We start from the raw sequence: 115,343 nt of genomic DNA, 5'->3' as shown, positions 1-115,343 counted from the left end.
AACTCTTTGACAAAATAGGGATTTTCTCCCTTCTTGATGAGCTCAATTCTCTGACAAATAAGGCACATATTAGTCTACCAGTGCGCTCTTAAGATAGGCATCAACCATACGCTCCGTCGCGACAACTGAATCAATATGAGTACGCTCATAAGAATGACTAGACTCGATACCCGCGCCAAGGAGGGCGTGTTTGACCTCTGCCCCTGCGGACATGGCCGCTGAAGCGTCCGATCCATAAAATGGATAGATATCCAACTTGAATGGAATATCTTGCTCTTTCGCCAAGGTCACCAAGTGTTGACGGAAATCATAGTGATAAGGCCCTGAAGCATCCTTGACACAGATAGACACTGTGTACTCATCTGTTTGCTGGTCATCTCCCATAGCTCCCATATCCACAGCCAGATATTCGACTACCTGAGCAGGAATATTAGAGTTAGCACCGTGCCCCACTTCTTCAAAGACTGAGAAAGCAAAATGGGTTGTTACTGGCAACTCAATCTTCTCTTCCTTATAAATACGAAGCAGATTAAGCAAAATCGCTGCGCTAACCTTATCGTCCAAATGACGAGACTTGATAAAACCTGTCTCTGTCACGACGGTTCGTGGATCAAAGCTGATGAAATCACCAACTTCAATCCCCAAGGCACGAGTTTCTTTTTCACTAGTTACTTTGGCGTCCAAACGCACTTCCATATTGTCTTGCGTGCGTTCTGCAGTTCCTGCATCCTTGTAGACATGGCAAGAAGTTTGGTGGATGAGGATGGTTCCGGATACCTTATGACCTGTGCTAGCTACGTGAACAGTACAGTTTTCACCTTCAATCATGTTCCAAGGAAAACCACCGATACGATCTAGTTTGAGACGGCCGTCTGGTTTGACAGCACGGACAATGGCCCCCAGCGTATCCACATGGGCAGTCACATAGCGATGCTCTTCATCATTTTGACCTTTAATGGTCACATTGACACCACCCTTAGCTGTGCGAACCGGCTGGTAACCAAAACCTTCTATAGTCTTGACTAAATAGTCCGAAATCTCCCGAGTGAAGCCCGTTGGCGACGCAATGGCTGTCAGTTCTTTGATATATTCTACTGTTTGATTCATTTCTTCACCTCTTTTGCTACCTATTATAACACATTTATCATCGGATAAAAAAAGAAAATCACTCCTGTAGACTTGGCTACAAAAGTGATTTTATACTCAATGAAAATCAAAGAGCAAACTAGGAAACTAGCCGCAGGCTGTACTTGAGTACGACAAGGCGACGTTGACGCGGTTTGAAGAGATTTTCGAAGAGTATTAGTGATTATTCCATTTCAAAAACATCACTTTCTTGCTTGTTTGGTAGAACCAATGATAGCAAGATTCCAACGATGGCTGGCACCAACCATGGAAGAGAGGCCTTGGCAAAAGGAAGAGCCTTGACAAGATTTGCAAGAAACTCAACCTTAAACGAGCTTCCTAGTACGCTTGCAATGGCAATAGCTGTAACAACAGCAATTGTCAACTGCATACCCGGTTTTGAAAGAGCCACAAATTTGTTGACAATGACAATCATAACGATGGCAATCGTGATTGGGTACAAAATAACCAATACTGGAATTGAGTACTTGATAATCGCATCAAGACCCAAATTGGCAATGGCAAAGCCAATCAAGGTAAAGGCTGTCGCATAAACCTTGTAGCTGATTTGTGGGAAGCGTTCATTAAAGAACTCAGCTGTAGACACAATCAAACCAACAGTCGTTGTGAAGCAGGTTACGGTAACCATAGCTGCAAGGAAGAGTTGAGCTGTTGAGCCAAAGATTTCTTGAGTGGCTTGTGACAAGATGTAAACACCTGGTGTTCCACCCTTCATCGCCTCAGCTGGTACCGGGAAATGATTTCCAAGGAAACCTAAACCGATGTAAAGAGCGCTGAAGGCAAGGGCTACAACGATACCAACCACCCAAATAGTTGAAATGTATTCTTTCTTACTTGAAAATCCAAGTTGTTTCAAGGTTTGAACTGCGATTACGCTAAAGGCAACTGAAGCAAGAGCATCCAAGGTATTGTAACCTTCTAGGAATCCTGTCCCAAAGGCAGAAGCTTGATAAGCAGCTGAAGCAGCTTGAGGACTTGTTCCACCGTATTTGAAAGCTCCTAGAACAACCAAGATGACAATCAAGATTGCAAAGACTGGTGTTAAAACACGACCGATACGGTCCAAGATTTTAGATGGATTAAGCGAAATCAAATATGCTGCTGCAAAGTAAAGAACCGTAAAGACAATCAAGCCAAGACCTTTATTTGCATCCGACAAAAGGGGGCTAATCCCTACTTCGTAAGCTGTTGTAGCAGTACGTGGGATAGCAAAGAATGGACCGATTGACAAATAAAGAACCGAGAGGTAAAGAGTCGCAAACCAAGGCGCTATCTTTGTTGAAATCTCGTAGATATATCCTTTAGGATTTAGCGTTCCAATAATAAGAGTCAAGACGGCGATACCGACGCCTGAAAAGACAAAACCTGCGATGGCAGGAAGAAAATGTTCTCCAGATAGGGCACCTAGAGAAGGCGGAAAAATCAAGTTCCCCGCACCAAAAAATATTCCAAACAGGAGTAAACCTGTTAGGGCACCTTTTTTAGCCATGTAAATCTCCTTCATATTTATAAAATACTGACCTAGTATATCATGAATAGGAGTATGAAAAAAGCTTCACGAAGTAAATATTGAATGTTTTCAAGATTCTTAAAAATGAGAATTGTCTAAAAATAAAATTCTCCTACCCAGTCCACACCAAGCAGGAGAAAATTCTTACGTTTAGAGTTCTTCAAAGGCAGTCATACCACCTTGTACATTGATAACCTCATAACCTTGTTCTGATAGGAATTGGCAAGCACGCGCCGATCTCATTCCAGATTTACAAATAACATAATGTAACTGGTCCTTATCCAACCGATCATAGGTATCAGCCAATTGACTAAGTGGCAGGTTGTGGGCTCCTTCTAAGTGAAGAGCTTCAAACTCATCCACTTCTCTCACGTCCACTAGAGAAAGTTGGTCGTTTTGGTAAAGCTGGTAAAATGCGTCAAAGGTTATTTCTTTCATTCTTTTTCTCCTAATACTCTTCGAAAATCTCTTCAAACCACGTCAGCGTCGCCTTACCGTGCGTATAGTTACTGACTTCGTCAGTTTTATCTGCAACCTCAAAGCTGTACTTTGAGCAGCTTGCGGCTAGCTTCCTAGTTTGCTCTTTGATTTTCATTGACTATAAAATGGTTTTAATTCTTTTTTTCAAATCTGGCACCACTTCCGACTCAAACCATGGATTTTTGGCCATCCAGATTTGATTTCGAGGTGAGGGGTGAACTAAAGGAAAATACTCTGGCAAGTAGTTCTGGTAATGTTTTACCCGTTCTGTCACCTTGCCACTGATTTTCTCTTGTAAATAGTAGGCTTGGGCATACTGGCCAATCAAGAGGGTCAATTGGATGTCTGGTAATTCTTGCAAGAGCTGTGGATGCCATTTTTCTGCAAACCCAGTTCTCGGTGGCAGGTCACCTGACTTACCATGCCCTGGAAAGTAAAAATCCATGGGCAAGACAGCAAAATAACCTGAATTGTAAAAGGTATCTTCATCCACACCTAGCCAGTCACGCAAGCGGTCACCACTCTTATCCTTCCAATAAAGGCCTGCTTCTTGGGTTTTAAGTCCCGGTGCCTGACCGATGATATTGATGCGAGCAGTCTTTGGCGCTGCAAAGAGAGGTTCAATGCCACGCTCTGTATAGCTGGCATTCTGTGAATCTGACATGATAGCCTGTTTGATTCTTTCGATTTGAGACATCTACTTTCCCTCCAAAAAGAAGTCTAAGCATAAGATCTCAGACTTCTATCGTTTTATTTGATCAATTCGTAAATAGCTTCGGCATAGATTGCTGCTGCTCGGAAGAGATCATCCAAGGCGATAAATTCATTAGCTTGGTGCATGGTGTCAATTGAGTCTGGGAACATGGCACCGTAGGCAACTCCGCGTTCGAGCAAGCGACCAAAGGTTCCACCACCGATAACTTGCTCGTGACCTTTAAGTCCAGTTTGTTTTTCATAGACATTCAACAAGGTTTGCACAAGTGGATCTTCCATTGGCACATAGTGAGGCGTGTGACCATGTTCAGAAAGGCTAACAGAAGCAACTGGCAAGTTTTCAAGGATTGACTTGATTTGCTCTGGACTTGTTCCTTTTGGATAGCGGATGTTAAGGGCAATGGTATTGTCAGCACTTGTTTCATCGAAGCGGAAGACACCGGCATTCATAGAAAGAGCACCCATCTTTTCATCCACATGAGCAATCTTGAGATTTTCACCCTCATGGTCGTTCAAGAGAATTTTACCAGCGATGTCAAGGTAGTCTTTAGCTGGACCAGCAAAGTCAAACTGGTTAAGGAAGAGGGCTAGGTAAGTCGCACCATTGACACCTGAAGCAGGCATAGCACCGTGGGCTGATTTACCAATGATGGTCACCTTGTATTGACCGTTTTCTTCTTGGAGTTCTCCTCTAAGTTTGTGTTCTGCAACAAAGGCATCTAGTTTAGCTTGCAAGTCAGCTAAATCACCTGAAATAACTGCTGTTGCTGATTCAGGAACCATGTTTTCACGTAAACCACCTGTGAAGCTGTGAAGACGGGCACCACCTGCATTTTCACCTGCAAAGTGAAGGTATTCCGTGATATTTCCTTTTTCACCATTGATGATAGGGAATTCAGCGTCTGGAGAGAAACCGAAGTCTGGTTTGGCAAGTCCTACGTGCTCAAAGTAGTAGTCCATGTCTGCCCAGCCTGATTCTTCGTCTGTTCCAACAATAAAGCGAACTTTCTTAGAAGTTGGAAGGCCCAATTCTTTGATGATTTTCAAACCATAGTAACAAGCTGTTGTAGGCCCCTTGTCGTCCGAAGCCCCACGCGCATAAAGGCGACCATCTTTGATAGTTGGTGTGTAAGGGTCTGTGTCCCAACCGCTACCAGCTGGCACCACATCCATGTGGGCAAAGATTCCGAGAACTTCTTCTCCATCACCAAATTCAAAATGTCCTGCGTAGTTGTCAACATTTTTAGTTGGGTAGCCATCACGATCTGCTATTTCAAGGAATTTTTCCAAGGCTTTTACTGGACCAGGTCCAAATGGATGCTCAGCATCAACCTTGCTATCATCACGTTCTGAGTTGATTTCCAAAAGGCTAAACAAGTCAGCCAAGAGGTCTTCTTTGCGTTTTTCTACTTCTGCTGTAAAATCAATTACTGTCATTTTTTCTTCTTTCTATCTTTTCTCGATGATTTCATCTACTGGCAAGCGGTAGCTTGGTTCCAATTTTTCGTCTGTGTAACCCACTGTGATCAAGAGTTCTGGGCGGAAACGGTCTTCAATTTCCAAAACCTCATTGACTTTTGATTTGTCAAATCCAAGGATCAAATTTGATCCGATTCCTTGGTCTGTAAGAGCCAGAACCAAGTTCATAGCAACCAAACCTGCATTGAGGGCTAGGTAGTCGCTGACTTGTTGTTCATTGTAACGGGCAAATTCCGTAGGCAAGTTCTTCATGAAATATTGAAGTTGTTCTTCTGAGAAATTCTTTGCGCCACCGACACGGGCAATCTTGCGGGCACGTTTAGCCAAATCTGTGTCTGTAAACAAGGCAATAGTTACAGGCGCTGATGATACCTGTTCAAAGTTTGAACCGTAAGCCAATTTTGCTAGTTCGGCATTTTTCTCACGTACCACCACAAATTTCCAAGGCTGGCTGTTGTGGGCGCTTGGAGCCAAGGTTGCAATTTCGATAGCCGTACGCACATCTTTTGGATCAACTGGCTTATCAGTGAAATGCTTAGTCGCATGACGTTTTTTATTTAATTCAAGAAATTTCATAATCGATTTCCTTTTCTAATTCTACTGCTTCCATTCTACCATATTTTGAAAGAGCTTGCAGAGATTTTTCATGATTAAGTTTTTTCTATCACAGACATAAAAGATATATATTGGTTTATCAGGAAAGTTTCTGATAAACTAGCAAGTACTTTACATTTGAATGGAGACATTATGAAAAAATTTAGCCTATTACTAGCTATCCTACCATTTTTGGTTGCCTGTGGGAATCAAGCTACACCCAAAGAGACTAGCGCTCAAAAGACAATCGTCGTTGCTACAGCCGGCGATGTGCCGCCATTTGACTACGAAGACAAGGGTAATCTGACAGGCTTCGATATTGAAGTCCTAAAGGCAGTGGATGAAAAACTCAGCGACTACGAGATTCAATTCCAAAGAACTGCTTGGGAAAGTATCTTCCCAGGACTTGATTCTGGTCACTATCAGGCTGCAGCCAATAACTTGAGTTATACAAAAGAGCGTGCTGAAAAATACCTCTACTCACTTCCAATCTCGAATAATCCCCTCGTCCTTGTCAGCAACAAGAAAAATCCTCTAACTTCACTTGACCAAATCGCTGGCAAAACAACTCAAGAGGATACTGGAACTTCAAACGCTCAATTCATCAATAACTGGAATCAGAAACACACTGATAATCCTGCTACTATCGATTTTTCTGGCGAAGATATCGGTAAACGAATCCTAGACCTTGCTAACGGAGAGTTTGATTTCCTAGTTTTTGACAAAGTATCTGTTCAAAAGATTATCAAGGACCGTGGCTTAGACCTTTCTGTGGTTGACTTGCTTTCTGCCGATAGCCCCAGCAACTATATCGTTTTCTCAAGCGACCAGAAAGAGTTTAAAGAGCAATTTGATAAAGCACTTAAAGAACTCTACCAAGACGGAACACTCGAAAAACTCAGCAATACCTATCTAGGTGGCTCTTATCTCCCAGATAAATCTCAGTTACAATAAGACATGATAAAAACGATTGGCTGGTCCAATCGTTTTTAGTTTGCATTGGTTATCTTAGGGAACTCTTACAAAAAATCAAAAAATTTCTTCACATCTTCTACATACCCATGCTTTTCTATTAAGCTGGCTAATAATTCCAGATTGTGCCCCTGATAGTTATCTTCACGACGTAGCTCTTCATACATTTCAATAAAAGGAAGGCCCTTGGACTTGGCCAATTCTAACTCCGCTTCATAATCATAAGCGACTTTACGAAATAGGATATTTACCAATTCCCCATCTTCAACTTCTATCACGGCATACTGGGCACGGTGATTTTTTAACGCATCCCAATTAAAATAGGGCATGCCAATCGACCCTGGATTGATGATTTGTTGCCCTTGACTGCCGTAACGAAGCAACTGCTTGTGGACATGACCATAGACTGCTACGTCCGTTTCCTCATCTAGCAGTTGGTCAAATTTTTCTGTATCATTCCCAACCAGTAGATCCCCACCATAGTTTTTGTCAGGTAAATTATGAGAGATAGAAAAGCGTAGTCCCTCAACTTCTTTCTTTTCCAGCAAAGGCAAGCTTCGTAGCCAGACAATCGTTGCAGGATCCATTCGCTCCATCAAAAACTGGGTCATGCGCATTGACTGGATTTCTTTCGGATGTTCCAAACCATATTCGCCATCCAAGGCCTCAAGGACATGATCATCCCAATTGCCTCGAACACTGGCTGTGATAGGAAGGTCCTTTAGCAGGGCGACCAAGTCATTCGCACCGGGACCGGGAAGAAAAATATCTCCCAGAAGCCAGTATTCACTGACTCCTTGGTTTTTAGCATCTGCAATCACTGCTTCTAGGGCAGTTGTATTGCCATGAATATCTGATAAAATTGCGATTTTATGATTCATTGTGTTCTCCTTCTATTTGATAATCAACTCTTTCTTCCGCCACTTGAGCTAATTCCTCTTCTTCCTGCGGGTTCAACTTTCTTTGCACAGCCTCTGCAACCGCTCTAGGTACTCCAACTTCGACAATCTCATCCACACTGGCTTCCTTGATTTTGGTCAAAGACTTGAAATGCTTCATGAGATTTTGCTTACGTTTAGGCCCCAGACCGTCAATGCCATCCAGTTGTGATGAAAAAGAATTTTTGGAGCGCAGTTGGCGGTGGAAGGTGATGGCAAAGCGGTGGACCTCATCTTGAATGCGTTGGAGGAGGAAAAATTCCTGAGAATTACGAGATAACTCCACCACCTCAAGCGGATCTCCAAAGAGCAATTCATGGGTTTGGTGCTTATCATTCTTTTGCAAACCTGCAATGGGAATATCCAAACCCAGTTCCTCTTGGATGACTAGCTTAGCGATATTGACTTGACCTTGTCCCCCATCGATGACAATCAAATCTGGGGGAGTCAAACCGTCACGCTGTACTCGACCATAGCGCCTCCGAATGACTTCTCGCATACTGGCATAGTCGTCTGGCCCGACTACGGTCTTGATTTTATATTTACGATAATCCTTCTTACTAGGTTTTCCGTTGATAAAGACTACCATGGCTGAAACAGGACTGGTCCCCATGATGTTGGAGTTATCGAAGGACTCGATGCGAACTGGGGTTGGGATTTGAAGCAAGCGTCCTAGATTTTCAATAGCTCCTTGGGTCTTCTCGACAGATTTCTCTAGCAGGTTGAATTTCTGCTCTAGGCTGACTCGAGCATTCTTTATAGCCAAATTGACCAGTTGTTTTTTCTCACCACGCTGGGGTTTGACAATCTTGGCATCCACCAAGGCCCTGACAGCTTCTTCGTCAATATCCTGTGGAATCAATACCTCATTGGGAACCAAGTGAGATTTTTCTTGATAGAATTGTCCCACATAGGTTAGAAAATCCTCATCCGGATCATTGTAATAGGGAAAAAGATTGACGTCACGTTCAATTAACTTGCCCTGACGAACAAAGAAAACCTGAACACACATCCAGCCCTTATCGACATAGTAGCCAAAGACATCCCGATTTTGGAGATCCTTAGCCATGACCCGCTGCTTGGTTCGAAGCGTTCCAATGGCCTGAATTAGGTCACGGTATTCCGCCGCACGTTCAAATTCCATAGTCTGGGCAGCACTTGCCATCTTGCCCTTGAGGTCATCGATAATTTGATCATCCTGCCCTTTCAGAAAATCAGAAACCTCCTGAGCCATAGACTTGAAGTAGGCCTCATCCTTCTTACAGATGGTATGGGCCATACATTGACCGATATGGTAGTAAAAACAGACCTTAGACGGTGGGTTTGTACACTTACGAAAAGGAAAAATCCGATCTAGCAACCTCTTGATTTCATTGGCTGCTCCCACATCTGGATAAGGTCCAAAGTAGAGAGCTCCGTCCTTTTTGACCTGTCGGGTGATAATCAAGCGAGGATAGCGCTCATTGGTAATTTTGATGAAGGGATAGAACTTATCATCCTTGAGCATGATATTGTACTTGGGCTTGTTTTCCTTGATTAGGTTGATTTCTAGGAGAAGTGCCTCAATATTAGACTCCGTAACGATAAATTCAAAATCCACAATTTCAGACACCAAGGCTTCTGTCTTGGTATCGTGACTCCCACGGAAATAAGACCGCACGCGGTTACGCAGATTTTTAGCCTTTCCTACATAGATAATGGTGCCGTTTTTATCCTTGTGAATGTAGCAACCAGGGCTGGTCGGCAAGAGCTCTAGTTTTGATTTAATCAAGTTGTTCATAATTCCATTATAGCAAAAAAGTAGGGAAAGATAGTCCCCTACTCATTGGTCTCATATAATTTTCGAAGTCTTTCAACATCCTCTTCCTGGATACCATAAAAAGAACCTGCTGGTTGCATCACAGACTTCTCATCTGTATGGTCCAAGCCAATCGCATGCCCCAACTCATGTTCTGCCGTATGGACAATGCGCTCATAGGAATAGCCATAGTCTGGATTGGACAAATAATAATGATTCAGACGCACCGTTACAGACAAGAATTGACCCGTCAAGAGATTAGTTTGACTTTCCGCCTCTCCTGCCACAGGAGTGCTTCCATCGTTCATCTCCGTAGCCAAGATATCCGCCTTGCTGGACTCAGTCACAATTTCAAAGTTAAAAGCATCAGTTTGATTCCAATTCTGGATTGCTTCTACATAAGCTTCTTGAAAGCGTGAATCCATCTGGGGATCCAAGTAAATACGAGCAGAAGCCTGCGGCCACCTTCCTTCAGAGTGTTGGTGGCTATCTGTCTGGTTCAACTTAGGCAGTTGCCCTATTCTTTCCCATTGGTCAATACTTTGTTGACCAATTTTTACTGACCGTTCTGCTTGCTTTAGCGCTCCTTGGAAATCCCCGTTCAGATACCAGAGAAATCCAAAAGCAAGAGCACATAAGAGTACAACTATCCAAACCAGGCGCCAAAACAAACGCCACACAAAAGAAAAGAAAGCCCCTATCAAACGAAAAAGCCAGCGCATGTCCCTCCACCTTTCTAGCAAATAAAGTCTATTTTACTAAAACAAGCTGAAAGAAAACTAAATACTGGCTTTTTCATCTTAACGTCCTACTATTTTTTTGAATAACTGGATAGCTTTGTATTTTAAAGGTGATGGATGGTGACGGAAAGTACCTGCTTTGCGTACAATATAGCCATTAAAATTCTGTTTAAAACGCAAAACGCCATCACTACCATCAAAAATCCCTTGAATGCCTAGGAAGTTGTATTTAGGTATTCCACGTTTTATGCTTTCCAACATAATATATTTTTGAAGCAGTGCAGGGGCATAGAACTTATTAAATTCAGTGTAGGAACCACTAAAGAGGTAAGTCGTTTCCTGAGGCATATAAACAAATAAACTCCCAGCTAAAACAATATCTTCTTCCCCATATTTTTCAATCAAGTCTCGCGCTTCTGCTTTTCGAACTTCAAACGTTTCAAATTGACTAGAATATTCTCTCAGTTGATTTTGTTTTTTCTCAGAATGAGGATTTTTACTCAAATCAAGTCGCAACTTATCCAAGATTTCTTCTAGTTTACTTTGTTCACCTTGCAATTTGCTCATATAGTCCGAAAAATTTAAGCTTGCTATGAGAAACTCCGCTTGTTCTCCAAAAGCATCATAAAAATGCTCATAGTATTCTAAACTTTTATCACTATATTCTCTACGTTCAGAGGTTTCTTTTGTGATGTTCTTAAAAATTGATAACTCTTCACGTTTTAACTTTTTCAACCGAATGCCAAAGGTTTCAGCCTTTTTCACCAAGGGTTTCCCTTTTTTGCTAAAACTTTTAAGCAAGTTCTTTTCAGTTAATTCTGTCAAATCCTTATAATATAACCAATCCGGCTCTCCACCTGGATAACCCGTTGTCAATCCATCAAATTGATAACCTAAATCAGTCAAACCTTGAATCATACTTTTTTTCTCAGCATCTATTGAATTACCTTGGCTATCAAAAGTTTGATAAGTTTCATAAGGTTTTACAAGCAACTCTAATACACCATTTTGCTTGGCATATTCTTTTAACTCCGCATAAAAAACTGGAAGAGCATCTTGTTGGGTATAAATCGGCCCCGAATTGATCTCCATATGCAGACCACCCAGCATGGGCAAGCTATAAACCAGAGCTGCAACTTGAATCTCTCCTTCTTGTTTCAAAGCAAGATAAACAATTCGAGCCCCTCTTTTTTCTAGCAAATCCCCCATCTGGACAGATTGCATAAAGGAACGAGAAGAAACCTGATCAGAATAAGCCTGAAACTCTTCTTTCGTGAGTGTAATTAGTGCCATATACTTACTTTCTATGTTTTTTTCTTAATGTTTTACGGAAATCAAGAGCAAGTCTTAACAGAGGATAGAGAGGATGAGTGGGCATTGTAAATTCACCCAAATATTCTTCAATCGTTGGATTAAATTTTTCCTTAAAATGATAAAGACCACCATTGAGAGAGTTTTCAACACCACCTAAATTTTGCCAGACCATACCTCGCTCAAAGGTATAGCGAGCCGTTTCATACCAAGTTAAAATCGGAGCATTGTAACGTTTAAAAGCATCATCCATACCAGCATATAGATTGACAGAGGTAGTACCAAATTCCAAACTCAAAGTAGCCGCTAAGGGAACTCTCGCTTGACCTGCATCTATATATTCCTGCAGGAAAGTCAATTCCTCTAACAAACGTTCTTTTTCCTTCTTCTGCGCTTCTACTTTTGAAGTGCGAGTCGACTCAGTAAAGGTCTCTTCCAAGGCTCTATTTTTCGCCAACTGTTCTTCTAATTCTTGCGAACGTTTAGAGACATCCAAGGTTGCCAAGGTGATGTAGGCCTTGTCCTTAAAATTATCTAACAATTTTTTATAATAGGCTTCATTCCTCAAATGAATCTCTTTCCGCTTCTCGGTTTTTTTCATCAAAAAGGAAAAAGACTCCAATAATTCAGTTCCGCCAAATTGAATCTCTACCCCCTTATTCCGTGCTGTTCGAATAGCCTGTTTTGTTGATTTAGAAAGTTTATCTTCTTCAAAATTTTCTTTATATATTTTCGCCTGAATACGAGGCTGAATGGTGTCATCCATTTCGGTTGTCCGCCCAGACCACTTCACTCCTAATTGCCCTAAAATCTCAACAATAGAAAGTTTTTCAGGATATTCTGTTTTATCTTGATTAACCAAATGTTGAGATAGACAAATACTTGGATCGAAAGTCACAAAAACCGCTCTCTTACTGCGAGCATAAGACTTAATGGACTGAATGACAAAACTCAAAAGTTCCGTATCCCCATAATCCAATATGGGTCCTCTTGGGACGTAAAACATTTTATAGCCTAGCGGAAGAGCTCTAATCAAAATACTAGCTGTCGCCAGTAATTTTTCTTCCCTGTAAACACCAAACTTCTCATGTTCCCAGTCAGACTTAACTTCCTCCCAAGCACTGCTTTGTAATACATTGCCTAATTCATGGTCTTTGACAAACTGATCATATTCTAATGCGGGAATGCCAATTTGATAACGGTACATTTCCTACTCTCTTTCCTCCAGTATCTTATTACTATTCTACTACTTTCGCTTGAAAAGTCTAGTGAAAACATATTTTATTTTAGTTCTACTCCCCCTATGCTGAAGTTCAAACTAAGTCAATCTCTCTTCTAATTTGAAATCAATCGGTAGGGTTGCTAGAAACCGTTCCAATTGTTTTTCCCAGTAATACCATTCGTGACTTCCAGCACTATGGCTATAGCTCACATCAAAGCCCAGCTTTTTGAGGTTTTTCACTGCGAGATTATTGGCTTCATACAAGAAATCCTGCTCGCCACACCAAGCCCAGAGCTTGGTCTTTTTATCCGATTTTTTAGCCAGACTTTCAAGAGAATAGGGGCTAGCTGTCCAATCTTTAATCTCCCCAAACACACCTCTCCAATAAGCCGGTGTTCCCAAATCTTGGCTTTCAGGAGAAAAATCTTGAAAGCTAAGAGCACCTGAAAAACTAGCTGCATGAGAAAAACAATTTGTAGCAAGAGCCAATTTGAAACAGCCATAGCCTCCCATAGAGAGACCAGCGATAAAGGTCTTTTCACGCTTGCTAGTCATGTTAGGGAAGAAGCGTTTTAAAACCTGTGGTAATTCCTCTGCTAGAGCTGTGTAATAATCAAAACCATATTGGGTATCGGTATACCAACCGTTGCTGGTATTGGGCATAACAACTATGAGATTGGTTCCTCGAAGTAAGCGTTCTACATTGGTTCTCTTGAGCCAACTATTATGATTACCAGACATCCCGTGCAAAAGGTACAAGACTGGAATATCTTCACACTCTGGTTCTTCCACTCGATTGGCATCGGGGTAAAGAACATTCACTCCCCACTCCATATCCAAAACTTGTGAGTAATACTCAATTTTCATTACTGCCATGATTTGCTCCTTCTATTTTCCGATAAGAAAAAGCCAAAACTCGGCTTTCTCTCTGTTTATTTCAAAGATTATTTCGCTTCCATCACCACTGGTAAAATAGCTGGACGACGTTTGGTTTGGTCAAAGAGATACTTGGTCAAATTATCACGAACCTTCCCTTTAAGATCTGCCCAGTCAAAGTCATCTCCTTGAAGATAGTCTTCTACCGTCTGGTTAATCAATTCTGAACTTTCACGGAGAATATCGCGACTCTTCTTGAGATAAACAAATCCACGCGTGTGAACACGAGCCTTAGCTACAATTTTCTTCTCACGTCGGTTAACTGTAATTGCGACGATGAAAATGCCATCCTCTGACAAGACCTTACGGTCACGAAGAACCACATTTCCAACATCACCTATAGCATTTCCGTCAATCAAGACATCGCCTGCCGAAACCGCGCCAGCTGGGACAAAGTCCCCATTCTCATAAGCCATACTGGTTCCCTTTTTAGGGATAAAAATGCGTTCTGGCAACATCCCGACCGCCATAGCAGCCTTAGCATGGGCATCCAACTCACGGTATTCCCCTTGAATTGGGAAGAGATACTTAGGTTGCAAGAGATTGATCATCAACTGCAAATCACGCGCATTTCCGTGCCCTGATACATGTAAACTTTGGGTAATCAATTTGACAACCCCTCCTGCCTGATAAATCATATTTTCCACACGCGCAACGAAGGCTTCTTTAGCAATAGACGGAGCCGTAGCAATATAGACCAGGTCCCCATCCTTGATTTCTACATAACGATGGCGACCAATCGACATCTTACGAAGTCCATTGATAGGTTCACCCATACGACCTGTCTCAAGAATAATCAACTCATGGTCTTCAAAGCGAGACATATCTTTCGGCTTAATCAAGAGAATTTCGTTGGCTAAAGACAACTTCTTGAGACGAATCGCTGTGCGGACGATATTTTCAATATCAAATCCTGTCAAGACGATACGTCGACCTGTTTTATCCGCAGCGTCAAAAATCTGCTGGATACGAGAAAGGTTACTGGAAACAGCTGCAACGATGATACGACCTTCCCAGTCAGCAATGGTTTGGGTAATTTCATCTCTAACTTCACTTTCACTAGCCACCTGAATATTGCTGTCCGCATTGGCCGAATCACTGAGGAGAGCCAGGACGCCGTCACGACCGATTTCTGCCAAACGAGCGAAGTCTGTCGCATAGGATTCACTAGCTGTCTGGTCAAATTTGAAGTCACCTGTATAAACGATGCTACCTTCAGCTGTCTTCAAGACAATTCCCAGGCTCTCTGGAACGGAGTAAGTCGTAGGGAAGAAGGAAACCACTGTCCCACCAAAATCAATCTCCGTATCTTCATCAATAACATGAAAATCATTAAATTTCTTGACTGCGTCATTTCCTTTGACAAAGAGTTTTGCCAACTCAATGGTCAACTCAGAGCCAAATACAGGTACCTTGGCTTCAGCCAAGAGATAAGGCAGAGCACCAATAGCATCTGCATGTCCGTGAGTTAAAAATACCCCAGCAATTCGATCTTTATTTTCAAAAAGGTAGTCCATCTTTGGAATCACCACATCGACCCCTAATTGTTCATTTTCGGGATATTTTAACCCTGCATTCAAAACAAAAATGGACTCTCCAATTTCAGCAATGTACATATTTTTCCCATTTTCACGTACACCACCAAGTGTTGTTAAACTAATATTACTCATTTTTCCTCCAAAATCTTAGTTTATCTTGATTATAGGGTTGCTTACCCTCTTATTCTAAAAGCACTATTACTGTTAGCCGAATCTTTTCCTACCATTATACCATTTTTTTGATGATTTTCAAAATGAAGATTTGTTTTCAAAAAAGAGCTGGTTTCCCAACTCTTTCCTATCTGCTATTCTCTTTCCATTAAAAAGTCATAAATTTCTTGCACGGTACCCAGCGCCATCATTTCTTGGTCTTTGACGGTTTGTTTGAGATTTTGGTAAATCTGACTTTCTCCGATTTCCCGCTTTGGTGCCTCTTTATTCACCGTCATGACACCATCTTTGATTGTCACAAAGCCTAGCTCTTCAAACACTTGAATTATCTTGACCAGCAAGATTTGTTGGATATTGAGATAAGCAGCCAAATCCTTGAGCTTGTAGCGAATATCAAACTCTGGAAACTGGTAGATGGTCTTGTACAATTTAGCAAACTGTTCTCTAGTCCCATACCCTGTCAGATAGTAGGCCTTGTCAATATCATTTTTGAAATAGACAGCAGAAAAATTCTGCTCCTGAAAAATGGTCTTCAACAGAGTAATATCCTCAGGTATGGTTTTCACGACAACCGCTTCACTAGTCGCTAAATCCGGCAATTCTCCAGCAAAATCCAAGACTGGAACCCCTTCTGGCAAGACTGCATTCTTCCCACGGATGTTAAAAAGTTGAACACCCTCCACACGCGCATCCACCATCATCAACTGGAGAGCAGTTTGGCCATTCCATTGATTGACAGACAATTTGACTGCCAACTCTAGATTCTTGGTTTGAGCAAATTCTGTTGCCCATCTACCTTGTCCAAATGCTACCACTTCAAAACTCGCCTCACCCTTGGAAATTTTCAACTTGAGATGGGCATTACCTGCTCCCATAGTACGGGCACTTTCAACCTGAAAATCCTTTATATAAAAGACAGGTTTCTGATTGTCCATGCCAAAAGGTGCCAAACGTTCAAAACTTTTGACCGTTTCCAAGCTAAGTGTCTCCAAATCCAGTTCTTCATCTAGATTTAACTTGTTCTTACCACCAGCATCCGCACCTTTTTCACGGACATAATCTTCCAAGACCTGAGATAAATCTGAGAGTTTCTCCACTTCCAGCGTCATTCCTGCTGCGCCAGCATGACCGCCAAATGCGATAAAGAGGTCGCGATGGGGATCTAGGGCTTCAAAAATATCTACCGCTTCCACACTACGAGCACTACCCTTGGCACGACCATCTTCTATATTAAGAACGATGACTGTCTGCCCTAGTTCTTCCAGCAAACGACCAGCAACGATACCCAGAACGCCAGGATTCCAGCCCTCCTTGGCCAAGACTTGGACCTTCTTCTCAGGGTCCACCATGGTCTTAGCTTCTTCATAGATAGACTGGACGATTTCCTTGCGCTCTTCGTTTTTCTGATGAATCATAAGGGCAATCTCGTGAGCTTCCTCATCATCAAAGCCAGTCAGCAAATCAATGGCAGGATTGGGATCATCCAAACGGCCCAAGGCATTCAAACGAGGGGCAATCTGGAAACCAACCGTTTCTTCTGTTACTTCGTTGGCAGCAATCCCAGCCATATCCAGCATTTCTTGTAAACCAATGCGCTGAGTATGTCCCAACATTTCCAGACCATACTGAACCAAGATACGGTTTTCATCCGTCAAACTCACCATATCAGCAATGGTACCAATAGCGACCAAATCAAGCAATTCCACTTGCACTTCTTCTAACAGGGCACAAGCCAGCTTGAAGGCCACTCCACAACCCGCCAAATATTTGAAAGGATAGTCCGCATCTGGATGTTCAGGATGAACGATGGCATAGGCATCAGGCAGGGTTTCAGGCATGGAATGGTGGTCGGTCACAATGACATCGACTCCCATAGACTGTGCCAGTTCAATGGCCTCATGACCAGCAACCCCATTATCCACCGTCACAATCAAGGAAATTCCTTCTTGCTCGATAAAGTATTTATAAACACTAGCATTTGGACCATAGCCATCAGTAAAACGATTGGGAAGATAAACCCGGCACTCAGCACCAAGTTGTTCCAAACTTTCCTTAACAATAGAAGCCGAAGTCATACCATCCGCATCGTAATCACCGTAAACGAGAATATTTTCCCCTTCTTCAATGGCCTGACGAATCCGAGCCACTGCCTTGTCCATATCATGGAGCAGATAAGGGTCATGCAAGTCCTTCAAGGAAGGTTCTAAAAATTTTTTCAGACTTTCTTCGTCTTGAATCCCTCTTTCAAATAATAAGCGAGCCACCTCAGGCCCCAGTCCAGCCTTCTTGGCTATCTTTGTAAAATCCGCATCTTCTACCTGCGGGGCAAACTGCCATTCATAAGTAGGTGTTATCAAAAAGACATCCACTCTTTCTAAGAATTCTATTGCTTCATTATAACATGATTTAGGCTTTTTCTCTATCCAGATTGCTTTTTTATAAAATTTTAGTGAATTTTTAAGATATGATTTGACAAGACAAATCTTTTGGTGTAGAATCATGTTATAAAATATAACACAAAGGAGATTCCTTATGGCTTTAGTAGAATTTGAACACGTCGAAAAATATTACGGAGACTACCACGCGCTCCGCGACATCAATCTCCGTTTTGAAAAAGGGCAAGTCGTTGTCCTACTCGGACCATCTGGTTCTGGAAAATCCACTCTTATCCGCACCATCAATGGTTTGGAGGCTGTTGACAAAGGAAGTCTTCTAGTAAATGGTCACCAAGTTGCTGGTGCCAGTCAGAAAGATTTGGTGCCTCTTCGCAAGGAAGTAGGCATGGTTTTCCAACATTTTAACCTCTATCCGCATAAAACAGTGTTAGAAAACGTAACACTTGCACCTATAAAAGTTCTAGGAATTGATAAAAAAGAAGCTGAAAAAACAGCTCAAAAATATCTGGAATTTGTAAATATGTGGGACAAGAAAGATTCTTATCCAGCCATGCTATCTGGTGGACAAAAACAACGGATTGCCATCGCACGTGGACTCGCTATGCATCCGGAACTCCTCCTCTTCGATGAACCAACATCTGCCCTTGACCCTGAAACCATCGGTGATGTTCTGGCAGTTATGCAAAAATTGGCCCACGATGGTATGAATATGATTGTCGTTACCCATGAAATGGGCTTTGCCCGTGAAGTTGCTGACCGCATCATCTTTATGGCTGGCGGAGAAGTGTTGGTGGATACGACAGACGTCGATGCCTTTTTCGACAATCCAAGCGAACCTCGTGCCCAACAATTCCTCAGCAAAATCATCAACCATGAAAGTGATAAAGTCAAATAAGGAGGCGCCTATGAAAAAGAAATTCTTTTTATCCGCATTATTGATTAGCCTTTTCAGCCTTGCTGCTGCAAAACCAGTCCAGGCTGATACCAACGTCGCAGATATTCAAAAAAGAGGCGAACTGGTTGTCGGTGTCAAACAAGATGTTCCCAATTTTGGCTACAAGGATCCCAAGACAGGGACCTATTCTGGTATCGAAACTGACTTGGCCAGGATGGTAGCTGATGAGCTCAAGGTCAAGGTTCGCTATGTGCCTGTTACCGCACAAACTCGCGGACCACTTCTAGACAATGAACAGGTCGATATAGATATCGCGACCTTTACCATCACAGACGAACGCAAAAAACTCTATAACTTCACCAGTCCCTACTACACAGATGCTTCTGGCTTTTTGGTCAATAAATCTGCCAAAATAAAAAGTATTGAGGAACTAAACGGCAAAACCATCGGAGTTGCCCAAGGTTCCATTACTCAGCGCTTGATTACCGAACTAGGTAAAAAGAAAGGCTTGAAGTTTAAATTTGTCGAACTTGGTTCTTATCCAGAATTGATTACTTCCCTTCATGCTCACCGTATTGATGCCTTTTCCGTTGACCGCTCGATCCTGTCTGGCTACATCAGCAAACGCACAGTACTACTAGATAATAGTTTCAAGCCATCTGACTATGGTATCGTCACCAAGAAATCAAATACAGAGCTCAACGACTATCTCGATAACTTGGTGACCAAATGGAGCAAGGATGGCAGTTTGCAAAAACTTTATGACCGTTACAAGCTCAAACCATCTAGCCATACTGCAGATTAAGGAGGATACCCCATGACAGATTTATCATCTTGGACAGCCTATTTTCAGGATTTTGGACAATTTTTCAATGGTTTCCTCTTTACCCTGGCCTTAGCGATTGGATCCTTTATCCTCGCCATGATCTTAGGTATCTTCTTCGGAGCTATGTCAACCAGCAAACGTCCAATTTTGCGCATTTTGGCTCGCATCTTTGTTGAATTTTACCAAAACACTCCCCTCTTGGTGCAGTTTGTTATCGTTTTTTATGGCCTACCTCTTATCAGTGACCATATCATCATGATTCCGATTTATTGGACGGCTGTTCTCTGCGTGGGTCTCTATCACGGCGCCTATATCGCCGAGGTTATTCGCTCAGGAATTCAGTCTATTCCTAGCGGTCAGATGGAGGCTGCCTTGTCACAAGGTTTTACTTATATCAGTGCCATGCGCTTGATTATCTTGCCTCAGGCCTTTCGTATCATTCTCCCTCCTTTGACCAACCAAATCGTCAACCTCATCAAAAATACCTCCACAGTCGCTATCATTTCTGGAGTCGACTTGATGTTTGTGACCAAGTCTTGGTCAGCACTTAACGGAAACTACATTCCAGCCTTTTTAGGCGCTGCCCTGCTCTACTTCTCTCTATGCTTTCCTGTTGCCCAGTTTGGTCGCAAGATGGAGCAAGCCAACAAAAAAGCCTATTCACTTTAGGAGGTTACTATGGAATCCATTTTAGAAGTTTTGACCCCAGATAACCTAGTCTTTATCTTTAAAGGATTTGGCTTGACCCTCTATATTTCTCTGATTGCCATCATCCTCTCTACCATCATCGGTACGGTTCTAGCTGTCATGAGAAATGGCAAAAATCCTATCTTGCGCATTATTTCCAGCATTTATATCGAGTTTGTGCGTAACGTTCCCAACCTCCTCTGGATTTTTACTATCTTTTTGGTTTTCAAGATGAAGTCCACTCCAGCAGGAATCACTGCCTTTACCCTCTTTACCTCAGCAGCCCTAGCTGAGATTATCCGAGGCGGTCTCAATGCCGTAGACAAGGGCCAGTACGAAGCAGGAATGTCACAAGGATTTACATCAGCCCAAATCCTCTACCACATCATTCTCCCACAAGCCATTCGCAAAATGTTGCCAGCCATCATTTCTCAGTTTGTAACCGTGATTAAGGATACCAGTCTTCTCTACTCTGTTATCGCCCTACAAGAGCTCTTTGGAGCCAGCCAAATTCTCATGGGCCGTTATTTCGAACCAGAGCAAGTCTTTAGTCTGTATATCCTGATTGCCCTCATCTACTTCAGCTTTAACCTAGCAATCTCTAGCCTATCACATATGCTAGCAAAACGTTGGCAACAAGCTGCAGAATAAAAAAACAGCTCTCCAGTTCAATTGGAGAGTTTTTTTGATGAGAGTAAACATTTATAGACCCCAATTTGACACCATACTTTTTCTATGACAAAATGTAACAAATTCGTTTACAACAAATTAAATCTAAATGAAATGGAATTTTCTATGAAATCAATCAAAGGACTACTCTTTATCATAGCTAGTTTTATCTTGACTATGTTGACTTGGATGAACACTTCTCCCCAATTCATGATTCCAGGACTAGCTTTAACAAGCTTATCTCTGACCTTTATCCTCGCCACTCGTCTCCCGCTACTAGAAAACTGGTTTCACGGTTTGGAGAAGGTCTACACTATCCACAAATTCATAGCCTTTCTCTCCATCGTTCTACTAATCTTTCATAACTTTAGTATGGGCGGTTTGTGGGGCTCTCGATTAGCTGCTCAGTTTGGCAATCTTGCAATCTATATCTTTATCAGCATCATCCTTGTCGCCTATTTAGGCAAATACATCCAATACGAAGCTTGGAGATGGATTCACCGTCTGGTTTACCTAGCTTATATTTTCGGACTCTTTCACGTCTACATGATGATGGGCAATCGTCTTCTCACATTTAATCTTCTAAGTTTTCTTGTTGGTTGCTATGCCCTTTTAGGATTACTGGCTGGTTTTTATATCATCTTCCTTTATCAAAAGATTGGCTTCCTCTATCTAGGGAAAATTACCAATCTCAAACGCTTAAACCACGATACTAGAGAAATTCAAATCCATCTTAGCAGACCTTTCAACTATCAATCAGGACAATTTGCCTTTCTAAAGATTTTCCAAGAGGGCTTTGAAAGTGCTCCGCATCCCTTTTCTATCTCAGGAGGTCATGGTCAAACTCTCTACTTTACTGTTAAAAATTCAGGCGACCATACCAAGAATATCTATGATAATCTTCAAGTCGGCAGCAAAGTAAGCGTAGATAGAGCTTACGGACACATGATTATAGAAGAAGGACGAGAAAATCAGGTTTGGATTGCTGGAGGCATTGGGATCACCCCCTTCATCTCTTACATCCGTGAACATCCTATCTTAGATAAACAGGTTTACTTCTACTATAGCTTCCGAGGAGAGGAAAATGCAGTCTACCTAGATTTACTCCGTGACTATGCTCAGAAAAATCCTAATTTTGAACTCCATCTAGTCGACAGTACAAAAAACGGCTATCTTCATTTTGAACAAAAAGAAGTACCCGAACAGGCAAGCGTCTATATGTGTGGTCCTGTTTCTATGATGAAGTCACTTGCCAAACAGATTAAGAAACAAAATCCAAAAGCAAATCTTGTTTACGAAGGATTCAAGTTCAAATAACCACTCATACTCTCCTGAGAATTCTAGGAGAGTTTTTTTATAGCCAAATGAAATAAGACCGGAGCGATGGAATTTTGGCATTCAAATCAATTGATAAGAATATTTTATAGTGGAATAAAATAGGATACGAACAAATTTATTAGGAAAATCAAATGAATTTATAGAAATCTTTTAGCAGTCATGACGTCCTATTCCAGTTTCAAAATGCTATAAAAGCAGCATTGTGCTAGTCTAGTTTCAGTCTACTATACTAAAACGAGTAGCTTGAAATCAAAAAACCCACCCTCATGGGCAGGTCTTCTCTGTCTTGTTCAGCTAGATTAAGCTTTACCTTCTGAACCGAATACGTCGATACGTTCTTCAACTGATGCTTGGATAGCTTTTACACCGTCAGCCAAGAATTTACGTGGGTCGAAGAGTTTTTTCTTGTCGTATTCTGCTTCGTTTGCTTCGTAGTCACGAGCAAATTTACGAGTTGCGTTAGCGAATGCGATTTGGCATTCTGTGTTAACGTTAACTTTAGCAACACCAAGTTTGATAGCTGCTTGGATTTGCTCATCAGGAATACCTGAACCACCGTGCAATACGATTGGGAATCCTGGAACAGCTTCAGTCAATTTTTGCAAGTGATCAAGGTGAAGACCTTTCCAGTTTTCTGGGTAAGGACCGTGGATGTTACCGATACCAGCTGCCAAGAAGTCGATACCAGTTTCAACCATTGCTTTAGCGTCTTCGATTGGAGCCAATTCACCATCACCGATGATTCCGTCTTCTTCACCACCGATAGTACCAACTTCAGCTTCTACTGATACACCATTTGCATGAGCAAATTCTACAACTTTACGAGCTTTTTCAAGGTTTTCTTCAACTGGAAGGTGTGAACCGTCAAACATGATTGAAGTATAACCAACTTCGATACACTCAAGTGCATCTTCGTAGTGACCGTGGTCAAGGTGGATAGCTACTGGTACAGTGATACCCATTGATTCAACAAGGTTAGCGATCAAGTTGCGAGCAACTTTGTAACCACCCATGTATTTAGCAGCACCCATTGAAGTTTGGATCAAAACTGGAGCTTTTTTAGCTTCTGCTGCGCGCAAGATAGCTTGAGTCCACTCAAGGTTGTTTGTGTTAAATCCACCAACTGCATAACCGTTGTCACGAGCTGCTTGGACAAATTTTTCTGCTGAAACGATTGCCATTTTATCAGGCCTCCTGTATATTTTTATGGGTCATCCCATTTACATTGTTCATTTTATCACTTTTTGACAAAAAAATCTAGTTTTTCCCGCAGTTTCGATTGAATTTCTTCTAGCTTCATCTATGTAAACCCTTTCTCTCCCTAGTCTTGGCCAACTTTTGGCAAAGCTATGAAGAAGGTTAAACGATTCTCCCCGTTCTCAAAACGATAAGCTAATTTTTCATGTTCTAATAGACTCTTAACCACAAAGAGTCCCATCCCAGACCCCTTGGCCTTGCGACTAGCATTATCAGAAAAAGATTGGGCTAGTTTTTCTTGCTCTTCTGGACTGCAGCTATTTTCTATAAAGAGTTCCCCTTCTCTTTCTCCAATTCGAACCAAGCCACCTGAAACAGAGTGCTTAATGGCATTACTGATGAGGTTAGACAGGATCAACTTCATGACAGATGGGTTTAGATAAGCCTGCTGATGAGTCAAACTATTGTCTATCTGGAGATCTCTTTCCTTGGCTAGTAAAGCATAATTCTTGACTAGACTTTGCGTCATCTGGAGGAGGTCAATTGTTTCCCTATCATCTCGCAATTCCTGCACAGACGAGAGAGAAAGTATCTGCAGAACATGGTGATTGAGTTCATCCACAATCCCCAAGGCAACTCCCAGATAGTGGTCTCTATCCTTATAACGCCCGATATTTTCTTTCATGTTTTCGATTAGGATTTTCAAACTAGCCAGCGGTGTTTTCAATTCATGAGAAGCTCCTCGTAGGAATTCGACCTTCATCTTTTCCAGCTGGAGAATGGCTTCATTCTTGTCATGCAAGTCCGCGATAACTGTCAAAAGATGTTGGTAGAGGCTATTGATTTGTTCCTTGAGATCACCAATCTCATCCTTAGAATCCACGCGCAATCGCACTTGAGTATCCAGTTCCATCATCCGACGGGTCACCCGCTTGATTTCCAAAATGGGGGCAACAATGGTCCGAGCATAGATGTAAGCCACCAAAAGTGAAATCAGAAAGGATGCCAGCAGGGTATAGGGAAGAAACTGGAGACTGATTTGCTCTGCTTCCTTTTGCAAATCCATGGAAGCAAGAAACTGGAGAGTCATGGTGCCACCGTCTTGCGTTTTCACCTCGCGCTCTTCGATAAAAAGAGAGGTTGTCTGACGATCTGTATCCAGAGGAAGATTGTCCTTGACTTCTAACTTGTCCTCGGTCATCTCTCCCTTGACCACCCCCTTAATCTCACTAGTCTGGGAATACAAGTCTAAGACTTGCTCGATACTCTGTCTATCCTTTCCTTCTAGTGACCGGGCAATAGCTGTCGCTTTCTGGCCAATGGTTTCCTGACGATGACTCAGATAAGTCGAAGGAAAAAGAAAATAAATAGCTAAATGAAGGCAAATAACCAGAACACTAAAAATCGAGAAGGTGTAGATAAATATCTTTGTAAATAAGCCTGTTCGTTTCATTTTCGCTCCAATTTATAACCAACATTGCGCACAGTGAGGATGCAGTCCAGGTCTAGCTTTTTCCGCAATTCCTTGATATAAACGTCAATGACACGGTCAAAGGGAACCTCATCTGTCGCTTTCCAGACGGCATCGATTATCTGAGATCGAGTCAAGGCTCGTCCTTCATTTTTCACCAGATAGTCCAGAATTTCCAACTCTTTGGCATTGATGGGCACTTCTTGACCTGCTAGGCTAGCACTGTAGCTCTCAAAGTCTACCTTGGCATCCTTATAGGAGAAAATTCGTCCCGTATCATAATAGCGCTTGAAAATCGCGTCCACCCTCACTTTTAAGAGGGAGAGGGAGAAGGGCTTTTCCAGATAGCCATCTGCCAGAGAGGCAAAGGCACTCATCTTGTATTCCTCATCCTGAAAGGCGGTCAGCATCAAGACAGGAACCTGACTGGTTTTACGAATCTCAGCTAGAACTTCCAGACCATTGAGCTTGGGCATCTGGATATCCAGTAAAACCAAGGCTACTTCATAGCTGGAAAACTGCTCCAAGGCTTCTTGTCCGTCCGCCGCCTCAATGGTTTCATAACCACAATCCGTCAAATAGTCACTGATACCCTCACGGATCATCTCTTCATCTTCTACAATTAAAATTTTCATACTTTAACTGCTCTCTATTTTTTATTTTTCTTATACTCAATGAAAATCAAAAAGCAAACTAGGAAGCTANNTGCAGATGGAAGCTGACGCGGTTTGAAGAGATTTTCGAAGAGTATAAATACCTACTCTATTTTCTATTATAGCCTCTTACTGGCCTTTTGTCTGTAAGCAACTGACCACTATATAAAACAAAGAGAGCCTATCGCTCTCTCTGCTTGCATTGGGCTCTCTATGGAATGGAAGTTATTTAGCTGCTTTTGAAAATGTTACAACGTAATTATAATCTTTCCCATTAGCTTGATAGACATAGTCCTCTTTGAAAGTATAGCCGCGTTTGCTCAACTCGTCTTTCTTAGCATCAACTTGGCTCTTGACCGCTGCTTTCACCTGTTCATTTGTTGAACCCGCTGCGACTTCAAGAGAAGTTTCATTAATAGCGCCTAGGAAACCTGCAATATCTTTCATTTGATCAAAGTTATAAAAAACATTTAATTTGACCTTTTGAGGAGCTGGCTGTTCTAAACTTCTACGATTTCTGCTAGCGCGTGGTTGAACTGCTGGAGCCATTCTGAAACCTGTAGTTCCTACTGGCTGTGTTTTGGATTCTTTTGTGAATTCTACAACATAATCATAGCTATCTCCACCCTCAACGATTTGATCCAAGTCTGTTGTGGACTTAACTGTAAAGCCTTGTTTTTTCAGTTTCTCAATTTGTGCTTTTGTTTTTTCTACAACAGCTTTTTTAATATCTTCTTTAGTTGCATTACCTGGTAAAGTTAAAAGATTATTTTCTCCTACTTCACCTAATGCTCCAGCTATATCTTTAAGAGCTGTTAAATTATAGTAGATATTTATTTTTTTAGTTTTATTAGATAAATCTCTTTTTACAACTTTTTTAGCTCTAACTTGAACTTTTGGTGCAATTCTGAATGTTGATGTCCCTTGAGTTTCTTTTGAAAATACTACTATATAGTTATAATTTTTCACTTGCGTATTTTCTTCAAAAATTATCTCATTCTTAACATTGTAACCGTGTTTTTTCAAATCAGCTATTTTCGCATCTATTTTTGCTTTTACCAGTTGTTTAGCTTGTTCTTCTGTGGCATTGTTTGGAATTTTTACTGTATTATTTTCCCCTGGATCAGCGAAAAAACCATTTATATCTGGCATCCCAGCAAAATTATAACTAATATTTACTGTACCCTCTTGTTCTCCTGCTGCACGAGCTACTCTTCTTGCTCTTGGTTGATATGAAGGAGCATTTCTGAAACTTGTATTTTCTGTTGTTGGCTGAGTAGTTTCTGAGTTTTCTGTTGTAGTTGCGTTTGCTGAAGTCGCTGGCTGTGTAGCTTCTGTTCCTGCTTCTGGTTGCGTTACTCCTGAAGATACTTCTCCTGAACCATGCCCTATTACCGTACTTCCATTATCAATTGTAGTTCCATCATTACGTCCATTTGATAAGCCATCCTTGTTATAGTTAGGAGATGTAATTTCCTCACCAGGAACTTCTAAAGCGAGAATCTCATTCTGATATTTATCTGTAATCTCTGATGCAGTTTCATCATCTGGCGCTGCTTGGATTTCTGCAATAGCCTTTGTTTTCAACTCTTCTAATTTCGCTTTAAAAGAAGTTTTATCAGATTCATCTGCAACTTTTTCAATCGCAGCTAATTTATCAGCATAAATAGAGTCAATATTTGTCAAATTTTCTTTCTTAGCTTCCTCTAATGCTGTATTCAACTCTTTTTCTTCCTCCGTTGCAGCTGCTGATTCTGTTTCTTTCGATGTTTCTGTTCCAGCTGGTTGTGTAACTGTTGTATCTCCAGCCGAATCTTCTGCTTTCGGAGCTGAAATTCCAGGTTGTTCTGTAGTTTCATCATTTGAAGGAGTAGCGTCTGTTGATGGATTATTTGAAGGGACATTGTCCGTTACTGGAGTTGATTCTGCTTCTTTTGTTTCTGAAGATTCTTCTACTGGTTGACCTTGATTTCCTGAAGTTGTAGCCTCTGACTCTTCAACTTTCGGAGTTTCTGCTTTCTGTTCAGATTCTACATTAGCTCCGTCTGTTTCTTCAGTTCCATTTACTACTTCTTCTCTTTTTGCTTTATCAGAAGTTGATGTTGTTGATTCTGAGTTTCCGTCTCCAGTTGAGGCTTCAGCATTTTGTGAATTTGTTTCTTCTTTATTGCCTTCTGTTACTGAATGTGATGACTCTGAATCGCTTGAATCATTTGTAGCATCTACAGATGGAGTAGTTGAAGTTTCTGACGTTACTTCTGGAGTTTTTTGCTCAGCTTCTTCTGTTTCATCAGAAGTCAACGTTGAAGGAGTTGAATTGCCATCCTCATTTGACTCACTTGTAGATGATACTGAATCTCCAGCTGGTTTGGCAACCTCTGAATCTGGCTCTGTTGATTCTGCTCCCTCATTCGATACTTCTGGAGCTGATGGTTGTTCCTCTACTTTCGGTTCTTTTTCAGATTTACCTTCTTCTCTAGCTGGTTGTGTAGCTGGCGACCCACCTTCAGAAACAGTTGATGGTTCTGTTGAATCCCCTGATTGCTCATCAGCTTCTTTCTCTTCTTTTCCTTCATCTCCTGCTGTTGTTCCCACTTCTTTTGGAGCTGGTTGTTCTTCTTTATTTTCCGAAGTTGTACCCTCTACCACTGGTGTTTCTGAAACTTCTGCTTTCGGAGCTGAACTTCCTGATTGTTCTGTAGTTTCATCATTTGAAGGAGTAGCGTCTGTTACCTTAGTGGATCCACCTGAATCAGTACTAGTTGTAGCACCTGTTGATGGATTATTTGATGTTTCGACGTTACCTTCTTCTCCTGCTGGCGCTGTCTCCTCAACTTTCGGAGTTACTCCTTCTGTTCCTTCAGCTCCATTTGCCGCTGATTCTGTTGAAGCTGGTGCTGATTCCACAGTTGCAGATGTTCCTGGTTCTGCTTTTGCTTCTTTTTCTGTTACTTCTGGTGTTGTTTCTGAAGCTTCTCCTGTTACTTCAGTTACTGATTCTGCTCCTGAATGCGATGAATCAACTGATTGCTTGCCAGATTCATCTGTATTTGTCGAGGTTCCTGGAGTTAGTGTATCTCCTGTAGCTGAATCCTCAGTTGACGGCGCTGACGCTTCTGAACTTGGATTCGAAGCTACAGGTTGTTCTGTAGTTTCCACATTTGAAGTAGTATCTTCTGTTACCGGACTTGATGACTCTGAATTGCCTGAATCATTTGTAGCATCTGCAGATGGAGTATTGGAAGGTTCTGCAATTGTTTCAGAGTTACCTGATTCTCCAGATGGTTGTGTAGTAGAATTGGACTCGCCTGATGCGACCGGTGACGAAGTTGAATCACTTGGTTGGGTAGCTGTTGAATCACCTGTAGGAATTGTAGATGTTGCTCCTGAAGCTTCTCCTGTTCCCTCTGGAGTTACGTCTGAAGTTCCTTCTTCTGCTGTTGCACCTGGTGTAGTTCCTTCTGATGCATCTTCTTTAGGTGCTAGTCTCTCTTCTTCACCTGTTTCTTTTGGAGTTGATTCTGATTCCACTGTTCCTTCAGGTATTGATTCTACTGAAATTCCTGAAGCTTCAGTAGATTCTGTTGGAGCTTCTACTTTTGGTTCAGTTGGTTTCGCTGCCTCTGGCTCTGTTCCTTCAGCTTCCTTTGCTACTTCTTCTGTTGAAGATGGTGTTTCTGGTTTTGATGGTGCTGGGGTTTCTTCTGCTGGTTGATCTTGTTCTCCTGAAGTGCCTTCCTCTACCACTGGCGCTGGTTCTGTTGGTTCAGCTGACGCCTCTGGTTGTTCAACTTTCGGCGCTTCTATTTTTCCTTCAGTTACATCTTCTTTAGGTGTTGGAGTAGTTGGCTCTTCCACTTTTGGCGCTGGAGTCGCTGGCTTCTCTTCTTTTGGTACAGCTGGTTTCGCTACCTCTGGCTCTGCTGATTCTGTTGCCACTTCTGCGTTTGATTCAGCTGGTGTTACCACCTCTGGTGCTGTTTCTTTTGGTGCCGGTGTAGTCGCTTCGTCTTCTGCTTTTGGTGCTACTGGAGCTTCTGTTTCTTCTTTAACTTCTGGGCTTGTCACAGCTGATGTTTCTGAGGCAGGCTCTTCACCTGATTCTTCTGCTCTTTCCACTACTGGTGCTGATACAGGCTGATAGACTGGGCTATAGTTTACAGCCATTTTTTCAACTTTCTCAGTGACATCTGTTAATTCAAAGGTAACAGCTTTTGTTTCCTGATCTTTCTTGAGCAAGACTTCGTAAGTGCGAACTTCGCCACTTGCACCACTTTCTTTGATGACAATCTTGTGTTTTGTGACTGTATCTGAAACCGTTTCAGCTTCGGTAAAGTACAATTCATTGTGCGGTAAGAATAAATTCTTGCCTGAAGCTTGATTCATTTCTTGGAGTACATCTACAGGGATATTGCTTGCTTCGCTGATAACACTTAATGTATCTCCCCACTTAATGACATACTTAAATAAATCACCTTCTTTTTGAAGGTCAGCTTTCACTTCCTCAACTGTTCTGGCTACCCAGACACCATCTTGTTCACTGGCTGACACAGTTGGAGCTAAAAAGCCCAGACCTAGCAAAATCACACCTGTCGCAACAATTGCACCCGTTCTTAATTTTCTAAAACCACGGAGGGATAAGCTTCCTCTAACATTTGTTTGTCTCATAATATTTATTTTTCCTCACTATTCTATATTTTCCAAGGTAGACCCTGCCTAGGTCTACTAGCCTATGTTTGCGATATGGATAGGCTTCTACAGATTTATCTATAGATTTTTATACACAATTCCATATATAAGTTGCGAAACTCCTTTCTAATAAATTCCATAACATTAGTATATCATATTTAAGTACTAAAGTACAACGAAAGCAACTGAAAGCAATGATTTTCACCATTGCTTTCTGCTTCATTTATCATTTTAGAACTTTCAGTTGCTAGCTTCATTTTTCAGTCTGGCATCAGTATTATTCACCATCCAGCAAGAGCTCTTTTGGTTGTTTTCTAAGGAGATTGCTTGAAGCAAGCGCCATAACAAGAACCACTAGAACTAAAGCAAGGACAAAGACGATGATAAAGTCTGATGTCTGAATGGAAATATCTAGGCTTGACAAGGTCTTGTTAAAGCCATCTACTTCTGCACCACCACCAAGGTTAGAGGCTTGAGCCGCCTTGCTAGCCTGTTTGGCAACACCTGAAGTCACATTGGCAAGGACAGTATTTCCAATCGCACGAGCTGTGTAGTTGGCTAGGAAGTAAGCAGAAACGAGAGCAGGGATGGCAATCAAGATGGATTCGGTGATGAATTGACCCAAGATACTTGCCTGCTTGAGACCGATAGAGAGGAGAATTCCCACTTCCTTGCGACGGGCATTGATCCAAAGGCTGAGCAAGAGGGCAAGGAGAAGAACTGAGAAACTCAAGCTACCCCAGAAGAGGAGGTTGGCCATCTTGTACATACCAGAGATGGATTGCTCAAGAGCTGGGTAGTTAGATGAGCTTTTAACGAGTGTATAGCTCTTCCAGTTGATACCACTGATGCCATTCAACTCTTTCATAACATCATCCAAGTTCTTGTCCGCTGTTACAAAGAAGGTAGCGTCCCCGTAAATAGCTGTGTCTTCTGTGTATCCATAAAGTTTTGCAGCAGTGTGAATGTCTGTGATAGCTGTATTTTCATAGAGTTCTTGTGAGTAGGTTACTGCTGACTTATTGTGGCCATCAAAGAGTCCCTTGATTGTCACTTCGACTGTTTCCTTGGCTCCTTTTTCATTGTCTGCATCGTAGATATTAGAGTCTAGTTTGACCTTGTCCCCTACTTTCCAGCCGTGTTTGGCTGCCAAGTCCTTGTGCAGGAGAATCTTGTCCTTGTCATCGTTGGTTAGGTGCTCACCTTCGACCAGCTTATAAGAACCAGAGACAAACTTGTCTTCTTTAGAGGAGTCATTGACACCTGTAATCATCAAGCTACTTCCAAAATGTTTGGCACGGTCAGGGGTCAGATTTTTCTTGGTATCTGGCGTTTCGATAAGGTCATATCCAGTCAAATCCCCGATAGCATTGATGCGTTTCACATAAGACTCAATGGCCTTGTTTTCGGTGATTTTTTTGATGTCCTCACCCTTGATATTCCCAGCACCACGTGGCGTTCCTTGATTGACGCGACGATTGATTTGCATGGAGAAGCTATTGGTGATATTTTTAAAGGTCTCCTGAGAAGCCTTGGCAGTAGCTCCCTTGATCGACAAGCCAACCAAACTTAAGCTCGCCATGAGGAGAATAATCAGGAAGATGACAATCGATTTGAAAAACTTCCTTGTAACATAGGCAAATGCGTTGTGTAACATAGGTTTCCTTTCTAGGTTTGATTTTATAATTCTATCAAAACAAGCTTAAATTATTTACTAGTATTGCGAGTTTCAGTCAGTTTCTTGTCCTTCAACTCAAGTGTAATATCTGATGCTTGTGCCACTTCTTTGCTGTGAGTTACGACAATGACACATTTACCTGTTTTCTGGGCAAGTGATTTGAGCAGTTCGACAATATCTCCAGCAGTTTTAGGGTCTAGATTTCCTGTTGGCTCATCCGCTAGAATAACTGGAGCTTCTGAGACCAAACTACGAGCAATGGCAACACGTTGCTGTTGACCACCTGATAACTGGAGAACATTCCGCTTGATCTGACTTTCATCCAAACCAAGCTCAAGCAGTGTATCCTTGCTTGCCTTTTTATTGACCAAGCGGATATTTTCCAGTGGAGAAAGATAATCTATCAAGTTATAATTTTGAAAGACCAGGGAAATATGGTGCATGCGATGGTAAGAATAGCCCTTCTTACGAATATCCTCTCCTTGAAAAAGGATAGAACCTTCAACAGGACTATCTAGACCAGCAAGTAGGGACAAAAGAGTGGATTTTCCTGCTCCTGACTCACCAATAATACTGTAAAATTTCCCGGGTTCAAAATGATAATTGATCTGATATAAAACTGCCTCAGCAGTGTTCTTATAACGGTAGGTAAGATCTTGTAATTGTAATAAAGTCATGATTTCTCCTTCTTAACTAATAGATGATAAAATTTCCTTAGGCGATTTTCTAAATAAGAATAGGAAGCAAAGGGCTACAGATAAGCAACTAAGCAGAACTAAAAAAACATAGGATTCTGCAAAAAATAGGATGCTGGTTGATAAACTGCTTGCTTTAGCTAGCGTATCTTGTAAACTTGCCTGATCTCCACTGGATAGGACAGTTTGGAGTAGGTAAGATGTGATGGCGTTTCCTGCAACAAATGCTGGAAGCAAAGCACCGAGAGATACCAAAACTACCTCCAAACAGAACTGTAGGAAGATCGAGCTCTTGCCTTTTCCAAGTGCCAGTAAAATTCCCACTTCGTAGACCCTTTCTCTCAACCAGAGAGACAAAACAAGAATTAAGGCTCCGGCTCCTGCTATCAACATTCCATAAAGGAAGATGGTCAGAAAGGTTTGGAAGGTTGCAACTGAGTCTTTGATTTGTTCAAAAGCCTTGTTTTCCTTTTCGACTTGATAGCCTTGATTTTCCAAGGCCAAGTTTTCTACCTGCTCCATGAGTCCGTCCATTTCCTTAGGATTTTCTACATAGAAGCGCGCTGCACTGACTTGCGGTTCACTATTTCCCAAAAGAGTTTGGCTACTGTCATAGTCTGTAAAGACTTGATTTTCACTGAAGTCAGAAGACAAGCCTGTGAATTTCTCCTGTTTTTTACCAGAAAAGATACCAACAATTTCATACTCAACTGTTTGCTCTTTGCTAGCTTCAGACTGTCCAGCATCTAAGCTAATCTTATCATGAAGGGAAAGACTATTCTTCTTAGCCAACTCTTCGTGGATCAGGATTTTCTTAGAATCCCCTTTTTGAAGATGTCGCCCTTCTTTTAAGTTGAAAGCCGAGCTGGTAAAGGTAACATCCTTAGATGAATCTTCAAGAGCCGTTAAGCTAACCAAATTCTTATCCGCTGCTGACAAATCATCACGTTCTACGCTCTGCTCGCCACTCACCGCTTCCTTGTCTTTTAATTTTGCAATCGTCTCCAGTTCAGGAGAGACATTTTCCAGTCCCTTAATCTTGTTCACAGCCGCTAACTCTGACAACTTGAATGTCTGACCATTTTCTATCTTCTTAATAGAAAAAGAGGTATTGAGTGATTTATAAAGATTGGTTTCCACCGTTTTGTTGGACTTCATCAGAGTCAAACAGGCTGAAATTCCGCCTAATAGGACCAATAAAATCAGAAATAAAATAAAACTTCTCAGTCGCTTTCTGCTGACATAAGCCCAAGCTCTTTGGATTGGATTCATTTGTCACCTCCATATTTGTAAGACTATTATAAAACTCAAATATGAAATGTTTATGAAATACGAAAAAATTTCAAAAAGAGCAACGGCTTTCACCGTTGCTCTTTCGAGTACTATTCTAGCTAGTTTCCGACTAGTCTAAGCTTAACTTATCTTAACTGAGTAAGAATAGCTTTGAGTTTATCAATCAACTCATCTTCTGTGTGGTCAGACTCTTTCTCATTGGCTAGGAAGGCAACTGCTTGAGCGAGAGCTTCTCTTGCTTGGTCGAGAACTTTCGCATCTACACTTGTAAGGTCGCCGTCTTGAAGAACCTTAGTTAATTCCTTGGTCAATTTCTTGAGTTCTGACTCTTTCTTGCGACGAGCGATGAGGAAGAGAAGGAGACCAAGAAGGGCGAGAAGGCTGCCAATCATCGTGCCGTATGGAAGATGACCTTGCTCTTTGCTTGTTTCTTTCGTTTCTTCTTCATCCTTAGTCGCTTGCTTGCCTTTCAAGGATTCGAGAGCTTCTTTGACCTTAGCAGTAACCTCTCTCAAGCCTGCCTCTGTCAAGTCAGCATTTCTAAGGGCTGCTTGACCCTCTCCGAGAATGACCTTCGCAGCGTCGATGACAGATTGATCAATACCATCCAAGTCTTTCAAACGAGTTTCCAGTTCTTCAACCAATCGAGCAAGTTCAGACTTGTCAACAGAACGAGTCTCACTAGAAGTCACTGTAGTGTCTGAATTGTTTGAAGTAGATGTAGAAACTGGTGTTTCTTGAGCTGGAGTACTTGCTTGAGCCTGTCCAACAGTAGATGATGGAGTAGCAGGGGTGGTGTTGCTACTATCGTCTGTCGTCACACCAGGGACTGGAGTGTTGCCACTGTTACCTGGTGTCACACTGTTGCTATTGCTGTCAGCAGGGGTGGTAGTACCGCCGTTGTTGGTGTTAGCACTGTTGTCAGTGTCGCCACTAGTATTGCTATTACTGCTATTGTCGGTATTAGCACTGTTGTTAGTGTTAGCACTGTCGTCAAGACGTGGAGTTGAATTTGGACGAGGAGCAGGCTGAGGATTGATGTTATCGATAGCTTGTTTGCCATTATTCTTCGCTTCATCTACCTTATCGTTAGTTGTCGCGTCGTCAATAGCTTTCTTAGCGACAGTTACTGCTGTATCAACATCAGTTTTCGCTTTGTCCTTCTCTTCTTTCGTCAAGTCGGTACGCTTATCAATCTCATCTTTCTTAGCCTTAGCTGCTTGGTCGATTTCTTTCTTAGCTGCTGCTTTCTTATCGCCAGTTGGATTGATGTTATTGATAGCGGTAGTGCCATTATTCTTTGCTTCATCTACCTTATCGTTAGTTGTCGCGTCGTCAATAGCTTTCTTAGCGACAGTTACTGCTGTATCAACATCAGTTTTCGCTTTGTCCTTCTCTTCTTTCGTCAAGTCGGTACGCTTATCAATCTCATCTTTCTTAGCCTTAGCTGCTTGGTCGATTTCTTTCTTAGCTGCTGCTTTCTTATCGCCAGTTGGATTGATGTTATCGATAGCGGTAGTGCCATTATTCTTTGCTTCATCTACCTTATCGTTAGTTGTCGCGTCGTCAATAGCTTTCTTAGCGACAGTTACTGCTGTATCAACATCAGTTTTCGCTTTGTCCTTCTCTTCTTTCGTCAAGTCGGTACGCTTATCAATCTCAGCTTTCTTAGTCTCAGCCGCTTTGTCGATTTCTTTCTTAGCTTCAGATTTCTTATCGCCAGTTGGGTTGATGTTATCGATAGCTGTATTGCCATTATTCTTCGCTTCTTCTACCTTATCGTTAGTTGTCGCGTCGTCAATAGCTTTCTTAGCGTCTTTTGCTGCTGTATCAACATCAGATTTCGCTTTGTCCTTCTCTTCTTTCGTCAAGTCGGTACGCTTATCAATCTCATCTTTCTTAGCCTTAGCTGCTTGGTCGATAGTCCCTTTAGAAGCATCTGTGATTTTATATTTCACTGGTACATTTTCCGTACTACCATCTTCATATGTCACTGTAAGTTCAATATCATGGAAACCATCTGTTGTAGGATAGCTTGTTCCATCTTTCAACTTAGCAGACTGTTTGTGTTCAGCATTTACAGCGTCTAACAAATCATTATCTGTAACATTTTGTTTGTATGGTTTGACTAGTGTATTTGTAGTCACACTGTGACTTTGTTTCGTGTGAGGCGTACTGCTAGCGCTATTTTCAAAGTCGCCTTCTCCTGATTTGGCTGTTACCTTCACACCATCTTCTACTTTGTCCGCTGGGACTTCTATAGATCCGTTTGTTACCTTAACTTCTGGATGGTTTCCTTCTACTTTCCACTCTCCGTCTTCGCCTTTCTTGACAACGACTGGTCCGCCTTCTTTCAACGGTATCTCGATCCGATCTCCTCCGTTGTTTGTATCTGGGGTTACTTTCAGATTACCATTTTGCCATTGTCCTACCGTTGGCGCTACTGGCTCTGTTTGCGTTACTTTCAAGGTTACGGTTGTGTTTTCTTTTGAGCCATCTTCATAAGTTATCAATACTGGAACTTCACTATTGCTTCCTGGCGTTAGACTTGGTAATTGCCCTACTGAGGTTACAGATGTGATTCCTGCTTGGTCATAATCTTTTTTCGTTCCGTTATCTACGATTCCAACAATTCCTTTTGTTGTATGAAGATCGTCTCCACTCAACGTGTCTGTTGGTTTCTTAATGATGTCTACTTTTGTAACTTTATGTGAGTTTGATGTGATTACTGTTGTAGTTTCATCACTCTTCGTTTCACCATTTCCAGCTGTAGCTACCGCTGTTATTGTGTATGTTCCATCTTCATGAGAGCCAAATTTCCATGTGTTATCTGGAGATTTTGATATAAGTCCATTCGATAATGACCAATTTTCTGATTTTTTCGCTACCACTTTAGTCGCAGATCCATTATCTTTCGAAATACTAAACATTACTTCATCAGCATCAGTCGGTATATTGATTTCTGTTTCACCATTCATTTTCGTCGTTGACGTCAACTCTGCTGGTTTCGGATGTTTAATAACGACTTCTGAACTGTTATCAGATTCTGTTTTATCGTTACCGGAAGTATACACAACTTTGGCGATAATTTTTCTACCTGCAGCAAGAGTTTGACCTTGAGTTAACGGAACTGAAATATTATCTTTCTTATCGTAGTTGCCTTCTTTAGCCACTACTTTTTCACCAATCTTAACAGGATCTTTAGTGGTGTCAGTTACATCGTAAAGCTCTACAGTTGTTCCACTATTCACGTTGTTTACTGTCAAGCTTGTTGCACTGGTTGTAGCACCTTCTACTGTCGGCGTTATTGGTTTAACAGTAAACGTTACATCAAATTCCTCATACAGATTCCAATTCTGAGATTTTGTATCCGAAACATAAGCTCGAATTCTATCTTTAACTTTTCCTAGGTAATTTGCTTTTTGTTTATCAGCGCTTCTAGTATATGTTGCATACTCTGAATAGTAGTTATTAGATGAAGATTTCCAAACTGAAGAAGTCCAACTATCATTACCATTATGATTATAATATGTAGAAGAATTGTTAGATGTACTTTCAAAGTTTCCTCCAAACGTCGCAACTACTTCTGTCTTTATCGGTGTAACGTGTAAAACAGGGACTTTTACATCAACATACTCACTATTGCTAACCTCTTGTCCGTCAGCATTTGTGATTGTATATGTAATTTTAACACGTCCAGTTTGATTAGGATTTGGAGTAGTAGTAACCGGCTTGCTTTCCCATCCAACTGTCACATCATCAGGTTTATTTATATTTCCATTATTTTCATTTTTAAATTGAATATAATTTGCTGCGTCCTTTCCTTGTGGTAGTGGAGTTGTAGGTTTCACACCATCTGTTGGATTATGATCTTTTTCTAATACAGTTGGGAATGAACTTTGTTTCGCCACAGCTGTTGGATATACTGTAACAGGTACAGTTACTTCTGTTAGTTTCGTAGTTGTATTATCAACATTTTTTTCTTTCACAACTAATGTTGCAGTGCTATCACCTACTGTTGTTGTGTTTGGAGCAGTTTTCCATTCAACCGTTAAGTAATTCGGTAAAGATTTTTTATTATTTTGTTCTTTATATACTAATGCAGTTGTAGGCGAAATTGTTACAGAACTTCCTGCAAGATACTTCAACGAAAGTCCTTCGAATGTTCTTCCTTCTGCAATATTTGCAGATGTTATTCCGCTCTCCAGATTTTTAAATGTTTGTTTTACATTTAATGTTTTTGTGTTCGAAGCGTCATTTTTTCGAAGATATTGTCCATTTTGTAAACTAACACTCCACTCACCATTGCTATTAGCTGTAGTAGTAATGCTATTATCATTTTGTAAAGTAAGTGTTACTGTCGCATTCGGTAAACTTGTACCTGATACCGTGCGATCAGCATCTGTCAACGTTCCATTAATTGTTGGTCTATTAATAGTTGCCAATCTATTTAATGGCATTTGCGTTTTTGTACCATCAGAGTAGGTCACTTCAACAGTATTATTAACATCATTTCCTTTACTTACTGTTATTATTGTATTGGTTGGCAATTGAGTATTGACTTTTTGTAATTCTGTTACTAACTTTTGTTTTGCAGCTTGTGTTAATTCACCATTTTGAATATCGTCTTTTTGCAACACAACAGATGTGTTTTTAATCCCACTTTCATAAACATTTTTAAGAGATTTTACCGTTACTGTAATTTGTTTTGTAACCGCCTGAACATTTCCCTGATTATTGTAATTTCCTGCAGCATCAACAGCACTATACGTAATTGTATAAGTTCCTTCTTTTAGATAGTCATTATTTCCTAACGTTATAGTTTCCCCATCTTTTTGAATACTTACAGTTAAAGTTCCTTCTCCAACAGTTTTTGGCTGTCCTTGAGCTGGGGTATCCTCTGCATCGCTTACAGTAACAAGATTTTTCAATGCAGCTAAAGTTAAAGTCCCATCAGCATGATAAACCTCTTTAGTATCTGGTTTTTTATCTATTGTTGGTAAGGTATTCGTTGCTGTTGCTCTTGCATAATCACCAGAAGGATTATTTACCTCATTATCATAGTGAACACGAGCAATTACACTATTATTAGACGAAGGAATAGTGAACGGAATATCATTTTTTGTATGAGTATCTTTAATGTGTAATTTAAATACTTTCTCAGCTGGATTTGTACTTCTTTCTTCCGTAAAGTCAGTTGTTGTTTTTCCAGTAGCTGTAAATGTGCTACTTCCTGAAGGTTGATGTTGTTCTTCTACTTGCCATCCATTATCCGTTTTGTTGATTCCATACTGATACTTACTTCCGTCTTTACTTGCAATGATGACATAGAAACGGCTAGCATCATGTGGTACACGAACAACAATATCACGTCCTGCTTGAACTGGAGTTTCTTCAAATTTGGCTTCTCCTAAACGAACCTTAACAAGCGTTGAAGCCGAAGTCATTCCACTTATTTCTTGTTTAATTGAAACACCTTTAGCCGCTTTTGTCTTCGCATCTTGCTTCTCATTTTGAGTTAATAATTCATCATTTCGAAGTTCATATTCCCAATTTCCGTTTGCACCTACTCTCGTTGTTACTTCTTTATTATTTTGTAACGTAATTTTAACAGTTGCTCCTGGAATACCAGTTCCTGCAATTCTTCTCTCTATTGAGCCTAAGTCATTTCCAAATTCTCTCGAACCTGTAAACGTTGGCGCTACTGGCACTGCAATTTCTGTTCCTGTTACAACTTTGTAAGAATCATCTTCAAAAGTAATCTTAGCCACGTTTCCAAAACCTGCATCTGTCATTTTCTCTACTCGAGCAGTTGTTGGCAAGTTTTGATTTTGTTGTTTAATTTTTTCAACAAATCTGCCTCTTACAGCATCTGTGAAACTATTGTCCGTAACATCTGACGCATTGAAAGTCTCTTTTTGATTTAAATTAATTGTCGTAACATCTGCAATTGACTTAACTACAATCGTACGTGTGACAGAATCCGCAGCTGTTCCAGCAGCATCACTTGTACCGTACGTTACTACATAGCTACCTTTTTTCAGATAATCAGTATCATTAAGATTGAAGGCTTTACCGTCTTTAGTAATAGAAGTCACTGTTAATTTTTGGTTAGCCGTTTGACCTACAGTTTTATTATTATCATCCTCAACATCTGTGGCAACCATTAATTCCAAAAGTTTCGCTCTTGTTAATTTGTCACTAGCTACATACGTGTCTTTACTGTCAACTTTATTTGTGATTGTTGGTTTTGTATTAGTTACATTTGCACGTACCCAATCAGCACGTGTCTGATTTTCACCTACATAAATTTGTGAAGAATTTCCAACTGAATTTCCTGCAGCATCCGCTTTGTGCATACGTAAGCGAAGTTTATTTTCTCCAGCTTGTAATCTGAAAGGAATATTTGATTCCGTTTTAGGGTCTTTGACACTAATATGGAATTTCGTAATTGAAGGATTCGCTTGTGAAACTATTTCTAAGTTTAATTTACCCGCAAAATTCCCGCCAAGTTTCCATGTTCCATTCTCTTTTTTAACTGTTATTTCTTCTCTGTAATCATTCATTTGAATGTAGGCTAATCCTACATCTTTAGGTAACGTAAAGTTAATATCACGACCCGCAGCAACACTATTTTCTAAAGTAGGGAATCCAATCAGAACATCTTTACTCGTCGTATCAGATTCTACATTATTAAAAACTTGCTTAACTATTACTTGTTTACCGTTGTAACCACTAGTGTTATCTGCTAATTTATTTTGAGTTAATACTTCACCAGCCTTTAAGTCATACTTCCAATTCCCGTCAGTTCCTACTGTTGTTGTAACTTCTTTATTATTTTGTAACGTAATCTTAACAGTTGCTCCTGCAATACCAGTCCCTGAAATACTACGCTCTGTTGAGTCTAGTGAATCTGCATACGCTCCTTTTGGTGTTACTACCGGCGCCGTTGGTTTAGCCACTTTATCATGAGAAACATCTATACTTGAACCATCAGAGAAAGTCACTTTGACAACTTTATTCGTTTCATCTGTTGTCCCTGCTGTAAACTTAGGATTCCCTTTTAACGTTTGGTTGACTTGTTTTAGCTTTTCAGCAAAACTACCTTTGATATTTTTCGTAAAGTTACCACTTGTAACATCATTATTACCATATTCTACTTTATCAGTTGGATATACAATATCGTTCGCATAGGCCTCTGCAAGTGATGAAACTGTAATAGTATGTTCTCTTGTAACTCTTACTCCTGCAGCATCTGTTGTTGTATACGTTAAATTGTACGTTCCTTGTTTTAAGGCTTTACCATTTGTTAAATCAACAGATTGTCCATTTTTCGTAACTGTTACATCTAAGTTTTCTTTAGCACTATTTCCAACTGTTTTATTATTGTCATCTTCTGCATCTGTTACATTAACAAGTGTTTTTAACTTATCTTTTGTCAAAGTACCATCTGAGATATAAGTAGTATTTTGATTTGCTACTGCAATGGCTGGATCTGTATTTGTAGCTCGCGCTGCTACAGACCATCCTCCATCATTAGTTGGATCCGCTGGATTATTGCTACCATTAACATAATGAGCACGAACTTGTATAGTAGTGTCATCATTAATTCTAAATGGAATATTTTCTTTTCTATTCGAATCCTTAATATGAAGAGTAAACACTTTTTCAGAGATATTATTCCCATTAGATACTGTCAACTCAGTAGTGCTAACTTTATCTGCATTTAATATTTTCCAATTTCCGTCAACTAATTTAACATCATATTGAACAGTATCACTTCCATTTTTTATTTGTAGATAAAATAATGCAGTATCGTGAGGTAATTTAACAGAAATATCTCGTCCTGCCTTAACAGGTGTAGCTACAGAGATTGCTCTTCCCATTTGAACATCCACAGTCTTCGCTACTGATTCAATATTATTAACAACCTGTTTCACAGATATAGGATTAGAAGCTTTTACGGTCGAATCTTTATCATTTTGTGTTAGTTTTTCATTCGACGCTAAGTCATATGTCCATGTACCATTATTTTTAACAGTAACTTCCCTAACTGTTCTTCCATCTTGTAATGTAATTTTTACTTTTGCTCCAGGCTGACCTGTACCCGAAATACTACGCTCTGTGGAAACTAGCTTCCCGCCTTGATTTTGAGGAATAGTAACTGTTGGTGCTTTTGGTTTAATTTTGTAGTTAAAGTAATAAGTTTGTGAATTACCATTTCCATCTTGGGTTCTGATTTCCGCTATATGAACTCCTGGAGTTTGAGTATCAGCAACTATACCATCTAAAGTTGGAGCAGTGTATGGAGTAGCTTCCGTGGCTGTTGTTTGAGTACGGAAATCTTGACTGAACTTTTCTTTATTAACCCCACCTGGTGTATTGTCAATAGATAGATTATTGATTTTTCCTGAATTATCCCATACTTTTATAGTTGGAGTGAATCTTTCGCCCTGAGCAACCTCATACAAAACAGGGTTTGAGTTATTTTTACTTGTTGGAAGCTTAGTTCCATTCACACTAACTACCGGCGGAACTCCGTCCGTTGGCACAGGCGCTTTACGTATATCACTAGCATCACTATTCCCAAAGTAAGATATGGCACTAACTTCTGTTCCAGCTTTAGCATGCCCTGCTTTTACTGAGAATGAATTTCCATTGATTTGAATTCCATCCGCACCATCCCCACTACTAGTCCACGTTCCGTTTTGAGCATTACGTATTAAGGTCACCGTTTTATTTGCGCCACTAGTATTCGTATAAGTAAGGTCTACCTTATCTACGTTTTTATTTTGGGCAGAATCAGCATAAGGAGTTACTGTCACGGTTCCCTCATTATTAGGCGCAACTGTCGGAGCATTCGGCTTTTCTTGTAAACCTCTCGCCATGAAGTACATTAGGCCAGATGAATATTCATACGACCTCATACCAGCACCATAATAAAGTGGAGCAAACTTATTATCTGTATGCGTCTTGTAAGAAATTGTTACAGTACCAGAGTCATTATATTTTAAATAGTATAATTGGTCGCTGTTCTGTTTTAACACCTCTATATTTTTAGTTGCTTTGGCTTGAATAGCATCGGAAATAGCTGTATTTCCTATAGGTTGTCGAGTAAATTTATGAAAAAGAGGTCCTAAATAATAATATGCTGATGAAGCCTGAGTTTGATTTGGTTTGGCTTGAACTCTCTGAGTAGAACCTATGATATAATCGGTTTCCGTAACGTCAGTTACACTATCAAAAGCTTCAGTAAAATGATGATTTTCAGCACTTCCATAATCCGCTTCAGTCGCACTCAAATGTTCTTTTATTTTACTACGCCAATCATCATTTAGTAGACCTCCACCATATGACTTACTACCGCTTGTTTTTCTGGTAACCGCAAGGGCATCTTTCATGATATGTCCCTTAGGCAAAGTAAACCAATACAAAGCATTTTGGTGACTTCGATTATGAGTATTGAAAGTAACAGTCCAGATGTAGTCTCCTTCAACGTTAGAATCTTTTCGAACAGTTATCTTTGCTTCGTTTAAGGCCTCCTCCACTGCTACTTGATTATCTTCTCTAGGAAGTCTATCATTAGTGCCTCTTCTCATCGCATACAAATAAGTCTCGGCAGGCAACCCTGAACCGTCTCCATTTTGCACAATATACGCCCTTTTTGTATTTAGCGCCGTTGGATTAGCTCTAAAATCAGTACCTTCCGCCATTCTACTTCCATTTCGCAAATCACGTTTTCCTGATTTTTCACGAGTAAGTGCTAAGGCAAGTTTCTTCTCAGCTTGCTTTCCTTTTTTGAGGAGTTCTTCAATTTCAGCTGGTGTTAACTGAGGTTGTAATACACTAGCTTCAATTGATTTAACAATTTCTTCTACTCCTTCTAAAAGTTTCTTAGTCTCAGGACGTGTGATTTCATTTGCCTGTGTCAGATAGGCAGACAAATCTTTCGAAATCGTTTTCAATTTTTCTTTGTTCTGATTATCACTAACTTCTGGCTTTGAAAGTTTAGTTGATGGAGTCCTAACTTCTCCATTAGTTGATGCTACAGGATTCTTCTCTAGGACTTTTGTAACAGCTTCCTTTGGAGTTAGTACAGTCCCCTCTGGAGTATCCAGCCTAGTGTTTGTCAGACCTGCTTTTTCTAAGACTGGAGGAGTTGAAACTTGAGGTGACAAAGCTTCCCTGACCCGACGAGTCAGGTCTTCCATGAGTTTGACTTGCTCATCAACCTGTGCTTGCGTCGCTTTTGGATTCTCTAAGACCGCCTTAGCCTTTGCGAGACCTTCTTCTACTTCAGTGTGGAGAGCCTTCATGGAGTCTAAGGTCAGATTTGCCAACAAAGCTTCTAGGGTGCTTTGTGTCGATTTGGCTACACTTGTGTCAGCTACTGGCGCTGATCCTTCCTGATCTTTTTCCTTCGCCACTTGAGGAGCTTCTGCGTTCTCATCTATCTTAGTCTCAGGCTGAAGACTTTTAACTTCAGCTTCTGATTCTTCTTGACTTCCTTCTTCAGTTTTAGCTTCTGGAGCGCTAGATTCTCCTGCTGATTTGAGGGCAACAGGTTGTTCAACTACTGCCGTTTTCTCAGGACTCTCCTCATCTGAGTCCTGTGGATCCTCATCTGAATTTCCAGAAGGTCCAGCAACTACATCACTAGCTGTTACTGGAGACACTGCAGGGGCCTGCGCTTGCACCCCATTCGCAAAGAACATCAGAGCCGCCACTGCAACACTAGCAGCCCCAAAATGATATTTCCTTATTGAGTAACGGTAAATTTTTTCACCATTATCATCACGATATGATTTTCTCATTATCTTACCTCTCGTTTTCCCTTTCTGGAGGTACCAAAAAATACCCCCCCCTTAAATATTTTAGGTATTTAAAGAAAGGATATGTTTCTTTTTATTCCCACACTTGTCAAAAGACAAATTCTGAGATAGTATTATTATATCCTATTTTCGCAAATTTGAACAGCAAAACGCGAAGTTTTTAGCAGTCTCGTGGAGACGCTAAAAAAGTAACAAAAAAGCCGATATAACAGTATTTTCTTGCAATTATATATATATATGCACACCTTTATATATCAGCCTTATTATGGATAATATTTTAAATTTAACATAAATAAAAAACAGACCCTATCTATAGAAAGATAAAATCCGCCATTTTTTCGATATAAAATCAACAGAAGCATTCTGCTGAAAATAGTGAAATACGATGTAAGTTTCCTAGCACTCTGATAAGATTTTGAGGGAAAAGCTAGATACATCCCCTAACTTACAAAAGCGCCTCAAACTCAGCCACGGTCATACCCAGTTGCTGACTGGCAACCTCAGGTGTCAGAAGACCTTGACGAACTAGATTTAGTAGCATAGACAAACTTCCTTCAGCTTTCCCACGTTCAAGTCCTTGTTCAACTCCTTCAGCTCGTCCACGCTCTAAACCCTCTGCACGGCCACGTTCAAGTCCACGCTCTAAACCTTTTTCTTCAGCTTGTTCCAAGGCATAGTCATGTGCTAACAAGGCTTGTTCTTCTCGCATACGTAGTTCACTAAACATTTTCCTGTCCTCCTCGGACCAGCTCTTGTAATCCAGCAGTTGGTCTGCCTGGCTGATGGCTCGCTCAGGGTGCTGGGTAAAGGGTTTATTCCCGAAAAACTCCAACCACGGTTTGCGAATACTATCTTTGCTGGTTTCTCTGTATTTGTTAGATCTTATTTATGATGCTCTTTCAATAGTGCCTCAAACTCAGAGACAGTCATACCCAACTGTTGACTGGCAACTTCAGAAGGCAAAAGACCTTGACGGACTAGATTTAGTAGCATGGACAAACTTCCTTCAACTTTCCCGCGCTCCAATCCCTGTTCAACTCCCTCAGCTCGTCCACGTTCTAAACCCTCTGCACGACCACGTTCCAACCCTTTTTCCTCAGCTTGTTCCAAGGCATAGTCATGCGCTAACAAGGCTTGTTCTTCGCGTCTGCGTTGTTCACTAAACATTCTCCTGTCCTCCTCGGACCAGCTCTTGTAGTCCAGCAGTTGGTCTGCCTGGCTGATGGCTCGCTCGGGGTGCTGGGTAAAGGGTTTATTCCCGAAAAACTCCAACCACGGTTTACGAACCTCGTCCTTGCTGGTTTCTCTGTATTTTTTAGGTTTTATTTATGATGCTCTTTCAATAGTTCTTCAAACTCAGCCACGGTCATGCCTGATTGCTCACTCGCAACCTCAGGTGTTAGAAGACCTTGACGAACCATATCCAGAAAGGCAAAAAGTTTTCCTTCTTCCCTTCCTTCAACTTTCCCGCGCTCCAATCCCTGTTCAACTCCCTCAGCTCGTCCACGCTCTAAACCCTCTGCACGACCACGTTCCAACCCTTTTTCCTCAGCTTGTTCCAAGGCATAGTCATGCGCTAACAAGGCTTGTTCTTCGCGTCTGCGTTGTTCACTAAACATTCTCCTGTCCTCCTCGGACCAGCTCTTGTAGTCCAGCAGTTGGTCTGCCTGGCTGATGGCTCGCTCAGGTTGCTGGGTAAAGGGTTTATTCCCGAAAAACTCCAACCACGGCTTGCGAACCTCGTCTTTGCTGGTTTCTCTATATTTTTTTAATTCCAAGAACGCCATCTTAACCAGATGGTTTTCTTGTCCGTTATTTGTGATAGTTAAAACCTCACCTGTCGTATCTTCTCGCATACTAAAGCTGTGAAAAGCCAAATCGTCCGAGAAGTAGTTGCTATCTACAATTGCGATTGCGTAAACTGGTGCAATGTATTTGTAGCTCTGGTGGGTATCACCTTCACGTTGACGGATTTTTTCAAGGTTTTGATTAACCTGACTGCACAGGTAAGCCCACAGGCGATTGATGAAAAAATTCTGATGATGAACCTGAATCTCAATGATAACCTGTGTCCCATTGTCCAACTCCGCCAAGACGTCTATACTGGTATAGAAATCCTGCGCTGAATAGGACATGGAAGGCAAGACATGAATGTTACTTCCCTCCAAAATGGTCACATTTTTGGCTGGTAAATCCAACATATCGCGAATAAATTGACAAGTGATCTCTGGATTACTAAAAATCTTCTTAGCAACCAAGTCATTGGTTGGGCTAATGCCCGGATGTCTTAGAATCATCCTTTTCCTCCTTCTATTATAGCACATTTTTTAATCTAGGTTTGCTAGATTCACTGCTACTATCTATTTATTCGGAAAAGAAAGGAGAAAGTTAAAAATTTTTAGACTTCACAGGTTGAAATTTACATAAAAAAGCAGCTGATTCTTTTTTTGATTCTACCATATTTCTAGCGATTACCACTATAAATAGGATACATTCCAGTTTCTAGTAGAAAAGGACTCTGAAAAGCAAACAAAACCCAGTATTAGGAAGAGTTAAATCTTATCTGAAAATGACTAGCTCTCAAGCTATAGTTTTGTGTCTAGATATAAGTATCACTAGGAAAAACTCCATAAGTAAACACAGCAAAATTGGATGTTCCTACTATGCGAAAACCTCTTCAAACTACGTCAACTTTGCCTTACCTAGAGCTTCAAAAGGACGTTTTGAGTCATCTGCTGGTAGATTTATTCATTGATTTTCAATCTTCTAATACTAAACAAAAATCAAACAACTATAGTGAAATAACATAAATTTTACATGAATAGATTAGGAAAATCAAAGCAAATTCTAAGAATGTTTTAGCAGTCACAGTGTACTTTCCCAGCCTCAATCCACTATAACTCTGCACATAAAAATGGAGAAGATGGCAATCCTCTTCTCCAAATATTAACTTCTTTACAAACCAACTATAGTTGACAAAGAACCTAAAATCAATTGATAACACAGAGTCAGGTCGGTCAACTCTTTCAACTGAAGCCCTGTCAACTCTTCCCACTTATCAATCTTGTATTGGAGAGAATTGCGGTGCAGATAGAGTTGCTGAGCTGTTTTAGTGAGAACAGCACTATTTTCCCAAAGAGAGAGAATGATTTCCTGAATCTGATCCTGGTCCAAAATCATCTGGTGCAGGCATTCTTTAATGACTCTCAGGTCCACAATTCTTTCCCCCATACTCCAAAGATAGAGCTGAGAAAAAGTATGAACACCTTGGTGACCCTGACGCCACCAAGTCTTGAACAAATCGCGCTCCGCTTTGATTAAGTCTGATAGGACTTGATGTCCCGTCTGAGACCAAACCTGTCCTAACATAATAGAGAGACGCAGTCCAAAGTCATACTCAACTGCCTCAATCGTATCACTTAAAATAGCTCGTACAGAGGCGTACTTATCTTGTTGAAGCACGAAAACATAATCCTGAGCTCCAACCTGAAGGACGGTCTGACAGTTCGGAAAAAGAGTCCGCATCATATCCAGCCAAGAAGCTAGATTTTCCTGCTGAAAATAGGAAAGATGGCAATAAACCAGCTGAATCTTTTTAAAAGCTTGCGGTGCCTGTCCCTTCCCCTCAATCAGATAAGAATACCAAGGATTGAGCGAACGAGCCTGCTCCTGCTGGGTCAAAAGGGAAATCAACTGCTTTTCACGCTCGCTAAGCCCAGCTTCATCCAGCAAAATCCACCGCTGAGAAGCCAAAGGGAGCGTGAGATAGCCCTCTTTCTCTATTGGTTGGTCTGAAATCTGAGCTTCAGGAAACCAGTCTTGTAGTTCTTTTGCCATCATGTCCTAGCCCTCCACTTTTTGGATGCACCATGAAATCAAGCTCTCAAGACGTTCCAGATTTTCAGTCATATGGAGATAGCCCATGACTGCTTCAAAACCTGTGGACATACGGTAAGTCACCACATCAGCATTTTTGGCCTTGGTGTGACTATTGGTATTGCGACCACGTTTGTAGATTTCTTCTTCTTTTTCCGTCAGGACTTGCTCCTCTAACATAAGGGAAATCAGGCGAGCCTGAGCCTTGGCTGAGACATACTTGGTCGCTTCTTGGTGGAGTTTATTGGGCTTGGTCATACCTTTGAGGATGAGGTGACGGCGAATATACATGGAATATACCGCGTCCCCCTCAAAGGCTAGCGCAATCCCGTTAATGAGATTGACATCAATCACGTGTCCACCTCACTCCATCCTTGGTATCAAGGAGCTTAATCCCTTGAGCAGCCAATTGGTCACGAATTTGGTCTGCTGTGGCAAAGTCACGATTGGCACGCGCTTCTTGACGTTTTTGAATCAAAACTTTAATCTCTGCATCCAAAACTTCCTCAACAAAGACAATTCCAAAGACTTCCAACATATCCGCAAGAGCTTCCTTAACACTTGTATCATAGTTGCCTGAGTTGACCCATTTGGCCATTTCGAAGACAACTGTGATACCGTTGGCAGAGTTGAAATCCTCATCCATAGCTGCTACAAACTTGTCTTTAAAGTCCTGTAACTCTTGAACATCTACAGTTCCAGTAAATGGTTGCTCATAGGTGTTTTTCAGATACTTGAGATTAGTCTCTGCATCACGCACTGCCTTTTCTGTAAAGTTGATGGGCTTGCGGTAGTGTTGAGTCGCAAAGAAGAAACGAAGCACTTGCCCATCGAGGGTTTTGAGGGCATCATGGACAGTGATAAAGTTCCCCAAAGATTTGGACATCTTGACATTGTCGATATTGACAAAGCCATTGTGCATCCAGTAGTTGGCAAAAGTCTTGCCTGTTTTAGCTTCAGACTGGGCAATTTCATTGGTGTGGTGAGGAAACTCAAGGTCCGCTCCACCACCGTGGATATCAATAGTATCGCCCAAAATTTCTGTCGACATGACCGAACACTCAATATGCCAGCCCGGACGACCAGGTCCCCAAGGACTGTCCCAAGAAATCTCGCCTGGTTTAGCAGCTTTCCATAAAGCAAAGTCTACAGGATTTTCCTTGCGAGCTGTTTCTTCATCGGTACGACCTGAAGCACCCAGCTCCAAGTCTTCCAAGGTTTTATTGGCTAACTTGGCATAGTTGTGGGATTTTTCCACACGGAAATAGACATCTCCTTGACTCTCGTAGGCAAAACCTTTTTCAATCAAATCTTCCACAAAGCGGATAATGTCAGCCATAAACTCCACCACACGCGGATGGCGGGTCGCAGGTTTGACGCCCAAGGCTGTCACATCCTCACGAAAGGCAGCGATGTACTTGTCCGCAACCTCCTGAGGCGTGATACCTTCTTCCTTGGCACGGTTGATAATCTTATCATCCACATCCGTGAAATTAGAAATATAGGCAACTTCGTACCCACGATACTCAAAGTAACGTCGAATCGTATCAAAAGCTACCGTCGAACGGGCATTCCCTACGTGGATATAGTTATACACGGTTGGCCCACAAACATACATCTTGACCTTGCCGTCCTCAATTGGGACAAATTCTCGCAAATTACGAGACATAGTGTCATAGATTTTAATCATAAATCATAGTCAGGAAAGCTGAAATCCAAGAACAGTTAGTTTCATCACTAAGAGTTCAATTGAATTTCAGTCCGAATATCTCTACACTTCGGAATCCCTTGCTCCTTTCTCATTCAGATAAACCACCTGAGTCTGTTTGACAAAGCCAATTTTTTCATACAAACGTTTGGCACCTACATTGCTATCTTCCACTGCAATCTGAAATTCCTTGTCATTTTGCTCAATTAGTTGGTTGACAAGGGATTTTGCTAAGTAGCTTCCATAGCCTTTTCCACGTTCAGGTTCAGATATTGCTAAACCGTAGAAGTAATTCGTATCGCTCGATAAATCAACCGTGCAAGTTCCAATAACCTGACCGTCTTTTAATAAAATATACAAGTGGCTTTCTGGATCTTTCAGAGCCTCAGCAACATATCTATCCACAACTTCTCTAGATTCATGTTCCTCTGAGAATGCCTGAAATTTTAACTGACTGATTTGCTCCTGATACGAACTATCTGCTAACAAAACTTCAAGATTAGAAACCTTTGCTAACGGATAAGGTCTTCTATCCTTACCTAACCAGGTTTCTGTCTCTTCATCCTCGACCAATCCCCAGTTACTGACAAAATCAGGATGGCGGTCTAGAAAAACACGCTCTGTCTGAAAAGTAACTGAATGAATCGGAAAAGAAGCTGTTTCTCTCTCAAAACTAGTAAACAACGCACGCGCAATTCCCTGACGGCGATGATCTGGATGAACCAGTATCGTCACTTCTACATCTTGGTCATCTGCATAGACAGTTAAGAGACCAACAAGTTCGCCTTTTTCATAATAAAGGAAAAAGGCGGGCATGTTTGGGTCAAAATTAAGCATGTTAGAGAGATAGGGATTACGATAGGTACCGTCATAGTTTTGGCAACAGTTAATTAGTTTTTTCGCCTCAGATAACTCCTCTTGGCTTAACTTGTTTCTTGCTTGAATCATATAGGTATCCTCTACAAACCAGACGATCTGTGACTTACATCTTTAGCCTGCTCGAGTTTATTGACGTAGTACTCTCGTTTTTCTTCTACTTCGTGAATGGCCGGCTCATCCTTTTTACCATGAACACGGACAATCTTGGCCGGAATACCGACAACCGTCACATCACTAGGCACGTCTGCGACGACAACTGCTGCTGCACCGACCTTGGCATTTTCACCGATTTCCACAGGTCCGATGACTTGAGCATGTGCTGATATAAGGGCACCCTGACGAACGGTCGGATGGCGTTTGCCACAGTCTTTTCCTGTCCCACCAAGAGTTACTCCGTGGTAAAGCATAACACCTTTTTCAACAATAGCAGTCTCTCCGATAACCAGGCCTGAACCATGGTCAATAAAGACTCCAGAGTCGATTTGGGCACCTGGATGAATCTCAATCTGAGTCCAAAAGCGCCAGAACTGACTGTGCATACGAGCCAAGAGTTTGAAGCCATGATTCCAGAGAAAATGCGAAAGACGGTGGGCCGCTAAGGCTTTGACACCTGGATAAGTCAGTAAAACCTCCAAAGTGGTGCGGGCCGCTGGATCATTTTCTTTTACGATATCAATGGTTTCGCGCCACCATCCCATACATTTCTCCTTTTCTTATTCTGAATCTTTTGGTGTTTCTGTAAATTCTTTCTTAGGTTTGTGATCCTTGTGATGACGTGGGCGGTGAGGTCTCTCAGACTTTTCGCCTTTTTCATCACGTTCAGGTTTTGGAGGACGAGGAAGGAGAGCTTTCATAGAAGCATCCACACGTCCTTTTTCATCAATCTTGATAACTTTAACATCAACTTCATCCCCGATTGCTACCAAGTCTTCGACATTATTGGTACGCGTCCAAGCCATCTCAGAGATATGAACAAGGGCATCTGTCTTATCAAAGAGGTTAACAAAGGCACCAAATTTCTCGATACGAACGACTTTAGCACGGTAAACTTCATCCACCTTAGCTTCACGAACCAAACCAGCAATAATTTCTTTAGTACGATTGATGGCATCTTGGTCACTAGAGTAGATAGATACATTTCCTTCTTCGTCGATATCAATCTTAACGCCTGTTTCAGCGATAATCTTGTCGATGGTTTCTCCACCCTTACCGATGACAATCTTGATCTTGTCCACATCAATCTTGATGGTATCAATTTTCGGAGCAGTTGGAGCCAATTCTGGACGAACTTCTGGAATGGTTGCTTCAATCACATCAAGGATTTCAAAACGCGCTTTCTTGGCTTGGGCAAGAGCCTCAGTCAAGATTTCTGCAGTAATTCCTTGAATCTTGATATCCATTTGAAGGGCTGTAATCCCGTCACGAGTACCTGCAACCTTGAAGTCCATGTCTCCAAAGTGGTCTTCCAAACCTTGGATATCTGTCAAGACTGTGTAGTTATTTCCATCTGAGATGAGACCCATGGCAATCCCTGCTACTGGCGCCTTGATTGGCACACCACCAGCCATAAGAGCAAGCGTTCCCGCACAGATAGAAGCCTGAGATGAAGAACCATTTGATTCCAAGACTTCTGCTACCAGACGGATAGCGTATGGGAATTCCTCCAAGCTTGGCAAGACTTGAGCAAGGGCACGCTCACCGAGAGCACCGTGACCAATTTCACGACGACCAGGCGCACCGTAACGACCAGTTTCCCCTACAGAGTATTGTGGGAAGTTATAGTGGTGCATAAAGCGTTTCTTGTACTCTGGGTCCAAACCATCAATGATTTGAGTTTCTCCCATTGGAGCCAAGGTCAAAACTGAAAGGGCCTGAGTTTGTCCACGAGTGAAGAGACCTGAACCGTGCACACGAGGAAGGAAATCAACAACCGCATCCAAAGGACGGATTTCATCTACCTTACGACCGTCAGGACGCACCTTATCTTCTGTAATCAAGCGGCGCACTTCAGCGTGTTCCATTTGTTCCAAGATTTCAGCCACATCACGCATGATACGGTCAAATTCTTCGTGGTCTGCATATTTTTCTTCGTAAACAGCAGTCACTTGGTCTTTAACTGCTTGAGTCGCAGCTTCACGCGCCAATTTTTCTTCTACTTGGACCGCTTTTTGGAGGTCGCTGTTGTAGGCTACGATAATTTCAGCCTGCAATTCAGCATCCACATGAAGCAATTCTACTTCTGCTTTTTCCTTACCAACTGCTGCAACGATTTCTTCTTGGAAGGCAATCAATTCTTTGACTGCTTCGTGCCCTTTAAGGAGAGCTTCCAACATGATTTCTTCTGACAATTCTTTAGCACCAGACTCTACCATGTTGATAGCGTGTTTAGTACCAGCTACTGTCAATTCAAGGAGAGATTGCTCTGCTTGTTCTTGACTAGGGTTGATGATGATTTGACCATCTACATAGCCCACTTGAACACCAGCGATTGGTCCATCAAATGGAATATCCGAGATAGAAAGTGCCAAAGATGAACCAAACATAGCTGCCATTGGTGCAGAAGCATTTTCATCATAAGAAAGCACGGTGTTAATCACCTGTACTTCATTACGGAAACCTTCCGCAAACATAGGACGGATTGGACGGTCAATCAAACGCGCTGTCAAAGTCGCATCCGTTGAAGGACGTCCTTCACGTTTCATAAAGCCACCCGGAAACTTCCCAGCTGCATACATTTTTTCTTCGTAGTTGACTTGAAGAGGGAAGAAATCCCCAGTTGCCATTTTCTTAGACATAACGGCCGCAGTCAAGACAGTTGACTCACCGTAACGCACGACAACAGAGCCATTTGCTTGCTTAGCAACCTGACCAGTCTCTACAATTAACTCACGACCCGCAAAAGTCGTTTGAAACACTTGTTTTGTCATTTTAATCCCCTTTGGATTGATGAAATTATACGCCTTGCCTACAAAGATCAAGATACCAAGGACGTCAAAAGCAAAGTAAAAATAGGAAACTGACGAAGTCTTCGATGAAGACAAGACAGTTTATCTTTTTTACACAGCTTTTAGCCCGTGTTCAACTATCTAGATACTTTGAAAAGTTTAAAAATATTATTCTTTAGCATTTGTACCTTCTATAGCAGATTTGAATAGCTAAGAATCTGTTAATACCCTCATCTTTGTATCAAGTACGTACAGAGTCTATTTTATCATATTTTTCTTAAAAAGTGCGGTCTTTACCATTAAAAAGGAACCATTCCCCTCAGCTGAGAAGAATGGTTTACTTTTTATTATCCTAAGGACTGGTGATTAAACAAGGCATGAGTTGCTTGGTGGATGTATTTTGCTGTTTCCGCATTGTTCATAGTGTAGAGATGCACACCGGCAACATCCTGAGTTACCAAGTCCACAATTTGGTCCACCGCATAGGCAAGTCCTGCTGCTCTGAGCGACTCAGGGTCATGCTCATACTTGTCTAAGATGGCTTTAAATTTGCGTGGAAGATGGATATTCTCACAAGTCTTCAAGAGGCGGAGAGCCTGATTTCGATTCAGAATTGGCATAATCCCTGCATGAATGGGAACATCAATCCCAGCCAAGATACACTTGTCTTGGAAATCATAGAAGCGCTCATTGTCAAAGAAAAGCTGAGTTACAAGGCTCGAACAACCTGCATCCACTTTCTTCTTAAGATTTTGAATATCTGAAATCTGATTTGGTGAATCTGGATGGCCTTCTGGATAGCAAGCGCCAACAATATCAAAGTGAGGGGCTTGTTCCTTGATGAACTCAATCAAGTCCGTTGCGTAGCGAAAATCCTTTTGTGGTTCCACATCTGGAATAATATCCCCACGAAGAGCCAAGATTTTCTGCACCCCAACCTTGTCCAAGTCTGCAATAGTTTCAGCAACCTTGTCCTTGGTCAAATAGATGGCTGGCAAGTGAGCAATAGTCGGAATCGCCAAGTCATTTTGGATAAAATCAGCCAAACGGACCGTCGTTTCCTTGATATTAAATTTATTATTGCTGGCAGTCACACTGATAAAGTGGGGAGCCAACTCCTGCATATTTTGAAGAGCAGAAATAATGTTATCATTACCCACGGCTGGGTTTGGAGGGAACACTTCAAATGAGAGTGACGGTGTTTGGCGTGACATATGTAATAACCTTTTCTAGTTGATTTCTTTTTGAACAACCATTGTATGGAGAGAAATCTAATCTTACAATTTCTCACGCGCAGCTTTAGCTGCTTCCACAAGGCGGATCAAGCTTTCTTTTGTTTCTGGAATACCACGTGTTTTCAAACCACAGTCTGGGTTGATCCAAACTTTCTTGCTTGGCACTTTAGCAAGGATGGCTTCGATTGTATTGTCGATTTCGCCTTCATTTGGCACACGAGGAGAGTGGATATCGTAAACCCCAGGTCCCACTTCTGTTTGGAAGTTTTTCGCTTTGAGTTCGTCCAAGATTTCAAGGTTTGAACGGCTAGCTTCAAAGGAAATGACGTCTGCATCCATGTTATCGATAGCTGGGATGATATCTGTAAATTCTGAGTAACACATGTGAGTGTGGATTTGTGTGTCTGGTGCTACTGTTGAATGTACCAAGCGGAAGGCAGGAATTGCCCAGTCAAGGTAGTCTTCGTACCAGTCGCTACGACGGAGTGGCAATTTTTCACGAAGAGCAGCCTCGTCGATTTGGATGATCTTCACACCAGCAGCTTCAAGGTCAAGCACTTCATCCTTGATCGCAAGGGCGATTTGAAGAGTAGAATCCTTAATAGAGATGTCTTCACGTGGGAATGACCAGTTGAGGATGGTAACAGGCCCAGTCAACATACCTTTAACAGGTTTGTTTGTACGGCTTTGTGCATAGCTAGACCATTTAACAGTGATAGGGTTAAGACGAGTGACATCACCCCAAATGATTGGTGGTTTCACCCCACGCATACCGTATGATTGTACCCAACCATTTTTAGAGAAGAGGTAACCTGACAAGTTTTGACCGAAGTACTCAACCATGTCATTACGCTCAAATTCACCATGAACAAGGACATCAAAGTCGATATCTTCTTGCCATTTGATCCATTCATCGATCGTTTCAGCAAGGAAAGCGTCGTACTCTTCTTGAGACAATTCACCTTTACGGTAAGCCAAACGCTTCGCACGAACTTCTTTAGTTTGAGGGAATGAACCGATAGTTGTTGTTGGAAGAGCTGGAAGTTTGAAAGCTTCTTCTTGGATAGCTTCACGTTCTGCAAAGGCTGGCAAACGAGTGTAGTCTGCATCTGTCAAGCCAGCGATACGCGCACGGAGTTCAGCATTTTCACCCACACGTTCAGTCGCAAAGAGTTCTTTGTTAGCTGCAAGTGCTTCTTCACCTTGACCATTGCGGATAGCATCCAAATCACGGATCTCATCTAATTTTTCAACCGCAAAGGCAAAGTGGTTCAAGATTGCTGGTTCAAATTCTTCATTAGCAGTTGTAAATGGCACATGAAGAAGTGAGCATGAGCTTGTCAACACAATGTTTTCAGCTGGGATTTGCTCAAGAACAGCCAAGCTCTTTTCGTAGTTGTTACGCCAGATATTTTTACCATTGACAATACCTGCATAAAGAGTCTTGTCAGCTGGGAAACCACCTTTAACCAATTCAAGAGTTTTCTTACCTTCAACGAAGTCCAAACCGATTGCATCCACTGGCAAGTTCACAAGGTCAGCGTAAACGTCACGAACGTCTCCGAAGTATGTTTGAAGTAAGACTTCAAGACCTTTTTTGTCAGCCAAAAGCTTGTTGTAGAGATTCAAGAAGAGGGCTTTTTCTTCAGCTGTCAAGTCTTTTACAAGAGCCGCTTCATCCAATTGGATACGAGTCGCACCAAGTTCTGCCAATTTAGCAAAAACTTCTTGGTAAGCAGCAACTAAGCTGTCTACGAAGTCTTCTGCTTTCACGCCTTCTTCAAAGTCTGACAATTGAAGGAAAGTGAATGGCCCCACAAGGACAGGACGAGTGTTGATACCAAGTTCTTTAGCTTCTTGGAACTCATCAAAGATTTTGTGACCAGCCAATTTTACTTGAGTGTCTTTTTCAAACTTAGGAACGATGTAGTGGTAGTTGGTGTTGAACCATTTCTTCATTGGAAGGGCGCGAACGTCCCCTTTTTCTCCTTGGTAACCACGACCCAAAGCGAAGTAGCGCTCAAGGTCAGACAAGTCCAAGTTTTGAACTGAAGCAGGTACCACGTTGAAAAGGAAAGCTGCATCTAGGAAGTTGTCATAGTGAGAAAAGTCATTTGATGGAATTTCAGTGATGCCTTTTTCTTTGACAATGTTCCAGTGTTTAGCACGCAAGTCTTTTGCGGCTGCCAAGAGTTCTTCTTCTGAGATTTCTTTTCTAAAGTATTTTTCAGTTGTAAATTTTAATTCGCGGAATTCGCCCAAACGAGGGAAACCGATGATTGTAGTTGACATGATGTGTCCTCCAAAATTTGTTGTTGAGACTATCTTAACAGAAAAGAAAGCGTCTGTATAATTGTAAAAAATTAGGCTTTGATATAGTTTGAAACTATATCTCTGTTTTAGACAAAAGAAAAAGACCTGAGAAAAATGCCTCAAATCCTTTGTGTAGCTTGTTTTATAGCTCTATTTCAGTTATGCTCTTCAAACGCGTTATTAGTAATTCTTATAAGTGACTATGGCTTGTTATTAGAAAAGACTATAATACTCTTCGAAAATCAAATTCAAACCGCGTCAACGTCGCCTTGCCTTAGACATATGGTTACTGACTTCGTCAGTCTTATCTACAATCTCAAAACAGTGTTTTGAGCAACCTACGGCTAGTTTCCTAGTTTGCTCTTTGGTTTTCATTGAGTATGAGTCTACTCTAATCAACTCTTTCCCTGTTCAAGTCGGACGACTGCTAGTGTCTTTCCTAAACTGGCTAAAACTTTCAAGACTGTATCCAACTGAGGACTTGTCTTGCCTGTTTCCATCCTAGCTATGACAGGCTGGCTTACTCCACTGAATTCTTCCAGCTTTTTCTGGCTGATTCCTTGGTCATGCCTAGCCTCAATCAGCTCACTCATGATAGCCACTCGCATATCACTTTCAAGAATTTCCTCTTTTGTAAAGAGTTGAGATCGGACATCCTTCCAGTTACTCCCAATAGCACTATTCTCCATCACTTAGCCCTCTTTCTTTTACGTCTATGTATAATGAGCGAATTATGATTCGATAGATTGACCAGCGGGTTTAAAGTTGGAACTAGCTTGTTTCTTAAGCGCTTTTCCTTTTCTAGGATAGAGCAGATCCTGTTTTGATAATCCTAATTTTCCATGATGAATCCAATAGTAAATGGTTGAAATTCCCACGTTAACGCCCTTAGCCATCACCATCATTTCAGGCGAAAATTTTTGGTTATGATAGTGGAGAATCTTTTCCTTTAGTTCCTTGGTCAAGCTTGATTTCTTGACCGAGCGCTTGCGATTATTTTCATAAAATTGTTGAGCGTAGTCGGCAGAGTAAAGCTCTTTACCCCCCTTTCCCAAGACATTTTCGGACTGTCCCACGCTTGATTTCAGTATGGATGTTTGAGGAGCTTTTCCAAATAGAGAGGCAATTTCTCTATTTGATTTTCCTTCTTTTTTCCATCGTTCGATTAAGCAACGACTATCGATTGTCAAATGTTTGCCTTTTGTAGTATAATTGTCTTGCATTTCTGTGCCTTTTAATCATTTCAATCTTAAATTGGACTTTTTTACTTGGGTTGTACTTAATCTATGAGGAAGACAAGAAAAAGAATATCAATCAAGTAAAGTCACAAAGTCACATTAGCTCCGAGCAACCATTGCAAATTGAGGTACTCATACAATGATTAAAACATTTCTTTCTGCCCTTTCTGTCATTCTCTTCGCTATCCCTATCATAGCTTATTCTTTTTTCCCATCTTCTAATCTTAATATTTGGCTATCTACCAGACCTATCTTGGCACAGATTTATGCCTTCCCCTTAGCTACTGCAACTATGGCTTCCTATTTTAAGTTTCGTATTTTTTTCCCTATCTTTTTACAAGAAAAATAAACAAATACGGTTTTACTCTGGCATTTTGCTCTTATTATCGCTCATATTACTATTATTCGGAACAGATAAAACCCTTTCTTCCACATCAAATAAGACTAAAACCTTAAAATTAGTAACTTGGAACATCGCTAATCAATAGAAGCACAACATATTGAGCGAATTTTTAGCCATTTTGATGCCGATATGGCTATATTCCCTGAACTAGCTACCAATATCAGAGGTGAGCAAGAAAACCAGAGAATCAAACTATTGTTTCATCAAGTTGGACTTTCTATGGCCAACTATGATATTTTTACTTCTCCACCTACTGACAGTGGAATAGCTCCTGTGACTGTGATTGTCAAGAAAAGTTACGATTTCTATACAAAAGCTGAAACTTTTCATCCAACACGGTTCGGGACAATTCTATTACATTCGAGAAAACAAAATATACCAGATATCATTGCTTTGCATACTGCTCCTCCTCTGCCAGGTTTAATGGAAATCTGGAAGCAAGACTTAAACATCATTCATAATCAATTGGCTTCAAAATATCCAAAGGCTATTATTGCAGGTGATTTTAATGCAACTATGCGTCATGGAGCACTTGCAAAAATAAACTCTCATAGGGACGCATTAAATGCACTTCCACCTTTTGAAAGAGGAACTTGGAATAGCCAAAGTCCAAAACTTTTTAATGCAACAATAGATCATATTTTATTGCCTAAAAACCACTACTATGTTAAAAATTTAGACATTGTAAGTTTTCAAAACTCTGATCATAGATGTATTTTTACAGAAATCACATTTTAATTATTTTATACTCTTCGACAATCTCTTCAAACCATGTCAGCGTCGACTTACCTTAGACATATGGTTACTNNCAAAACAGTGTTTTGAGCAACCTACGGCTAGCTTCCTAGTTTGCTTTTTGATTTTCATTGAGTATTATATAAAATCACCCCTCTAGTGTTCATAAACTAGAGGGGGAATTTGTATCATACTATCGTTTAACGCACTTCTGCATTGACTTTTTCTTCGAGAGACGCTTGGATTTTTTCCATGTAGCGTGCGACTTCTTCGTCCGTTAAGCTATCTTCTGGATTTTGGAAAGTCAAGCTATAAGCCATTGACTTCATACCTAGTCCCAATTTCTCACCTGAGAAGACGTCAAAGAGTTTGATATCTGTCAAACGTTTCACGCCGGCAGCTTGGATAGCGTCCACAACTTCTTGGTGAGTCACTTCTGCCTTGAGAAGGAGGGCAACGTCACGGCTGACTGCTGGGAATTTGGTGATTTCCACAAATGGAGCAGCAGGTTGAAGGGCAGCTTCGATGGCTGAAAGGTTAAGCTCAGCTACATACGTTTCTGGAATATCGTAGGCCTTAGCAGTGACTGGATGCACTTGGCCAAGGAAACCAAGAACTTGGTCACCGAGTGAAATCATAGCTGTACGACCTGGGTGGAGGCTAGCAATCTCAGATGTTGCTGTATAGGTCACTTCTAGTCCCAAGCGAGTAAAGAGGGCTTCAAGGATTCCCTTAGCATAGAAGAAATCAACTGGAACTGCTGCTGTTTGGAAATCTTTTTCAGCAACTAAGCCTGTCAAGGCAAAGGCAAAGCTGTTGATTTCAGTTGGAAGTTCTTCTTTTGGATTACCTGTTTGTTCAAAGACTTTTCCGATCTCGTAAAGGGCCAAGTTTTTGTTCTTACGAGCCACGTTGTAGGCAACAGTATCAAGGATACCTGAGATCATATTTTGACGGAGGACAGAACGGTCCACTGTCATTGGCCACATAAGTTCCGTAAGGTTACTTGGTTGAGCCGTAAACTCAACTGCTTTTTCAGGAGTTGTCAGAGCATAGGTGATGATTTCTGTCAAACCTGCTCCTTCAGCAATCGTACGAACTTGACGACGGAGTTTCTGTGTCACAGTCAATTCACCAGCTGTACCATCATCTTTTGGAAGGCTAGTTGGCAAGCGATCATAACCGTAGATACGAGCGATTTCTTCAAAGAGGTCCGCTTCAATGGTGATATCCCAACGGCGACGTGGGACGCTGACTGTAAAGCTGTCTGCATTTCCAGAAAGACCAAAACCAAGACGACGGAAGACATCTTCTACATCAGCATAAGAAAGCTCCGTTCCGAGGACGCGGTTGACATCTGCAAGGGTTGAAGAAACTTCCACATCAGAAGTATCAAGTTCACCCGCTGAAACGATGCCTTTGCGCACCGTCGCACCTGCAAGTTCTGCAATCATACTAGCTGCCGCATCAAGGGCTTCATTGACTGTTGCCACATTGATGCCTTTTTCAAAGCGAGAAGATGACTCAGAACGAAGGTTAAGACGTCCGCTAGTCTTGCGGATTGATTTTCCGTTGAAGACTGCAGCTTCAAGGACAACACGACTAGAGTTTTCAGAAATTTCTGTTGCTTGACCACCCATGACACCTGCAAGAGCAACTGGCTTGTCTGCGACAGTGATGACTAGGTCATTCACGTCCAAGTCACGTTCTTCACCATCTAAAGTCACTAATTTTTCACCAGCACGCGCTTCACGCACACGGATGTCAGTTCCTTCAAAGGTATCCAAGTCAAAGGCATGCATTGGTTGACCAAAGTAGAGCAGGATGTAGTTGGTCACGTCCACTACGTTGTTGATAGGACGGATACCTTCGTTCATGAGGATATTTTGCAACCATTGTGGACTTGGTGCGATGGTCACATTGTCCAAGATACGAGCGGCATAGTAAGGCGCCTTGTTTGTCTCAATGCCCACAGAAAGAGCATCTGCTGCAGCTTGGTCAGTTTCTGAAAGAGTAAATTCTTTAAAGTTGACTGCCTTATCATAGATAGCTGCTACTTCGTGAGCCACCCCACGCATAGAAAGGGCATCCGCACGGTTGGGTGTGATAGACAGTTCGATGATTTCATCATCCAAGTCTAGATATGAGAAGACTTCCTCACCTGGAACGGCATTTTCTGGCAAGATTTGGATGCCATCTGCGAATTCCTTTGGCACAACTGAGTCAGAAATTCCCAATTCGCCAAGCGAACAGATCATCCCAAGTGACTCAAGACCGCGGATTTTCCCTTTTTTGATCTTGTAATTGTCAGCGATGCGAGCTCCTGGAAGAGCCACCATAACCTTGATACCAGCACGCACATTCGGTGCACCACAGACGATTTGACGGGCTTCTTCTTCGCCAACGTTAACCTGACAAACATGGAGGTGAGTTTCTGGCACATCTTCGCAAGACAAGACCTCACCGACGACAATTTTTGAGAGACCAGCAGCAGGTGATTCGACACCTTCTACCTCGATCCCTGTAGTTGACATTTTTTCAGCCAACTCTTGTGATGGCACATCAATGTCCACCAATTCTTTTAACCATTTATAAGATACAAGCATAATTTAGTTTTCCAGAATGACAGTTGTCACTCTAGTTCTTTTCCTTTCCTATCATTTCAATAGAAGAATCCTCTTCTTACCTTAATTTCTTTCTCAGTAACCAATCCGTATCTACTTTTTGACCAACCATAAAATGATGTTGGCTAAATTTTTCAAAACCATATCGATTATAAAACGCTTGAGCTTTTGTATTATGCTCCCAAACACCTAACCAAGCCCAGGAAAAACTATTTTTTGTAGCAAGTTCCAAAGCGAATTCAAACAGTTGCTTACCAAATCCAAATCCTTGGAATTTTTGTAGCACATAGAGGCGTTGAATTTCAAAAGCATCCTCTAATTCTCTCTCAGTCTGAGCACTTCCCCAGTTGACTTTGAGAAAACCAGCTATCTCCTCTTCATGCATAATGAAATAGGTTTCGGATTCTGGATTTTCCAACTCAGTTGACAAAACTCTCAGACTATAAGCCTCTTCAAAGTATTCCTGTAACTGCTCTTCCGTATTATCATGAGCAAATGTTTCACGAAAGGTTTGTTTGGCAATTTTGGACAACACCCCAACATCTGCCTTTTCTACTTTTCTAATCATTATTTAAACTGCTCTGAGAAGCGGACATCTCCTTGGTAGAATCCACGGATATCGTTGATTCCGTAACGGAGCATAGCTACACGCTCTTGTCCAAGACCAAAAGCAAATCCAGAGTAAACAGTCGCATCGATACCACTCATTTCAAGGACACGCGGGTGAACCATACCGGCCCCCATAATTTCGATCCAACCTGTTTTCTTACATACGTTACAGCCTTCTCCACCACACTTGAAGCAAGAAACATCCACCTCAACAGATGGCTCTGTGAATGGGAAGTAAGATGGACGCAAACGAATTTGACGCTCTTCACCAAACATTTTTTGGACAATCAACTGAAGGGTTCCTTGAAGGTCTGCCATAGAAATGTTCTTCCCAACAACCAAACCTTCGATTTGGTGGAATTGGTGACTGTGGGTCGCATCGTCTGTGTCACGACGGAACACACGACCTGGCGAGATCATTTTCAAAGGACCTTTAGAGAAATCATGGGCATCCATAGCACGCGCTTGAACTGGAGACGTGTGAGTACGGAGTAAGATTTCTTCTGTGATATAGAATGTGTCCTGCATATCACGGGCTGGGTGGTCTTTGGGAAGGTTCATACGTTCAAAGTTATAGTAGTCTTGCTCCACTTCAAAACCATCCACGACTTGGTAACCCATCCCAATGAAAATATCTTCGATTTCCTCACTGGTTTGTGTGAGGACATGACGGTGACCCGTCGCAACTGGACGACCTGGAAGTGTCACATCAATGCTCTCGCTAGCAAGTTGAGCCGCGACTTTCTTTTCTTCCAAGAGCTTAGCTGTTTCTTCAAAAGCAACTGTCAAGACATCACGAGCTTCATTGACGTGTTTCCCAATGATTGGACGCATCTCAGCAGAAACATCTTTCATCCCTTTGAGGATTTCAGTAAGCGAACCCTTTTTACCAAGGACAGAGACACGCAAATCTTGCATCTCTTTTTCATTTTCAGCAGTGATCTGCTTCAAGCTAGCCAGCGTTTCTTCGCGAAGCGCTTTTAATTGTTCTTCAATAGTTGACATAATTCCTCCATCAGTCGCTCGTAGATAAAAAGAAAACCACATGTCAAAAACTCCACTCGGAGCGTTGACACGCGGTACCATCCGTTTTCATCTGACAAGCCAGACCTTCATTTCTAAATCCATGCACAAGTGAATTCACCCAGCTTTCATATAGAGAGCTTGCAGTCACGGCTCTCCTCCCTGATATACTTCCCTTGAGTTACTAGTCTTGCGGATTTCTATTCAATTACTACTTAGTTTATCAGATTTTTACCATTCTTGCAAGACCTATCTCACTTCTGCTTGTTAGCTTATTCTTATCTGTAATAAAGTTAAATTAATTGATACTCCCCTATAAAATAAAGAGGTTTAGAATTTGATGTCTTCCAAACCTCTTTATTTCATATTTAATGAGATGTTGCCTTAACCGTGATAATATCTAATCATCAATAAACAAACTATTTGAATAAGGATTCTCCATTTGATTCAATCACTTCTTTATACCAAGTAAAAGACATTTTCTTATATCGATTTAATGTACCACTTCCATCATCGTTTCGATCCACATAAATGAGACCGTACCTTTTAGAAAGTTGTGCAGTGGACATAGAAACACAGTCAATACATCCCCAAGACGTATAGCCCATAATTTCAACACCATCCTGTAGAGCTTCAGCTACTTGCAATAAATGCTCTTTCATATACTGAATTCTATAATCATCTTGGACGGTTAAGTTATTAAATTCATCTTTTATTAGTTGATCTTTAGCACCTAATCCATTTTCTACTATAAATAATGGGATTTGATAACGGTCATAATATCTATTTAAAATTATACGTAGTCCAATTGGATCAATTTGCCATCCCCACTCTGAAGACTCTAAATAAGGATTTACTAAACCACCAATAATATTCCCTTCTCCTGAATTATACTGTGTTGGAAGAGCAGATTGAGTCACACTCATGTAATAGCTAAACGATAAAAAATCTACAGTATAATTTTTTAATAACTCTGCATCTTCAGCTGCAAACTCTATGTTAATGTTATTTTCCTTAAAATATCTTTTTGCATAATTCGGATAATAACCTCTAACATGCACATCTGAAAATAGATAATTTAGATTCTCATACTCATGAGTCGCCCATACATCTTTTGGATTTGGAGTCATTGGATAAGCTGGCATAGCTAATACCATACACCCCACCTTAAACTCTGAATTAATCTCTCGAGCAATTTTTGTAACCAAACTCGAAGCGACTAACTCATGATGTATAGCTTGATATAATTCTTGTTTCGAAAGATTCTCCTTAGGTATATCTATTCCTCCACTAGTAAACGGTAATTCCAAAACAGAGTTTACTTCGTTAAATGTAAGCCAATATTTAACTTTATCTTTATACCTTTCTAAAACTGTTCGAGCAAATTTTTCATAAAAATGAATCATTCTCCTATCAATCCATCCATGATATTTTCTTGCTAAATATAATGGAGTCTCATAGTGTGAAAGAGTTACAAGTGGTTCTATCTCGTGAGCATGTAGTTCATCAAACAATTCATCATAATATTTCAAACCAGCTTCGTTAGGTTCTTCCTCATCTCCTTTTGGAAAAATTCTACTCCATGCAATAGAAGTGCGAAAAACATTAAAGCCCATTTCAGAAAACAAGGATATATCTTCCTTATATTTATGATAAAAATCAATACCTAATAATTTTAAGTTATCTTCTGTAGGATTTTCTGTTGCTTCTCCTAATCCACCTTTGGGTAACACATCCTGAACTGATAATCCCTTACCATCTTCATTATATGCTCCCTCTACTTGATTAGCTGCAACAGCTCCACCCCAAAGAAAATCATCTGGAAAAATGGCCATAACTTTCCTCCATTATAATATTACCAGTAATTCCTTAGAATGCTCGATTGTCTGATTATTAGGTAATACTAATACATCTAGAAAATCGTTGGTATTCGTTACAATTACTGGTGTAACTGTTTCGTAGCCTTTACTCTTGATTAAATTTAAGTCCATTTCAAAAATCAACTGATTTTTGAAAACTCTGTCCCCTTCTTCTACATGACTAATAAAACCTTGACCTTTTAGCTCAACAGTATCTAATCCAATATGAATTAGTAACTCAACACCCTCATCACTCTTCAATCCAATTGCGTGCTTAGTCGGAAAAATATTTGTAATTTTCCCATCAAATGGTGCATAAACCTTACCTTCACTTGGGATAATCGCTACTCCGTCTCCAATTAGTTTATCTGAAAATGTTTTATCCTGGACATCGCTTAACGGAATGATTTCTCCTGATATAGGAGAAAATATCATTTTTTTATTTGAAACTCCAGCTTCAACTTCTAAATTACTAGAACTCTCTTCTTCATCGATTCCAAATATATAAGCTAATACAAAGGTAATAACAACCGAAATGACCGCCACAATTAAAGCATTTACAATATTTGATGGTGCATCAGAATAAATAAATTGAGGCAACGCTATCAAAGATGGGACAGCAAATAGATACGCTTTAACACCAGTAAGACCTGCAAATAATCCCGCTAATCCACCACCAATCATAGCTGCATAAAGCGGTTTTTTATATTTTAAAGTCACACCATATAATGCAGGTTCGGTAATTCCTGCAAGCAAGGCTGAGAAACCTGCTGCAAAAGCAATTTGTTTTGTATTATTATTTTTACTCTTTAATGCAACAGCCATCGAAGCAGCCCCTTGAGCTAAGTTTGACCCTAACATTGCTGGAAGAATTAATACGTCTGGAGTAGCAATAGATGCCGCCAAAAAAATAGGTGCAAAAGCCCAATGCATTCCAGTCATAACAATAAATGGCATAATAGCACCAAGAATAGCTAATGTAAGCCATCCAGCTACACCGTACATGTGCCCAACTAGATTTGATAATCCTTCACCAACAATTACTCCAATAGGTCCGACTACAACTAAGGCAATAAAGCTTGATACTAATAATACTAACGTAGGTTGCAAAAAACTCTTAGTAACAGCTGGTGTTAATTTAGCAATCATTTTTTCAATATATTTCATCAACCAAACCATAATAAGAATTGGAATGACTGATGAACCATAACTAGCTGGTGTCACAGGTGCACCAAATAAACTAAGAGGATTCCCTGATTGCACCATTTGAACAAAATTTGGATGGAGAAGTACACCTGCTACAGACATAGCTAATGTAGATGTTACTTTTAATTTTTGTGATGCAGAATAAGCTAATAACAGCGGTAAGAAATAATATGGAGCATCCCCAAAAAATGTCAAAAAAGCAATAGTCTGAGAATCTGATTGCAATATACCAAGCATTGGTAAAATGATTACCAAGACTTTCAACATACCTCCCCCTAACATTGCTGGAATGATTGGAGTCATGGAACTAGCGATATATTCAATGATTCTTTCTAAAATATTCCCTTTGTGCCCTTGATCAACTGAATCTGTTTCAAAATTGCCAAGTTTAATGAATTCTTTATAATAATTAGCTACATCATTACCAAGTATAATTTGATATTGCCCATTCTTTTTCATAATACCTATTACACCTGGTATCTTCTTCACATCATCATCATTGACTAAATTTTCATCTTTTAATTCTAATCTTAAACGTGTTACACAATGGGTAACTCTATTGACATTTTTTTCGCCTCCAATTACATCGAGGATTTTTTGTACCGTATCTTTATAACTCATGGTATTCTCCTATTCTATTAATCTAAATTTTTTGTTAAGCGACGAATATGAGCCATCAAATAAACTAATTCACTAGAAGTCAGCAAATAATTGTATTCAGTTTGTATAAACATTGCCACCTGTTCACCACATTCATATTCTCTAGGATATTTATTTTTCATTAATGCTAACAAGTCTTCATCATCATCGTCACAATAAGTTGTATTTTCAACCAAGCGATGGGCAAATAATTTTATATGAGTTATGAATCTATAATAATCAATAGAATCTTGGTTAAACTCAGTACAATAGAAATCTTGAATGATTTTCTCAATTCCCATAATTATTTCAGTGATTTTATACGACTCTTGAAAATTATTTTCTAAATTAGCATTAACAAAATGTAGCGCTATGAATGCAGCTTCATCAATTGGAAGTTCAATACCTAACTCTTTTTTTATTATTTGTAAAGCCCTTTTCCCAAGTTCAAATTCTTCTTTATAATATTTCGAGATTTCCCAGCGTAGGGGATTTGAAATAATAACTCCTTCTTTAAAACGTTCTATACTCGAAGAAATATGATCCGTTAGATTTATATAGATAATCTCATCAAAATTATTACCCAATGTTATTTTACCTAGATTAATTATTTTTTCGGTGATGTACACCAACTCCAAAGGAACGTTAATAAACATCTCTGTAAAACGGGTCATATTATCTCTATTTTTGAGAAAAAAACTTTTCTCAATATCAATTGGATTTACTTTATCTCCAATTTTTCTTCCAAAAGCTATTCCCCTTCCAAAAAGAAGAATATCGATATCTTTTTTACTTTGCGCAATTACAGCATTGTGGTTTAGTATTCGTTTTATGATCATAAAATTTCCCTTTTAAAATAAAAGGAACCTACTTAAAAACATCAAGAAACTTCTTCCGATGTGATTAAATAGGTTCCTGCACACTTGTATTAGTGATAACATCCTTTTATTTCAATTTTTAATGGTGACATGAAGCTTAAATAATTAATAACTCTGTAACCATTTTCATTTTAAGATATTTCAATCTATTTGTCAAGTACTTGTAGAAATTTTTTTATTTTGTGTGATTCGAATGTGATAATGGCAACAGTCTCACTAAAGAAATGAAAATCATACATAAAAATTTTCTCTATCGTAAACCTGCCACTAGTTCAGAAGCTATACTAGCTGATTCCAAACGTAATATGGTCTTTTCATCTACCTTCCCTAATAATGGCATTGCACCATACCAAACAATGGTCTTGTTTACCAAAAGAATAGGCGTGACTATTTTTGATTGAGTAAAAGATACTTTAATTTTCTGGCTCTTCAACTGGTCTAGCCATGCTTTATTTGCAACCGTCTCTGGTATACATATCTCAATTTGACTAATCCTAAATTCTTTTAGAAAATTCATCAGTTTTGTCTGGTGCACATAAGGTAAAATAAGCATACATTCCTGTCTTTCCCCTGCCAAGTCCTCTCTCAACACCTTCTCATATCTACTATCAACATAAACGAATTGTTTCTCCTCACCCTCGATGACACGATAATCCATCTTTCGATAAGCTACTTGTCGTTTCTGAAACATCTTTTCTAAATAAGGAACATGAATATCCACATAATCGAAAATCCGTACCAAAGACTTATTCTTGTAGTTTCTATGAATCCGACCTGCATATTGAATCAAATTATTTTTCCAAGAAAAGGGCGCTGCCAAGATAAGCGTGTCTAGCTGAGGCAAGTCAAAACCTTCGCCAATGTATTTTCCAGTAGACAACAATACAAAACCTTTATCTAGCTGTTCTAATATCTCCAGTAAACTTGTTCTCTCTCGGACTTTAGTTTTTCCGTTAATAATATAACAGTCATCAACCTCTTTCTCTTTCAATAATTTTTCAAAGACATCTATCTGCTGAATTCGATTGACTAAAACCAAGATATTCCGCCCTTCTGCCACTTGGGCTAGAATATCCTTGAGAATCAGCTGATTCCTCGCTGAGTCTATAGCAATCCAATCACTAAGCTGTATAAAATTACTTGCCTTAGTCTTTTCAATTTCCAGATGACCAAAAGAAGTAAATCTTAATTGCAATTGCCGTTTAAAAGATGTCTCCCTCTTACCAGCAGTATGGAGTATCTCACCAATTCTCTGAAAAACGATAGGCTCATGACCATTCTTACGCTCAGGCGTAGCCGTCAAACCGTAAAGATACTTCCCTCTAAACTGTGCAACAACTTTTTCAAACATCAAGGCAGAGACATGATGACACTCATCCACAATCATCATCTCATACTCATCCAAAAGACTTTGACTATTTTCCAACTTAAATAGAGATTGGATCATAACGACATCAACCAGTTTACTCAGCCATTTCTTAGTCCCACCGTACTGCCCAACATAGCCGATTACCTTTTCACGACCTGATGCCGTATAACGGATAGCCTCCTCCTCTTCGAAAGTCAAAAAGCAGTTTAAGCGATCTAACCATTGGTCTAAGAGTTGCTTATTATGGACTAGAATAATTGTTTTTGTTTTCCGTTCAGAGATAAGAGCAGCACCTAAAACGGTCTTCCCAAAACCAGTCTCCGCATGAAGTAAACCATTTTCTTTAGAAGTCATATCTGACAGGGCTAACTCTTGGTCCAAAGTGAGTTCTCCCTTAAATTCCACGCTAATAGACCTTTGTACCTTTCTCCTATCTTCCACAGATACCTGCTTAAATTTATCTTGCAATGGATACAGCAAACCTCTTGGTAACCATAAATAATGTTCGGATTCTCCAAATAAATACATTCGCTCAGGAATTTGATAGGTTGGCTGTCGCATAGCCTGTTTTAAATAAAATTCGGGATTAGAAAATGAAGCCATATTTTTCAAGAAAAAAAGTGTCTTGGGTGTCACAGACGATTTTTCAAGTTGGATCATATTGGATAAGATGACCTTCAACTCCTTATCCAATTCTTGCTTCCCTAACTCCTCTTGGATTAACAGTGCCACTTTAGCAGTTGAAACCCTCTGAATTTCTTGTAAATACCTCCATTGGTCTTCATAAGGCTGAAACTGTTCATCCACAAAGACCGTTCGCCCTTGATGATAAGCTTCTCCTTGAAAAGGCAAGGCAATCAAATTACCAAATCCCCCCTTAGGAAGAACATCCTGATTTGGAAACATGCGATCAAAAGAATCAAAGGACAGTTGCATACTTTCCTGCATAGCCAATTCTAATAGTTTCTTTCCAAACAAGCGAGCTTCTCGACTCGGAATCGCTTCCTCAAAGAAGAACCAAATATGGAGTCCGTGACCCGAACGAGAAATCTCTAAATGGGCTTCCATCTGGCGTTCCCTGGCTATTCTTCGAATGGCTAAACCGGCTTCTTTCCAATCACTTTCATCCAAATCCAGTACCAAAAAATAACAGCTATCATCTAAGTGCATAGGAAAGATACCGATAGCTGTCTCCCCACGAAAATGAGATTTCAAAACGGAATCCGTTAATGTCTGGAAACTCCGTTTTTCAGGCGGCAACTGCTTCCAACCATAATCATAGGATGGAAAATACTGAATTTTCCCTTGATCATTGATAAAACTCTTAGCATAAACATCATAACGGCCAGCAAACACAGAGGTAAACAATTGTAATTTTTCTTGCGTCGTCAAGTGACTACTTTGAAGTTGGAACATCTCCTCGAACTGAGAGCGTTCCATCACAAACTGACTCTTGTCTTTAAGACGTTTACACAAGAAAAACTCACTATCCCCATTAAAAGAAGAAAAGACATCAAGTACTTCTACCACAATTCCATCCAAAGACACAAAAACAGCCATAAGAGTCACCTCCTTGATTCCTATAGGCTGATTATAACAAGAATAGCTGAAATTGTACACGAAAATAAAATCCCTTACTTGTTACAATAGTTTTGAAAACTTTTATTTCTTTGCTACCCAGCCGATAGCATCACTTGGGGGATTCTCGATATCAATCCAGATAAATTCAATACCGATTTCCCCATTTTTAAACTTGGTTAAACGAATACCGTTGATTTCCAGTTCATTGAGTCGTTGACCTGTCAAGGTTTCTATCTTCTTCAACTAGTAAAATTAAGGGGGAACTAATACAAATCTTCTAAGCTTCTGTATTCAATAATTTCATTTTTGATAATATTCTTTTTAAACTCAAAATGTTTTAAAGGATTATCAACTAATACTAACTTTGGAATATCATCTAGGTTTGTGACCAAGGATAAAATAAAATCCGATTGAAACTCTTTGGCTTTTTCGAATTCTTTCGCAGTCAAACGCACACGCCCCTTAGATTTTCGGATACCTTTTACTTCGGCAAGGTAAGAATGCTCTTGAACATCTACTTGGAAATCATATCCATCACCATAAAGACGGGCATCGGTTAACTGTCCACCTTGGAATTTTTCTTCTTTATCAAAATGAAGGATAAAATAATTCTCTGCCTCCATTCCCGTTTCCTGTAGACGTTTGAATTTGGTTCGAATGATTGGTTTTTCAATGGTAGTAATGCCTGTTCGCTTTCCTTCACTGGCAAGTAGCATTTTAACGATTTCAGCATAACTATGAACATCTTCATTTCCAAACATCATATCAATTAAATCTTTACGAAAACGGTAAACTTCAGCTTTCTGCCACCAACCTTTTCGATTATTTTCAAAATAAGGATCAAATAAATCCATTCTATTTTTTACAACTCCAGTTGTTTCAGCAACTCCCAGAGAAACCACGTAGCGATAAAACTCCGACTTGCTAGAACATTGAAATTCTTTTATAAAAAGCTTGTCAAACTTAGCAAGACCGTAGCCAATTAAATTTAACAATTCATAATGAGGGTGTTTGGACATCACTTTCTCCATCAATAGATATTGATTTCATTATACCAAAAAACACGGCTCATCACCGTGTTTCTGTGTTTATTTAGCTTTATTCCACCAATTTCTTCATCTCATCAATACGTGCGACGGTCGCGGCGTATTTAGCTTGGTAGTCAGCTTGTTTGTCGCGTTCTTTCTGGACGACTTCTGGTTTGGCATTAGCTACGAAGCGTTCGTTAGAGAGCTTCTTGCCTACCATGTCCAGTTCTTTTTGCCATTTAGCCAGTTCCTTGTCGAGACGAGCCAGTTCTTCTTCGACATTGAGGAGGTCTGCTAGTGGCAAGTAGATTTCTGATCCTGTGATAACGCTTGACATAGCAAGTTCAGGTGCAGGGATGGTTGATGCAATTTCCAAGTGTTCTGGATTTGTGAATCGTTTGATGTAGTTGACATTGCTGTTAAAGAAGGCTTCCAAGTCACTATCGCTTGTCTTAACAAGGATGGTGATTGGCTTGCTTGGAGCTACATTTACTTCTGCACGCGCATTACGAACAGCACGGATCAAGTCCTTGAGGCTTTCTACACCTGTGTGAGCCGCAAGGTCTTCAAAGGCTGGGTTGACAGTTGGGTATTCTGCTGTAACGATAGAGCCTTCTGAGATTTGTCCAAAGATCTCCTCTGTCACAAATGGCATGATTGGGTGAAGGAGGCGAAGGATCTTGTCCAAAGTGTAAAGGAGAACAGAGCGTGTGATGACTTTCTCTTCTTCATTATCACTATAAAGGACTTCCTTGGTCAACTCAACATACCAGTCCGCAAACTCATCCCAGATAAAGTTGTAGAGGATGTGTCCAGCCACACCAAACTCAAACTTATCAAAGTTTTCAGTGACTTTGCCGATCGTTTCATTGAGGTTGTGGAGAATCCAGCGATCTGTGACATTTCCAGCTTCCTTGTTGGCAACTTTTTCCACATTGGCAGTTGCTTGCTCAAGGGTCAAGCCTTCATTGTTCATGAGGATATAGCGAGAGATGTTCCAGATTTTGTTAATGAAGTTCCATGAAGCATCCATTTTCTCGTAAGAGAAGCGCACGTCTTGACCTGGTGCAGAGCCGTTTGAAAGGAACCAACGAAGGGCATCGGCACCGTATTTCTCGATGACATCCATCGGGTCAATCCCGTTACCGAGAGATTTAGACATCTTACGTCCTTGCTCGTCACGGATAAGACCGTGGATAAGAACGTTTTGGAATGGCTGACGGTCAGTGAATTCCAAGGATTGGAAGATCATGCGAGACACCCAGAAGAAGATGATGTCGTAACCTGTTACCAAGGTTGAAGTTGGGAAGTAGCGTTTGAAGTCTTCTGAGTCGACATCAGGCCAGCCCATGGTTGAGAATGGCCAGAGAGCAGAACTGAACCAAGTATCCAAGACGTCTTCGTCTTGAGTCCATCCGTCACCTTCTGGAGCTTCTTCACCGACGTACATTTCACCCTCAGCATTGTACCAAGCAGGGATTTGGTGCCCCCACCAGAGCTGACGAGAGATAACCCAGTCGTGGACATTTTCCATCCATTGAAGGAAGGTATCGTTGAAACGAGGTGGGTAGAATTCAACTTTGTCCTCTGTGTCTTGGTTGGCAATAGCATTTTTCGCCAATTGATCCATCTTGACGAACCACTGCGTAGACAAGCGTGGTTCAACCACAACACCTGTACGCTCTGAGTGTCCAACACTGTGGACACGTTTTTCGATTTTAACGAGGGCACCGATTTCTTCCAGCTTGGCAACGACTGCCTTACGAGCTTCAAAACGGTCCATGCCTGCAAATTCAAAGGCCAAGTCATTCATAGTTCCGTCATCGTTCATGACGTTAACTTGTGGCAAGTTGTGTCGTTGACCAACCAAGAAGTCGTTTGGATCATGGGCAGGTGTGATTTTCACGACACCAGTACCAAACTCAGGATCAGCATGCTCATCCCCAACGATTGGAATCAATTTATTAGCGATTGGAAGGATGACGTTTTTTCCAATCAAGTCCTTGTAGCGTGGGTCTTCTGGATTGACCGCAACGGCAACGTCCCCAAACATGGTCTCAGGACGAGTTGTTGCCACTTCAAGGGCGCGTGAACCATCTTCCAGCATGTAGTTCATGTGATAGAAGGCACCTTCGACATCCTTGTGGATAACTTCAATATCAGAAAGGGCTGTGCGTGCAGCTGGGTCCCAGTTGATGATGAATTCACCACGATAGATCCAACCTTTCTTGTAAAGGTCCACAAAGACCTTGCGAACAGCTTTTGACAAACCTTCGTCAAGAGTGAAACGCTCGCGTGAATAGTCTACAGAGAGCCCCATCTTGCCCCATTGTTCCTTGATAGTAGTAGCATATTCGTCTTTCCATTCCCAAACCTTCGTCAAGAAAGATTCACGACCGAGGTCATAACGCGTAATACCCTCACCACGCAAGCGCTCCTCAACCTTAGCCTGAGTCGCAATACCAGCGTGGTCCATACCTGGAAGCCAAAGTGTATCAAAACCTTGCATGCGTTTTTGACGGATGATAATATCCTGCAAAGTCGTATCCCAAGCGTGACCAAGGTGAAGCTTACCAGTTACGTTTGGTGGTGGAATGACGATTGAATAAGGCTTAGCCTTTTGATCTCCAGAAGGCTTGAAAACATCGGCATCAAGCCATTTTTGGTAACGACCAGCCTCAACCTCGGCTGGATTGTATTTAGGTGAAAGTTCTTTAGACATGTGTTTGTCCTTTCTAGCTAATATCTTTAAATAAAATTAGTATGTAGAAGATAGGCTTTGATTCAACTCATCTTGTTTTTCTCATTATCTTCTATAAGCAAATAAACGGTGAAAATTTTACATTAACTTTCTCTCATTATCTTCATAATATGTTTATCAAAGTCTGATATAATTTTTTGAGTTCGGTTAAATTTTTCATACTCCTGAATGGCTTTTGAGTCTGCTTGTTTCTTGGAAATACTTCCTTTTCCTTCTAAAATTTCGTACTCATTAAAAGATAGAAAACGATTAATACTATCTGCCAATCCTCGCATTGTAAACGTATTACGGCGCTCAATCAAACCCTCGATATAATCAAAATAGGCTGTAACAGTTCGCTCTAGTTGTCGAATTTCTTTTTCTTGCAGATAGTTTTTAGCAACCGTTACATCTGATTTGAGTACTCGTCCATCAGGTGCATTCTTCCAAGTAGTTAATCCCATTTTTTCTTTACTTGCATCGGCTTGCTGATAGATAATTTCTGCAGCCGTACTTCCAGTAATTGCATAATGAAATTTATTTTGCACCATAGCATAGAAATTTTTAGTAATATCTGAGTTTCGATCATAATCTATGGCACATTCAGCAAAGATATCCGTAATTTGTTGATAGATTCGGCGCTCGCTAGAACGAATAGAGCGAATTCGTTCTAAAAGTTCACGGAAATAATCTTGTCCGAAAACTGTCTGTCCTTGTTTCAAACGTTCATCATCTAAAACAAAACCTTTGATGATAAATTCTTTCAAGGTCTTAGTTGCCCAAATTCTAAATTGAGTAGCCTTACTGGAATTTACTCGATAACCAACTGAAATGATAGCATCCAGATTGTAATATTCAAGTTCACGCCGGACAGTTCTATTGCCCTCTTGTTGAACCTGTGCAAATTTTGCACAAGTTGACACCTTATCCAACTCATCACTATCATAAATGTTTTTTAAGTGCTTTGTAATGACACTTCGTTCAACTCCAAAGAGCTCTGCAAGACCTTTTTGAGTCAACCAAAGATTTTCATCTTGTAAAAGGATATCTAGCTGAACGTCGCCATTTGGTGTAGTATACAGGATGAAATTAGAAATTTCATTCAAGACAATTTCACCTCCCCCCTTCCATAAACAATTACTTCTCTTTCTTAAACTTTATGCCGTTTTCTTTCAGCTTTTTAACGGTTACGGGACCAATTCCCTTCAAAGCGAGAACTTCTTTTTCAGTCCATTTTTTGAAATCTGAATACCTACGAATCCCATTTTCAACAAAGATGTGAACAAGATCCATCCGAATCCCCTTCATTTTTTCCTCATTCATAAAGGAATGACAATCGGATACCTCGGATAAATTTTTTATCATACTAGAATGATTCGAAAATACTGGTTTACGGCGGAATTTTTGGGCTTCGTTTGTTAAAAATTTCGTTAAAATAATATTTTCTAGTAAATAATCAAACAGAGGATACAAACTAGCTTGTAACGATTCAACTGAATTTGGATAATAGCATTCTTGGTCTTCTATATCTATAACTTTGAATTGCCAATCTTCCTCTATAAAGAATTCAACAGCTTCATCATTGATTTCCACTAATTTTGCAAATAACTGACTGGCTTCCTCAATTTTTCCTTGAGAAAAAGCAGAGATGATGGCATGAATAAGAATGGTATCGTCCCGTTTCCCTTTATTCAATTCTTCACGATAGAAGCGCTCAACCTTTAGTTCCTGACCAGTGATATGATACAAGGAAAGCATACAGAAGACAAAATTAGGAGGAAAACGTTCTGGTCGCTTACTCAAATATAGGTCAATCAATTTCATAGCCTTAGAATTGAAGTTCTCCATCATATAATACTCAATCAGAAACATCAGAGCAGACAGGATAGGGCGTGCTTCAAAATAATTCCAACTATTGTAGCCATTCATTTTCCATTTTTCTAAAACTAGAATTTCAAAATCCAATACTTTTTTAAAGGTTGACAAATCAAAGTCTTCAACCTCTGATAAGAATAGGTGAAAGTCAGCAGCAAAATAATCTGGATTGATCTTTAAAACTTGTTTTAACAGTTCATTTCGCTTCTGTGTATTTGGAGTATGCATAGCTTCTCTAAATAAAGCATGGTCCTGATTCTAATCAAAAATCCTATTTTTCAGTTGGTAATTGATTAGCTGAACATCTGGATACTCTCCATGTTCATCAGCATATTGCATCACTGCTGTATGCAGTTCATCGAAATTTTGAATAGTCCGACGTTCTACAAAAGTTGGATTTTTGGCCATGATTTCTGTCCAAGCAGCCTCTTCTTCAGAAATAACTTTGATATCCAACTTTTGCTGGCGTTTTAATTCTTTTTTTCTATTTTTCTTTTTAGCCATCTATTTTCTCCTCTAACTCATTCTTCAATATATCAAACTCTACCTCTGCTGTATTGGATATTCTTACGACCTCGGATACAGGCTTGAACGGGAATCTAAGCTTCTTTGTGATTCATTTGCTTTGAAGGTTGTACCCCAAGCCTGACCAAGGTAGAGTTTTTCCAGTTACATTTGGTGGTCGGAATCACGAATGAAAAAGGTTGAGACTTTTGAACTTCTTGAGTCTTGAGAACATCTTCATGAAGTTGTTTTGTTAACGACCAACCTAAACATAGGATGGAGTGTATTTAGGTGAAAGTTATTTAGACATTATTTTTTCTCCTTTTATGAATATTTCTTTTATATCTACGATTTATTAATATACTATGCATATTGTCACGATACACGTAATATCCATTATAGGTGTTTAAATAGAAATATTGTAATAACCAAATTATAATCTTCCCAATAACTAATGATAATATGAAACAAACGAAAATAATTATAGTTGAGGCAAATAATTCAGACATCCAATCAGCTTCGGGAGTTATAAATTCGACCAATTTCTTCTTAATCTTTAAACCCCAAATAATTTCGGTTAACTTTGGAATAATACTCAACATTAATAGAGTAAGAAAACCATATAGTTGAGTTCGATAGAGGTGTCTATCCATTTTCTCAGTTCTTATTGGTTTTTTCTTATGTTTTTTTGTATCGAATTGAGAATTTATTTCTCCAATTAGACTAGGAATTAAAATTGGCAAAAACCATGTTAAAGCATTTATTAATTCATTTTCAACTTGATTAAATACTGCTAACAGTAATATACAGATTGAACCAATTAACCATGATGCTATTACTTCTTTGGTATCTTTTGCACCATGTCTAATTAGATTATAAATCATCCACCAGCATATTAAATAAAGTGCAATAAGTGAACTGAACATAAGAATGTCAGTTATTAAATCAGAATGAAAATCAATAACATTAGAAATAAAGTAATAAATATAGATATAATACCATAAAAACGAAATAATAAGCATCGTGGCATATACATTCCACAGTGTCTTTCCCTTTACGATATCTATTTTATTAACTTTTTGAAATATCTTGATTGATCCTACAGTTTTTATAACAGATAATACAAATGGTAATATTAAAAGTATTACAATGATAATCCAGTTATTTATGTGATTTTTACTTATGCCATAATTAATAAAAAAATATTGAGATAAGTTGATTAAAGTTGATTCAACTAGATTTAGGTTATAAAGAATGTAAGTCAAGATTCCGCAAAATATTCCATCCCATGCGTTCATAAAAGCTAAAGATTTAGTACTTTTAGTAAGAAAAACTCTAAACTTATTAAATCGATTTTTATAGTTAAACACATATATTAGTATCAAGGCAAATTGTAAAATTATAACTAATTTAAAATCGGTAAGACAGAATATAATTAGAGATATTATTGGAAAATACGTTAGCGCATACATAAGTATTTTCCAAGTTTGAGCAAAAAGATTCTTCAATCTATTGTCAGTATTAAAATAATACATTAATTTCAATCTTTGCCTCCTAAATCTAATCTAAAGGTTGGTAAATCAAAATCTTCAACCTCTGATAAGAATGGGTGAAAATCAGCAGCAAAATAATCTGGATTGATCTTTAAAACTTGTTTTAACAGTTCATTTCGCTTCTGTGTATTTGGAGTATGCATAGCTTCTCTAAATAAAGCATGGTCCTGATTCTAATCAAAAATCCTATTTTTCAGTTGGTAATTGATTAGCTGAACATCTGGATACTCTCCATGTTCATCAGCATATTGCATCACTGTTGTATGTAGTTCATCGAAATTTTGAATGGTCCGACGTTCTACAAAAGTTGGTTTTTTAGCCAGTAGTTCTGTCCAGACAACCTCTTCTTCAGAAACGACTTTGATATCCAACTTTTGCTGGCGATTTAATTCTTTTTTCTATTTTTCTTTTTAGCCATCTATTTTCTCCTCTAACTCATTCTTCAATAAATCAAACTCTACCTCTGCTGTATTGGATATTCTTACGACCTCGGATACAGGCTTAAATGGGAAATCCCAGTTTCTTTGTGATTCGTTTACTTTGAAGGGTGTACTCCAAGCGCGATTAAGGTAGAGTTTTCAAGTTACATTTGGTGGTAGGAATCACGAACGAAAAAGATTGAGACTTTTGAACTTCTTGAGTCTTGAGAACGTCTTCATGAAGTTGTTTAGATATGTGTGTGTCCTTTCTCTATTTTGTTCATTTTATTTTGAATTTGCTTAGCAGCTTCTTCTGCAGACAAATTCGTATTATTTATTTTAAAGTAGTGGTGTAGCTCATTCGGTTGATGTTGGGAATTTAATTGAAGTGTTTCAGTGGTTTCTAAAATTTCTCTTTCAGATACCTCAATATGTCGTTTTAAGGGTTTGTGCTTTAATCGATTCTCCGTTCGATTTCGATGTAAGCGCTCCTCAAGACTTGTTTCCAACTCCACAAACAGAATCTCTTGATGATAGTCATTCAACAAATCCTGAATTTGCTTTAAATACATCAGCTGGTACTGATTTGAAAAATCAATTACGTCAGTTAAAATTACTGATCGCTGATTTCTTGCACTTGCTCCAAGGAAAGAAAAGGTGATTCCACGAACAAATTCCCACATTTCCTCTGTAAAGTCCTGATAGATTTCTAGTGCAAAATCGATGGCTTGATGGTTATAAAAGAGGGTAGCATCTGTCAGTCGAGATAATTCTTGACCAATGGTCATTTTTCCTGATGCTGGAGCACCAATGATGAAAAGATGCATCAAATTACCTCCCACTCACTCCTCAGCAAGCCATATCTCAAATCATCACAGCGATTGCCTTGGGCATCTTTGCGGTCTCGGATGCGAGCTTCCAGAGTAAAGCCAAGTTTCTCTGCGACTCGTTGACTTTGGGTATTGTAACCAAAGCAAGAAAGTTCAATCTTGTGAAGACCTAGTTCTCTAAAAGCTATGTCAATCAAGGCACGCGCTGCTTCTGGCACATAACCTCGTCCCCAATAGTCTGGGGGCAAGGTGTAGCCAATCTCCAGTACATCGTCTTCGTGCCGATGGTTGAAATCAACAGAGCCGATGACTTTATCGGTTCCTTTGACGACAATTCCGTAGCCAGCTGGGAGATTTTCCTTTTGATTGCGCTCGGGAAGGATATGCTCCAGATAATAGATTTCATCTTCCAAGGTCTTGACGGGCGGAAAGCCCGCTGGGTAAGCGACCTCCGGCAAACTAGCGTAGGTATGGATACCCTCAGCATCTGCCACTGTACGAACTCGTAGGACGAGTCGTTCGGTTTCTAAGCGTTCTGGTAATTCAGCTCTTGTCATCCTTCTTCCTCGCTTTCTACAAAAAAATCGTCCCTGCCATCTACATGACAGGGACGAATGTATTTATCCGCGGTACCACCCAATTTCGGGCAGTTGCCCGCAACTCTCGTCTTTAAAACAAAAAGACACTTTTATTTCAATTTTTCATCCATTAGCAACCAGTTTTGACACATTTGTGGACTTCTCAGCTCCGCCACTTTCTGTAAAATGTGGGATTCAAAACACCTCTAATGGCTCTATTGTAGCAAGATTTTAACGGAAATGCAAGGAACAAGAAAAATTACTTGAACTTGATACCATTTTCTTTCAATTTCTTGATGGTAGCTGGGCCGATTCCTTTCAAGGCAAGAAGTTCTTTTTCAGTCCAATTTTTGAAATCTGAAGCAGATTTGATGCCTTCATCATAGAAAGTTTTGGCACGATCAAGTGGAAGTCCACCCAAGTTTGCTGCAAAATCTTCTACAGAATTGGCTACTTTTTGAGCTTGCTCTTTGGTAGCTTCTACTGCTTGTTCAACTTTTTTAGAAACAGCCTTACCAGCTTGGCTTGCTGACTGTTCTGCACGTTTCACGACTTTTTTTGTCTCTTCTACAACCTTAGTCACAGCACTTGAAAAGGCACCTGCACGACGGAGGCTATTTCGTAATTGTTTTTTACGATTGAGTTTCTTTGACATGATAAAATCCTTTCAATAAAAAACCCCTGCTCTGACAAGGATTTAATATAAATATTCTATCAAGATTTTAGTAAAAAATCAAGAACCTTTCTCGTTTAATAATTCCGCTCACCAAATAAGCCTTCTGGCAAATCATGAAATCCCTTGCCTGCTTTGAAGTTTTCAAACTTACCAAGCAAGAACTGATAAGCATCCAAGCGGCTCTCATAACGAATCATGGCATCTTTGGCACGCTCGTCCTGGTCTTCTTCGTAAACTTTTTGACTTTCCTTGTGCGCCATGTCGTTAATCATGATTTGGGTATTGACCCAAGCTTCAAATTCCTTCATAAATTCTTGTTCGTAACTCATTTTTTCTCCTTATTCTAATCCACGGAAATAGTCCGTATCAATCTCACGGTAGGGCTGAATATCCTGAACATACTCCAACACACCTTGGAATTCTCCCTCTTCATCGTGCACTGCTGCGTAGGTGATGTGGACAAACTTACCTCGCGACTCAGACTTGAACCACATTTCATACTTATCCTTGGTCCCCTCACGAAGTCCCTTCATGATAGTCTTGACCTTGTCCAAGTACTTAGGCGGATGGCAGAGTTCGACATTGCGCCCAACTTGAGACGGTGTCCGTTTGAAAATCATCTCATCAGCTGGCGTATTGTCATTGTAATACTGGAAAATATCGTCTTTATTGACAAAGGTAATCTCCATGGGGAGGTGATTGAGGATGAGATTTGCCTGCTCGACCGATAGATAGCCATTCCCAAAAGCCTGTTGACTATGACGATCCAGCACTGCTTCCTTTTCCTTAGGTGTAAAGGTGATAGTAAACTGACCCTCTGGCGTATCGATAACTTGGTGAACTTGGCCTTCTGTCGTATCTAGTTGTACGGGCTCCTCTGCACTCTTTTCCTCGACAAAACTCTGGCGTTCTGGCACCCATTTCTCAGATGGACGGATGATGGCATAACCATAGGCATCGCTCTCCTCCGCAATCTGAAGCCAGTCATCCTGAGTAAAGGACTCAAGGAGAATCATAAGGAGGATGGACTCTTCCTTGAAAATCATACTTTCAAACTCTGTCGCAAAGGCTTCAAAAGATTCTTTTACGCTGCTAATTGACACTTCTGGTAGTGACTTGGCTGTCGCTAAAGCTGTTTGAAAGAGTTCCCTGATCTGATCATCCACTCCCCACATAACTTTTGGGGGTGAATCGTGTCCATAGCGCTCCATGATAGGAAAGAAGAGTTCTTCTTTACGTTGGTAATGGATGTCAAATTGCCCCACAAGTCCCATCTGACGCACCAAACCCTTACGCATCTCCGCAAGCATTTCTTCATCTTCCATAGACTCATAGGTATCTAACAGTCTCCGAATGCGAATCAAGGCAGCACGGAGGGCCAGATTTTCTTCCTTAAAGATCCGAACTGGGTGGCCAGGATGCTCGGTATCCTCTACTTCGACACCCTTAACAGCATTTTTAAAAAGATTGGCATGGACATCACAGAGTTCCATGACATCTTCAAATGTGACACCTGAGTCTGAGTTCATCAGTTCGTGCTCCATGAGGGAAATCTCAATGGCTGAAACACCTGTAAAGGTCGCATCAAAACGCTCCTGAACCGACTCAGGAGAGGCACCATTGTGCAATTCTAACAAAATATCCCGTAGGACATGAATCCGTTCATCTGCCATTAGTCTAACCCAATCACTTCGTAGCCGTTTGCTTCCAGCGTACGGACAATCTTGTCCATAGGAGTTCCTTCAAGCTTAGAACCCTGTTTGAGTGATACTTTACGACCGATAGTATTACGCATCAAGGGATTAGCAAGAGGTTTGAAACCCAGCTCTACTAGGATTTCCAAGACTTCTGGATGCTTATCCACCACTTCTGCAACGGGAATTGACACATCGATGATATTGTCCATGACGACCTCCACTGAATGTTCTAAAATGATTTTACTGCTTTTATTATACCACAAGGAAAGAGATTAAAAAACTAGCAGTGGAGTTCCTGCTAGTTCTCTGCGACTTGAATTACGGACTAAATAAGTTTAAAGAGCCAATCCAATAGTTTAAATAATAGCTTGTAAAACAGCAATTGGACTGCAAAAGAGATGATCATCCAAAAGAATTTCACAATTCCAATAATCTGTTTAATAAAAAGAATGGCAAGAAGTCCCCAGAAAAATTTCATTCTCTCTCCTCTGGCTTGATGAGCCACCGAGCCGTATCCATTAACTTGTCTGCAATAAAAAGTTTCCCTAGACCGACAACGGCGTGGTCATCTTTCTTTATCGTCTTCATTACTTTTACACCTTGCACGGTCAAAAAGTAATTCCCATAAGTTTTAGCTAGAATTTTTATGAGTCCCATATTACTCTCCTTCGATGATTTCAGCCTCTTTTCGGATTGTTTCAACATCTTCTTGATATTGAACTTCACTATAGTTGACTAGCTTGGATAATTCTTTCTGCAAGCTTTCACCCATCGGTTTCATAGTTGCAAAGGTTAAACCACCTGAAATGATACCTCCCAAGATAGGAATAAATTTCCCCATTCCTTTGGCCAGCCCTCCCTTGGTCAGATTCACACCAAATATTTTTAAGACTTTTTTCAAAATAGGGTACCAAAGCGTCTTTGTTAAGGCTTTATTAGGCACTGTTTTCATTACCTGTTTGGCAATTGTTATACCACCAGCACGTAGCAAGGCAGCGGTTCCATTTACCCCCAACATGACGCCTAGATAAAGCAAGAGGGTATTTTGAGCATCTTCACTCAACTCCTCGCGTGAAGCCCAAAGATCCTCATATCCATAAATATAACCTAGTTCTTGAGCTAATTTTAAAGAAAAAGCATAAAATTGAGCTACATCCGCTGGTATAGTGATTGCCATGGCAAGTCCACCTGGTAATCCTGCCAAAACAGAGGTTCCACTCGCCAATAAAACATTATCCCTAATGCAGACATTAGCCACTCTATCTAAGGTTTCTTGAGATAAGAGAGACGTTGGACCTTGTTCTAATAAGGTAGGAATGTCCTGTGGATCCAATTCTTTGGAAAACTTATCCACTAAAAATTTCGAACGATCAACCTTAACAACAGGTAGTTTCACCACTTGTTGCAATACTTGCATAGCCAACTCTTGTTCAGCCATATACAAACTCCTTATTTCTTTTTTACACTTTATCATATCATATTTCCTAAAAAAAAAGCATTTTCTGATTAGCTAACATTTAAAAATACAGACCCCCTTTTTAAAAGAATATTTTTCCATTTCAAATTCCACCTACTTTCTCCACCAAAAAAGAGGGTTGCCCCTCTTCTTAGTTCTTATCCAGATTGCGTAGCATCTCGTCAATTTTGTTTCCATACTCGATGGACTCGTCTTTGACGAAGGTCAAATCTGGGATTTTGTACAATTTCAAATTGCGACCAAGTTCACGTTTGATAGTACCAGTTGCTTTTTCAAGCCCGATTTTGGCTTTTTGGTTATCTGAAGCAAGGTTACTCAAAATGGTGTAGTAAACCTTGGCAACAGACAAGTCACCCAGCATCTGGACATCTGTGATGGTCACACCTTGGACACGCGGATCACGGACTTTCTTTTGCAAAATCTCATTGACTTCACGCTTGATTTCCATGCCCACACGATCCGTACGGAAATGATTTGCCATGATATTCCTTTCTCTACTTTGAACCAAAAGCTAGGCCAGCAGACCTAGCTATTTCTATTAGATAGAGGAACTAGAGCCATTTGAATCTAGGAAACAAGCCTTAGATAGAACTGAAGTTCATCAAGGCGCTGTTGACGACGAGTCAAATGAGCTATCGTTTCTCTATTATCTCTTGATTTCTTCCATGACATACGCCTCAATCACATCATCCATCTTGATATCATTGTAGCCGTCAATCATCAATCCACCTTCACGACCGTTTGTAACTTCTTTGACGTCGTCTTTGTAGTGTTTCAAGCTTGCGAGTTCGCCATCATAGATAACGACACCATCACGGATAACACGGACTTTAGAGTCACGGGTAACCTTACCGTTGATAACCATGAATCCACCGATAGTTCCCACTTTAGACACCTTGAAGGTTTCACGGATAACTGCTTCACCGATAACTTTTTCTTCGAATTCTGGATCAAGCATCCCTTTCATAGCTTCTTCCATCTCTTCGATAACCTTGTAGATAATGCTGTGGAGACGGATTTCCACATCGTCAGCTTCAGCCTGTTGACGAGCTTGTGGTGTCGGGCGTACGTTGAAACCAACGATAAAGGCATTTGAAGCTTCGGCAAGGGTCACATCTGATTCGTTGATAGCACCGACCGCAGAGTGAACGATGGTAACTTTGACACCTTCCACGTCGATCTTTTGAAGTGAGGCAGAAAGGGCTTCAACAGAACCTTGTACGTCGGCCTTGATGATAACGTTAACTGACTTGAGTTCACCAGCTTTAAGGGTATCAAAGAGGTTTTCAAGGCTGACACGTTGGGTAGCTTGACGTTGTTTCATGAGGGCACGTTTGGCACGCTCTTCACCTGCTGCACGCGCAGATTTTTCATCTTCGTAAACTGCAAAGTGGTCACCTGCCATTGGCGCTTCGTTCAAACCTGTGATTGAAACTGGTGTTGATGGACCTGCTACCTTAACACGACGACCAAGGTCGTTGGTCATAGCACGGACACGACCGAAGGTATTTCCGACAACGATAGGGTCTTGGACATTCAAGGTACCTTGTTGAACAAGAAGGGTTGCGACCGCACCTTTTCCTTTATCCAGGCGAGCTTCGATAACTGTACCGATCGCACGAACTGTTGGGTCTGCCTTGAGTTCTTGGATTTCAGCCACAAGAAGGACTGTTTCCAACAATTCTTCGATGTTTTGGTTGAATTTAGCTGAGATTTCAACAAATTCAGAATCTCCGCCCCAAGCAGTTGACATAACTCCATGCTCTGCCAATTCACCAATAACACGTTCTGGGTTGGCACCTGGTTTATCAATCTTGTTGATAGCTACGATAATTGGAACGTTGGCTGCTTTTGAGTGGTTGATGGCTTCGATAGTCTGTGGCATAACCCCGTCATCTGCCGCTACAACCAAGATGGTAATATCGGTAACAGATGCACCACGCGCACGCATTGATGTAAAGGCCGCGTGTCCAGGTGTATCAAGGAAGGTAATCTTCTTGCCATTTTCCACAATTTGGTAGGCACCGATATGTTGAGTGATACCACCTGCTTCACCTGTCGCAACACGAGAGTTACGAAGGGTATCTAGGAGAGTTGTTTTACCGTGGTCAACGTGTCCCATGATAGTTACAACTGGTGGACGCTCAACCAATTCATCTTCATTGAGATAACCATCCTCGACAAAGAAACGTTCGATATCGGCATTATCCACTTCAACCTTTTGTTTGGCTTCGATACCGTAATCCACCATGAGGAGTTCAATTGTTTCCCCATCCAAGGATTGGTTCTGTGTGGCCATGACACCCATCATGAAAAGTTTCTTAACGATTTCAGCTGGTTCACGTTTGATACGTTTTGCGATTTCCGCAACGGTCATACCATCTGTATACTCAAATTCTGTTGGCAATTCATGGAATTTACGCTCTGTAACAGGTTTTGGAGTCTGATTACGGTTGTTCTTGTTATTGCCTTTTTTGTTCTTTTTGTTGTTATTCCAGTTACTATTCTTTTGATTTCTCACTTGATTTTGACTACTTCGATTCTTTTGTTGTTTTCTAGGACCATCTTCTTCGTGATCATAATCGTCACGATTTTTGTCTGGTCGAGCTTGTTTTTTACGACGTGTATCCACTGCAGGTTCTTTTTTCTCAGGGACGACTTCAACCACTGCTTGAACTTGCTGTGCTTGCTGCGCTTGTTCAGCTAACTTAGCCGCTTCTTCAAAGATTTCCTCTGGTTCCTTGCGTTTGTTAGCTTGAGCCAAGGCTTCTTTAGCAGCCTGATACTGCTTGAAGCGTTCCTCACTTGAACGTGCATATTCTGCATTTTGCTCTGCTTTGAGGGCTGCTGCACGGGCTTTAAAGTCAACACGTGGAGCCGCTTGATTTGGACGTTTGTCCTCTTGTTGACGGCGATCGTTTCCACGATTTTGCTGACCTTGCTGTTTCTTCGCTTGGTCATTAAAGCGACGATTGTCGCGGTTGCCTTGACCTTGTTTCCCACCATTACGACCGTCGTTTTTCTGACGGTTTCCGTTTTGTTGTTGGTCACGGTTATTGCCCTTATTTTGCTTGCGTCGTTCTGCCTGCTCTTTGGCACGTGCTTCACGCTCAGCCTTGAAATTACGACTTTGCGGTTTAGCCGCTACTTTTTCTGTTTTCGGAGCGACTGGCTCAGCTGGTTTTGCCTCTTCCTTAGCTACAGCTGGTTTAGCTGGCTCAGATTTTTCGGCTTTCTTTTCTGCACTTACTTTTGGTGCTGCAGGTTTTACCTCTTCCTTGGCTACAGCTGGTTTAGCTGGCTCAGATTTCTCGGCTTTCTTTTCTGCACTTGCTTTTGGTGCTACAGGTTTTGCTTCTGATTTCGGAACAGCTGCAGACTTAAAGCTGGCAGCGATTTTTGCAGCGACAGCTTCTTCCACACTTGATGAGTGGCTTTTCACATCCAAGCCCAACTCTTTTGCACGCGCTACAACTTCTTTACTTTCTTTTCCAAGTTCTTTTGCGATTTCGTACAATCTTTTCTTAGACAAATCATGTCCTCCTCTTCTATTCCATAAGAGACCTCATTTTCTTTGTAAATCCAGCATCTGTTACAGCCAAAACCTTTCTCGATTTTCCGACTGCTATGCTTAATTCCAGTGTTGAAAACACGGTTACAATTTCTACTTGATAATAATGACTTTTATCTTGAATCCTCTTGGTCAGATTGGGTCCAGCATCATGGGCTAGAAAGACCAACTTGGCCTTGCCGTCTTGAATGGCCTTGACCACCAATTCTTCACCCGATATAATCCGCCCTGCTCGCTGAGCAAGTCCCAAGAGATTACTTATCTTTTGCTTATTCAAGTCCTAACTCTCTTCTTTTCACTTTGTGATCCACATAAGCGATCAACTCGTCATAAAAGCTTTCATCCACTTCCATGCTAAAGCTGCGGTTAAAGACCTTCTTCTTTTTCGCCTCTAGGGCTTCTTTATTGTCTAGCTTGATATAAGCGCCACGGCCATTGGCCTTGCCTGTCGGATCGATAAAAACTTGTCCTTCCTTGTTCTTGACAATGCGGAGTAAATCCCGCTTATCAATCACTTCATTGGACACAACAGACTTGCGCAAAGGGATTTTTCTCGTTTTCATCTTTCCCTCCTCTAGCAGCTTTTATTCTTCTACAGTATCGTTTTCTGCTTCCAACTCTACTGAAGCAGCTTCTTCCATGGCTTCAAATTCGCTAGCAGACTTGATATCGATACGGTAACCAGTCAAGTGAGCCGCCAAGCGAACGTTTTGCCCACGACGACCGATAGCAAGAGAAAGCTTGTTATCTGGAACAACCACCAAGGCACGTTTGCTGTCGTTTTCATCAAATATAACTTGGTCAACCTCAGCAGGAGCAATGGCATTGTAGATAAATTCAGCTGGATCTGCTACCCACTCGATAACGTCGATGTTTTCTTCGATTGGCACCATACGGTCATTTTTAGCATCGTAACGAGCTGGGTGGAATTTGCTAGTAATCTTCTTGATATTCGCTCCACCACGTCCAACGATTGTACCGATAGCATCCACGTTTGGATTGTGGCTACGAACGGCAACCTTAGTACGGTCACCAGCTTCACGGGCCACGCTCATGATTTCAACAGTTCCATCATAAACTTCTGGAATTTCTTGCTCCATCAAGCGTTTGATCATTTCTGGATGGCTACGGCTAACAAAGACGTTGACACCGCGAGGGTTGTCTTCAACCTTGTAGACATAAACTTCGATACGATCATGAGAAGCAAAAACTTCTCCAGGAATTTGGTCTTGTTTTGACAATTGGGCTTCGATGCTACCAAGGTTGACATAGATAAAGCGGTTGTCAAAGCGTTCTACAGTACCAGACATGATTTCTTGCTCATGCTCTTTGTAAGTGTTATAGGTGATGGCACGTGTTTGCTTGCGCATTTTTTCCATGATGGTTTGTTTAGCAGATTGGGCTGCTACACGACCAAACTCAGCAGGTGCTTCTTCAAACTTGATTTTGTCACCAAGTTCATAGGCTGAATTAATGGCAAGAGCATCTTTCAAGCTGATTTCCAAACGGCTATCAAATACTTCATCAACTACTTCACGGACAGTATAAACGGTAAAGTCACCTGTTTTTTCGTTGAAGTCAATGGCTACGCTGTCTGATTGACCATAGCGTCTGCGATAAGCGGAACGAAGCGACTCTACTACTGCGTCGATGATGTCTTCTTTTTTGATTCCCTTGTCTTCTTCCAAAATGCGGAAGGCCTCTAGCATTTCTTTACTCATGTTTTCTTCACTTTTGAATTCTCAAAAGCTATCCTTTCTTTTTCTATAATTTTACTGCTAAACGTGCTTTTGATACTAAACTGTATGGAATTTGGACAGTTTTCTTACGTGTCTTGTCCATATATTCCATGGTCAACTCGTCCTCTTCAAAGGCCAACAAGGTTCCTTCAAAGACCTTTTGCTTATCGATGGCTTGGTAGAGCCCGACATGGATGTATTTTCCAACCGCTCCAGCGACGGCATCCTTGGTTTTCAAAGGACGTTCCAAGCCTGGACTGGTAATTTCTAGGAAATATTGTTCTGGGAAGGGATCTGGCTTGATGGTGTCTAGGACAGGACTGATCATTTCTGTCAAGTCTGCCGTGTCGTTCAAGGTAATTCCTTCAGGTTTATCTACAAAAATACTGAGAATCATGTCACTGCCAATCTTTCCATACTCGATATCCACGAGTTCGAAAGGAGCTTCTATGACAGGTTCTACAACTTCTCTGACTAATTCTACGATTGTTGCGATTGCGTCCACCTCCTCATAAGCAAGAGGCGAAGATATTTCCCCGCCTCACTTTCTCATATTCTTGCTTTTAGTATAGCACATTTGCTAACTTATGTAAAGCAAAAGCACTTATACAGCCTGATTTCAGGCTATTTCTTAAAATTCTGCCTCAACTCGGTAGATAACTTGCCCCTTGTTGGAAAATTTTTGCTCGTATTCTGTCATGACATTGCCTTCAAAATCACTGGCATGTAAGTCAAGCCAGACGCCGTTGAGCTTCATGCCATACTGAGAAAAGCTCACTAGGCTGTACTCAAACAAGCCACGGTTATCCGTCTTGAAATGAATTTCTCCATTTTCAGGCAAGATACGCTTGAAGGTATCCAAGAAGGTCTTGTAGGTCAAACGACGCTTTTCATGGCGTTTTTTCGGCCAAGGATCTGAAAAGTTCAGATACAAGCGATCAATCTCACCGTCTTCAAAGTAGTCAGTCAAGTCAGAACCATCTACCCACAAGAGCTTGATGTTAGGCACTCCAACTTCAAGCACCTTGTCCAAAGCGTAGCTCAAAACAGACTTTTGAATATCAATCCCGATATAGTTGATGTCAGGGTTTTGCTTGGCCATACCTGAAACAAAGGCACCCTTTCCACTTCCAACTTCCACATGAATGGGATTATCATTGCCAAACAAGTCCCGCCATTTCCCCTTGGCTTCCAAGGGATTGAGGACCACATACTGGGGATTTGCCTCTAGTAATTCTGTCGCCCCTTTACGATTTCTAACTCTCATCTTCTCTTTCCATACTTGTCTCGGAAGTGACGTAAGCCATGGATCTCCCGATTGACATTTTCTAAATCTTGGTTCATATAATACTTGGAAATCTGGCTCAAGTAAGACAATTGACCGTACCAATACAATTTATTTAATACCGTTTGATTGTACTTGTAACCGTAGTAGGTCAACCATTCCTTCCACTGATGTTCTGGAATATAATGGCAGAGCATATGGGCCACATCCAACATGCGATCGGTCAAGCGAACCGAATCCCAATCTACCAAATAAATCAAGCCACTATCTGTCTCAATCCAATTACTATGTCGTACATCTCCATGGACGATGGTCGCATGGTCCTCTCTAAATCCTGGAATAGTCTGACGTAAATCAGCCATTACTTCACTGATAAAATGATTTTTACGCAAAGCATCCGGAGCCGTTTCCTGCCAAGACTGTAGTAAATCTACAGGTGTTTCCATAGCATATCCCAAACGACTCAACTGTGTCATCAACGGACGTGAGCGATGAAGACGGGTTAAGATATTGACGATTTGTTTACGATTCATATCATAGGGGGTCAATATCTTGCCTGTCAACCATTCTTGAGCACACATATCACGCCCATCTGCCAAACGGCGACTCCATAATAATTGTGGAGCAATTTGTTCTCTAGCTAGACCAGGTAGGATTGGAGAGGTGTTCATTTTTACAAAGATACGCTTCCCATCAGGATAGCTACCCATATAAGCCTTGCCACTTTTCCCAGGTATGGGAGTCAGTGTTAGCTCATTATCACCCAAATCCATTTCTTTCCTCCGTATAAAGTTTCCTTACTATTCTACTAGTTTTTGCCCTATTCGTCAACCGCTCCACACCCGATTCTCAAAGAAAAGCCTCTGGGTTGGGTTGGGTTATCATTATAGAAAGAAAAAGGTAAGCACAATCTCCTACTTACCTTTTCATAATTTTTATAAATAATATAAGAGTGGCCAACTGTTGTAAAACATGTGGACTAGAGTAGAAACCCATAAGTTTTGGCTCTTTTTATAAGCAAAGCCCAGCAACAAGCCCCCAAGTAGATAAAAAATAAACGAAGGGACATTAGAAGGTCCATGCATGAAAGAAAAGAGAGAGGAAGTTAGCACAAGCCCTAACCAAGAATTGTCAAAAACCGCACCTTGAAGAAGTCCTCTGAAAATGAGTTCCTCCTGGATGGGTCCAAAAACTGAGGAAGTCAAAATCAAAGACAGAGAAATTCCTCTGCTGACTTCCGCCAAGTGTTGAACTCCTGCGCCAGAAGAAATAGCGAAGAAATGAATATAAACCAGCGTCTCAAGTACACTTAGAAGAAAGATTGCAATGAAAAGTAAAAGTTGTTTCTTGCTTAACATCCCAAAAGAAATCATTTCAAACTTTCTAGCATAAGCAACACTCAGCGAGGTTACTAGAAGACTTACAATAATCAATTCAGATTCATTTTGAAAAAAATCCCCGTGGTTAATCGTATAAGGAACTGTAATAACGATTAGTAGTACTAAAAATCCAAAGCACAAGGCATGAAATTTATCAAAAAACTCCATAAAACTATCCTCCTCAACAAACAGACTTCCCTACAAGTCATCCTTTAGCTCTAACCTTTCCAAAACAAACCATTTTATACTCGTCAACGTCGCCTTGGATTATATATGTGACTGACTTCGTCAGTTTCATCTACAACCTCAAAACCATGTTTTGAGCTGACTTCGTCAGTTCTATCCACAACCTTAAAACACTGTTTTGAGCAACCTGCGGCTAGTTTCCTAGTTTGCTCTTTGATTTTCATTAAATATAAGTTAAGAGTTGCAAACTGTTGTAAAACATATGGACTAGAGTAGAAACCCATAGGTTTTGGCTCTTTTTATAAGCAAAGCCCAGCAACAAGCCTCCAAGTAGATAATAGAAAAACGAAGGGACATCATAAGGTTCATGCATGAAAGAAAAGAGAGAGGAAGTCAGTACAAGCCCCAGCCAAGAATTATCAAAAACTGCACCTTGAAGAAGCCCTCTAAACATGAATTCCTCCTGGATAGGTGCCAAAACTGTAGCACTAACAATAAAAGAAAGCGAAAGTCCTTTACTAGCTTCCTCAAGGTGTTGAACCGAAGCACCAGAAACAACTGAGAAAAAAGCATGATAGCTAATACTTACAAGCACAGTGAGAAGAAAAATTCCAATGAACAGCAAGAGTTGTTTCCTGCTTAACATCCCAAAAGAAATCATGTCAAACCATTTCGCATAGCCAAAACTAAGGAAAAGCAAGAGACTCTTTATAATAATGAATGTGTACTGGTGTTGAAAATAATCCCCTTGATTGACGGAATATCCCACTGTACCAATGATTGCAAATACTAAAAATCCCTAAAACAAGGCATGACACTTATTGAAAATGGCCATAAAGCTATCCTCCTCACCAAACAGACTTCCTACACGTCATTCTTTAGATCTAGTCTTTCCAAAACAAACCATTTGAGTAACCAAAATCCGACCACATAACCAGCCCCTAAGAAGATAGCCATTAAAGCTAGCATAGGATTCAGGAAATTAAAGACCACCGCAGACACAAAAGTTAGCACAAAAACATTAAAGGCAATGGTGTCAGAAGCCAAGACTAGAATATAGGGCGTCAACCAGTCTAAGGTTTTTGAATCTAGGAAAAATAAGTGTTTATACATGATGACCTCCTCTTGTCAGACTATAGACTAGTTCCATATTAAGAAGAAAGCTCTTCCTCTACTTTTTATAATACTTCAAGCCCCAAATGAGCAGAAGCATGATAAGCAAGCAGAGAATGGCGCCAATATATGCAATTAATTGTTGATAGAATTCTCCAGCTGTGATACCTCTATACAAACAAATAATAGACATAAAACCTGTCAAGCCGATAAACATGAGTTGATTGGTTCTAGGACTAACCAAATCATCATCTTCAAACTCTCTTATCCTCATTTCCCTAGTGAGGTAAACAGTGACCAAAATGGAAGCTAAGTTAATAATCACTAAAAGAAATTGGAAAACCAAGGAAAAATTTAAAAACTGACGAGATAGAAATAGATAAGTAGAGACAAGCAAAGGCAACTGGCCTAGGAACAGTCTCGTAAGGAAGATATTCCGTTTTTTAGCAAGAAAAGTTTTCATTTCTTTGCTCCTTTCTTTTTATTGATAGCAAAATAGATCATAACTGCAATCACATAGGCTATGGTATAAAATAGCTGATACCAAGCACTCTCCCTAAGCGGATATAGAAAGATGGACATGATTAGATACAAGATGAAAATGACAAGTATTTTTTTCTTCATAAGATTTCCTCCTAAATGTTTGTTGAACTAGAACCTTTACACTGTTAGTATATCACTCGTTTTATCCTTGGAACACTCAAATCACGAATGGTCATCAAAACATCTTGAATTGTTAAAAATTTAAAAAGCAAGCATGAAAAACATACTTGCCCTTTACACCATATTGATACCAACTTAATTTGTAGATTTTTTATCCTGCTATCACATATCATTTTGACAGGCGAAACAATATTAAAGAAACTCCCCTGTAGATTAAACTAGCGATAAAAAATCTCTTTATCTAATTAGATCTATCTTTATTCTTCTTTGGAGATTTTAAAAATTTTTCCCTAATTAAAGAAGTAATAAAAGAAACAAACATACCAACAACAAAAACAATAAGAAAACTTTTGAAATCCATAATTACCTCCAAGTACACAAGCTCAAGTCTTTAAGCAAGCATAATAGCCAATTGTAACATTGTTTTTGCATTCACGAGGAATACCTCTTTTTACTTTCGTCCTATTACAACCTTAATAAGGTTAGTATACTACTATTTTTTAAAATTTTCCATCCAAATCACAAATGGTCATCAAAACATCTTGAATTGTAAAAAATTTAAAAAGCAAGCATGAAAAACATACTTGCCCTAGGGGAATTTAACAATGTGAAAATACATCGAAAGCTATTCAGCCTTACTTCCGTCTGTTCTCATATATTCTCATGATCGCAACAAGGATAGCAGCTGTCCCACTTGCCAAAGCGATAAGGGTAATGATAATGTTGAGGATTTCAGGCGTACTCCCTATTCTGTTGATAAGACGGAGTAGGGATATAACTGTCAACTGAATCAGGAGTATTGATTCTACTCTTACCAATGAAGTCAGTTGATTTTCAACCGCATATAAAAATGCTGGTAATAAAACACAGGCTATAGCAATCACAAACAGATTGCTCCCTGTTTCTTCTCCCTTGTTCACAACGGAAAGCATGAGAAGATTCGATGCTATGATCAACGTAGAACAGATGATAAAAAAGGATTTCTTATTCATATAGGGTACCTCATATACTATGGCATTTTAATTGATGACTGCAGGCAGTACTTCTTTCCACAAGTCTTCTAATCATCAACTGACATCGAGTGAACTGTTAAAACCTGACGAAAGACTTGATTTTGGCAGGTGGTATTTAGACTGGTATTAGGATGACTTGCCACAATCTTCATAACGGTATAGAGACCAACTCCTCTCTCCTCCCCTTTAGAACTGGCTCCAAAGGAGAAAATCTCAGAAATGTCTATACCCTCTTCTTTGATGGCATTTTCGATGATAAAGGTCTCCTGTGCCCCATTTTTTAAAAAGGCGATTGAAACATGAGGTTGACTAGCCTCTGCACTGGCTTCAATAGCGTTGTCACAAAGGATAGACACAATGGTTAGAAAATCAAGTAGACTCATCCCCTCTACCTGAATCTCCTCTGGAACTTCTACATTAAAGACAATGTTCTTATCTCTGGCTTTTAAAAACTTTCCTGCTAGGAGACTTTTGAGGGCTTTATCACGAATATTCACCAATCGGCCCAGGTCATATTTATTGTCCTGCAATTTTTCACTAGAATCCTTTAAGACAGAGTCGTAGACCTCTTTTATCTGCTCCATATCCTCCTCTTCAATGCCCAGACGTAAACTGGTCAAGAGGTTGGTGTAGTCATGGCGAAAACTCCGTACTTCCTTGTAAAGTTCCTCTATATGCCGACTATAGCGTTCCATATCTCTGTAGCGCAAGGCCTGTTCTTGGTCCAGTCTCTCATGGAGTTTGTCCTTCAAATAGGTATCCAGCTTCTTGATAATCCCCATAAAAAAGAGTAGGTAAAACACTAGAATCAGATGGCGAACAGTCGTTGATTGAATACCTTGTACATTTTCAAAATAAGACAGACTTTGCATCACTAGATAGTAAGCCCCCATTATCCAGTTAATCTTAGTCAGGGACTTTTGAAAACCTTTATCGAGAATCTCCCTTCTCAAACTAGTAAAATCATAGTCTAACCATTTCAAAAAGGCTAGAGAAATAAAGCAAATGAAAATTTTTATACATAACCAAATAAAAGAGCGGTCATCATACACATGCCCTTGCCCCAAAAATGGAAGCACAAAATAGGAGACTACCCTGAAAAAAAGATTCACCAACATCATTGGAAAGAGACCATAAAAGAAGAGTAGTTTTTTAGGAAGCCCTCTTAACAATAAGAAAGATAAACCAATGCCGTACAAGGGTTCCATAAAATAAGATAGGTAAGTATTTCCTACTATATAGCTAATCGTTACAAAAACAACTGCTAAAAGTAGCTTAAAAAGAAAGGACTTAAAAACTCTCTCCAGAGTTAGAACAATTCCATCCACCTTAAAAAATATAAACAATTCCAATCCAGATATCAAAAACACATATACTATCTTCCAAACTAATTCCATTCCAGCACCTCACTCAATGTAAGTTATTGATAGCCTCAGATACTTCCCTGACCTTATAACGCGCTATCATACAGCTTCCCCCATTGGGAAAGAAAAGGAGTTTTTCTTTCTTATCCAAACGAACTACATTGGCAGGATTGATGAGAAAAGAGCGATGGCACTGCAAGAGACGGGGTTCCTGCTTGAAAACCTCCTCTAAACTCGCTGTAAATTCCAATCTGTCTGTCTTGGTATAGAGAATAACACGATGGGCTCTGGGCGATGTTTCGAGATAGTAAACCTCTTGAAAAGGATACTGAAATTGGGCAAATTTTGATTTAAAGTAAAAGCAATCTTCCGCCAGACTCTTACTATCTTGACTATTGGCATAGAGGAGGGCTGTCTCGATCCGAGACTCAAACTCCTCAGCTGACAAGGCCTTATCAATATAGTCCAAAGCAGACACTTGGTAGCGAAAGGACAGGGGCATAAACTCCGAGTGAGTCGTCACAAAGACAATCAGGGCATAAGGATCCCGATCCCGAATCTTTCTAGCCACTTCCAGACCCTTCATCTCCTCATTTCGAATCTCAATATCCAAAAAGAATAGCTGATGGGCTCCCTTCTCATGCACCTCTGCCAGCAGCTGGTCTGGCTTACCAAAAACTTCAAAAGAGCTGGGAGTGATATGATGCTCCTTCAAGAGTTTCTCAATCGTCGTTTCAATCCTAGTCTGTTGGGAAAAATCATCTTCTAAAACAAATATTCTCATCTTCTTACTCTCCTTGTTTCGATTTCTTCCTAAAAATAGAATAGCAAAAATACTATGATACAAGCCCACCCAATCCTAAACAGGCCTTTAACGCTCCTGAAAGGTATCTTGTTCCTCAAATAAGCATGATAATCTTACCACTATTTTATCATAAAATCTTAACAGTACCATTCAGGAAATTTCAAGAACAATTAAAGATTTGATGGTGAAAAAGGAGATAAAAGTGATAAACTGACAGTATCAAAACACAGTTGCTAGAAACAAGACTGGCACCAAGATTAAAGGAGGAATTCTCATGACAGATACAGACCCTATCAAAAGAGCTCAGACTTTGATTACTGACTTAAACAAAGCCTACCAAGCATGCAAACAGGCAAGCGCTGACGACGTCCGCTTTCAGGAGCAGCTAAACTCTATTCTTGGTTTTCTAGCCAAGTCTGAGACAGTGGATAATCGAGTCTTGATTGAACTGGAAAAATTTTACCAGACTTCCAGCCTTCTCATGGGACTCAGTGCTCTCAATCCAGATGCTCCAACTCGCGCCGCTTGGCGGGCCTATGACCGCTTCCACTTTGACCAAGTCAAGACCAAGTTGAGTCTCTACGGACCAACCATTATCCTGTAGAAAATAAAAGAAGCTGAGACAGACTGAACTCAACTTCTTTTTTAGTGTCATATAGGCAATGTTAGTCCTGCATCTGACGTTTTACCTGATAAGGCAAATACAAGACTAGTAAAACCAAACCAGCTCCCAGTAAGGCTAGAAGGGCCAGTTTTTCTTGGAAGGTAATCAACCCGACAACTAATTCCACAAGTAAAACAAAAATGGTCAATCCTCGGACTACAGCCTGTAAGCCTTTTTCCTTTTGCCCCTTGTCCAGTGGAAAGAGTTGGGTCAAATACTGGTAGTCAAAGGCATGATAGAGGGCCAGCAACTGGAAGAGCAAGAGGTAGTTAAAGAGAACCACCACTGCTGTCGCAATCCAAGCTTGCTCGATAAAAACCTGCGCCAGTATGGAAAGCAAGAGAAGACGGAGACTGAGCGCAAAGAGGTCTCCATTTCGTAGATAAGAACGCAGATAGAGATTTTGCCAAATCTTCCCAGGGGCCTTCTGAACAGCCTTTAGGATAAAGTCCAGATAGGCACGACGCTTGACGCTGTTTGAAATCCCCTTGACCTGCGTAAAGAGGGCAAAGAAACGAAGCAAGACTTGCTTACGCTTGCTTTCTTGGGAAATGACATAATCCCAGTCTAGTCCAGTTTCAGTAAAAAATTTGCTGGCCTTTTGACGAAAGAGGAAATATTTTCCTACCCCCAATAAAAGCACATAGACCAGAAAAACAGGCAAGCCATAACCCATTGCTAAAAATAAAGGCGTAAATAACAGCAAGAAAAGGGTCTGCACAAAGAGCCAAAAGACTAGGGAAATGCCAGTTTGACGCTTGAGATGGAGCTTGATTTCCTCTTCTCCGACCAAGAGAAAGAGCTTGTCTGGAGCCTCCATATAGGTGGCAATTCCTCCCCAAAGCAAAAGTAAAACAGACGTAATTCCTACAAACAAAAGAATAGGCCAATGATTTTCAGGAAAATGTTGTAAGAGTTGACTGTACTGGTAGGCTAAAAAACCCAGCAAGACAAGCAGGAACAAGACAAAGTGGTCATTGAGAACATAGCGCAGATAACCAAGACACTCCTTACGAAAAGCCTGCTTTCTCTTTAAAAACAAGTCTTTCATAGCTCCTCCTCTTTGGTCAGAGCCAAGTAAATATCATTCAAACTAGCCTCAGGCATATCAAAGGCTTCGCGCAGTTGCAGGAGATTGCCTTTGGCACGCATCTCTCCCTTGTGGAGAATAACAAAGGCATCACACATCTTTTCCGCTGAATCCAGCACGTGAGTACTCATGAGAATAGACTTACCCTTTTGCTTTTCCACTTCCAAAAGCTGAATCAAGTCTGCAATAGCCAGCGGATCAAGACCAAGGAAAGGCTCATCCACGATGAAAAGACTCGGATCCACCACAAAAGCACAGATAATCATGACTTTCTGCTTCATCCCTTTTGAAAAATGAACAGGGAACCAGTCCAATTTCTGGTCCAGACGGAACATTTTTAACAAAGGTTCTACTCGATCAAAAGCCACTTTCTGCTCAATACCATAAGCCATGGCAACCGTTTCGATATGCTCTCTGAGGGTCAATTCCTCATACAAGCTAGGTGTCTCAGGAATGTAACCAATTTGCTTGCGATAGCTAGTCGCATCTTCTTGCAGGGTCAGGCCATTGATATTGATGGAGCCACTATAAGGTGTCAACAGACCAATAATCTCATTGATTGTCGTCGATTTCCCAGCACCATTGAGACCAATCAAACCGACCAGCTGCCCACTTTCAACAGTAAAAGACACATCTTTCAAGACAGGGACATGGACATAGCCACCTGTCAGGTTTTTAATTTCTAACATATTTTCTCCAAATCTGGTATAATGTAGCTATATTATATCAAAATTCAATACAGTAGAGGTAGATTTTATGTCAGATTGCATTTTTTGTAAAATCATCGCAGGGGAAATTCCTGCTTCAAAAGTATATGAAGATGAGCAGGTTCTTGCCTTTCTGGATATTTCTCAAGTGACACCAGGACACACCTTAGTCGTGCCAAAAGAACACTATCGCAATCTTTTGGAAATGAACGCTACTAGCGCCAGCCAACTCTTTGCCCAAGTACCAAAAGTAGCTCAAAAAGTCATGAAAGCTACCAAGGCTGCTGGTATGAATATCATTGCTAACTGTGAAGAAATCGCAGGTCAAACCGTCTTTCATACCCACGTTCACCTCGTGCCTCGCTACAGTGCGGACGATGACCTCAAGATTGATTTTATCGCCCACGAACCTGACTTTGACAAACTCGCTCAAGTCGCTGAAACCATCAAAAACGCCTAAGGAGTTACCATGAAATTATCCAACCTACTGCTATTTGCAGGAGCCGCAGCCGGAAGTTATCTGGTCACAAAAAATCGCCAAACCATCACAGATGAAGTCTTGAATACAACTGACCGCGTTCAAGCTATCAAGGATGATGTGGATATTATCCAAAACAGCCTGCAAATCATCGACCAGCAAAAAGAACTCATCAAGGAATATCAAGAAGACCTGACTTACAAGTTTAAGGTCGTGGAAAAGGATATCCAGACTAGACTAGCTGTGATTAAAGAAACACAGGAACTTGAAGATAAGTAAAAGAGCCACTCGGCTCTTTTTTAAAAGGTAAACAAGTTATAGTGAATTGAATTTAGAATAGCACATCATAGTTTCTAAAGCATTGTTAGAGATTACTTTAAAATCCTCTTATCAATTTGTTCATATTATATTTCAATCTACTATATATATCCCATCAACTATGCATCATAATTTAGGTAACTCATACTCAATAAAAATCAAAAAGCAAACTAGAAAGCTAGGCACAGACTGCTCAAAACACCGTTTTAAGGTTGTGGATAGAACTGACGAAGTCAACTCAAAACACTGTTTTGAGNNCGAAGTCAGTAACCATACCCATGACAAGCCGACGCTGACGTGGTTTGAAGAGTATCATTCACCATTTCACAACTAAATCGAAGACTTTCTGCCGTAATGAAAACAGCTGAAACAGCTTGGTTTCAGCTGTTTGGAAACTTTAAGACTTAGGTTCAAAGTTTAGGTATGGAACTTCGAAGGAGGTCGCTACCGTCCGTCATTACTTAGGAAAGTCTTAAAAAATCTATAAAGTAAAAAGAGCCCGACAGCTCTTTTTGCTTTATTCTCCTTCAAAAGCATCTTTAATATGGTCAAAGAAGCCTTTTTTCTTTGGATTGACTTTTAAATCACCCGCAGCTGCGAATTCTTTCAAGGCTGCTTTTTGGCGGTCGTTCAAGCCTGTCGGTGTTACGACATTGACAGTAACGTATTGGTCACCAACTACACCACCACGAAGGCTCGGAGCTCCCTTACCACGTAAACGGAATTTCTTACCAGTCTGAGTTCCCTCTGGGATAACCAATTCAACATCACCGTGAACCGTTGGGATATCAACTGTATCACCAAGAGCTGCTTGGACAAAGTTGAGGTTGAGATTGTAGAAGATAGTCGTTCCTTCACGTTCAAACTTGTCGCTAGCTTCCACAGAAACTACTACATACAAGTCACCATAAGGTCCACCGTTAAATCCTGCTTCACCTTGACCTGCTAGGCGAATTTGTTGACCTGTTTCCACACCAGCAGGGATTTTGACATGTACGCTATGCGCTTGTTTTTCATGACCTGTTCCGTGACAAGTTGTACATGGATCTTTGATTTCTTTTCCGCGACCATGACAGACATCACAGGTTACTTGGCGACGCATCATACCAAGCGGAGTCTGCGTATCAACGTTAATGACACCAGCGCCATGACAGCGTCCACAAGTGACTGGACTTGTTCCTGGCTTAGCACCAGAACCATTACATGTACGACAGCTAGCTTCACGGTTGTACTTAACTTCTTTTTCAGCTCCAAAAATAGCTTCTTCAAAGGTCAAGTTCACACGATACTGGAGGTCATCCCCCTGACGAGGAGCGTTTGGATTGCGCGAAGCTCCGCCTCCGCCAAAGAAACTTGAAAAAATATCCTCAAAACCACCGAAGCCTCCTGCCCCACCGAAGCCTCCTGCCCCATCGAAACCGCCAGCTCCACCAAAACCACCGTTGGCTCCAGCAGCACCGTATTGGTCATAGGCAGCACGTTTTTGGTCGTCACTCAAAGTCTCATAGGCTTCCTGAACTTCCTTGTACTTTTCCTCAGCACCAGGCTCCTTATTGATATCTGGGTGATATTTTTTCGAAAGCTTACGATAAGCTTTTTTGATTTCGTCTGCCGAAGCGTTTTTTGACACCCCCAGACGATCATAAAATTCAGTATTGTTCATAATTCAAGATACAAAGGGCGTCAAACGGACACAGCCAAAATAGGAGTTTTGACGACGGACGCTTGCGTCCTAGAAAAAACTATCTTTTTGGCACAGTCCGTAGCCCGTGTTCAGTTACGAACACCCTTGTTCCTTTCTATTGATGTTCTGAATCGAACCACCATTTAGGTCGGGTTCAATTCCTTTCTTTATATATTGACAAGACAAACCCCAAATAAATCAGGTTCAGATCCTTTTTATCGAAAAACAGAGGCTGGGTTGCAACCTCTGGATTTCTTCCTATCATTACGACGTTCAAAAACAAAGTCGATTATACTTTGTTTTTGAACTAGTAAGGCGTTTAGGCAAGTCGCCATAGCGATTGCAGTCGAATGACAAACTCTTTAGCCATTTGTCATTCTTAACGAGTTAGGCTTAACTGAGTTTCGGCTAAAAACTTCGGAAAAAAGATAAGCCATCTTTTGTGCATCGCACAAGGCGATGGCTTCCTATTTTTCTTTCGTTTTCTTAACGCCTCAACATCTTACCGAATCGAGCACGCCCTAACCTCTTGGTGAAAAAGACAAATCTTTCTAGAAACTAAAGTTTCTGCGTCAGATTTCCTATTTTCACTGTGAGGTTTTAACGGGCTTTGCATCTTATTTTTCCGTAAACTCTCCGTCTACGACGTCATCGCCTGCGTTTCCTGTTGCTTGTGCGCCTTCTGCTCCTGCTTGAGCTTGTTGCGCTGCTGCGGCTTGTTCGTAGAGTTTAACAGCAAGGCCTTGAGCTTTTTCGTTCAATGCTTCAAGTTTTGCTTTCATGTCGTCCAAGTTGTTATCTTCTTGCGCTTTCTTAAGGTCATCAAGGGCAGCTTGGGCAGCTTCACGTTCTGTGTCGAATCCTTTGCCTTCAGTTTCCTTGATAGTCTTTTCAGTTGCGAAGATAGCTTGGTCTACTTCGTTACGAAGGTCAACTTCTTCTTTACGTTTCTTATCTGCTTCAGCGTTAGCTTCTGCATCTTTCATCATGCGGTCAATTTCTTCGTCAGTCAAACCTGAGTTCGATTGGATCACAATTGTTTGTTCTTTTTGAGTTCCAAGGTCTTTAGCTTTAACAGACACGATACCATTCTTATCGATGTCAAATGTTACTTCGATTTGAGGAATTCCACGAGGTGCAGCTGGGATATCAGTCAATTGGAAACGTCCAAGAGTCTTGTTATCTGCTGCCATTGGGCGTTCACCTTGAAGAACGTGGATATCAACGGCTGGTTGGTTGTCTGCCGCAGTTGAGAAGACTTGTGATTTAGATGTTGGAATTGTTGTGTTGCGGTCGATGAGTTTTGTGAAGACACCACCCATTGTTTCAATACCAAGTGACAATGGTGTTACGTCAAGAAGGACAACGTCTTTGACATCACCAGTGATGACACCACCTTGGATTGCCGCACCCATAGCAACTACTTCATCAGGGTTTACTGATTTGTTTGGTTCTTTACCAGTTTCAGCCTTAACAGCTTCGACAACGGCTGGGATACGAGTTGAACCACCAACAAGGATAACTTCGTCGATTTCTGACAAGCTCAAACCTGCATCTGAAAGGGCTTGACGAACTGGAACTTTTGTACGTTCAACAAGGTCACGAGTCAAATCGTCAAATTTCGCACGAGTCAAAGTCATTTCCAAGTGAAGAGGTCCAGCCTCACCTGCAGTGATGAATGGCAAGCTGATTTGTGTTGAAGTTACACCAGAAAGATCTTTCTTCGCTTTTTCAGCCGCATCTTTCAAACGTTGCATCGCCATCTTGTCAGTAGACAAGTCAATACCGTTTTCTTTCTTGAATTCTGCTACCAAGTGATCGATGATTTTTTGGTCAAAGTCATCACCACCAAGTTTGTTGTCCCCTGCAGTTGACAATACGTCGAAGACACCGTCACCCAATTCAAGGATAGAGACGTCGAATGTACCACCACCAAGGTCAAATACCAAGATTTTTTCTTCTTTGTCAGTCTTATCCAAACCGTAAGCAAGAGCTGCTGCAGTTGGTTCGTTGACGATACGTTCTACTTCAAGACCAGCGATTTTACCAGCGTCTTTTGTTGCTTGACGTTGAGCATCGTTGAAGTAAGCTGGAACTGTGATAACTGCCTTGGTTACTTTTTCACCAAGGTAGTCTTCAGCGTAGCCTTTCAAATATTGAAGAATCATAGCTGAGATTTCTTGTGGAGTGTATTCTTTTCCGTTAGCAGAAACTTTTTCAGAAGTTCCCATTTTAGATTTAATAGAGATAACTGTATCTGGGTTTGTGACTGCTTGACGTTTCGCAGCGTCACCAACGATGATTTCGCCGTTTTTGAATGAGACTACAGATGGAGTTGTGCGGTTTCCTTCTGGGTTTGCGATGATTTTGCTTTCAGTTCCTTCAAGAACTGCAACTGCTGAGTTTGTTGTACCTAAGTCAATACCGATAATTTTAGACATGTGTTTTTCTCCTTAAATTTTAATTCGAATTTTGATTTTTTGATATTTCCCTTAAGTGGTGGGGACGTGAGCAACTCCCTTCGGGATTTCATCACTTATTTTTGAGCCTATTGTCTCAAAAATCCCCTGTTTCAGTAGCTTTTGCTACTGAAACTTTCACCACGGTGGGAAATATCTTCCTTGCAAGCCTCCGGCTTGCCTCTTATCTTTCTTTCATAGTTTAGTGTCGTTTCGGACAAGTTTTCTATTATGTAAATTGCGACACGAGGAGTCGAAATCGATTTTATTTCGACGACGAGTTAGTAAGGAGGCTAGGCAAACGCCATAGCGATTGCCGTTTTCTGACAAGTTGCTTCAGCTACCGTCAGAATTGCCTAATCGAACACGCCCTAAGCTCTGAGTAAAAAAGATAGATTTTCTTGTGTTCATCGAACACTTCGTCAATCTCCTATTTTTACTGTGAGCTTTTTACGGGCTTTGTATCTTAGTTATACACCACTACCATGGCTGGGCGTAGGATGCGGTCATGGAGTTTGTAGCCTTTTTGGAAGACTTGGGCGATGGTATCTGCTGGGTGTTCATCGTCTGCTGGAAGAGTTTGGATGGCCATATGGTAGTTATGGTCAAATTCACCGTCAGCTGCGATTTCTTCGATTCCTTCTTCTTTCAAAGCATGAATCAAACTTTCTTGCACCATTTCCAAGCCCTTCTTCACATCATCTGTCAAACCTTCAACTGCGAGTGCACGCTCAAGGTTGTCCAAAGAAGGGAGAATCGCTTTTGCCAAATCCTGGCTACGATAACGTTGCAAGTTTTGACGCTCTTCATTGGCACGGCGTTGAATGTTTTGCATTTCTGCATGAGCGCGAAGGTATTTGTTTTCAAATTCATCTGCACGTTCATTTGCCAAGTCCAATTCAGACTTCTCAGGAGTTGTTTCTTCTACCGTTTCCACAACTTCCTCTTCTTGAACTTCTTCTACTTCTTCATTTTTTATATCTTGGGCCATTTTCGCCTCCTTTAATGATTTCAATCTTAATGTACTTCGTAATGATTACTGCTGAGGTAGCGGTAAAAATCTGTCAACTTCATGGTCAAAACACGATTGACCACATTGACTTGGTTGATTAGCTGTTGGTAATCCAGATTAACCGGACCGATAATGGCTAGAATTCCAACTCCGCGATAAGGAATGAGGAACTTGCTACTAATCACCGCTAGGTCAGCTAGACAGGACTCTTGACTGTCCGCAACTCGGACATTTTGCATCTGATCCTCATGCATCCCCTCACGAATCTCCAGAGCCACCTTTTGCGGTTGATCAAAGAACTGATAAGCTGCCAGATTAGCAAAATTCAAGAGATTTACCTTGCCCGCCACTACAATGTTTTCGTTGAACATTTCCTTAAAAATGTGTTCAAAGAGATCGATAACATTGTCCGTTGTTGTAAAGTAACGCTGGATAATCTGCGGAATCTCCGTCCGAATCTTGTAGTGAATATCTAAAACGGTGTGGCCGAGGAAACGTTCCTGAATGATGCTCTTCAGCTTCAGCAAGTCCTCCTGCAAAAAGTTCCTTGGAATCAGAAACTGACTGGTAACCGTTCGCGACTCGTCTAGGGTGAATACTGCCAAGGCTGTATGTTGCCCCAAAACAACGATATCAAAGGCTGTCAACCGTTGCTTGCTGGGCTCAACATCCAGTGCTACTACCGTACAGCCACTCAAGTCTGTCAGTAGATTAGCAGCCTCTTGCAGAATATCCTCCAATTTGAAGAATTCCTGATCAAAGGCTTTGACAATCTCGTAAACCTCATTTTCAGCCAGTCGGTCAAAATCCAGTGAGTGTTTCACATAGTACTGAAAACCAGCAACACTTGGCATGCGACCGCTTGAAGTATGAGCCTTCTCAAGCAAACCTTGCTTTTCTAAAGCCGCCATGTCATTACGAATGGTTGCACTGCTAGAGTTAATAGACTCTTGCAAGGCTTTGGATCCGACAGGTTCGTGCGTTTTGGTAAAGATGTCAATAATCAGATTTAAAATATCCTGCTGACGCTCTGTAACCACCTCATCACTCCTCTCTGTCTGATCGATTAGCACTCAACATACTCAAGTGCTAACTCATGATTCTATTATACACCCTTAAAAGAGAATGTCAAGATAAAAACTCAAAAAATTAGCACTCTTTTGCCAAGAGTGCTAAAAATCGGTCTGAAGACCGAGAAACTCACCTTCCATCTACTTGATATTTCCTTTTTAGTCTGAAATAACCATAGATTAGATAAGAAATCATAAAGGCATATAGAACAAAAATGACAGAGAAAGGTTGCGACAGTTCTTCTCGAAACAAACTCATACAAACAACAAGACCGCCTAAGAAAGTAGCTGTACAGGAACGAAGTCTAGATCGCATAACTTCCCATCTAAGACCCTTGCTCATATCCTCCGGAAGTAAATCAAAAGATGATTTACGAAGAACCGAACAAGAACCTGCTTCTATCAATTCCCAACCGCTATTTCTAAAATCTTGCAGTTCATGCTTATATTTTTTAAGAAATCTAGAATCATAGATACAGTAGATGACATCGTCTGGTTGACATTGGTCAAAATAGAACAAACCAAAACGACTCGTTCTATACCTCCAACCTTTCAAATGCATCTCATGTAAATATTCTTCTTCCTTGTCCAAATCAACAATGGTGAAAAACCGAAATTGTACTTTGCTATTCATTACCTTACCTCCAAATCAGAAAACATACATGGTTTTATTTGTCAGATAATTCTTTCCATTTTTGAAACAAGCTCCAAAAAATATAAGAAATCTGAATCGCAAAAACTATCAATAAAACCCAATCTATTATGAAAATCAAAAACACTACCCAACTGAAAGAACTACCTCCACTGACAAACTTTGAGAAAACCGGTAGTAGAGCTAAAAAGAGAAGCAAAATAGGAAGCATCCGCCTCGTTAAAATCCGTTTGACCATAGCTAACTTCCCAGCAGCGTCATTATAGATTTCAAATTCTGCATTCGATTCAATTTCAGAATGAAGCTTTCTAAAGTAGGAAAACCCATTAAAGTCTGTAATATGCTCCCAGCCACAGTCTTTAAATAATTGTAAATAGGAGGCTCTATCTGATTTTTTCATGGGATAAAAGTCCAACTGATAAGATACTTGCTCAGGCTGACATTTTTCAAAGGTATACTTAACTGCAAACAATAAGATAGAATAACTTACTTTTCTAAGTTTCCAGCCCTTAGCATGCATTTTTCTAAGATATAAAGCCTCCCTCTCATAATCCGCAATTGTAAAAATTCGATAAACAACTTTCTTTTCCATCATCTTTCCTCCCGACTATTTCTGTAGAGTCGTTCAATACGTTTCAATTCAATCTCTAAGACTTTGCGTCCCAAGTCTGTAATCTGATAGATTTTACGCTTTTCCTCTTCGCGGACAAAGGAAATCAAACCATCCTTTTCCATTTTTGACAAGGTTCCATACATAGTCCCAGGACTAATCGAAACTTGAGAATCTGTCATCTCCTTGACCTTTTGCGTAATACTATAACCATGACCTTCCTTTTGCAGACAGAACAAGATATAAAAACCCGTTTCCGTCATCGGAAGATAAACTCGACGAATCTTATCCGTTAATTCCATTTGCATTCACCTCCTATTAAATTCGATATATCGCACTTCGTTATATAAAATATATCACACCTCGATATAAAATACAAGAAAAAAAGACCGCCCTCAGGCAATCTTTCTTCTATATTAGTATTAGTAAAGGTCTAAATAATTATCAATTTCCCATTGTGAAACGAAGGTTGCATAACTTGCCCATTCGATTCGCTTGGCTTCAAGGAAACTAGTATAGATATGTTCTCCCAGAGCTGCTCTGACAACTTCATCTTCAGTCAGAGCTTTCAAAGCGTTGTGAAGAGTTGATGGAAGGTCTGTAATACCAGCTTCCTTACGCTCTTCTGCTGTCATGATGTAGATATTTTCTTCGATAGGAGCTGGCGCTTCGATTTTATTTTCAATACCATGCAAACCAACTTCCAAAAGAACCGCCATAGCGATGTATGGGTTTGCCATCGGATCCACTGAACGCAACTCAAGACGAGTTCCCATACCACGTGAAGCAGGCACGCGCACAAGTGGCGAACGGTTACGACCAGCCCAAGCAATGTAAACAGGCGCTTCATAACCCGGAACCAAACGTTTGTATGAGTTAACCGTTGGGTTCATGATGGCAGTATAGTTGTAGGCATGTTTGATCAAACCGCCAAGGAAATGGTAGGCTGTTTCTGACAACTGCATTCCTTTTGGATCATTTGGATCAAAGAAGGCATTGTTTCCTTCTGTATCAAACAAGGACATATTACAGTGCATACCTGATCCAGCAATACCAAATTTTGGTTTGGCCATAAAGGTTGCATAAAGACCATGTTTGCGAGCAATGGTTTTAACAACAAGTTTAAAGATTTGAATCTTATCACAAGCACGGAGAACTTCATCGTACTTGAAATCAATCTCATGCTGTCCAACCGCAACCTCATGGTGACTTGCTTCTACTTCAAATCCCATTTTGGTCAAGACATTGACAATCTCACGACGTGTATTGTCCGCAAGGTCAGTAGGCGCCAAATCAAAGTAGCCACCCTTGTCATTCACTTCAAGTGTTGGGTCTCCATTTTCATCCAACTTAAATAGGAAGAATTCTGGCTCTGGACCAAGGTTGAAGGACTTGAATCCTACTTCCTCCATGTGACGAAGAGCACGCTTCAAATTGCCACGAGGGTCTCCTGCAAATGGTTCACCTTCTGTTGTATAGACATCACAGATCAAACCTGCAACACTTCCATTTTCATCTCCCCAGGGGAAGACTGTCCATGTATCCAAGTCTGGGTACAAGTACATATCCGACTCATTGATACGTACAAAACCTTCGATAGAAGATCCATCAAACATAGCCTTGTTTGACAAGACTTTATCTAACTGTTCATCTGTAGCAGGAATTTCGACGTTTTTCATGGTTCCCAAAATATCTGAGAACATGAGACGGATAAAGGTAACATTTTTTTCCTTGACTTCACGACGAATATCTGCAGCTGTGATTGGCATGAGTTTTCTCCTTAATGTATGACTACTTGCGGTTGCCTAACCGCGACCAAAAGGTGACTGTACTGAAGCAAAGCGACCCTGTTGGAGGAGTTCATTGTGAAGTGCACGGCGCACCTCAGTCTGACTAACCGCTTTCTTGGATTTCGCTTCACGTTCAGCATATTTTTTCTTAATGGCAGCGATATTATAACCTTCAGAGATATAATCTTTGATTTCAAGCAGACGATCCATGTCATTCAAGGAATACATGCGACGGTTCCCTTCGTTTCGATCAGGCTTAATCAACTCTTGATCTTCATAATAACGAATCTGGCGCGCCGATAGATCGGTCAACTTCATAACACTGCCGATAGGAAAAACAGCCATATTTCGGCGAAATTCTTTTTCCTTCATTTACAATTTCCTTCTTTCTGTCTATTATAGTCTAAAAAAAGACAAACGTCAATTGATAATGTTATAAAATGTAACATTATTTTTCTTTCTTCTCTAAAAAGAGTCGAATGCGGTCGATATCGTAATTTACGAGAATTGCGACAAAAACTCCCATAAAAGTTTCCGATACACGCGCAAATACGTACAAAATTGTTTCTCCACTCGGAATTGATAGGGTAATGATTAACATGGCTGCTACACCGCCAATAACACCTGCTTTGTTATTCATGGCTACATTTGTCATAATGGTTAACATGGTGCAGATTGGAACAACTACCAAGGTCACCCAAAAGGCTTCGTGGAAAAAACTATTTATTAGGAAGAAAACCAAGGCATAGAGGCCACCAATACTATTTCCTAGAATACGCGAAGTCCCAAAATGAACACTCTTATCAAAACTCTCCCTCAGGCTAAAAACAGCTGTCAAAGCACCAATTTGAAGACCTTTCCAGCCAAAAAAGCCAAAAATCAAGAGAACTAGGAAAACAGCAATACCTGTTTTAAAAGTTCGCATACCAAGTTTAAACTGGGATTTATCGAATTTATATTTTTTAAAATAACTCATAATCTCAACTTTCTATTTCCATTTTATCATAATTTGGGTGATTTTATGAGGAATAGTTGAGAGGAAGCGTTTTTATTTTGAGCAAAAGAAAAGAGGAACTTTCATCCCTCTCTTCTTTGATTCATTTAGTTAATCTTATTTTTCTGTCAAGGCTGCAAGTCCTGGAAGAACTTTATACTCAATGAAAATCAAAGAACAAACTAGGAAACTAGCCGCAGGCTGTACTTGAGTACGGCAAGGCGACGTTGACGTGGTTTGAAGAGATTTTCGAAGAGTATTACCTTCAAGAAGCTCCATTGATGCCCCACCACCGCGTCACAAATACCTACACTAACACAAAAAGGTGACATAGCCACCTTTTTGTTAACGTTTCAGTTTTCTTCCTTTTTCTACAAAATCAGGATTTTGTAGAGACTAACGGGCTGAAATTATTTTTCTGTAAGTGCAGCCAAACCTGGCAATACTTTACCTTCAAGAAGTTCCATTGATGCTCCACCACCAGTAGAGATCCATGAGAACTTGTCTGCACGTCCAAGGTTGATTGCTGCGGCAGCTGAATCACCACCACCGATGATTGATTTAACGCCTGGTTGTTTCACGATAGCGTCCATCACACCGATTGTACCAGCTTGGAAGTCTGGGTTTTCAAATACACCCATAGGTCCGTTCCATACAACTGTTTTGGCACCAGTCAAAGCTTCGTCAAATTTAGCGATAGATTTTGGACCGATGTCAAGACCAAGGAAGCCTTCAGAAACTGCTTCACCTTCAGTGTCACGCACTTCAGTGTAACCAGCAAATGCGTTAGCTTCTTTTGAGTCAACTGGCAAGATCAATTTCCCGTTTGCTTTTTCAAGAAGAGCTTTCGCAACATCCAATTTGTCTTCTTCTACAAGTGAGTTACCGATTTCGATACCTTGTGCTTTGTAGAATGTGTAAGTCATCCCACCACCGATAAGGACTTTATCAGCTTTTTCAAGCAAGTTTTCGATAACACCGATCTTGTCAGATACTTTTGAACCACCAAGGATAGCCACGAATGGACGTTCTGGAGTTTCAACTGCTTCTTGGATGTAGGCAATTTCGTTTTCAAGAAGGAAACCAGCAACTGCTTTTTCAACGTTTGCTGAGATACCAACGTTAGATGCGTGTGCACGGTGAGCTGTACCGAATGCATCGTTTACGAAGATACCATCTCCAAGTGATGCCCAGTATTTACCAAGTTCAGGATCGTTTTTAGATTCTTTCTTGCCGTCAACATCTTCGTAACGAGTGTTTTCAACCAAGAGAACTTGTCCATCTTCAAGAGCGTTGATAGCTGCTTCCAATTCAGCACCACGAGTAACACCTGGGAAAACAACGTCTTGGCCCAATTTAGCTGCCAAGTCTGCTGCTACAGGAGCAAGTGATTTACCAGCTTTATCAGCTTCTTCTTTCACACGTCCAAGGTGAGAGAAAAGAATTGCACGTCCACCTTGTTCGATGATGTACTTAATAGTTGGAAGAGCTGCTGTGATACGGTTGTCGTTAGTGATTACGCCATCTTTCAATGGTACGTTGAAGTCAACACGAACGAGGACTTTTTTACCTTTCAAGTCAACGTCTTTAACAGTAAGTTTTGCCATGTTACAAAAACCCCTTTATTTATTTTATTCGAAACTATTATATCACACTTTGGGAATATAAGGAAAGATTTCACAATATTTTTCGATATTTAATCTCCATGGTAACTTCTCAAAGTAACTTCCACTTGGATGACCAAAGTGGAAATTAGTCTAAAACGGATTTTTATGGTGGAATTAAGTATGAGACGTTTGAGTTAGAAATGAGGTCCACTATGACAAAATAGCATCCTACACACTACTTGTAGCTGGAGCTATCTACAAAGCTATTAAGAACCTAACTTTAATAGATGTCGACATAAAATGGGTCAACGATATCTACCTCAAAAATCATAAAATTGGAGGAATCCTTACTGAAGCAATGACCTCTGTAGAAACTGGCTTAGTCACAGATATCATTATTGGAGTAGGTATCAATTTCACTATTAAAGACTTCCCTCAGGAATTAAAAGAAAAAGCTGATAGTTTATTTAAAGTACCAGCACCTATAACAAGAAATGAATTAATTATCGAAATATGGCGTGCTTTCTTCGAAACACCAGCAGAAGAGCTATTATACCTATACAAAAAACAGTCATTCGTTCTTGGAAAAGAAGTCACTTTCACACTAGGGCAAAAAGACTACAAGAGACTTGCTAAAGATATCTCTGAAAGTGGTAAACTTTTAGTTCAATGTGATAACGGAAAAGAAATCTGGCTAAATAGCGGAGAAATTTCACTAAAAACTTGGAAATAATAGTAAAGTTATATAACAAAAAATAAACTATATAAAAAGAAAGAAATTTGTCCTTTCTAGAGCTTAGCTTTTCAGCTATATAATATTTGTAGTGGGTAAATCCCCTATGGATATTATGGAGCCTATTTTGTTATAGAAAAAAGTCCTATAAGATTTATACAAAACATGAATCAATTTGAGCGAAAATCCCATGAATACAAGGCTATCAAGCGCTACTGGAAGCTCATTCAACAGGATAGTCGTAAACTCAGTGATAAGCGTTTTTATCGCCCTACTTTTCGTATGCACTTAACCAATAAAGAAATCCTAGACAAGCTTTTGAGCTATTCAGAAGACTTGAAACACCACTATCAGCTCTATCAGCTCTTGCTTTTTCACTTTCAGAATAAGGAAGCTGACAAATTTTTCGGTCTCATTGAAGACAATCTAAAGAAGGTCCATCCTCTTTTTCAGACTGTCTTTAAAACCTTTCTAAAGAACAAAGAGAAAATCGTCAACGCTCTTCAATTCTCCTATTCAAACGCCAAACTGGAAGCAACCAATAATCTTATCAAACTTATCAAGCGCAATGCCTTTGGTTTTCGGAACTTTGAAAACTTCAAAAAACGGATTTTTATCGCTCTGAACATCAAAAAAGAAAGGACGAAATTTGTCCTTTCTCGATCATAGCTTTTCTTCAACCCACTACAGTTGACAAAGAGCCCAAAGGTATCTCTTTAAAGATTAATTATCTTCCGTTTTGCGTTTAGTCGCAGCCAAACCAAGAACAGAAGTGAGTGTTAACGCACCTAACAAATTCATAGCAACTGAGTCAGATCCACCTGTGTTTGGTAAAACTTTTTTGCCAGTCAAGTTAGTTCGAGAATTATCACCTGTCTGAATCTCACCTTCAACATTAACGTCGTTTGGTTTATTTGTGTTATTTGTATTAGTCAATTTAGACGAATTTTTATATTCTGAAGTACTTGGTGTGACATCACCGTTCTCAGGGG

Annotated in this window: 96 protein-coding genes and 7 pseudogenes (1 of these 103 running past the window's edge); 12 read left to right on the top strand and 91 right to left on the bottom strand. The window is 40.6% G+C overall.

Going from position 1 to position 115,343, the window contains the following annotated elements:
- The 7 genes from HT696_RS03655 to HT696_RS03625 form a co-directional block, all read right to left on the bottom strand.
- On the bottom strand, window positions 1-68 hold the 5' portion of the coding sequence (locus HT696_RS03655; RefSeq protein ID WP_000335614.1) for an HIT family protein. The gene continues 403 nt to the left of window position 1, outside the view; 68 of the gene's 471 nt are visible here — the first part of the coding sequence; the start codon lies at window positions 66-68; the stop codon falls past the left edge of the window.
- 1 nt (window position 69) lies between these two features.
- Entirely contained in the window at window positions 70-1,107 is a 1,038-nt protein-coding gene (locus tag HT696_RS03650; RefSeq protein WP_001077208.1) for a M42 family metallopeptidase, read from the bottom strand.
- 202 nt (window positions 1,108-1,309) lie between these two features.
- A complete protein-coding gene (gene brnQ / locus HT696_RS03645) occupies window positions 1,310-2,635 on the bottom strand; it encodes a branched-chain amino acid transport system II carrier protein (protein ID WP_173283034.1) in 1,326 nt (441 codons plus the stop codon).
- A gap of 171 nt (window positions 2,636-2,806) precedes the next feature.
- Window positions 2,807-3,094 (bottom strand): rhodanese-like domain-containing protein, encoded by a 288-nt coding sequence (locus HT696_RS03640; protein WP_173283032.1) that lies wholly within the window; start codon window positions 3,092-3,094, stop codon window positions 2,807-2,809.
- Between the two features lie 160 nt (window positions 3,095-3,254).
- A complete protein-coding gene (locus HT696_RS03635; RefSeq protein ID WP_173283030.1) occupies window positions 3,255-3,833 on the bottom strand; it encodes a uracil-DNA glycosylase family protein in 579 nt (192 codons plus the stop codon).
- Between the two features lie 53 nt (window positions 3,834-3,886).
- Window positions 3,887-5,287 carry a dipeptidase PepV gene (pepV, locus tag HT696_RS03630; protein WP_173262971.1) on the bottom strand — a complete coding sequence of 467 codons (1,401 nt, stop codon included), beginning with the start codon at window positions 5,285-5,287 and terminating at the stop codon, window positions 3,887-3,889.
- 12 nt (window positions 5,288-5,299) lie between these two features.
- Complete coding sequence (locus HT696_RS03625; protein ID WP_173283343.1) at window positions 5,300-5,905, bottom strand: nitroreductase family protein; 606 nt, start codon at window positions 5,903-5,905, stop codon at window positions 5,300-5,302.
- A 171-nt stretch (window positions 5,906-6,076) separates the two neighbouring features.
- On the opposite strand from HT696_RS03625, the gene HT696_RS03620 reads away from it, so the two are divergent.
- On the top strand, window positions 6,077-6,877 hold the full coding sequence (locus HT696_RS03620; protein WP_173283028.1) for an amino acid ABC transporter substrate-binding protein: 801 nt from the start codon (window positions 6,077-6,079) through the stop codon (window positions 6,875-6,877).
- 65 nt (window positions 6,878-6,942) lie between these two features.
- Here the strand turns inward: HT696_RS03620 and HT696_RS03615 are convergent, their stop codons facing one another.
- The 8 genes from HT696_RS03615 to recJ all read right to left on the bottom strand — a co-directional run bounded on the left by HT696_RS03615 (window position 6,943) and on the right by recJ (window position 17,906).
- Window positions 6,943-7,776, bottom strand: a complete 834-nt coding sequence (locus HT696_RS03615; RefSeq protein WP_173283027.1) for a metallophosphoesterase family protein — start codon at window positions 7,774-7,776, stop codon at window positions 6,943-6,945.
- Window positions 7,766-9,613: an excinuclease ABC subunit UvrC gene (uvrC, locus tag HT696_RS03610; RefSeq protein ID WP_173283026.1), complete on the bottom strand. Its 1,848-nt coding sequence runs from the start codon at window positions 9,611-9,613 to the stop codon at window positions 7,766-7,768. Before uvrC ends, HT696_RS03615 begins: the two co-directional genes overlap by 11 nt.
- Window positions 9,614-9,651: 38 nt before the next feature.
- Window positions 9,652-10,353, bottom strand: a complete 702-nt coding sequence (locus HT696_RS03605; protein WP_164176765.1) for a M57 family metalloprotease — start codon at window positions 10,351-10,353, stop codon at window positions 9,652-9,654.
- 78 nt (window positions 10,354-10,431) lie between these two features.
- Entirely contained in the window at window positions 10,432-11,664 is a 1,233-nt protein-coding gene (gene murN, locus HT696_RS03600; protein WP_173283025.1) for a peptidoglycan bridge formation alanyltransferase MurN, read from the bottom strand.
- Window positions 11,665-11,668: 4 nt separating this feature from the next.
- Window positions 11,669-12,889: an aminoacyltransferase gene (locus HT696_RS03595; RefSeq protein WP_050111454.1), complete on the bottom strand. Its 1,221-nt coding sequence runs from the start codon at window positions 12,887-12,889 to the stop codon at window positions 11,669-11,671.
- Between the two features lie 111 nt (window positions 12,890-13,000).
- Complete coding sequence (locus HT696_RS03590) at window positions 13,001-13,780, bottom strand: alpha/beta hydrolase family protein (RefSeq protein ID WP_173234561.1); 780 nt, start codon at window positions 13,778-13,780, stop codon at window positions 13,001-13,003.
- A gap of 68 nt (window positions 13,781-13,848) precedes the next feature.
- Window positions 13,849-15,510 (bottom strand): ribonuclease J, encoded by a 1,662-nt coding sequence (locus tag HT696_RS03585; RefSeq protein ID WP_000065626.1) that lies wholly within the window; start codon window positions 15,508-15,510, stop codon window positions 13,849-13,851.
- A 173-nt stretch (window positions 15,511-15,683) separates the two neighbouring features.
- Window positions 15,684-17,906: a single-stranded-DNA-specific exonuclease RecJ gene (gene recJ / locus HT696_RS03580; RefSeq protein WP_173283342.1), complete on the bottom strand. Its 2,223-nt coding sequence runs from the start codon at window positions 17,904-17,906 to the stop codon at window positions 15,684-15,686.
- 175 nt (window positions 17,907-18,081) lie between these two features.
- Here recJ and HT696_RS03575 point away from each other — a divergent pair, with 175 nt between their 5' ends.
- The 5 genes from HT696_RS03575 to HT696_RS03555 all read left to right on the top strand — a co-directional run bounded on the left by HT696_RS03575 (window position 18,082) and on the right by HT696_RS03555 (window position 22,339).
- Window positions 18,082-18,840: an amino acid ABC transporter ATP-binding protein gene (locus HT696_RS03575; protein WP_173283341.1), complete on the top strand. Its 759-nt coding sequence runs from the start codon at window positions 18,082-18,084 to the stop codon at window positions 18,838-18,840.
- A 10-nt stretch (window positions 18,841-18,850) separates the two neighbouring features.
- Complete coding sequence (locus HT696_RS03570; protein ID WP_173283340.1) at window positions 18,851-19,645, top strand: transporter substrate-binding domain-containing protein; 795 nt, start codon at window positions 18,851-18,853, stop codon at window positions 19,643-19,645.
- 12 nt (window positions 19,646-19,657) lie between these two features.
- Window positions 19,658-20,335 carry an amino acid ABC transporter permease gene (locus tag HT696_RS03565; RefSeq protein ID WP_057518587.1) on the top strand — a complete coding sequence of 226 codons (678 nt, stop codon included), beginning with the start codon at window positions 19,658-19,660 and terminating at the stop codon, window positions 20,333-20,335.
- Between the two features lie 9 nt (window positions 20,336-20,344).
- Complete coding sequence (locus HT696_RS03560) at window positions 20,345-21,004, top strand: amino acid ABC transporter permease (RefSeq protein ID WP_061631235.1); 660 nt, start codon at window positions 20,345-20,347, stop codon at window positions 21,002-21,004.
- A gap of 144 nt (window positions 21,005-21,148) precedes the next feature.
- Window positions 21,149-22,339: a ferric reductase-like transmembrane domain-containing protein gene (locus HT696_RS03555; RefSeq protein WP_173283339.1), complete on the top strand. Its 1,191-nt coding sequence runs from the start codon at window positions 21,149-21,151 to the stop codon at window positions 22,337-22,339.
- A gap of 320 nt (window positions 22,340-22,659) precedes the next feature.
- Here HT696_RS03555 and HT696_RS03550 read toward each other — a convergent pair whose 3' ends face one another.
- The 21 genes and pseudogenes from HT696_RS03550 to HT696_RS03430 all read right to left on the bottom strand — a co-directional run.
- The gene (locus tag HT696_RS03550) at window positions 22,660-23,541 is read right to left on the bottom strand and encodes a class II fructose-bisphosphate aldolase (protein WP_173283338.1); all 882 of its coding nucleotides are present in this window, start codon (window positions 23,539-23,541) and stop codon (window positions 22,660-22,662) included.
- Between the two features lie 140 nt (window positions 23,542-23,681).
- The gene (vncS, locus tag HT696_RS03545; RefSeq protein WP_173283337.1) at window positions 23,682-25,010 is read right to left on the bottom strand and encodes a sensor histidine kinase VncS; all 1,329 of its coding nucleotides are present in this window, start codon (window positions 25,008-25,010) and stop codon (window positions 23,682-23,684) included.
- Window positions 25,007-25,663 (bottom strand): response regulator transcription factor VncR, encoded by a 657-nt coding sequence (gene vncR / locus HT696_RS03540; protein WP_173283336.1) that lies wholly within the window; start codon window positions 25,661-25,663, stop codon window positions 25,007-25,009. The genes vncS and vncR overlap by 4 nt, the downstream gene beginning before the upstream one ends.
- 243 nt (window positions 25,664-25,906) lie before the next feature.
- Entirely contained in the window at window positions 25,907-30,349 is a 4,443-nt protein-coding gene (locus HT696_RS10670) for a hypothetical protein (protein ID WP_240150244.1), read from the bottom strand.
- A 298-nt stretch (window positions 30,350-30,647) separates the two neighbouring features.
- On the bottom strand, window positions 30,648-32,027 hold the full coding sequence (vex3, locus tag HT696_RS03530; RefSeq protein WP_138700809.1) for an ABC transporter permease subunit Vex3: 1,380 nt from the start codon (window positions 32,025-32,027) through the stop codon (window positions 30,648-30,650).
- Between the two features lie 50 nt (window positions 32,028-32,077).
- Window positions 32,078-32,725 carry an ABC transporter ATP-binding subunit Vex2 gene (gene vex2, locus HT696_RS03525; protein ID WP_112445063.1) on the bottom strand — a complete coding sequence of 216 codons (648 nt, stop codon included), beginning with the start codon at window positions 32,723-32,725 and terminating at the stop codon, window positions 32,078-32,080.
- Between the two features lie 12 nt (window positions 32,726-32,737).
- Window positions 32,738-34,015, bottom strand: coding sequence for an ABC transporter permease (locus HT696_RS03520; protein ID WP_173283335.1), 1,278 nt, complete (start codon window positions 34,013-34,015; stop codon window positions 32,738-32,740).
- Window positions 34,016-34,161: 146 nt separating this feature from the next.
- A complete protein-coding gene (locus tag HT696_RS10665; protein ID WP_240150243.1) occupies window positions 34,162-44,850 on the bottom strand; it encodes a DUF1542 domain-containing protein in 10,689 nt (3,562 codons plus the stop codon).
- Between the two features lie 463 nt (window positions 44,851-45,313).
- Window positions 45,314-45,742, bottom strand: a pseudogene (locus tag HT696_RS03490) (hypothetical protein); the annotation flags it as partial.
- An 8-nt stretch (window positions 45,743-45,750) separates the two neighbouring features.
- Window positions 45,751-46,185: pseudogene (locus HT696_RS03485) on the bottom strand (hypothetical protein); the annotation flags it as partial.
- A 5-nt stretch (window positions 46,186-46,190) separates the two neighbouring features.
- A complete protein-coding gene (locus tag HT696_RS03480) occupies window positions 46,191-47,165 on the bottom strand; it encodes an Rpn family recombination-promoting nuclease/putative transposase (protein ID WP_055387790.1) in 975 nt (324 codons plus the stop codon).
- 658 nt (window positions 47,166-47,823) lie between these two features.
- On the bottom strand, window positions 47,824-48,708 hold the full coding sequence (locus HT696_RS03475; RefSeq protein ID WP_173283333.1) for a PucR family transcriptional regulator: 885 nt from the start codon (window positions 48,706-48,708) through the stop codon (window positions 47,824-47,826).
- A 3-nt stretch (window positions 48,709-48,711) separates the two neighbouring features.
- Complete coding sequence (locus HT696_RS03470; protein WP_000567927.1) at window positions 48,712-49,098, bottom strand: Mini-ribonuclease 3; 387 nt, start codon at window positions 49,096-49,098, stop codon at window positions 48,712-48,714.
- Window positions 49,091-50,434, bottom strand: coding sequence for a cysteine--tRNA ligase (gene cysS / locus HT696_RS03465; RefSeq protein WP_173283332.1), 1,344 nt, complete (start codon window positions 50,432-50,434; stop codon window positions 49,091-49,093). Before cysS ends, HT696_RS03470 begins: the two co-directional genes overlap by 8 nt.
- 81 nt (window positions 50,435-50,515) lie before the next feature.
- Entirely contained in the window at window positions 50,516-51,400 is an 885-nt protein-coding gene (locus HT696_RS03460) for a GNAT family N-acetyltransferase (RefSeq protein WP_173283331.1), read from the bottom strand.
- A gap of 11 nt (window positions 51,401-51,411) precedes the next feature.
- Entirely contained in the window at window positions 51,412-52,029 is a 618-nt protein-coding gene (gene cysE / locus HT696_RS03455; RefSeq protein WP_173283330.1) for a serine O-acetyltransferase, read from the bottom strand.
- A gap of 15 nt (window positions 52,030-52,044) precedes the next feature.
- Window positions 52,045-54,258 (bottom strand): polyribonucleotide nucleotidyltransferase, encoded by a 2,214-nt coding sequence (gene pnp / locus HT696_RS03450; protein ID WP_173283329.1) that lies wholly within the window; start codon window positions 54,256-54,258, stop codon window positions 52,045-52,047.
- Between the two features lie 365 nt (window positions 54,259-54,623).
- Window positions 54,624-55,490, bottom strand: coding sequence for a methylenetetrahydrofolate reductase [NAD(P)H] (metF, locus tag HT696_RS03445; RefSeq protein WP_049513159.1), 867 nt, complete (start codon window positions 55,488-55,490; stop codon window positions 54,624-54,626).
- 63 nt (window positions 55,491-55,553) lie between these two features.
- Entirely contained in the window at window positions 55,554-57,803 is a 2,250-nt protein-coding gene (gene metE / locus HT696_RS03440) for a 5-methyltetrahydropteroyltriglutamate--homocysteine S-methyltransferase (RefSeq protein ID WP_173283328.1), read from the bottom strand.
- 416 nt (window positions 57,804-58,219) lie between these two features.
- Window positions 58,220-58,513, bottom strand: coding sequence for a helix-turn-helix transcriptional regulator (locus HT696_RS03435; RefSeq protein WP_173283327.1), 294 nt, complete (start codon window positions 58,511-58,513; stop codon window positions 58,220-58,222).
- Window positions 58,514-58,561: 48 nt separating this feature from the next.
- Window positions 58,562-59,047 (bottom strand): annotated as a pseudogene (locus HT696_RS03430) (helix-turn-helix domain-containing protein); the annotation flags it as partial.
- Between the two features lie 154 nt (window positions 59,048-59,201).
- Between HT696_RS03430 and HT696_RS10660 the strand changes: the two are divergent.
- A pseudogene (locus HT696_RS10660) lies at window positions 59,202-60,203 on the top strand (endonuclease/exonuclease/phosphatase family protein).
- A gap of 197 nt (window positions 60,204-60,400) precedes the next feature.
- On the opposite strand, the gene pheT reads toward HT696_RS10660, so the two are convergent.
- The 40 genes and pseudogenes from pheT to HT696_RS03225 form a co-directional block, all read right to left on the bottom strand.
- Window positions 60,401-62,806, bottom strand: a complete 2,406-nt coding sequence (pheT, locus tag HT696_RS03415; RefSeq protein WP_173283325.1) for a phenylalanine--tRNA ligase subunit beta — start codon at window positions 62,804-62,806, stop codon at window positions 60,401-60,403.
- Between the two features lie 76 nt (window positions 62,807-62,882).
- A complete protein-coding gene (locus HT696_RS03410; protein WP_173283324.1) occupies window positions 62,883-63,392 on the bottom strand; it encodes an N-acetyltransferase in 510 nt (169 codons plus the stop codon).
- Window positions 63,392-64,438, bottom strand: a complete 1,047-nt coding sequence (gene pheS, locus HT696_RS03405) for a phenylalanine--tRNA ligase subunit alpha (RefSeq protein ID WP_173283323.1) — start codon at window positions 64,436-64,438, stop codon at window positions 63,392-63,394. The genes HT696_RS03410 and pheS overlap by 1 nt, the downstream gene beginning before the upstream one ends.
- A 437-nt stretch (window positions 64,439-64,875) precedes the next feature.
- Window positions 64,876-66,291, bottom strand: coding sequence for a glycoside hydrolase family 1 protein (locus HT696_RS03400; RefSeq protein WP_173283322.1), 1,416 nt, complete (start codon window positions 66,289-66,291; stop codon window positions 64,876-64,878).
- A 12-nt stretch (window positions 66,292-66,303) separates the two neighbouring features.
- Entirely contained in the window at window positions 66,304-68,142 is a 1,839-nt protein-coding gene (locus tag HT696_RS03395; RefSeq protein WP_173283321.1) for a beta-glucoside-specific PTS transporter subunit IIABC, read from the bottom strand.
- A 17-nt stretch (window positions 68,143-68,159) separates the two neighbouring features.
- On the bottom strand, window positions 68,160-68,999 hold the full coding sequence (locus HT696_RS03390; protein WP_173283320.1) for a PRD domain-containing protein: 840 nt from the start codon (window positions 68,997-68,999) through the stop codon (window positions 68,160-68,162).
- Between the two features lie 289 nt (window positions 69,000-69,288).
- Window positions 69,289-71,967, bottom strand: coding sequence for a DEAD/DEAH box helicase family protein (locus HT696_RS03385; protein WP_173283319.1), 2,679 nt, complete (start codon window positions 71,965-71,967; stop codon window positions 69,289-69,291).
- A gap of 102 nt (window positions 71,968-72,069) precedes the next feature.
- The gene (locus HT696_RS03380; RefSeq protein WP_162499158.1) at window positions 72,070-72,213 is read right to left on the bottom strand and encodes a hypothetical protein; all 144 of its coding nucleotides are present in this window, start codon (window positions 72,211-72,213) and stop codon (window positions 72,070-72,072) included.
- 38 nt (window positions 72,214-72,251) lie between these two features.
- Window positions 72,252-73,007, bottom strand: a complete 756-nt coding sequence (locus tag HT696_RS03375) for a DUF3883 domain-containing protein (protein ID WP_173253114.1) — start codon at window positions 73,005-73,007, stop codon at window positions 72,252-72,254.
- A 79-nt stretch (window positions 73,008-73,086) separates the two neighbouring features.
- Window positions 73,087-75,738: a valine--tRNA ligase gene (locus tag HT696_RS03370; RefSeq protein WP_173253102.1), complete on the bottom strand. Its 2,652-nt coding sequence runs from the start codon at window positions 75,736-75,738 to the stop codon at window positions 73,087-73,089.
- A gap of 122 nt (window positions 75,739-75,860) precedes the next feature.
- Window positions 75,861-76,862: a virulence RhuM family protein gene (locus tag HT696_RS03365; RefSeq protein WP_173253101.1), complete on the bottom strand. Its 1,002-nt coding sequence runs from the start codon at window positions 76,860-76,862 to the stop codon at window positions 75,861-75,863.
- A 31-nt stretch (window positions 76,863-76,893) separates the two neighbouring features.
- Window positions 76,894-78,135: pseudogene (locus HT696_RS03360) on the bottom strand (hypothetical protein).
- A 302-nt stretch (window positions 78,136-78,437) separates the two neighbouring features.
- Window positions 78,438-79,670 carry a beta-carotene 15,15'-monooxygenase gene (locus HT696_RS03355; RefSeq protein ID WP_112445099.1) on the bottom strand — a complete coding sequence of 411 codons (1,233 nt, stop codon included), beginning with the start codon at window positions 79,668-79,670 and terminating at the stop codon, window positions 78,438-78,440.
- A 5-nt stretch (window positions 79,671-79,675) separates the two neighbouring features.
- Window positions 79,676-79,831, bottom strand: a complete 156-nt coding sequence (locus HT696_RS03350; protein ID WP_004237269.1) for a hypothetical protein — start codon at window positions 79,829-79,831, stop codon at window positions 79,676-79,678.
- 30 nt (window positions 79,832-79,861) lie between these two features.
- Window positions 79,862-80,059: a hypothetical protein gene (locus tag HT696_RS03345; protein WP_007284866.1), complete on the bottom strand. Its 198-nt coding sequence runs from the start codon at window positions 80,057-80,059 to the stop codon at window positions 79,862-79,864.
- A gap of 296 nt (window positions 80,060-80,355) precedes the next feature.
- The gene (locus HT696_RS03340; RefSeq protein WP_173219817.1) at window positions 80,356-80,934 is read right to left on the bottom strand and encodes an AAA family ATPase; all 579 of its coding nucleotides are present in this window, start codon (window positions 80,932-80,934) and stop codon (window positions 80,356-80,358) included.
- Window positions 80,934-81,494, bottom strand: coding sequence for a GNAT family protein (locus tag HT696_RS03335; protein WP_173219814.1), 561 nt, complete (start codon window positions 81,492-81,494; stop codon window positions 80,934-80,936). The genes HT696_RS03340 and HT696_RS03335 overlap by 1 nt, the downstream gene beginning before the upstream one ends.
- A gap of 280 nt (window positions 81,495-81,774) precedes the next feature.
- Complete coding sequence (locus HT696_RS03330) at window positions 81,775-82,170, bottom strand: helix-hairpin-helix domain-containing protein (protein ID WP_084864475.1); 396 nt, start codon at window positions 82,168-82,170, stop codon at window positions 81,775-81,777.
- A 95-nt stretch (window positions 82,171-82,265) separates the two neighbouring features.
- Window positions 82,266-82,520: a DUF1912 family protein gene (locus HT696_RS03325; RefSeq protein WP_000119707.1), complete on the bottom strand. Its 255-nt coding sequence runs from the start codon at window positions 82,518-82,520 to the stop codon at window positions 82,266-82,268.
- Between the two features lie 9 nt (window positions 82,521-82,529).
- A complete protein-coding gene (locus tag HT696_RS03320) occupies window positions 82,530-83,864 on the bottom strand; it encodes a DUF438 domain-containing protein (protein WP_173219811.1) in 1,335 nt (444 codons plus the stop codon).
- Window positions 83,864-84,097: a DUF1858 domain-containing protein gene (locus HT696_RS03315; RefSeq protein ID WP_000368734.1), complete on the bottom strand. Its 234-nt coding sequence runs from the start codon at window positions 84,095-84,097 to the stop codon at window positions 83,864-83,866. The genes HT696_RS03320 and HT696_RS03315 overlap by 1 nt, the downstream gene beginning before the upstream one ends.
- 265 nt (window positions 84,098-84,362) lie before the next feature.
- Entirely contained in the window at window positions 84,363-84,545 is a 183-nt protein-coding gene (locus HT696_RS03310; RefSeq protein ID WP_049524272.1) for a hypothetical protein, read from the bottom strand.
- A gap of 1 nt (window position 84,546) precedes the next feature.
- Window positions 84,547-85,326, bottom strand: coding sequence for a hypothetical protein (locus HT696_RS03305; protein ID WP_164226407.1), 780 nt, complete (start codon window positions 85,324-85,326; stop codon window positions 84,547-84,549).
- A 169-nt stretch (window positions 85,327-85,495) separates the two neighbouring features.
- The gene (rbfA, locus tag HT696_RS03300; protein WP_173219809.1) at window positions 85,496-85,846 is read right to left on the bottom strand and encodes a 30S ribosome-binding factor RbfA; all 351 of its coding nucleotides are present in this window, start codon (window positions 85,844-85,846) and stop codon (window positions 85,496-85,498) included.
- A gap of 165 nt (window positions 85,847-86,011) precedes the next feature.
- On the bottom strand, window positions 86,012-88,897 hold the full coding sequence (gene infB, locus HT696_RS03295) for a translation initiation factor IF-2 (protein ID WP_173282609.1): 2,886 nt from the start codon (window positions 88,895-88,897) through the stop codon (window positions 86,012-86,014).
- 16 nt (window positions 88,898-88,913) lie between these two features.
- A complete protein-coding gene (locus tag HT696_RS03290) occupies window positions 88,914-89,213 on the bottom strand; it encodes a YlxQ-related RNA-binding protein (RefSeq protein ID WP_173282608.1) in 300 nt (99 codons plus the stop codon).
- Complete coding sequence (locus HT696_RS03285) at window positions 89,206-89,499, bottom strand: YlxR family protein (protein WP_061087611.1); 294 nt, start codon at window positions 89,497-89,499, stop codon at window positions 89,206-89,208. The genes HT696_RS03290 and HT696_RS03285 overlap by 8 nt, the downstream gene beginning before the upstream one ends.
- Window positions 89,500-89,520: 21 nt before the next feature.
- Window positions 89,521-90,657: a transcription termination factor NusA gene (gene nusA, locus HT696_RS03280; RefSeq protein WP_061087610.1), complete on the bottom strand. Its 1,137-nt coding sequence runs from the start codon at window positions 90,655-90,657 to the stop codon at window positions 89,521-89,523.
- Between the two features lie 43 nt (window positions 90,658-90,700).
- Window positions 90,701-91,180, bottom strand: coding sequence for a ribosome maturation factor RimP (gene rimP / locus HT696_RS03275; RefSeq protein WP_001808916.1), 480 nt, complete (start codon window positions 91,178-91,180; stop codon window positions 90,701-90,703).
- Between the two features lie 126 nt (window positions 91,181-91,306).
- Complete coding sequence (gene trmB, locus HT696_RS03270) at window positions 91,307-91,942, bottom strand: tRNA (guanosine(46)-N7)-methyltransferase TrmB (protein WP_001266094.1); 636 nt, start codon at window positions 91,940-91,942, stop codon at window positions 91,307-91,309.
- A complete protein-coding gene (locus HT696_RS03265) occupies window positions 91,939-92,733 on the bottom strand; it encodes a phosphotransferase family protein (protein ID WP_164226409.1) in 795 nt (264 codons plus the stop codon). The genes trmB and HT696_RS03265 overlap by 4 nt, the downstream gene beginning before the upstream one ends.
- Window positions 92,734-92,895: 162 nt before the next feature.
- Window positions 92,896-93,507 (bottom strand): type II CAAX endopeptidase family protein, encoded by a 612-nt coding sequence (locus tag HT696_RS03260; protein WP_173282607.1) that lies wholly within the window; start codon window positions 93,505-93,507, stop codon window positions 92,896-92,898.
- A 241-nt stretch (window positions 93,508-93,748) separates the two neighbouring features.
- Entirely contained in the window at window positions 93,749-94,306 is a 558-nt protein-coding gene (locus tag HT696_RS03255; protein ID WP_341774926.1) for a type II CAAX endopeptidase family protein, read from the bottom strand.
- 83 nt (window positions 94,307-94,389) lie between these two features.
- Window positions 94,390-94,638 (bottom strand): immunity protein BlpZ, encoded by a 249-nt coding sequence (blpZ, locus tag HT696_RS03250; RefSeq protein WP_166728132.1) that lies wholly within the window; start codon window positions 94,636-94,638, stop codon window positions 94,390-94,392.
- Window positions 94,639-94,696: 58 nt separating this feature from the next.
- Window positions 94,697-95,101 carry an immunity protein gene (locus tag HT696_RS03245; protein WP_166728133.1) on the bottom strand — a complete coding sequence of 135 codons (405 nt, stop codon included), beginning with the start codon at window positions 95,099-95,101 and terminating at the stop codon, window positions 94,697-94,699.
- Window positions 95,098-95,262 (bottom strand): hypothetical protein, encoded by a 165-nt coding sequence (locus HT696_RS03240; RefSeq protein ID WP_166728134.1) that lies wholly within the window; start codon window positions 95,260-95,262, stop codon window positions 95,098-95,100. The genes HT696_RS03245 and HT696_RS03240 overlap by 4 nt, the downstream gene beginning before the upstream one ends.
- Before the next feature lie 280 nt (window positions 95,263-95,542).
- Window positions 95,543-95,662 (bottom strand): PncF family bacteriocin immunity protein, encoded by a 120-nt coding sequence (locus tag HT696_RS10650; protein WP_004269601.1) that lies wholly within the window; start codon window positions 95,660-95,662, stop codon window positions 95,543-95,545.
- A gap of 274 nt (window positions 95,663-95,936) precedes the next feature.
- Window positions 95,937-96,293: a hypothetical protein gene (locus tag HT696_RS03235; RefSeq protein WP_173219785.1), complete on the bottom strand. Its 357-nt coding sequence runs from the start codon at window positions 96,291-96,293 to the stop codon at window positions 95,937-95,939.
- A gap of 68 nt (window positions 96,294-96,361) precedes the next feature.
- Window positions 96,362-97,711, bottom strand: a complete 1,350-nt coding sequence (locus HT696_RS03230; protein WP_173253100.1) for a sensor histidine kinase — start codon at window positions 97,709-97,711, stop codon at window positions 96,362-96,364.
- A gap of 13 nt (window positions 97,712-97,724) precedes the next feature.
- Entirely contained in the window at window positions 97,725-98,462 is a 738-nt protein-coding gene (locus tag HT696_RS03225; RefSeq protein ID WP_173226104.1) for a response regulator transcription factor, read from the bottom strand.
- A 295-nt stretch (window positions 98,463-98,757) separates the two neighbouring features.
- Between HT696_RS03225 and HT696_RS03220 the strand changes: the two genes are divergently transcribed.
- The gene (locus HT696_RS03220) at window positions 98,758-99,087 is read left to right on the top strand and encodes a helicase BlpT (RefSeq protein ID WP_173219777.1); all 330 of its coding nucleotides are present in this window, start codon (window positions 98,758-98,760) and stop codon (window positions 99,085-99,087) included.
- Window positions 99,088-99,148: 61 nt separating this feature from the next.
- On the opposite strand, the gene HT696_RS03215 is transcribed toward HT696_RS03220, so the two are convergent.
- Window positions 99,149-100,198: an ABC transporter permease gene (locus tag HT696_RS03215; RefSeq protein ID WP_173219774.1), complete on the bottom strand. Its 1,050-nt coding sequence runs from the start codon at window positions 100,196-100,198 to the stop codon at window positions 99,149-99,151.
- Window positions 100,195-100,926 (bottom strand): ABC transporter ATP-binding protein, encoded by a 732-nt coding sequence (locus HT696_RS03210; RefSeq protein WP_049521290.1) that lies wholly within the window; start codon window positions 100,924-100,926, stop codon window positions 100,195-100,197. Before HT696_RS03210 ends, HT696_RS03215 begins: the two co-directional genes overlap by 4 nt.
- A gap of 67 nt (window positions 100,927-100,993) precedes the next feature.
- On the opposite strand from HT696_RS03210, the gene HT696_RS03205 reads away from it, so the two are divergent.
- A complete protein-coding gene (locus HT696_RS03205) occupies window positions 100,994-101,404 on the top strand; it encodes an HIT family protein (RefSeq protein ID WP_050275810.1) in 411 nt (136 codons plus the stop codon).
- A gap of 9 nt (window positions 101,405-101,413) precedes the next feature.
- The gene (locus HT696_RS03200; protein WP_173219770.1) at window positions 101,414-101,701 is read left to right on the top strand and encodes a hypothetical protein; all 288 of its coding nucleotides are present in this window, start codon (window positions 101,414-101,416) and stop codon (window positions 101,699-101,701) included.
- Between the two features lie 556 nt (window positions 101,702-102,257).
- Here the strand turns inward: HT696_RS03200 and dnaJ are convergent.
- From dnaJ to HT696_RS03140, 12 genes are all read right to left on the bottom strand, one after another.
- Entirely contained in the window at window positions 102,258-103,403 is a 1,146-nt protein-coding gene (gene dnaJ, locus HT696_RS03195) for a molecular chaperone DnaJ (RefSeq protein ID WP_173219767.1), read from the bottom strand.
- Window positions 103,404-104,041: 638 nt separating this feature from the next.
- On the bottom strand, window positions 104,042-105,865 hold the full coding sequence (dnaK, locus tag HT696_RS03190) for a molecular chaperone DnaK (protein WP_173219764.1): 1,824 nt from the start codon (window positions 105,863-105,865) through the stop codon (window positions 104,042-104,044).
- Between the two features lie 484 nt (window positions 105,866-106,349).
- On the bottom strand, window positions 106,350-106,874 hold the full coding sequence (gene grpE / locus HT696_RS03185) for a nucleotide exchange factor GrpE (protein WP_000046038.1): 525 nt from the start codon (window positions 106,872-106,874) through the stop codon (window positions 106,350-106,352).
- A gap of 26 nt (window positions 106,875-106,900) precedes the next feature.
- A complete protein-coding gene (gene hrcA, locus HT696_RS03180) occupies window positions 106,901-107,935 on the bottom strand; it encodes a heat-inducible transcriptional repressor HrcA (RefSeq protein WP_173219761.1) in 1,035 nt (344 codons plus the stop codon).
- A gap of 160 nt (window positions 107,936-108,095) precedes the next feature.
- A complete protein-coding gene (locus HT696_RS03175; protein WP_112444458.1) occupies window positions 108,096-108,599 on the bottom strand; it encodes a DUF2812 domain-containing protein in 504 nt (167 codons plus the stop codon).
- Between the two features lie 34 nt (window positions 108,600-108,633).
- Entirely contained in the window at window positions 108,634-109,209 is a 576-nt protein-coding gene (locus HT696_RS10885) for a DUF2812 domain-containing protein (protein WP_173219846.1), read from the bottom strand.
- Window positions 109,209-109,529, bottom strand: coding sequence for a PadR family transcriptional regulator (locus HT696_RS03165; RefSeq protein WP_173253096.1), 321 nt, complete (start codon window positions 109,527-109,529; stop codon window positions 109,209-109,211). The genes HT696_RS10885 and HT696_RS03165 overlap by 1 nt, the downstream gene beginning before the upstream one ends.
- Before the next feature lie 120 nt (window positions 109,530-109,649).
- Window positions 109,650-110,996 carry a type I glutamate--ammonia ligase gene (gene glnA, locus HT696_RS03160; protein ID WP_173253095.1) on the bottom strand — a complete coding sequence of 449 codons (1,347 nt, stop codon included), beginning with the start codon at window positions 110,994-110,996 and terminating at the stop codon, window positions 109,650-109,652.
- A gap of 36 nt (window positions 110,997-111,032) precedes the next feature.
- Window positions 111,033-111,389, bottom strand: a complete 357-nt coding sequence (gene glnR, locus HT696_RS03155) for a transcriptional repressor GlnR (protein WP_000659547.1) — start codon at window positions 111,387-111,389, stop codon at window positions 111,033-111,035.
- A 76-nt stretch (window positions 111,390-111,465) separates the two neighbouring features.
- Window positions 111,466-111,993: an aromatic acid exporter family protein gene (locus tag HT696_RS03150; protein ID WP_000119914.1), complete on the bottom strand. Its 528-nt coding sequence runs from the start codon at window positions 111,991-111,993 to the stop codon at window positions 111,466-111,468.
- Window positions 111,994-112,128: 135 nt separating this feature from the next.
- Complete coding sequence (locus HT696_RS03145) at window positions 112,129-112,290, bottom strand: hypothetical protein (protein WP_173229513.1); 162 nt, start codon at window positions 112,288-112,290, stop codon at window positions 112,129-112,131.
- A 131-nt stretch (window positions 112,291-112,421) separates the two neighbouring features.
- Window positions 112,422-113,618: a phosphoglycerate kinase gene (locus HT696_RS03140; protein WP_001096743.1), complete on the bottom strand. Its 1,197-nt coding sequence runs from the start codon at window positions 113,616-113,618 to the stop codon at window positions 112,422-112,424.
- 211 nt (window positions 113,619-113,829) lie between these two features.
- On the opposite strand from HT696_RS03140, the pseudogene HT696_RS03135 reads away from it, so the two are divergent.
- Together HT696_RS03135 and HT696_RS03130 are read left to right on the top strand one after the other, a co-directional pair.
- A pseudogene (locus HT696_RS03135) lies at window positions 113,830-114,351 on the top strand (biotin--[acetyl-CoA-carboxylase] ligase); the annotation flags it as partial.
- Window positions 114,352-114,501: 150 nt separating this feature from the next.
- A pseudogene (locus tag HT696_RS03130) lies at window positions 114,502-115,020 on the top strand (transposase); the annotation flags it as partial.
- A gap of 54 nt (window positions 115,021-115,074) precedes the next feature.
- Here HT696_RS03130 and HT696_RS10640 read toward each other — a convergent pair.
- Window positions 115,075-115,343, bottom strand: a 269-nt coding sequence (locus tag HT696_RS10640) for an LPXTG cell wall anchor domain-containing protein (protein ID WP_240150240.1), incomplete at its 5' end; no start/stop codon positions are given.

This window comes from Streptococcus sp. 9903 (genome assembly GCF_013276625.1).
In the GTDB taxonomy this organism is placed as follows: Bacteria; Bacillota; Bacilli; order Lactobacillales; family Streptococcaceae; genus Streptococcus.
The sequence above is the reverse complement of the archived record's forward strand: the minus strand, read 5'-3'. Positions and strand labels throughout refer to the sequence as shown.

Coding starts and splice junctions, on each gene's coding strand:
- HT696_RS03650 (WP_001077208.1), bottom strand. CDS start 1,107: ATGAATCAAACAGTAGAATATATCAAAGAACTGACAGCCATTGCGTCG.
- brnQ (WP_173283034.1), bottom strand. CDS start 2,635: ATGGCTAAAAAAGGTGCCCTAACAGGTTTACTCCTGTTTGGAATATTT.
- HT696_RS03640 (WP_173283032.1), bottom strand. CDS start 3,094: ATGAAAGAAATAACCTTTGACGCATTTTACCAGCTTTACCAAAACGAC.
- HT696_RS03635 (WP_173283030.1), bottom strand. CDS start 3,833: ATGTCTCAAATCGAAAGAATCAAACAGGCTATCATGTCAGATTCACAG.
- pepV (WP_173262971.1), bottom strand. CDS start 5,287: ATGACAGTAATTGATTTTACAGCAGAAGTAGAAAAACGCAAAGAAGAC.
- HT696_RS03625 (WP_173283343.1), bottom strand. CDS start 5,905: ATGAAATTTCTTGAATTAAATAAAAAACGTCATGCGACTAAGCATTTC.
- HT696_RS03620 (WP_173283028.1), top strand. CDS start 6,077: ATGAAAAAATTTAGCCTATTACTAGCTATCCTACCATTTTTGGTTGCC.
- HT696_RS03615 (WP_173283027.1), bottom strand. CDS start 7,776: ATGAATCATAAAATCGCAATTTTATCAGATATTCATGGCAATACAACT.
- uvrC (WP_173283026.1), bottom strand. CDS start 9,613: ATGAACAACTTGATTAAATCAAAACTAGAGCTCTTGCCGACCAGCCCT.
- HT696_RS03605 (WP_164176765.1), bottom strand. CDS start 10,353: ATGCGCTGGCTTTTTCGTTTGATAGGGGCTTTCTTTTCTTTTGTGTGG.
- murN (WP_173283025.1), bottom strand. CDS start 11,664: ATGGCACTAATTACACTCACGAAAGAAGAGTTTCAGGCTTATTCTGAT.
- HT696_RS03595 (WP_050111454.1), bottom strand. CDS start 12,889: ATGTACCGTTATCAAATTGGCATTCCCGCATTAGAATATGATCAGTTT.
- HT696_RS03590 (WP_173234561.1), bottom strand. CDS start 13,780: ATGGCAGTAATGAAAATTGAGTATTACTCACAAGTTTTGGATATGGAG.
- HT696_RS03585 (WP_000065626.1), bottom strand. CDS start 15,510: ATGAGTAATATTAGTTTAACAACACTTGGTGGTGTACGTGAAAATGGG.
- HT696_RS03575 (WP_173283341.1), top strand. CDS start 18,082: ATGGCTTTAGTAGAATTTGAACACGTCGAAAAATATTACGGAGACTAC.
- HT696_RS03570 (WP_173283340.1), top strand. CDS start 18,851: ATGAAAAAGAAATTCTTTTTATCCGCATTATTGATTAGCCTTTTCAGC.
- HT696_RS03565 (WP_057518587.1), top strand. CDS start 19,658: ATGACAGATTTATCATCTTGGACAGCCTATTTTCAGGATTTTGGACAA.
- HT696_RS03560 (WP_061631235.1), top strand. CDS start 20,345: ATGGAATCCATTTTAGAAGTTTTGACCCCAGATAACCTAGTCTTTATC.
- HT696_RS03555 (WP_173283339.1), top strand. CDS start 21,149: ATGAAATCAATCAAAGGACTACTCTTTATCATAGCTAGTTTTATCTTG.
- HT696_RS03550 (WP_173283338.1), bottom strand. CDS start 23,541: ATGGCAATCGTTTCAGCAGAAAAATTTGTCCAAGCAGCTCGTGACAAC.
- vncS (WP_173283337.1), bottom strand. CDS start 25,010: ATGAAACGAACAGGCTTATTTACAAAGATATTTATCTACACCTTCTCG.
- vncR (WP_173283336.1), bottom strand. CDS start 25,663: ATGAAAATTTTAATTGTAGAAGATGAAGAGATGATCCGTGAGGGTATC.
- HT696_RS10670 (WP_240150244.1), bottom strand. CDS start 30,349: ATGAGACAAACAAATGTTAGAGGAAGCTTATCCCTCCGTGGTTTTAGA.
- vex3 (WP_138700809.1), bottom strand. CDS start 32,027: ATGTTACACAACGCATTTGCCTATGTTACAAGGAAGTTTTTCAAATCG.
- vex2 (WP_112445063.1), bottom strand. CDS start 32,725: ATGACTTTATTACAATTACAAGATCTTACCTACCGTTATAAGAACACT.
- HT696_RS03520 (WP_173283335.1), bottom strand. CDS start 34,015: ATGAATCCAATCCAAAGAGCTTGGGCTTATGTCAGCAGAAAGCGACTG.
- HT696_RS10665 (WP_240150243.1), bottom strand. CDS start 44,850: ATGAGAAAATCATATCGTGATGATAATGGTGAAAAAATTTACCGTTAC.
- HT696_RS03480 (WP_055387790.1), bottom strand. CDS start 47,165: ATGATTCTAAGACATCCGGGCATTAGCCCAACCAATGACTTGGTTGCT.
- HT696_RS03475 (WP_173283333.1), bottom strand. CDS start 48,708: ATGATGGCAAAAGAACTACAAGACTGGTTTCCTGAAGCTCAGATTTCA.
- cysS (WP_173283332.1), bottom strand. CDS start 50,434: ATGATTAAAATCTATGACACTATGTCTCGTAATTTGCGAGAATTTGTC.
- HT696_RS03460 (WP_173283331.1), bottom strand. CDS start 51,400: ATGATTCAAGCAAGAAACAAGTTAAGCCAAGAGGAGTTATCTGAGGCG.
- cysE (WP_173283330.1), bottom strand. CDS start 52,029: ATGGGATGGTGGCGCGAAACCATTGATATCGTAAAAGAAAATGATCCA.
- pnp (WP_173283329.1), bottom strand. CDS start 54,258: ATGACAAAACAAGTGTTTCAAACGACTTTTGCGGGTCGTGAGTTAATT.
- metF (WP_049513159.1), bottom strand. CDS start 55,490: ATGTCACGCCAAACACCGTCACTCTCATTTGAAGTGTTCCCTCCAAAC.
- metE (WP_173283328.1), bottom strand. CDS start 57,803: ATGTCAACTACAATCATCGGTTTCCCTCGTTTGGGCGAATTCCGCGAA.
- HT696_RS03435 (WP_173283327.1), bottom strand. CDS start 58,513: ATGGAGAATAGTGCTATTGGGAGTAACTGGAAGGATGTCCGATCTCAA.
- pheT (WP_173283325.1), bottom strand. CDS start 62,806: ATGCTTGTATCTTATAAATGGTTAAAAGAATTGGTGGACATTGATGTG.
- HT696_RS03410 (WP_173283324.1), bottom strand. CDS start 63,392: ATGATTAGAAAAGTAGAAAAGGCAGATGTTGGGGTGTTGTCCAAAATT.
- pheS (WP_173283323.1), bottom strand. CDS start 64,438: ATGTCAACTATTGAAGAACAATTAAAAGCGCTTCGCGAAGAAACGCTG.
- HT696_RS03400 (WP_173283322.1), bottom strand. CDS start 66,291: ATGGCCATTTTTCCAGATGATTTTCTTTGGGGTGGAGCTGTTGCAGCT.
- HT696_RS03395 (WP_173283321.1), bottom strand. CDS start 68,142: ATGAGTTATAAAGATACGGTACAAAAAATCCTCGATGTAATTGGAGGC.
- HT696_RS03390 (WP_173283320.1), bottom strand. CDS start 68,999: ATGATCATAAAACGAATACTAAACCACAATGCTGTAATTGCGCAAAGT.
- HT696_RS03385 (WP_173283319.1), bottom strand. CDS start 71,967: ATGGCTGTTTTTGTGTCTTTGGATGGAATTGTGGTAGAAGTACTTGAT.
- HT696_RS03375 (WP_173253114.1), bottom strand. CDS start 73,007: ATGTCCAAACACCCTCATTATGAATTGTTAAATTTAATTGGCTACGGT.
- HT696_RS03370 (WP_173253102.1), bottom strand. CDS start 75,738: ATGTCTAAAGAACTTTCACCTAAATACAATCCAGCCGAGGTTGAGGCT.
- HT696_RS03355 (WP_112445099.1), bottom strand. CDS start 79,670: ATGTATTATTTTAATACTGACAATAGATTGAAGAATCTTTTTGCTCAA.
- HT696_RS03350 (WP_004237269.1), bottom strand. CDS start 79,831: ATGCATACTCCAAATACACAGAAGCGAAATGAACTGTTAAAACAAGTT.
- HT696_RS03340 (WP_173219817.1), bottom strand. CDS start 80,934: ATGCATCTTTTCATCATTGGTGCTCCAGCATCAGGAAAAATGACCATT.
- HT696_RS03335 (WP_173219814.1), bottom strand. CDS start 81,494: ATGACAAGAGCTGAATTACCAGAACGCTTAGAAACCGAACGACTCGTC.
- HT696_RS03330 (WP_084864475.1), bottom strand. CDS start 82,170: ATGTCAAAGAAACTCAATCGTAAAAAACAATTACGAAATAGCCTCCGT.
- HT696_RS03325 (WP_000119707.1), bottom strand. CDS start 82,520: ATGAGTTACGAACAAGAATTTATGAAGGAATTTGAAGCTTGGGTCAAT.
- HT696_RS03320 (WP_173219811.1), bottom strand. CDS start 83,864: ATGGCAGATGAACGGATTCATGTCCTACGGGATATTTTGTTAGAATTG.
- HT696_RS03315 (WP_000368734.1), bottom strand. CDS start 84,097: ATGGACAATATCATCGATGTGTCAATTCCCGTTGCAGAAGTGGTGGAT.
- HT696_RS03310 (WP_049524272.1), bottom strand. CDS start 84,545: ATGGGACTCATAAAAATTCTAGCTAAAACTTATGGGAATTACTTTTTG.
- HT696_RS03305 (WP_164226407.1), bottom strand. CDS start 85,326: ATGGCTGAACAAGAGTTGGCTATGCAAGTATTGCAACAAGTGGTGAAA.
- rbfA (WP_173219809.1), bottom strand. CDS start 85,846: ATGGCAAATCATTTCCGTACGGATCGTGTGGGCATGGAAATCAAGCGT.
- HT696_RS03285 (WP_061087611.1), bottom strand. CDS start 89,499: ATGAAAACGAGAAAAATCCCTTTGCGCAAGTCTGTTGTGTCCAATGAA.
- nusA (WP_061087610.1), bottom strand. CDS start 90,657: ATGAGTAAAGAAATGCTAGAGGCCTTCCGCATTTTGGAAGAAGACAAG.
- trmB (WP_001266094.1), bottom strand. CDS start 91,942: ATGAGAGTTAGAAATCGTAAAGGGGCGACAGAATTACTAGAGGCAAAT.
- HT696_RS03265 (WP_164226409.1), bottom strand. CDS start 92,733: ATGGATTTGGGTGATAATGAGCTAACACTGACTCCCATACCTGGGAAA.
- HT696_RS03260 (WP_173282607.1), bottom strand. CDS start 93,507: ATGGAGTTTTTTGATAAATTTCATGCCTTGTGCTTTGGATTTTTAGTA.
- blpZ (WP_166728132.1), bottom strand. CDS start 94,638: ATGTATAAACACTTATTTTTCCTAGATTCAAAAACCTTAGACTGGTTG.
- HT696_RS03245 (WP_166728133.1), bottom strand. CDS start 95,101: ATGAAAACTTTTCTTGCTAAAAAACGGAATATCTTCCTTACGAGACTG.
- HT696_RS03240 (WP_166728134.1), bottom strand. CDS start 95,262: ATGAAGAAAAAAATACTTGTCATTTTCATCTTGTATCTAATCATGTCC.
- HT696_RS10650 (WP_004269601.1), bottom strand. CDS start 95,662: ATGGATTTCAAAAGTTTTCTTATTGTTTTTGTTGTTGGTATGTTTGTT.
- HT696_RS03235 (WP_173219785.1), bottom strand. CDS start 96,293: ATGAATAAGAAATCCTTTTTTATCATCTGTTCTACGTTGATCATAGCA.
- HT696_RS03230 (WP_173253100.1), bottom strand. CDS start 97,711: ATGGAATTAGTTTGGAAGATAGTATATGTGTTTTTGATATCTGGATTG.
- HT696_RS03225 (WP_173226104.1), bottom strand. CDS start 98,462: ATGAGAATATTTGTTTTAGAAGATGATTTTTCCCAACAGACTAGGATT.
- HT696_RS03220 (WP_173219777.1), top strand. CDS start 98,758: ATGACAGATACAGACCCTATCAAAAGAGCTCAGACTTTGATTACTGAC.
- HT696_RS03215 (WP_173219774.1), bottom strand. CDS start 100,198: ATGAAAGACTTGTTTTTAAAGAGAAAGCAGGCTTTTCGTAAGGAGTGT.
- HT696_RS03210 (WP_049521290.1), bottom strand. CDS start 100,926: ATGTTAGAAATTAAAAACCTGACAGGTGGCTATGTCCATGTCCCTGTC.
- HT696_RS03205 (WP_050275810.1), top strand. CDS start 100,994: ATGTCAGATTGCATTTTTTGTAAAATCATCGCAGGGGAAATTCCTGCT.
- HT696_RS03200 (WP_173219770.1), top strand. CDS start 101,414: ATGAAATTATCCAACCTACTGCTATTTGCAGGAGCCGCAGCCGGAAGT.
- dnaJ (WP_173219767.1), bottom strand. CDS start 103,403: ATGAACAATACTGAATTTTATGATCGTCTGGGGGTGTCAAAAAACGCT.
- dnaK (WP_173219764.1), bottom strand. CDS start 105,865: ATGTCTAAAATTATCGGTATTGACTTAGGTACAACAAACTCAGCAGTT.
- grpE (WP_000046038.1), bottom strand. CDS start 106,874: ATGGCCCAAGATATAAAAAATGAAGAAGTAGAAGAAGTTCAAGAAGAG.
- HT696_RS03175 (WP_112444458.1), bottom strand. CDS start 108,599: ATGAATAGCAAAGTACAATTTCGGTTTTTCACCATTGTTGATTTGGAC.
- HT696_RS10885 (WP_173219846.1), bottom strand. CDS start 109,209: ATGGAAAAGAAAGTTGTTTATCGAATTTTTACAATTGCGGATTATGAG.
- HT696_RS03165 (WP_173253096.1), bottom strand. CDS start 109,529: ATGGAATTAACGGATAAGATTCGTCGAGTTTATCTTCCGATGACGGAA.
- glnA (WP_173253095.1), bottom strand. CDS start 110,996: ATGCCAATCACAGCTGCAGATATTCGTCGTGAAGTCAAGGAAAAAAAT.
- glnR (WP_000659547.1), bottom strand. CDS start 111,389: ATGAAGGAAAAAGAATTTCGCCGAAATATGGCTGTTTTTCCTATCGGC.
- HT696_RS03150 (WP_000119914.1), bottom strand. CDS start 111,993: ATGAGTTATTTTAAAAAATATAAATTCGATAAATCCCAGTTTAAACTT.
- HT696_RS03145 (WP_173229513.1), bottom strand. CDS start 112,290: ATGGAGCTTCTTGAAGGTAATACTCTTCGAAAATCTCTTCAAACCACG.
- HT696_RS03140 (WP_001096743.1), bottom strand. CDS start 113,618: ATGGCAAAACTTACTGTTAAAGACGTTGACTTGAAAGGTAAAAAAGTC.